This is a genomic window from Pseudomonas sp. CAN1 (genome assembly GCF_030462585.1).
Taxonomy (GTDB): Bacteria; Pseudomonadota; Gammaproteobacteria; order Pseudomonadales; family Pseudomonadaceae; genus Pseudomonas.
In genome coordinates this window covers 56470-167656 of record NZ_JASMRU010000007.1, presented here as the reverse complement: position 1 = coordinate 167656, position 111187 = coordinate 56470, and the positions used below count along the sequence as shown (strand labels likewise).

111 protein-coding genes (2 of these 111 running past the window's edge) are annotated in these 111187 nt (G+C 65.9%); 65 read left to right on the top strand and 46 right to left on the bottom strand.

Annotated features, from left to right (window positions below):
• The 27 genes from QO207_RS12755 to QO207_RS12625 all read left to right on the top strand — a co-directional run.
• Nucleotides 1-1185: the 3' portion of a flagellar hook-length control protein FliK gene (locus QO207_RS12755; RefSeq protein ID WP_301532761.1), read on the top strand. It extends 120 nt beyond the left edge of the window; the window shows 1185 of its 1305 coding nt (coding positions 121-1305); its start codon lies off the left edge, out of view; the stop codon is at nucleotides 1183-1185.
• A 707-nt stretch (nucleotides 1186-1892) separates the two neighbouring features.
• Nucleotides 1893-2414, top strand: coding sequence for a flagellar basal body-associated protein FliL (gene fliL / locus QO207_RS12750; RefSeq protein ID WP_301532760.1), 522 nt, complete (start codon nucleotides 1893-1895; stop codon nucleotides 2412-2414).
• 9 nt (nucleotides 2415-2423) lie between these two features.
• Nucleotides 2424-3395 carry a flagellar motor switch protein FliM gene (fliM, locus tag QO207_RS12745; RefSeq protein ID WP_184594461.1) on the top strand — a complete coding sequence of 324 codons (972 nt, stop codon included), beginning with the start codon at nucleotides 2424-2426 and terminating at the stop codon, nucleotides 3393-3395.
• A 22-nt stretch (nucleotides 3396-3417) separates the two neighbouring features.
• Nucleotides 3418-3885 (top strand): flagellar motor switch protein FliN, encoded by a 468-nt coding sequence (gene fliN, locus QO207_RS12740; RefSeq protein WP_138215080.1) that lies wholly within the window; start codon nucleotides 3418-3420, stop codon nucleotides 3883-3885.
• 1 nt (nucleotide 3886) lies between these two features.
• Entirely contained in the window at nucleotides 3887-4363 is a 477-nt protein-coding gene (gene fliO, locus QO207_RS12735; RefSeq protein ID WP_301532759.1) for a flagellar biosynthetic protein FliO, read from the top strand.
• On the top strand, nucleotides 4360-5151 hold the full coding sequence (gene fliP / locus QO207_RS12730) for a flagellar type III secretion system pore protein FliP (RefSeq protein WP_301532758.1): 792 nt from the start codon (nucleotides 4360-4362) through the stop codon (nucleotides 5149-5151). Before fliO ends, fliP begins: the two co-directional genes overlap by 4 nt.
• Nucleotides 5152-5272: 121 nt before the next feature.
• The gene (gene fliQ, locus QO207_RS12725) at nucleotides 5273-5542 is read left to right on the top strand and encodes a flagellar biosynthesis protein FliQ (RefSeq protein WP_301532757.1); all 270 of its coding nucleotides are present in this window, start codon (nucleotides 5273-5275) and stop codon (nucleotides 5540-5542) included.
• Nucleotides 5542-6318, top strand: coding sequence for a flagellar biosynthetic protein FliR (fliR, locus tag QO207_RS12720; protein WP_301532756.1), 777 nt, complete (start codon nucleotides 5542-5544; stop codon nucleotides 6316-6318). The genes fliQ and fliR overlap by 1 nt, the downstream gene beginning before the upstream one ends.
• Entirely contained in the window at nucleotides 6318-7454 is a 1137-nt protein-coding gene (flhB, locus tag QO207_RS12715; RefSeq protein ID WP_301532755.1) for a flagellar biosynthesis protein FlhB, read from the top strand. Before fliR ends, flhB begins: the two co-directional genes overlap by 1 nt.
• Nucleotides 7455-7540: 86 nt before the next feature.
• Nucleotides 7541-8842 (top strand): YgcG family protein, encoded by a 1302-nt coding sequence (locus QO207_RS12710; RefSeq protein WP_301532754.1) that lies wholly within the window; start codon nucleotides 7541-7543, stop codon nucleotides 8840-8842.
• A gap of 93 nt (nucleotides 8843-8935) precedes the next feature.
• Nucleotides 8936-9367, top strand: a complete 432-nt coding sequence (locus QO207_RS12705; RefSeq protein ID WP_301532753.1) for a hypothetical protein — start codon at nucleotides 8936-8938, stop codon at nucleotides 9365-9367.
• A 98-nt stretch (nucleotides 9368-9465) separates the two neighbouring features.
• Nucleotides 9466-10650, top strand: a complete 1185-nt coding sequence (locus tag QO207_RS12700; protein ID WP_301532752.1) for a YgcG family protein — start codon at nucleotides 9466-9468, stop codon at nucleotides 10648-10650.
• Nucleotides 10651-10731: 81 nt separating this feature from the next.
• Nucleotides 10732-11313 (top strand): hypothetical protein, encoded by a 582-nt coding sequence (locus QO207_RS12695; protein WP_301532751.1) that lies wholly within the window; start codon nucleotides 10732-10734, stop codon nucleotides 11311-11313.
• A 145-nt stretch (nucleotides 11314-11458) separates the two neighbouring features.
• Nucleotides 11459-13582, top strand: coding sequence for a flagellar biosynthesis protein FlhA (flhA, locus tag QO207_RS12690; RefSeq protein WP_301532750.1), 2124 nt, complete (start codon nucleotides 11459-11461; stop codon nucleotides 13580-13582).
• Between the two features lie 15 nt (nucleotides 13583-13597).
• Complete coding sequence (gene flhF, locus QO207_RS12685) at nucleotides 13598-14908, top strand: flagellar biosynthesis protein FlhF (protein ID WP_301532749.1); 1311 nt, start codon at nucleotides 13598-13600, stop codon at nucleotides 14906-14908.
• A gap of 171 nt (nucleotides 14909-15079) precedes the next feature.
• Nucleotides 15080-15907, top strand: a complete 828-nt coding sequence (gene fleN / locus QO207_RS12680) for a flagellar synthesis regulator FleN (RefSeq protein WP_017520297.1) — start codon at nucleotides 15080-15082, stop codon at nucleotides 15905-15907.
• A complete protein-coding gene (gene fliA / locus QO207_RS12675; protein ID WP_301532748.1) occupies nucleotides 15904-16653 on the top strand; it encodes an RNA polymerase sigma factor FliA in 750 nt (249 codons plus the stop codon). The genes fleN and fliA overlap by 4 nt, the downstream gene beginning before the upstream one ends.
• 197 nt (nucleotides 16654-16850) lie before the next feature.
• Nucleotides 16851-17225, top strand: a complete 375-nt coding sequence (locus QO207_RS12670; RefSeq protein WP_085988857.1) for a chemotaxis response regulator CheY — start codon at nucleotides 16851-16853, stop codon at nucleotides 17223-17225.
• A 19-nt stretch (nucleotides 17226-17244) separates the two neighbouring features.
• Entirely contained in the window at nucleotides 17245-18027 is a 783-nt protein-coding gene (locus QO207_RS12665) for a protein phosphatase CheZ (RefSeq protein ID WP_301532747.1), read from the top strand.
• Between the two features lie 31 nt (nucleotides 18028-18058).
• The gene (locus QO207_RS12660; RefSeq protein WP_301532746.1) at nucleotides 18059-20293 is read left to right on the top strand and encodes a chemotaxis protein CheA; all 2235 of its coding nucleotides are present in this window, start codon (nucleotides 18059-18061) and stop codon (nucleotides 20291-20293) included.
• Nucleotides 20294-20364: 71 nt separating this feature from the next.
• Complete coding sequence (locus tag QO207_RS12655) at nucleotides 20365-21477, top strand: chemotaxis response regulator protein-glutamate methylesterase (RefSeq protein ID WP_301532745.1); 1113 nt, start codon at nucleotides 20365-20367, stop codon at nucleotides 21475-21477.
• On the top strand, nucleotides 21477-22217 hold the full coding sequence (locus tag QO207_RS12650) for a flagellar motor protein (protein ID WP_301532744.1): 741 nt from the start codon (nucleotides 21477-21479) through the stop codon (nucleotides 22215-22217). The genes QO207_RS12655 and QO207_RS12650 overlap by 1 nt, the downstream gene beginning before the upstream one ends.
• A 16-nt stretch (nucleotides 22218-22233) precedes the next feature.
• The gene (gene motD, locus QO207_RS12645; protein ID WP_301532743.1) at nucleotides 22234-23118 is read left to right on the top strand and encodes a flagellar motor protein MotD; all 885 of its coding nucleotides are present in this window, start codon (nucleotides 22234-22236) and stop codon (nucleotides 23116-23118) included.
• 48 nt (nucleotides 23119-23166) lie between these two features.
• A complete protein-coding gene (locus tag QO207_RS12640; protein ID WP_301532742.1) occupies nucleotides 23167-23955 on the top strand; it encodes a ParA family protein in 789 nt (262 codons plus the stop codon).
• A 103-nt stretch (nucleotides 23956-24058) separates the two neighbouring features.
• Nucleotides 24059-25027 (top strand): CheW domain-containing protein, encoded by a 969-nt coding sequence (locus QO207_RS12635; protein ID WP_301532741.1) that lies wholly within the window; start codon nucleotides 24059-24061, stop codon nucleotides 25025-25027.
• A 61-nt stretch (nucleotides 25028-25088) separates the two neighbouring features.
• Nucleotides 25089-25568, top strand: coding sequence for a chemotaxis protein CheW (locus QO207_RS12630; RefSeq protein WP_015476565.1), 480 nt, complete (start codon nucleotides 25089-25091; stop codon nucleotides 25566-25568).
• A gap of 1 nt (nucleotide 25569) precedes the next feature.
• Complete coding sequence (locus QO207_RS12625) at nucleotides 25570-25977, top strand: DUF2802 domain-containing protein (protein WP_301532740.1); 408 nt, start codon at nucleotides 25570-25572, stop codon at nucleotides 25975-25977.
• Between the two features lie 15 nt (nucleotides 25978-25992).
• Here the strand turns inward: QO207_RS12625 and QO207_RS12620 are convergent, their stop codons facing one another.
• Nucleotides 25993-27000 carry a ribonuclease T(2) gene (locus tag QO207_RS12620; RefSeq protein ID WP_301532739.1) on the bottom strand — a complete coding sequence of 336 codons (1008 nt, stop codon included), beginning with the start codon at nucleotides 26998-27000 and terminating at the stop codon, nucleotides 25993-25995.
• Nucleotides 27001-27198: 198 nt separating this feature from the next.
• Between QO207_RS12620 and QO207_RS12615 the strand changes: the two genes are divergently transcribed.
• The gene (locus tag QO207_RS12615; protein WP_301532738.1) at nucleotides 27199-27696 is read left to right on the top strand and encodes a hypothetical protein; all 498 of its coding nucleotides are present in this window, start codon (nucleotides 27199-27201) and stop codon (nucleotides 27694-27696) included.
• Nucleotides 27697-27702: 6 nt separating this feature from the next.
• Here QO207_RS12615 and QO207_RS12610 read toward each other — a convergent pair whose 3' ends face one another.
• Nucleotides 27703-28044: an EscU/YscU/HrcU family type III secretion system export apparatus switch protein gene (locus QO207_RS12610; RefSeq protein WP_301532737.1), complete on the bottom strand. Its 342-nt coding sequence runs from the start codon at nucleotides 28042-28044 to the stop codon at nucleotides 27703-27705.
• The gene (locus tag QO207_RS12605) at nucleotides 28041-29660 is read right to left on the bottom strand and encodes a flagellar hook-length control protein FliK (protein ID WP_301532736.1); all 1620 of its coding nucleotides are present in this window, start codon (nucleotides 29658-29660) and stop codon (nucleotides 28041-28043) included. Before QO207_RS12605 ends, QO207_RS12610 begins: the two co-directional genes overlap by 4 nt.
• A 257-nt stretch (nucleotides 29661-29917) precedes the next feature.
• On the opposite strand from QO207_RS12605, the gene ccmA reads away from it, so the two are divergent.
• From ccmA to QO207_RS12555, 10 genes are all read left to right on the top strand, one after another.
• Nucleotides 29918-30574 carry a cytochrome c biogenesis heme-transporting ATPase CcmA gene (gene ccmA / locus QO207_RS12600; RefSeq protein ID WP_301532735.1) on the top strand — a complete coding sequence of 219 codons (657 nt, stop codon included), beginning with the start codon at nucleotides 29918-29920 and terminating at the stop codon, nucleotides 30572-30574.
• Entirely contained in the window at nucleotides 30571-31242 is a 672-nt protein-coding gene (gene ccmB / locus QO207_RS12595; RefSeq protein WP_301532734.1) for a heme exporter protein CcmB, read from the top strand. The genes ccmA and ccmB overlap by 4 nt, the downstream gene beginning before the upstream one ends.
• A gap of 65 nt (nucleotides 31243-31307) precedes the next feature.
• Complete coding sequence (locus QO207_RS12590) at nucleotides 31308-32054, top strand: heme ABC transporter permease (protein ID WP_301532733.1); 747 nt, start codon at nucleotides 31308-31310, stop codon at nucleotides 32052-32054.
• Nucleotides 32051-32230 (top strand): heme exporter protein CcmD, encoded by a 180-nt coding sequence (ccmD, locus tag QO207_RS12585; protein ID WP_301532732.1) that lies wholly within the window; start codon nucleotides 32051-32053, stop codon nucleotides 32228-32230. The genes QO207_RS12590 and ccmD overlap by 4 nt, the downstream gene beginning before the upstream one ends.
• Nucleotides 32227-32712 carry a cytochrome c maturation protein CcmE gene (gene ccmE / locus QO207_RS12580; protein WP_192431969.1) on the top strand — a complete coding sequence of 162 codons (486 nt, stop codon included), beginning with the start codon at nucleotides 32227-32229 and terminating at the stop codon, nucleotides 32710-32712. The genes ccmD and ccmE overlap by 4 nt, the downstream gene beginning before the upstream one ends.
• Nucleotide 32713: 1 nt before the next feature.
• On the top strand, nucleotides 32714-34687 hold the full coding sequence (locus QO207_RS12575; protein WP_301532731.1) for a heme lyase CcmF/NrfE family subunit: 1974 nt from the start codon (nucleotides 32714-32716) through the stop codon (nucleotides 34685-34687).
• Between the two features lie 2 nt (nucleotides 34688-34689).
• On the top strand, nucleotides 34690-35232 hold the full coding sequence (dsbE, locus tag QO207_RS12570) for a thiol:disulfide interchange protein DsbE (RefSeq protein WP_015476576.1): 543 nt from the start codon (nucleotides 34690-34692) through the stop codon (nucleotides 35230-35232).
• On the top strand, nucleotides 35229-35699 hold the full coding sequence (locus tag QO207_RS12565; RefSeq protein WP_192431971.1) for a cytochrome c-type biogenesis protein: 471 nt from the start codon (nucleotides 35229-35231) through the stop codon (nucleotides 35697-35699). Before dsbE ends, QO207_RS12565 begins: the two co-directional genes overlap by 4 nt.
• Nucleotides 35696-36907: a c-type cytochrome biogenesis protein CcmI gene (gene ccmI / locus QO207_RS12560; protein ID WP_301532730.1), complete on the top strand. Its 1212-nt coding sequence runs from the start codon at nucleotides 35696-35698 to the stop codon at nucleotides 36905-36907. Before QO207_RS12565 ends, ccmI begins: the two co-directional genes overlap by 4 nt.
• 17 nt (nucleotides 36908-36924) lie before the next feature.
• Entirely contained in the window at nucleotides 36925-37332 is a 408-nt protein-coding gene (locus tag QO207_RS12555; protein WP_301532729.1) for a hypothetical protein, read from the top strand.
• 471 nt (nucleotides 37333-37803) lie between these two features.
• Here the strand turns inward: QO207_RS12555 and QO207_RS12550 are convergent, their stop codons facing one another.
• Nucleotides 37804-39006, bottom strand: coding sequence for a GGDEF domain-containing protein (locus tag QO207_RS12550; RefSeq protein ID WP_301532728.1), 1203 nt, complete (start codon nucleotides 39004-39006; stop codon nucleotides 37804-37806).
• Between the two features lie 232 nt (nucleotides 39007-39238).
• Between QO207_RS12550 and QO207_RS12545 the strand changes: the two genes are divergently transcribed.
• From QO207_RS12545 to QO207_RS12535, 3 genes are all read left to right on the top strand, one after another.
• Entirely contained in the window at nucleotides 39239-39961 is a 723-nt protein-coding gene (locus QO207_RS12545) for a lipoate--protein ligase family protein (RefSeq protein WP_301532727.1), read from the top strand.
• A gap of 53 nt (nucleotides 39962-40014) precedes the next feature.
• A complete protein-coding gene (locus QO207_RS12540; RefSeq protein ID WP_301532726.1) occupies nucleotides 40015-41829 on the top strand; it encodes a monovalent cation:proton antiporter-2 (CPA2) family protein in 1815 nt (604 codons plus the stop codon).
• An 83-nt stretch (nucleotides 41830-41912) separates the two neighbouring features.
• The gene (locus QO207_RS12535; RefSeq protein WP_301532725.1) at nucleotides 41913-42749 is read left to right on the top strand and encodes an enoyl-CoA hydratase/isomerase family protein; all 837 of its coding nucleotides are present in this window, start codon (nucleotides 41913-41915) and stop codon (nucleotides 42747-42749) included.
• A 1-nt stretch (nucleotide 42750) separates the two neighbouring features.
• On the opposite strand, the gene QO207_RS12530 is transcribed toward QO207_RS12535, so the two are convergent.
• Together QO207_RS12530 and QO207_RS12525 are read right to left on the bottom strand one after the other, a co-directional pair.
• A complete protein-coding gene (locus tag QO207_RS12530; RefSeq protein WP_301532724.1) occupies nucleotides 42751-43017 on the bottom strand; it encodes a hypothetical protein in 267 nt (88 codons plus the stop codon).
• A 463-nt stretch (nucleotides 43018-43480) separates the two neighbouring features.
• Nucleotides 43481-44203: an RNA pseudouridine synthase gene (locus QO207_RS12525; protein ID WP_301532723.1), complete on the bottom strand. Its 723-nt coding sequence runs from the start codon at nucleotides 44201-44203 to the stop codon at nucleotides 43481-43483.
• Between the two features lie 104 nt (nucleotides 44204-44307).
• Between QO207_RS12525 and QO207_RS12520 the strand changes: the two genes are divergently transcribed.
• Nucleotides 44308-44931, top strand: a complete 624-nt coding sequence (locus tag QO207_RS12520; protein WP_301532722.1) for a hypothetical protein — start codon at nucleotides 44308-44310, stop codon at nucleotides 44929-44931.
• A 9-nt stretch (nucleotides 44932-44940) separates the two neighbouring features.
• Here the strand turns inward: QO207_RS12520 and QO207_RS12515 are convergent, their stop codons facing one another.
• The 3 genes from QO207_RS12515 to QO207_RS12505 all read right to left on the bottom strand — a co-directional run bounded on the left by QO207_RS12515 (nucleotide 44941) and on the right by QO207_RS12505 (nucleotide 47112).
• A complete protein-coding gene (locus QO207_RS12515; RefSeq protein WP_301532721.1) occupies nucleotides 44941-45549 on the bottom strand; it encodes a DUF4893 domain-containing protein in 609 nt (202 codons plus the stop codon).
• A 62-nt stretch (nucleotides 45550-45611) separates the two neighbouring features.
• Nucleotides 45612-46703: an AI-2E family transporter gene (locus tag QO207_RS12510; protein WP_301532720.1), complete on the bottom strand. Its 1092-nt coding sequence runs from the start codon at nucleotides 46701-46703 to the stop codon at nucleotides 45612-45614.
• A gap of 208 nt (nucleotides 46704-46911) precedes the next feature.
• Nucleotides 46912-47112: a hypothetical protein gene (locus QO207_RS12505; protein WP_024765957.1), complete on the bottom strand. Its 201-nt coding sequence runs from the start codon at nucleotides 47110-47112 to the stop codon at nucleotides 46912-46914.
• A gap of 144 nt (nucleotides 47113-47256) precedes the next feature.
• Here QO207_RS12505 and QO207_RS12500 point away from each other — a divergent pair, with 144 nt between their 5' ends.
• Nucleotides 47257-49020, top strand: coding sequence for an ABC transporter transmembrane domain-containing protein (locus QO207_RS12500; RefSeq protein ID WP_301532719.1), 1764 nt, complete (start codon nucleotides 47257-47259; stop codon nucleotides 49018-49020).
• A gap of 166 nt (nucleotides 49021-49186) precedes the next feature.
• Nucleotides 49187-50023 carry a S1 RNA-binding domain-containing protein gene (locus tag QO207_RS12495; protein ID WP_301532718.1) on the top strand — a complete coding sequence of 279 codons (837 nt, stop codon included), beginning with the start codon at nucleotides 49187-49189 and terminating at the stop codon, nucleotides 50021-50023.
• A gap of 23 nt (nucleotides 50024-50046) precedes the next feature.
• On the opposite strand, the gene QO207_RS12490 is transcribed toward QO207_RS12495, so the two are convergent.
• The 3 genes from QO207_RS12490 to QO207_RS12480 all read right to left on the bottom strand — a co-directional run bounded on the left by QO207_RS12490 (nucleotide 50047) and on the right by QO207_RS12480 (nucleotide 52726).
• On the bottom strand, nucleotides 50047-50460 hold the full coding sequence (locus QO207_RS12490; protein ID WP_301532717.1) for a DUF5064 family protein: 414 nt from the start codon (nucleotides 50458-50460) through the stop codon (nucleotides 50047-50049).
• 57 nt (nucleotides 50461-50517) lie between these two features.
• Entirely contained in the window at nucleotides 50518-51948 is a 1431-nt protein-coding gene (arcD, locus tag QO207_RS12485) for an arginine-ornithine antiporter (RefSeq protein WP_301532716.1), read from the bottom strand.
• A gap of 223 nt (nucleotides 51949-52171) precedes the next feature.
• Nucleotides 52172-52726 (bottom strand): magnesium transporter, encoded by a 555-nt coding sequence (locus tag QO207_RS12480; protein WP_301532715.1) that lies wholly within the window; start codon nucleotides 52724-52726, stop codon nucleotides 52172-52174.
• A 233-nt stretch (nucleotides 52727-52959) separates the two neighbouring features.
• Between QO207_RS12480 and def the strand changes: the two genes are divergently transcribed.
• Nucleotides 52960-53499 (top strand): peptide deformylase, encoded by a 540-nt coding sequence (gene def / locus QO207_RS12475; protein ID WP_301532714.1) that lies wholly within the window; start codon nucleotides 52960-52962, stop codon nucleotides 53497-53499.
• 1051 nt (nucleotides 53500-54550) lie between these two features.
• On the opposite strand, the gene QO207_RS12470 is transcribed toward def, so the two are convergent.
• From QO207_RS12470 to QO207_RS12460, 3 genes are all read right to left on the bottom strand, one after another.
• Nucleotides 54551-54679 (bottom strand): hypothetical protein, encoded by a 129-nt coding sequence (locus tag QO207_RS12470; protein WP_301532713.1) that lies wholly within the window; start codon nucleotides 54677-54679, stop codon nucleotides 54551-54553.
• A gap of 82 nt (nucleotides 54680-54761) precedes the next feature.
• A complete protein-coding gene (locus tag QO207_RS12465) occupies nucleotides 54762-54950 on the bottom strand; it encodes a hypothetical protein (RefSeq protein ID WP_301532712.1) in 189 nt (62 codons plus the stop codon).
• Between the two features lie 13 nt (nucleotides 54951-54963).
• Nucleotides 54964-55398 (bottom strand): hypothetical protein, encoded by a 435-nt coding sequence (locus QO207_RS12460; RefSeq protein ID WP_301532711.1) that lies wholly within the window; start codon nucleotides 55396-55398, stop codon nucleotides 54964-54966.
• A 207-nt stretch (nucleotides 55399-55605) separates the two neighbouring features.
• Between QO207_RS12460 and QO207_RS12455 the strand changes: the two genes are divergently transcribed.
• Both QO207_RS12455 and QO207_RS12450 read left to right on the top strand, forming a co-directional pair.
• Nucleotides 55606-56040 carry a PGDYG domain-containing protein gene (locus QO207_RS12455; RefSeq protein ID WP_301532710.1) on the top strand — a complete coding sequence of 145 codons (435 nt, stop codon included), beginning with the start codon at nucleotides 55606-55608 and terminating at the stop codon, nucleotides 56038-56040.
• Between the two features lie 154 nt (nucleotides 56041-56194).
• Nucleotides 56195-57100 (top strand): YihY/virulence factor BrkB family protein, encoded by a 906-nt coding sequence (locus QO207_RS12450; RefSeq protein ID WP_301532709.1) that lies wholly within the window; start codon nucleotides 56195-56197, stop codon nucleotides 57098-57100.
• On the opposite strand, the gene QO207_RS12445 is transcribed toward QO207_RS12450, so the two are convergent.
• Nucleotides 57097-57645 carry a hypothetical protein gene (locus QO207_RS12445; protein WP_301532708.1) on the bottom strand — a complete coding sequence of 183 codons (549 nt, stop codon included), beginning with the start codon at nucleotides 57643-57645 and terminating at the stop codon, nucleotides 57097-57099. The two genes, QO207_RS12450 and QO207_RS12445, sit on opposite strands and share 4 nt — an antisense overlap.
• Nucleotides 57646-57743: 98 nt before the next feature.
• Entirely contained in the window at nucleotides 57744-58655 is a 912-nt protein-coding gene (locus QO207_RS12440) for a LysR family transcriptional regulator (protein WP_301532707.1), read from the bottom strand.
• 105 nt (nucleotides 58656-58760) lie between these two features.
• Here QO207_RS12440 and QO207_RS12435 point away from each other — a divergent pair, with 105 nt between their 5' ends.
• Nucleotides 58761-59996, top strand: a complete 1236-nt coding sequence (locus tag QO207_RS12435) for an SGNH/GDSL hydrolase family protein (RefSeq protein ID WP_301532706.1) — start codon at nucleotides 58761-58763, stop codon at nucleotides 59994-59996.
• Between the two features lie 149 nt (nucleotides 59997-60145).
• Here QO207_RS12435 and QO207_RS12430 read toward each other — a convergent pair whose 3' ends face one another.
• From QO207_RS12430 to QO207_RS12380, 11 genes are all read right to left on the bottom strand, one after another.
• Nucleotides 60146-61264, bottom strand: coding sequence for a PilT/PilU family type 4a pilus ATPase (locus QO207_RS12430; protein ID WP_301532705.1), 1119 nt, complete (start codon nucleotides 61262-61264; stop codon nucleotides 60146-60148).
• A 79-nt stretch (nucleotides 61265-61343) separates the two neighbouring features.
• Nucleotides 61344-61982: an acetyltransferase gene (locus tag QO207_RS12425; RefSeq protein WP_301532704.1), complete on the bottom strand. Its 639-nt coding sequence runs from the start codon at nucleotides 61980-61982 to the stop codon at nucleotides 61344-61346.
• A gap of 10 nt (nucleotides 61983-61992) precedes the next feature.
• A complete protein-coding gene (locus tag QO207_RS12420) occupies nucleotides 61993-63642 on the bottom strand; it encodes a glycosyltransferase (RefSeq protein WP_301532703.1) in 1650 nt (549 codons plus the stop codon).
• Nucleotides 63633-65942, bottom strand: coding sequence for a glycosyltransferase (locus QO207_RS12415; RefSeq protein ID WP_301532702.1), 2310 nt, complete (start codon nucleotides 65940-65942; stop codon nucleotides 63633-63635). Before QO207_RS12415 ends, QO207_RS12420 begins: the two co-directional genes overlap by 10 nt.
• 52 nt (nucleotides 65943-65994) lie before the next feature.
• Nucleotides 65995-67113: an acyltransferase gene (locus QO207_RS12410; protein WP_301532701.1), complete on the bottom strand. Its 1119-nt coding sequence runs from the start codon at nucleotides 67111-67113 to the stop codon at nucleotides 65995-65997.
• Between the two features lie 29 nt (nucleotides 67114-67142).
• Nucleotides 67143-67892, bottom strand: coding sequence for an ABC transporter ATP-binding protein (locus QO207_RS12405; RefSeq protein ID WP_301532700.1), 750 nt, complete (start codon nucleotides 67890-67892; stop codon nucleotides 67143-67145).
• Nucleotides 67889-68671 (bottom strand): ABC transporter permease, encoded by a 783-nt coding sequence (locus QO207_RS12400; protein ID WP_301532699.1) that lies wholly within the window; start codon nucleotides 68669-68671, stop codon nucleotides 67889-67891. Before QO207_RS12400 ends, QO207_RS12405 begins: the two co-directional genes overlap by 4 nt.
• Nucleotides 68664-70127, bottom strand: a complete 1464-nt coding sequence (locus tag QO207_RS12395; protein ID WP_301532698.1) for a hypothetical protein — start codon at nucleotides 70125-70127, stop codon at nucleotides 68664-68666. Before QO207_RS12395 ends, QO207_RS12400 begins: the two co-directional genes overlap by 8 nt.
• On the bottom strand, nucleotides 70124-71221 hold the full coding sequence (locus tag QO207_RS12390; RefSeq protein ID WP_301532697.1) for a DegT/DnrJ/EryC1/StrS aminotransferase family protein: 1098 nt from the start codon (nucleotides 71219-71221) through the stop codon (nucleotides 70124-70126). The genes QO207_RS12395 and QO207_RS12390 overlap by 4 nt, the downstream gene beginning before the upstream one ends.
• A gap of 288 nt (nucleotides 71222-71509) precedes the next feature.
• A complete protein-coding gene (locus QO207_RS12385; protein WP_301532696.1) occupies nucleotides 71510-72826 on the bottom strand; it encodes a PAS domain-containing methyl-accepting chemotaxis protein in 1317 nt (438 codons plus the stop codon).
• Between the two features lie 137 nt (nucleotides 72827-72963).
• Complete coding sequence (locus tag QO207_RS12380; protein ID WP_301532695.1) at nucleotides 72964-74733, bottom strand: hybrid sensor histidine kinase/response regulator; 1770 nt, start codon at nucleotides 74731-74733, stop codon at nucleotides 72964-72966.
• Between the two features lie 26 nt (nucleotides 74734-74759).
• Here QO207_RS12380 and QO207_RS12375 point away from each other — a divergent pair, with 26 nt between their 5' ends.
• A complete protein-coding gene (locus QO207_RS12375) occupies nucleotides 74760-75416 on the top strand; it encodes a response regulator transcription factor (RefSeq protein WP_301532694.1) in 657 nt (218 codons plus the stop codon).
• A gap of 209 nt (nucleotides 75417-75625) precedes the next feature.
• Entirely contained in the window at nucleotides 75626-76252 is a 627-nt protein-coding gene (locus tag QO207_RS12370; RefSeq protein WP_301532693.1) for a LysE family translocator, read from the top strand.
• Nucleotides 76253-76309: 57 nt separating this feature from the next.
• On the opposite strand, the gene QO207_RS12365 is transcribed toward QO207_RS12370, so the two are convergent.
• Both QO207_RS12365 and QO207_RS12360 read right to left on the bottom strand, forming a co-directional pair.
• On the bottom strand, nucleotides 76310-76591 hold the full coding sequence (locus QO207_RS12365; protein ID WP_192432028.1) for a peptidylprolyl isomerase: 282 nt from the start codon (nucleotides 76589-76591) through the stop codon (nucleotides 76310-76312).
• Nucleotides 76592-77039: 448 nt separating this feature from the next.
• Nucleotides 77040-77633: an NAD(P)H-dependent oxidoreductase gene (locus QO207_RS12360; RefSeq protein WP_301532692.1), complete on the bottom strand. Its 594-nt coding sequence runs from the start codon at nucleotides 77631-77633 to the stop codon at nucleotides 77040-77042.
• 164 nt (nucleotides 77634-77797) lie between these two features.
• Here QO207_RS12360 and QO207_RS12355 point away from each other — a divergent pair, with 164 nt between their 5' ends.
• The gene (locus QO207_RS12355) at nucleotides 77798-78091 is read left to right on the top strand and encodes a putative quinol monooxygenase (protein WP_301532691.1); all 294 of its coding nucleotides are present in this window, start codon (nucleotides 77798-77800) and stop codon (nucleotides 78089-78091) included.
• A gap of 7 nt (nucleotides 78092-78098) precedes the next feature.
• Here QO207_RS12355 and QO207_RS12350 read toward each other — a convergent pair whose 3' ends face one another.
• Nucleotides 78099-79541, bottom strand: coding sequence for a diguanylate cyclase (locus QO207_RS12350; RefSeq protein ID WP_301532690.1), 1443 nt, complete (start codon nucleotides 79539-79541; stop codon nucleotides 78099-78101).
• A 258-nt stretch (nucleotides 79542-79799) separates the two neighbouring features.
• Between QO207_RS12350 and QO207_RS12345 the strand changes: the two genes are divergently transcribed.
• On the top strand, nucleotides 79800-80648 hold the full coding sequence (locus tag QO207_RS12345; protein ID WP_301532689.1) for a CAP domain-containing protein: 849 nt from the start codon (nucleotides 79800-79802) through the stop codon (nucleotides 80646-80648).
• A gap of 4 nt (nucleotides 80649-80652) precedes the next feature.
• Here the strand turns inward: QO207_RS12345 and QO207_RS12340 are convergent, their stop codons facing one another.
• From QO207_RS12340 to QO207_RS12330, 3 genes are all read right to left on the bottom strand, one after another.
• On the bottom strand, nucleotides 80653-81174 hold the full coding sequence (locus QO207_RS12340; protein WP_301532688.1) for a hypothetical protein: 522 nt from the start codon (nucleotides 81172-81174) through the stop codon (nucleotides 80653-80655).
• Between the two features lie 185 nt (nucleotides 81175-81359).
• Entirely contained in the window at nucleotides 81360-82196 is an 837-nt protein-coding gene (locus QO207_RS12335) for a bifunctional allantoicase/(S)-ureidoglycine aminohydrolase (RefSeq protein ID WP_301532687.1), read from the bottom strand.
• A 187-nt stretch (nucleotides 82197-82383) separates the two neighbouring features.
• Nucleotides 82384-83268, bottom strand: a complete 885-nt coding sequence (locus QO207_RS12330; protein ID WP_301532686.1) for a LysR family transcriptional regulator — start codon at nucleotides 83266-83268, stop codon at nucleotides 82384-82386.
• 267 nt (nucleotides 83269-83535) lie between these two features.
• On the opposite strand from QO207_RS12330, the gene QO207_RS12325 reads away from it, so the two are divergent.
• Nucleotides 83536-83859: a hypothetical protein gene (locus QO207_RS12325; RefSeq protein ID WP_301532685.1), complete on the top strand. Its 324-nt coding sequence runs from the start codon at nucleotides 83536-83538 to the stop codon at nucleotides 83857-83859.
• Between the two features lie 140 nt (nucleotides 83860-83999).
• On the opposite strand, the gene QO207_RS12320 is transcribed toward QO207_RS12325, so the two are convergent.
• Together QO207_RS12320 and QO207_RS12315 are read right to left on the bottom strand one after the other, a co-directional pair.
• Nucleotides 84000-84350: a hypothetical protein gene (locus QO207_RS12320; protein ID WP_301532684.1), complete on the bottom strand. Its 351-nt coding sequence runs from the start codon at nucleotides 84348-84350 to the stop codon at nucleotides 84000-84002.
• Nucleotides 84351-84671: 321 nt separating this feature from the next.
• Nucleotides 84672-84893 (bottom strand): DUF1654 domain-containing protein, encoded by a 222-nt coding sequence (locus tag QO207_RS12315; protein ID WP_301532683.1) that lies wholly within the window; start codon nucleotides 84891-84893, stop codon nucleotides 84672-84674.
• 357 nt (nucleotides 84894-85250) lie between these two features.
• On the opposite strand from QO207_RS12315, the gene ycaC reads away from it, so the two are divergent.
• Nucleotides 85251-85880, top strand: coding sequence for an isochorismate family cysteine hydrolase YcaC (ycaC, locus tag QO207_RS12310; protein WP_301532682.1), 630 nt, complete (start codon nucleotides 85251-85253; stop codon nucleotides 85878-85880).
• 1468 nt (nucleotides 85881-87348) lie between these two features.
• Here the strand turns inward: ycaC and QO207_RS12305 are convergent.
• The 5 genes from QO207_RS12305 to QO207_RS12285 all read right to left on the bottom strand — a co-directional run bounded on the left by QO207_RS12305 (nucleotide 87349) and on the right by QO207_RS12285 (nucleotide 94307).
• Complete coding sequence (locus tag QO207_RS12305) at nucleotides 87349-87819, bottom strand: phage antirepressor (protein WP_301532681.1); 471 nt, start codon at nucleotides 87817-87819, stop codon at nucleotides 87349-87351.
• A 352-nt stretch (nucleotides 87820-88171) separates the two neighbouring features.
• Nucleotides 88172-88705: a transposase gene (locus QO207_RS12300; protein WP_301532680.1), complete on the bottom strand. Its 534-nt coding sequence runs from the start codon at nucleotides 88703-88705 to the stop codon at nucleotides 88172-88174.
• 151 nt (nucleotides 88706-88856) lie between these two features.
• Complete coding sequence (locus QO207_RS12295; RefSeq protein WP_301532679.1) at nucleotides 88857-89705, bottom strand: DUF6216 family protein; 849 nt, start codon at nucleotides 89703-89705, stop codon at nucleotides 88857-88859.
• A gap of 133 nt (nucleotides 89706-89838) precedes the next feature.
• A complete protein-coding gene (locus tag QO207_RS12290; RefSeq protein ID WP_081518061.1) occupies nucleotides 89839-91086 on the bottom strand; it encodes a ribonucleotide-diphosphate reductase subunit beta in 1248 nt (415 codons plus the stop codon).
• A gap of 332 nt (nucleotides 91087-91418) precedes the next feature.
• Nucleotides 91419-94307 carry a ribonucleoside-diphosphate reductase subunit alpha gene (locus QO207_RS12285; protein WP_301532678.1) on the bottom strand — a complete coding sequence of 963 codons (2889 nt, stop codon included), beginning with the start codon at nucleotides 94305-94307 and terminating at the stop codon, nucleotides 91419-91421.
• 796 nt (nucleotides 94308-95103) lie between these two features.
• Here QO207_RS12285 and QO207_RS12280 point away from each other — a divergent pair.
• The 3 genes from QO207_RS12280 to QO207_RS12270 all read left to right on the top strand — a co-directional run bounded on the left by QO207_RS12280 (nucleotide 95104) and on the right by QO207_RS12270 (nucleotide 98212).
• Nucleotides 95104-95808: a response regulator gene (locus tag QO207_RS12280; protein ID WP_081518063.1), complete on the top strand. Its 705-nt coding sequence runs from the start codon at nucleotides 95104-95106 to the stop codon at nucleotides 95806-95808.
• Nucleotides 95809-95811: 3 nt separating this feature from the next.
• A complete protein-coding gene (locus QO207_RS12275; protein WP_301532677.1) occupies nucleotides 95812-96360 on the top strand; it encodes a GNAT family N-acetyltransferase in 549 nt (182 codons plus the stop codon).
• Between the two features lie 226 nt (nucleotides 96361-96586).
• Nucleotides 96587-98212: an ATP-binding protein gene (locus tag QO207_RS12270; RefSeq protein WP_301532676.1), complete on the top strand. Its 1626-nt coding sequence runs from the start codon at nucleotides 96587-96589 to the stop codon at nucleotides 98210-98212.
• Between the two features lie 199 nt (nucleotides 98213-98411).
• Here the strand turns inward: QO207_RS12270 and QO207_RS12265 are convergent, their stop codons facing one another.
• Complete coding sequence (locus QO207_RS12265; RefSeq protein ID WP_301532675.1) at nucleotides 98412-98840, bottom strand: molybdopterin-binding protein; 429 nt, start codon at nucleotides 98838-98840, stop codon at nucleotides 98412-98414.
• 128 nt (nucleotides 98841-98968) lie between these two features.
• Here QO207_RS12265 and modA point away from each other — a divergent pair, with 128 nt between their 5' ends.
• The 3 genes from modA to modC are packed head-to-tail and all read left to right on the top strand — an operon-like array spanning nucleotide 98969 to nucleotide 101533.
• The gene (gene modA, locus QO207_RS12260; RefSeq protein ID WP_301532674.1) at nucleotides 98969-99724 is read left to right on the top strand and encodes a molybdate ABC transporter substrate-binding protein; all 756 of its coding nucleotides are present in this window, start codon (nucleotides 98969-98971) and stop codon (nucleotides 99722-99724) included.
• 17 nt (nucleotides 99725-99741) lie between these two features.
• Entirely contained in the window at nucleotides 99742-100422 is a 681-nt protein-coding gene (gene modB / locus QO207_RS12255; protein WP_301532673.1) for a molybdate ABC transporter permease subunit, read from the top strand.
• 7 nt (nucleotides 100423-100429) lie between these two features.
• Nucleotides 100430-101533, top strand: coding sequence for a molybdenum ABC transporter ATP-binding protein (gene modC, locus QO207_RS12250; RefSeq protein ID WP_301532672.1), 1104 nt, complete (start codon nucleotides 100430-100432; stop codon nucleotides 101531-101533).
• Nucleotides 101534-101746: 213 nt separating this feature from the next.
• On the opposite strand, the gene QO207_RS12245 is transcribed toward modC, so the two are convergent.
• The 3 genes from QO207_RS12245 to QO207_RS12235 form a co-directional block, all read right to left on the bottom strand.
• Nucleotides 101747-103120, bottom strand: coding sequence for an OprD family porin (locus QO207_RS12245; RefSeq protein WP_301532671.1), 1374 nt, complete (start codon nucleotides 103118-103120; stop codon nucleotides 101747-101749).
• Between the two features lie 219 nt (nucleotides 103121-103339).
• Nucleotides 103340-104050 carry a 4'-phosphopantetheinyl transferase gene (locus tag QO207_RS12240; RefSeq protein WP_301532670.1) on the bottom strand — a complete coding sequence of 237 codons (711 nt, stop codon included), beginning with the start codon at nucleotides 104048-104050 and terminating at the stop codon, nucleotides 103340-103342.
• A 239-nt stretch (nucleotides 104051-104289) separates the two neighbouring features.
• Nucleotides 104290-105090, bottom strand: a complete 801-nt coding sequence (locus QO207_RS12235; RefSeq protein WP_301532669.1) for a dienelactone hydrolase family protein — start codon at nucleotides 105088-105090, stop codon at nucleotides 104290-104292.
• A gap of 216 nt (nucleotides 105091-105306) precedes the next feature.
• On the opposite strand from QO207_RS12235, the gene QO207_RS12230 reads away from it, so the two are divergent.
• The 5 genes from QO207_RS12230 to QO207_RS12210 all read left to right on the top strand — a co-directional run bounded on the left by QO207_RS12230 (nucleotide 105307) and on the right by QO207_RS12210 (nucleotide 110163).
• Nucleotides 105307-105978: a polysaccharide lyase family 7 protein gene (locus tag QO207_RS12230; RefSeq protein WP_301532668.1), complete on the top strand. Its 672-nt coding sequence runs from the start codon at nucleotides 105307-105309 to the stop codon at nucleotides 105976-105978.
• Nucleotides 105975-107183: a lytic murein transglycosylase gene (locus QO207_RS12225; RefSeq protein WP_301532667.1), complete on the top strand. Its 1209-nt coding sequence runs from the start codon at nucleotides 105975-105977 to the stop codon at nucleotides 107181-107183. Before QO207_RS12230 ends, QO207_RS12225 begins: the two co-directional genes overlap by 4 nt.
• Before the next feature lie 295 nt (nucleotides 107184-107478).
• Nucleotides 107479-108090 (top strand): hypothetical protein, encoded by a 612-nt coding sequence (locus QO207_RS12220; protein WP_301532666.1) that lies wholly within the window; start codon nucleotides 107479-107481, stop codon nucleotides 108088-108090.
• A 55-nt stretch (nucleotides 108091-108145) separates the two neighbouring features.
• Nucleotides 108146-108823: a response regulator gene (locus QO207_RS12215; protein ID WP_301532665.1), complete on the top strand. Its 678-nt coding sequence runs from the start codon at nucleotides 108146-108148 to the stop codon at nucleotides 108821-108823.
• Entirely contained in the window at nucleotides 108820-110163 is a 1344-nt protein-coding gene (locus tag QO207_RS12210; protein ID WP_301532664.1) for an ATP-binding protein, read from the top strand. The genes QO207_RS12215 and QO207_RS12210 overlap by 4 nt, the downstream gene beginning before the upstream one ends.
• Nucleotides 110164-110383: 220 nt before the next feature.
• Here QO207_RS12210 and QO207_RS12205 read toward each other — a convergent pair whose 3' ends face one another.
• Nucleotides 110384-111187: the 3' portion of an AraC family transcriptional regulator gene (locus tag QO207_RS12205; protein WP_301532663.1), read on the bottom strand. 198 nt of this gene lie beyond the right edge of the window; the window shows 804 of its 1002 coding nt (coding positions 199-1002); the start codon falls outside the window, past its right edge; the stop codon is at nucleotides 110384-110386.

The following is a 111187-nucleotide window of genomic DNA, read 5'->3' as shown; positions in this document are numbered from 1 at the left end:
GACGTGTATGCGAAAGAGCAGCGTCCGGCGGCCAGCGAGCGCCCCGACAAGCCCGTGAAAGCGAAGGCCGAGAAGCCGCGGGACAACACCGACAAGGACGCCAAGGCCAGCGATTCCACCGCCCCGGCTGCCGCCGACCAGCCAAAGGTTGCCGACGACGGCAAGGCCTTGCCGGCTGATGGCGCGAGCAAGGCGGCGGACGATCAGGTCGCGGACACCGAGGCGGCACCCGAGGCCACCATCGACCCGCTGCTGATGCTCGGCATGACCGGCCAACTGCCGGAGCCGGAGGCGCCGCCGCTGGTGGTCAGCAGCGGCGCCAGCCAGCTGACCGATGCCAGCAGCGATGACGACCTGCAGAAGCTCAACCAGATTCCGGGGGTCAACCTGACCCTCGCCGTGGGCGCCGATGACCAGGCCCAGCAGGTGCAGCAGACCTCGCTCACCGGCCATCTAGCCGCCAAGGCGGGCGACAAGGCGCTGGATGCCAACGGCAAGAACGATCTGTCTGCCGCGCTGGCCGCCCTGGACCCGGATGCCGCCGCCAAGGGCGCTGAAGGCAAGCTCACCGAGGGCGCGCTGAAGGATGCCAGCGACCTGAGCCGGCAGTTGCCGGAGCTGCAGGCCGACGCCAAGCCGGAGATGCCGCGCAACGAGACCTTCGCCGCGCGCCTGGAATCCCTGACCCAGGCGCTGAACACGCCGCAGGCCATGACCAACCGCCCGGTGAATCCGCTGGTGCCGGGGCAGGCCGTGTCGGTGCAGCAGAACGGCTGGACCGACCAGGTGGTGGACCGGGTGATGTGGATGTCCTCGCAGAACCTCAAGTCGGCGGAGATCCAGATGGACCCGGCCAACCTCGGCCGCCTGGAAGTGCGCATCCACATGACCGGCGACCAGACTCAGGTCAACTTCGTCAGCGCCAACGCCAACGTCCGCGAAGCGCTGGACAGCCAGCAGCACCGCCTGCGCGAGATGTTCAACCAGCAGGGCATGCAGCTGGACGTCAACGTCTCCGACCAGTCCGCCCGTGGCTGGCAGCAACAGCAGGGCGACGAGCGCGGCGCTTCGCGGCGCGTCAGTGGTTCGGACAGCGGCGATGACGAACCTATGATCAGCGGTGTGTCCGAAATCCGCCCGCAGTCGGCGGCGCAGGGAAGGGGACTGGTGGATTACTACGCGTGATTCGCGGGGGCTGACCGGGCGTTGATGTGCTGCTTGAAAGCGCTCTCTCCCTAACCCTGGCTGCGCGCCCCGCTCCGAAGGGAGAGGGGACTTGTTCGGAGTGTGCTGAAAGATCGGTGCTCGCCGGATAGCACGATGCCAGGAGTGGCACGGATAACTCCCTCTCCCTTCAGGGAGAGGGCGGGGGAGAGGGTATAAGCCCGAGCGCCGATTTCCCCCTCTGTTCGCGAGCAAGCTCGCTCCTACGAAGAGCAGGTCCGGAGTTTCGGGTTGGCTGTAGGAGCGAGCTTGCTCGCGAACCGCCCCAACCCCGAGCTCCCCAGCGCAGAGGAACGTTCTTGCTCCTCATAGCACGATGCCAGGAGTGGCACGGATAACTCCCTCTCCCTTCGGAGCGGGGCGCGCAGCCAGGGTGGGGGAGAGGGTATAAGCCCGAGCGCCAAGTTTTCCCTTGTTCGCGAGCAAGCTCGCTCCTACGAAGAGCAGGTCCGGAGTTTCGGATTGGCTGTAGGAGCGAGCCTGCTCGCGAACCGCCCCAACCCCTGATCTTTCCAGCTCAGAGGAAAATTCTTACTCCTCCCCGTGACATCCTCCGTCTAGCCTGTAATATCCGCGGCGTCGCCAGTGGGACTATTCAAAACTGGCACAACCCTTGCTCCAACCCCCGGTATCAGCGCTTCGCGCCGGCATAGTGACGGATTATTGGCATGGCCAAGAAAGAACAGACGCCCCCGCTTCCCGATGGACAGGCTCCCGCCAAGGGCAAGCTGAAGCTCATCATCATCATCGCCGTGGCATTCCTGCTGGCGGTCGGTGCCTCGGTGGGCGGCACCTGGTTCTTCCTGCACAAGAGCGCCAAGCCCGACGAGGCTGAGGCCAAGACCGCGGAACACGCGGAGCCGACCAAGAAGCAGGCGGTCTATGAAATCCTCGCGCCATCCTTCGTGGTCAACTTCAATCAGAACGGTCGCCAGCGCTATCTGCAGGTCTCGGTGGCCCTGATGGGCCGCGATCAGGGGCAGATGGATGCCCTGCGCGAACAGATGCCGCTGGTGCGTAACCAACTGGTGATGCTGTTCTCCAGTCAGAATTTCGACACGCTGGTGACACCGGTCGGCAAGGAGATGCTGCGCCAGCAGGCCACCAGCAGTCTTCAGGAACTGGCGAAGAAGGCGACCGGTCAGTTGACCTTAGAGCAAGTGCTTTTCACCAACTTCGTATTGCAGTAGGTACCCGCCATGGCCATGCAGGATCTACTTTCCCAGGACGAGATCGACGCGCTGTTGCACGGCGTCGACGACGGCCTGGTGGAAACCGAGTCCGACGTCGAGCCGGGGGCGATCAAGTCCTACGACCTGACCAGTCAGGACCGCATCGTCCGGGGCCGCATGCCGACCCTGGAAATGATCAACGAGCGGTTCGCCCGCTACACCCGCATCAGCATGTTCAACTTGCTGCGCCGCTCGGCGGATGTCGCCGTGGGTGGCGTGCAGGTGATGAAGTTCGGCGAGTACGTGCACTCGCTGTACGTGCCCACCAGCCTCAACCTGGTGAAGATGAAGCCGCTGCGCGGCACCGCGCTGTTCATCCTCGACGCCAAGCTGGTGTTCAAGCTGGTGGACAACTTCTTCGGCGGTGACGGCCGTCACGCCAAGATCGAGGGCCGCGAGTTCACTCCCACCGAGCTGCGGGTGGTGCGCATGGTCATCGAGCAGGCCTTCGTCGACCTTGCCGAAGCCTGGCATGCGGTGATGCCGATCAACTTCGAGTACGTCAACTCCGAAGTGAACCCGGCGATGGCCAACATCGTCAGCCCCAGCGAAGTGGTGGTGGTCTCCACCTTCCACATCGAGCTGGACGGCGGCGGCGGCGACCTGCACATCACTTTGCCGTACGCGATGATCGAGCCGATCCGCGAGATGCTCGACGCCGGTTTCCAGTCCGACGTCGACGACCAGGACGAGCGCTGGATCAACGCCCTGCGCGAAGACATCCTCGACGTCAGCGTGCCGGTGGGTGCGACCGTCGTGCGTCGCCAGCTCAAGCTGCGCGACATCCTGCACATGCAGCCCGGCGACGTGATCCCGGTGGAGCTGCCCGAATACATGATCATGCGCGCCAACGGCGTGCCTTCCTTCAAGGTCAAGCTGGGTTCGCACAAGGGCAACCTGGCCTTGCAGATTCTCGATCCCCTCGAGCGCGTGCGCTGAGCGGATCCCACGAGGACCCACCATGTCTGATGAAGAAAACGTGACCCCCGAAGAACAGGCGCTGGCCGACGAGTGGGCTGCGGCCCTCTCCGAATCCGGTGACGCCAACCAGGACGACATCGACGCGATGATGGCCGGCGCAGCGGCTCCGGCCGTGCCCGCCGCACCGCGCGCACCGATGGAAGAGTTCGGCATGGCGCCCAAGACGCCGATGATTGCCGGGCTGGAAGGCCCCAACCTGGATGTGATCCTGGATATTCCGGTGACCATTTCCATGGAGGTCGGGCACACCGACATCAACATCCGCAACCTGCTGCAACTCAACCAGGGCTCGGTGATCGAACTCGATCGCCTGGCCGGCGAACCGCTGGACGTGCTGGTCAACGGCACGCTGATCGCCCACGGCGAAGTGGTGGTGGTGAACGAGAAGTTCGGCATCCGCCTCACCGACGTGATCAGCCCCAGCGAACGCATCAAGAAGCTGCGCTGACATGAACCGCCTGCTCGCGAACCTCGCTGCCCTGCCGCTGGCCGGGCTGTCCTTCCTCGCCCTGGGCGAGGAGGCCAAGGCGCCGGCATCCAATCCGGCCATCGTCCACGCCAGCTCCTCGCCGAGCCTGATCACCGGCAGCGCCGGCGCGCAGCTGATGCAGTTGCTGCTGGGGCTGGTGCTGGTAGTCGGGCTGATCTTCCTGCTCGCCTGGCTGGTGCGCCGGGTGCAGCAGGTGGTGCCGCGTGGCAACCAGGCGATCCGCCTGATCTCCAGCCAGGCCCTCGGCCCGCGCGACCGCCTGGTGCTGGTGCAGGTGGGTGAGGAGCAGGTACTGCTGGGGCTGACTCCCGGCCGAATCACTCCGCTGCATGTAATGCGCCAGCCGGTGCACGCCGCCGAATCCGAGCCGGCGCAGCCGGAATTCGCCCAGCGCCTGCTGGAATTGCTGAACAAGGACAAGGGCCGCCCGCAGTGACCCGTTCGCCGAACCTCGCCGCTCTGGTCGGCGCACTCAAGGCAGTCGCTCCGCTGCTCCTGGGCCTGCTGGCACTATTCGCGCCGCAGGCCTTCGCCGCCGATCCGACGCAGCTGACGGCGATCACCGTGACCACCAACCCGCAGGGGCAGCAGGAGTACTCGGTCAGCCTGCAGATCCTGCTGATCATGACCGCGCTGAGCTTCATCCCGGCGTTCGTCATGCTGATGACCAGCTTCACCCGGATCATCATCGTGTTCTCCATCCTGCGCCAGGCGCTGGGCCTGCAGAGCACGCCGTCGAACCAGGTGCTGATCGGCCTGGCGATGTTCCTCACGCTGTTCGTCATGGCGCCGGTGTTCGACAAGATCAACACCACCGCGCTGCAGCCCTATCTCAACGAACAGATCCCGGCGCAGGAGGCGATCACCCGCGCCGAGGTGCCGCTCAAGGCCTTCATGCTGGCGCAGACGCGGCAGTCGGACCTGGAGCTGTTCGTGCGCCTGTCCAAGCGCACCGACATCGCCAGCGCCGATGCCACGCCCCTGACCATCCTGGTGCCGGCGTTCGTCACTTCGGAGTTGAAGACCGCGTTCCAGATCGGTTTCATGATCTTCATCCCGTTCCTGATCATCGACCTGGTGGTGTCCAGCGTGCTGATGGCGATGGGCATGATGATGCTCTCGCCGCTGATCATTTCATTGCCGTTCAAGATCATGCTGTTCGTCCTGATCGATGGCTGGGCGCTGATCATCGGCACGCTGGCCGGCAGTTTCGGAACGGTCTAGCGATGCTCCTTTTCTCTGTAGGACTGAGGGGGGCGCCTAGCCCTTGTCTCGTGAACCGCTGCGGTTCAAGAGCTTCGCGAGCAAGCTCGCTCCTACAACAGCCTGAAAGAACGGAGTCACCATGACCCCCGCAGTCGCACTCGACCTGTTCCGTGAAGCGCTCTGGCTGACCGCCGTGATGGTCGGCATCCTGGTATTGCCCAGCCTGCTGGTGGGCCTGCTGGTGGCGATGTTCCAGGCCGCCACGCAGATCAACGAACAGACCCTGAGTTTCCTGCCGCGCCTGCTGGTGGTGCTGCTCACCCTGATCGTGCTGGGCCCCTGGCTGCTGCGGCAGCTGATGGAGTACACCCAGTCGCTGATCACCAGCATCCCGACGCTGATCGGCTGATGCTCGACCTCACCAACGCGCAGATCGGCGGCTGGATCGGGGCCTTCCTGTTCCCGCTGTTCCGCATCGCCGCGATGCTGATGGTGATGCCGATCTTCGGCACCCAGCTGGTGCCCACCCGCGTGCGCCTGTACCTGGCGGTGGCGATCGCCGTGGCGCTGACGCCCAACCTGCCGCCGATGCCGCAGGTGGACGCGCTGAGCCTCAAGGCGATGGTCTACATCGCCCAGGAAATCCTCGTCGGCGCCATGCTCGGCTTTGTCCTGCAGCTGATGTTCCACGCCTTCGTCATCTCCGGGCAGATCATCTCCATGCAGATGGGCCTGGGTTTCGCCTCCATGGTCGACCCCACCAACGGCATCTCGGTGCCGGTGCTCGGGCAGTTCTTCACCATGCTGGTGACCCTGCTGTTCCTCTCCATGAACGGCCACCTGGTGGTGTTCGAGGTGCTGGCGGAAAGCTTCACCACCCTGCCGGTGGGCGAGGGCCTGTCGAGCAACCACTTCATCACGGTGGCCGGCAAGCTTGGCTGGATCTTCGGCGCCGCGCTGATGCTGGCGCTGCCGGCGATCACCGCGCTGCTGGTGATCAACCTGGCGTTCGGTGCCATGACCCGCGCCGCACCGCAGCTGAACATCTTCTCGATCGGTTTTCCGCTGACCCTGGTCATGGGGTTCATCATTGTCTGGATTGGCAGTGCCGACATCCTCACCCAGTACCAGGCGCTGGCCAGTGAGGGCCTGCGCCTGCTGCGCGAACTCGTGGGCGTCCGCTGATGGCCGAGAACGACAGTAGCGAAGACAAGACAGAGGAACCTACCGAGAAACGGCGCCAGGACGCGCGCAAGAAGGGCCAGCTCCCACGGTCCAAGGAGCTGAACACCCTGGCCGTGCTCATGGCTGGCGCCGGCTCGCTGCTGATGTTCGGGGCGGACCTTGCCGATGCGCTGATGCGCCTGATGCGCGGCAGCTTCGAGCTGGACCGCGCCACGGTGATGAACAGCGAAAGCATGCTCAACCAGCTGATCGCCGCCAGCAAGATCGGCGCCGATGCGGTCTGGCCGATCCTTGCGGTGGTGCTGGTGGCGGCGCTGATCGGTCCGGTGGCCCTCGGCGGCTGGCTATTTTCCGCCGAGGCGCTGGCGCCCAAGTTCAGCCGGATGAACCCGCTCTCGGGGATCAAGCGCATGTTCTCGCTGCGCTCGGTGACCGAGCTGCTCAAGGCCCTGGCCAAGTTCGTGCTGGTGCTGATCGTGGCGATCCTGGTGCTCAAGGCCGACCAGGACGACCTCATGGCCATGTCCCGCGAGCCGCTGGAACAGGCCATGGTGCACAGCGCGAAGATCATCGGCTGGAGCGCCTTCTGGCTGGCCTGCAGCATCGCCTTCATCGCCGCCGCGGATGTTCCCTTCCAGCTCTGGGACAACCGCAAGAAGCTGATGATGACCAAGCAGGAAGTGAAGGACGAGTACAAGGACTCCGAGGGCAAGCCCGAGGTCAAGGCCAAGGTCCGCCAGATGCAGCGCGAGATGGCCAACCGGCGGATGATGCAGGCGGTGCCCCAGGCCGACGTGATCATCACCAACCCGACGCACTTCGCCGTGGCGCTGCAGTACGACGCCGAGAAGGGTGGCGCGCCCCGGCTGCTGGCCAAGGGCAACGACTTCATGGCGCTGAAGATTCGCGAGATCGCCCAGGAGCACAAGGTCACCGTGCTCGAATCGCCGGCCCTGGCGCGGGCGGTCTACTACTCCACCGAGCTCGACCAGGAAATTCCCGCCGGCCTCTACCTCGCGGTCGCCCAGGTGCTGGCCTACGTCTACCAGCTCAAGCAGTACCGCGCCGGCAAGGGCAAGCGCCCGGGACCGATGCCGGACCTGCCGATCCCGCCGGATTTGCGCCGCGACGAGTGACCCGCGAGCGCCGCCGCTGCGCTAGGATGGGCGGCCGTGCCCGGCGGCGATGGTCGCGGGCGGCCTGCTCAGCAAAGGAAAGTTTCATGTTCCAGGGATCCTTCGCCGGCCTGCGTGTCGCGTTCTGCTTTTTCTTGTTTCTCGCGTTGCCTCAGCTCGGCTGGGCGGCTGAACCTGCCGAAGGCGGCGTGCTGCTGCCGCTGAACGAGCGTGTGGTGGATGTCACCAACACCCTCGACCAACCCACCCTGGCGCGCCTGATCGGTAAGCTCAAGGCCCTGGAGGACCGGCGCGGCGCGCAGATCGCCGTGGTGATGCTGCCCACCGTCGGCAAGATGGGTATCGAGGCGTTCGCCAACAAGCTGTTCAATCTGTGGAAGCTCGGCCGCAAGGGCGTCGACGATGGCGTACTGCTGGTGGTCGCCAAGGACGATCACCGCATGCGCATCGAGGTCGGCTACGGCCTGGAGGGGGCGATCCCCGACGTGCTGGCCGGGCGGATCATCCGTGAGCGCATGGCGCCGGCCTTCCGCAATGACGATTACGCCGGCGGCATCGAGTCAGCGGTGGATGCGCTGATCCTGCTGGTGGATGGCGAGGCGCTGCCCGAGCCTGCTGCTGAACCGCTGAACATTCCGCTGGAAGCCTGGCTGCTGCTGGCGTCATTCCTGGTTGGCGGAGTTGGCGGTGTTCTGCTCGCCGCGCGACGCATGGGCTGGCGCGGTGCGCTGGCAGTCAGCGCGGTGGTGGTCGTGGTGGTGGCATTGCTGTCCGGCGGCAAGGACGCGCTGATGACGGTAGCCGTCGCGCCGTTCTGCCTGCTGATCGGTGGCGCTACCTTCGGCGCCCTATGGACTGTGCGGGTGGTGTTCTATTGCGTACTCGGGCTGATTGCCTACTGCATCCTCCTCGGCTTTCTGACGCCGCGTTTCGGCGCCGAGCTGTGGCTTTATGCGCTGGCTGCTCCGGTCGCGCTGCTGGCGCTGATGGGCCTCTGGTGGTTGCTGATCGCGCAGATGCGCGACACCTGGCGTGGGCCGCAAAAGACGCGCAAAGGCCGCAAGGCCGGCAAGGGCAGCAAGGCGAACGCGAGCAAGGCGCAGGCCGGCCGCAAGGCCTTCTACTGGCGCCTGCTGATCCTCTTCGGCATCTACCTGCTGGTGGCGTTCTTTGCCGGTGCGCCGGTGGCACCGCTGAACTGGCTGCTGGTGCTGCCGTTCATGTGCCTGCCGGGATTGGCGGTGTTCGGCGCAGGGCAGGGCGGTTCCGGCTCTGGCTCCGGCTCTGGCAGCCGTTCTTCGGGTGGCTCCTCCGGTGGCAGCTCGGGCGGCGGCTCCTCCGGTGGTGGCGGCTCCAGTGGCGGCGGTGGTGCGTCGGGCAGCTGGTGACGGCTGGCTGAGCGACGTGATCTACTGTGCGCCCTGGTGCCAACCTACTAGCGCCGGGAGCTCCCAAAGTTGCAAGGACGCACAGAGAACGCCATGGAAAGCACCCTCAAGGATCGGCGCATTGCCACTCTTGTTCCCGTCGCTACTGCCGTGCTGGTTTGGAGCACCTACTGGGCTATACCGCTGTTGGTGATCGCTTACCTGGTCGTCCGTCGCCAGCCTCTGGTCCTGACACGTGAGGTGCTGCTGCGAATACTGGACCTGTTTCTCTCGATCCTGATCCTTGCCGTTGCAGTCGGCCTGCTCATCTCTGCTCTGGATGTGGTGGCACGCGATGGCGAGATTCAGCTGCTGCAGCTATTGAATCGGATTCTGAAGATGCTGCTGGTGATCGGTCTTGCTGGCTATGGCTACATAAGCCTGGGCTTCAGTGCCTTCCGTGCCTGGCGGGGGCAACTCCACAATCCGAAACTGTCCATCGGCATTCTCCAGGCCCTGCGTGGGCGTCCAAAGGCGGCCATCTGATGTCGGCGTGGTCGTCCGCCTTCCTATGCCTGTTCCTTCTGCTGAGTACTGCTCACGCGCCGGCTGCACAGCCTGACGTATCGCCGATCACGGTGGGCGTGACCGACGTATTGCACGAACCTTCGTCCATCGCCGTTCCCCGGCTGGAAAGCCCGGTCACCGACCTCACCGGCACCCTCGACAGTGGCACGATCACCGCGCTGAAGCAGCGGCTGCTGGCGCTGCAGCAACGCAAGGGCTCCCAGATCGCGGTGCTGATGCTGCCGAGCACCGGCGAGGAGAGCATCGAGCAGTTCGCCACGCGGGTCTTCGAGCAGTGGCGCCTGGGCCGCAAGGGCATCGACGACGGCGTGCTGGTGCTGATCGCCAAGGACGACCGGCGCATGCGCATCGAGGTCGGCTACGGCCTGGAAGGGGCGATTCCCGATGTGGTCGCCAGCCGCATCATCCGGGAAGAGATGGTTCCGGCCTTTCGCGCGGGCGACTTCGCCGGCGGCATCGAGCGCACGGTGGGCAAGCTGGAGCGGCTGATCGACGGCGAGACCTTCGCTGAGCAGAGCGGTGGCGCTGGCCTGACCCTGGAAGGCTGGCTGCTGCTCAGCGGCCTGGTGATCGGCGGCGTGGCCGGCATCGTCCTGCGGCGCCGCTGGATCAAGGTGAAGGTGGTGCTGCCGAGCCTGGTGGTCTTGGCCGTGCTGCTGGCCGCCAGTGGTGGCCTGCAGAGCGGGCCGGTGCTGCTCTTCGCCTTGCCTTTCGCCATGCTCATTGGCGCCGGTATCGGTGCGGTGGCGGCCGGCTCGCGGCGCTCGGCGTTGATCGTTGGGGCGATCCTGGCCTACCTGCTGGCTTTGGTGGGCTGCGCGCAGTTCTTCGACGGCGGCGATGTCGCGCTGTTCGGCCTTGCCGTTCCGGTGGGCGGCAGCGTAGCGCTGATCTTCCTCAGCCTGCCGTTCCTGTTCGCCTATGCCGCCTGGAAGCGCAGCCGCCGCGGGTTCTTCATTCGCCTGGCCGTGGCGGGCGGCATCGTCGGCTTCCTCCTCAACATCACCGAGGTCCTCAGCCAGCCCTGGGCATTCCCCGACTCGCTGGTACTGCTCCCGATGCTCTACGTCCCGGCGATGATCGCCTTCCTGGCCGGCACTGGCTCGGGCTCGGGGGGCGGGTCGGATTCCAGCTCGTATTCCAGTTCCAGCAGTGACAGTTCGTCCTCGTCCAGCAGCGACAGCAGCTATTCCGGCGGTGGCGGCTCCAGCGGCGGTGGTGGTTCGTCCGACAGCTGGTAACCAGCCGAACGTCAGGGGAACCTAATCGCCGCTGCGAGGGGTCGAACTGAGGCAGTGATGAGCGCTGGCGGAGGGACGGATATGGGTAGGGATTGCTTGAAACTGCTGGCGCTGGCCTCGATGGCCGGCTTTGTCGCGGGCTGCGCGCCGGATGTGCCGGTCACCCGCTACAGCCTGCAGGTGTGCGGCCAGGAGCACAGCTCGGAGGTGCGCGACCAGTGGTGGGGCTCGCTGTACGTGGCGCAGCTGATGGGCGACAGCGAGCTGGTGGTCGGTGTACCGCTGGCGGTGCCGGGGGAGGGCGGTCGGCCGGCGACGCTGACCGCGCAGTTCCACCTGACCACCCTGGAAGACCAGCTGCGTCGCGCCCCGGAGAAGCTCAAGGGACGCTACGCCATCGGCCCCGCGCAGACCGGCAAGGCCAGGCCGGGAGAGGGCGCTGCCGTGCTGTTCCGCGAGCAGCCCGAGGATGCGTTGCGGGCCAGCGCCGGCGAGCTGGTGATCGACAGCGTCGAGATTGTCCGGCGCGAGGATGACACGGCCTACGGGGTGATGTCCGGGCACTACCGCTTCCAGGCGCGCAGCGATGGCAACCAGTCCACCTGTGCCATCGCCGGAAGCTTCAGCAACGGGACTTTCAAGCTGGTCGGCGACAGTTCCTGAGGCCTGCCTGGGGCTTTTCGCAAGTGTCCGGGCCTTTTCGTAAAAGTTGGAACGCTTCCTGCAAAACCCTGTGCGGATGCCCCTTCGGGCGTCAAAAGTTTGATCCGGTGGCCGTCTCGGCCACCCACGCGCAGGGGAATGACGGGTGGATCGTACGCAACTGATCGGCACAGTTCGCAGCAATATTGCAGGGCTCAGCCGGGGCAACCTCGGCGTGCCGCTGCTGTTGCTCGCCATGCTGGCGATGATGACCCTGCCGATCCCGCCGTTCCTGCTGGACGTGCTGTTCACCTTCAACATCGCCCTGTCCATCGTGGTCCTGCTGGTCAGCGTGTACGCCCTGCGTCCGCTGGACTTCGCGGTGTTCCCGACCATCCTGCTGATCGCCACCCTGTTGCGCCTGGCGCTGAACGTCGCGTCCACCCGCGTCGTGCTGCTCCACGGCCACGACGGCCATGCCGCCGCGGGCAAGGTGATCCAGGCCTTCGGTGAAGTGGTGATCGGCGGCAACTACGTCGTCGGTATCGTGGTCTTCGCGATCCTCATGATCATCAACTTCGTGGTGGTCACCAAGGGTGCCGGGCGTATCTCCGAGGTGAGCGCGCGTTTCACCCTCGATGCCATGCCCGGCAAGCAGATGGCCATCGACGCCGACCTCAACGCCGGCCTGATCGAGCAGGCGGAAGCCAAGAAGCGCCGCGCCGAAGTGGCCCAGGAAGCCGACTTCTACGGCTCCATGGACGGTGCCAGCAAGTTCGTCCGCGGTGACGCCGTCGCCGGTTTGCTGATCCTCTTCATCAACCTCATCGGTGGCGTCGCCATCGGCATGATCCAGCATGCCATGAGCTTCGGCGATGCCGGCAAGGTCTACGCCCTGCTGACCATCGGTGACGGCCTGGTGGCGCAGCTGCCGTCGCTGCTGCTGTCCACCGCCGCGGCGATCATGGTGACCCGCGTCTCCAGCTCCGAGGACATGGGCCAGCAGGTCAACCGGCAGATGTTCGCCTCGCCCAAGGCGCTGGCCATCTCCGCCATCATCCTGATCACCATGGGCCTGGTGCCGGGCATGCCCCACGTGTCTTTCGTCGGCCTCGGCGGCCTGGCCGCCGGCGGCGCCTGGCTGATCTGGCAGCGCCAGCGCAAGGCGAGCCAGCAGACCGAGCAGGAAACCCAGCGCCAGCAGGAGCTGCTGCCCGCCGAGCGCCCGGAGCAGACCAAGGAACTGGGCTGGGACGACGTCACCCCGGTGGACATGGTCGGTCTGGAAGTGGGCTACCGCCTGATTCCGCTGGTGGACCGCAACCAGGGCGGCCAACTGCTGGCGCGGATCAAGGGCGTGCGCAAGAAGCTGTCCCAGGACCTGGGCTTCCTGATGCCGTCGGTACACATCCGCGACAACCTCGACCTGCTGCCCAACGCCTATCGTTTGACGCTGATGGGCGTCAGCGTGGCGGAAGCCGAGATCTACCCGGACCGCGACCTGGCGATCAACCCCGGCCAGGTGTTCGGCACCCTCAACGGCATCGCCGGCCGCGACCCGGCCTTCGGCCTGGAAGCGGTATGGATCGAGGCTTCGCAGCGCGATCAGGCGCAGTCCCTGGGCTATACCGTGGTCGATGCCAGCACCGTGGTCGCCACCCACCTGAACCAGGTGCTGCACAAGCACGCCCACGAGCTGCTCGGCCACGAGGAAGTCCAGCAACTGATGCAGCTGCTGGCCAAGACTTCACCCAAGCTCGCCGAAGAGCTGGTGCCGGGGATGATTTCGCTGTCGACCCTGCTCAAGGTGCTGCAGGCGCTGCTGCAGGAACAGGTGCCGGTGCGCGACATCCGCACCATCGCCGAAGCCATCGCCAACGTGGCGGTGAAGAGTCAAGATCCCGCCGCGATGGTGGCAGCGGTACGTGTGTCGCTGGCCCGCGCAATCGTGCAAACCATTGTGGGACTAGAGCCGGAGCTGCCTGTGATCACTCTGGAACCAAGGTTGGAACAGATATTGCTCAATAGTCTTCAGAAGGCCGGACAGGGCTCCGAAGACGGCATGTTGCTGGAACCCGGAATGGCCGAGAAGCTGCAACGCTCGATGGTTGAAGCGGCGCAGCGTCAGGAGATGCTTGGCAAGCCGGCGATTCTGCTGGTGGCAGGTCCGATCCGCGCGATGATGTCGCGATTCGCGCGGATGGCGGTTCCCACCATGAACGTGCTGGCTTACCAGGAAATCCCCGACAACAAACAAGTCACGATTGTCGCCACTGTTGGGCAGAACTGATTGAGGTCCTAGGCCATGCAGGTAAAACGCTTCTTCGCCGCTGATATGCGTCAGGCCATGAAACTGGTCCGTGACGAGCTGGGCCCGGACGCCTCGATCATCGGCAATCGCCGTGTCGCCGGTGGCGTGGAGCTGACCGCGGCGCTGGATTACCAGGCCCCGGTGGCGGCCAGCAAGCCGAACCCGGCGCTGGAAGCCGAGCTGCGCAAGACCCAGGCGAAGATCGCCCAGGCCAAGGCCGACCTCTCGGCCCCCAGCCGCATGGCTGAAGGCGTGCGCAAGGACCGTCAAATGTATGGCAACGAGGCCCCGCGCCGCAGCGCCGCCGAGACCCTGGCCGAAGCCATGGCCGCGCCGGTCGCCCCGGCTGCCGCCACCGTTGGCCACCAGGCTCTGGAAGCCATGCGCTTCGAGCTCAACGGCCTGCGCGAGCTGATCGAAGTACAGTTGGGTTCGATTGCCTGGAACCAGCTGCAGAACCAGCGCCCGAAACAGGCCAACCTGTGGCGCCGCCTGCAGCGCATGGGCCTGCCGGCCGACCTGTCGCGCAGCCTGCTGGAGCGCGTCGCTTCCATCGCCGACCCGAAACAGGCCTGGCGCATGTTGCTGGCGCACCTGGCGCGCTCGATCAACACCCCGGAAGTCGACCTGCTGGAGCAGGGCGGCGTGGTTGCCCTGGTCGGCCCGGCCGGCATGGGCAAGACCACCACCCTGGCGAAGATGGCTGCCCGCTACGTGCTGAAGTACGGCGCGCAGAGCATCGCCCTGGTGTCCATGGACAGCTTCCGCATCGGCGCCCAGGAGCAGATCAAGACCCTCGGCCGCATTCTCAACGTGCCGGTGACCCTGGTCGATCCGGGCCAGTCGCTGGTCCAGGCCATGGCGCCGCTGGCGCGCAAGCGTCTGGTGCTGATCGATACCGCTGGCCTGCCCGCCAACGATCCGGCGCTGCGCATGCAGCTCGAAGCGCTGGCAGCGCCTAGTCTGAACGTGAAGAGCTACCTGGTGCTGGCTGCGACCAGCCAGAGCCAGGTGCTCAAATCCGCCTGGCAGAACTATCGTTCCTGTGGGCTGGCTGGTTGCATCCTGAGCAAGCTGGACGAAGCGGGCAGCCTCGGCGAAGCTCTGGCTCTGGCTATCAGCCAGCATCTACCGGTAGCCTATCTGGCGGACGGGCCGAAGATCCCGGACGACCTGCATGTGGCACGGGCGCACCAGCTGGTCAGCCGTGCAGTGAGCCTGCAGGCGCCGGAAGAGCCCAGCGAGGACGCCATGGCCGACATGTTCGCCGGCCTTTACCAGCAGCCGGTGCGTCGCGCCAGCTGACGAATGTGTGGCGCTCCCCGGATGGGAGCGAGGGGCTGGCCGGTTGCGCCGCCCAAGCGATGCGGATGCTCTGTATGACGATCCGCGAGCACCGGAAGTGGTGGAGCACCACGGCCGGATTAGCCGAAGCGCCAGAAACGCGACGGTCGAACGACGAGACAAGGTATTGATATGGGCATGCATCCCGTTCAGGTAATCGCAGTCACTGGTGGCAAGGGCGGCGTCGGCAAGACCAACGTATCGGTGAATCTGTCGCTGGCGCTGGCCGATCTCGGCCGTCGCGTCATGCTGCTGGACGCCGACCTGGGCCTGGCCAACGTCGACGTGCTGCTGGGCCTGTCGCCCAAGCGGACGCTGGCCGACGTCATCGAAGGCGAATGCGACCTGCGCGACGTGATCCTCCAGGGCCCCGGCGGCATCCGCATCGTCCCGGCGGCCTCGGGCACCCAGAGCATGGTGCACCTGACGCCGATGCAGCATGCCGGCCTGATCCAGGCTTTCAGCGACATCAGCGACAACATCGACGTGCTGGTGGTGGACACCGCCGCCGGCATCGGCGACTCGGTGGTGAGCTTCGTTCGCGCCGCCCAGGAAGTGCTGCTGGTCGTCTGCGATGAACCCACCTCCATCACCGATGCCTATGCTTTGATCAAGCTGCTCAACCGCGACTACGGCATGACCCGTTTCCGCGTGCTGGCGAACATGGCCCACAGCCCCCAGGAAGGCCGCAACCTGTTCGCCAAGCTGACCAAGGTCACCGACCGCTTCCTCGACGTGGCGCTGCAGTACGTCGGCGCCATCCCCTACGACGAGTCGGTGCGCAAGGCCGTGCAGAAGCAGCGCTCGGTGTATGAGGCGTTCCCGCGCAGCAAGGCTTCCCTGGCCTTCCGTGCGGTGGCGCAGAAGGTCGACAGCTGGCCGCTGCCGGCCAACCCACGAGGGCACCTGGAGTTCTTCGTCGAGCGCCTGGTGCAACATCCCACGGGTTCGGCCGTATGACCGCGGCCTCCGGAGCGCGTATGTACAGCAAGGCACAGGCGCACAACTCCCAGGAACTTTTGATCCAGAAGCACGCCCCGCTGGTGAAGCGGATCGCCTACCACCTGCTCGGCCGCCTGCCGGCCAGCGTGCAGGTGGAAGACCTGATGCAGGCCGGCATGATCGGCCTGCTCGAAGCGGCGAAGAAGTACGACCAGGGCAAGGGCGCCAGCTTCGAGACCTACGCCGGCATCCGCATCCGCGGCGCGATGCTCGACGAGGTGCGCAAGGGCGACTGGGCCCCGCGCTCGGTACACCGCAACACCCGCATGGTCAGTGACGCCATCCGCGCCGTCGAGGCGCGCACCGGACGTGACGCTAAAGATCAGGAGGTTGCTGCCGAACTCAATATGAGCCTCGAAGACTATTACGGCATCCTCAGCGACACCCAGGGCAGCCGGTTGTACAGCTTCGACGACATGTTGCAGGACGGCGACCAGGGTGGCGGCTTCGTCGAAGACGCCTCGCACCACGACAACGAGCCCTCCCACGGGCTGGAAGACGAGCGCTTCCAGGCGGCGCTGGCCGATGCCATCACCAAGCTGCCCGAACGCGAGCGCCTGGTGCTGGCGCTGTACTACGACGAGGAACTCAACCTCAAGGAGATCGGCGAAGTGCTGGGGGTCAGCGAATCGCGGGTCAGCCAGCTGCACAGCCAGTGCGCCGCGCGCCTGCGCTCGCGACTGGCGGAGTGGCGCGCTCGCTGAGCATCGGGTAGTTTCGCGTCGGCTGCTTCTGAGAGGCAGTGCTGAAGGGATTTTCCTTAGGCAAGTTATAGGCTTACGAATTTTTGGGTGACGTTCCTTTGACGCGCCCGCACCACGGAGCGCACGGCGCTCAATGAATTGACGGCACGCCCGCCAGGGCGCGTTTGGTATCGATGGAGGCAGGTTTGGACAAGAACATGAAAATTCTCATCGTGGACGACTTTTCCACGATGAGGCGCATCATCAAGAACCTCCTGCGGGACCTGGGGTTCACCAACACCGCAGAGGCCGACGACGGCACCACTGCGCTGCCGATGCTGCACAGCGGCAACTTCGACTTCCTCGTTACCGACTGGAACATGCCCGGCATGACCGGCATCGACCTGCTCCGTGCGGTCCGCGCCGACGAACGCCTCAAGCACCTGCCGGTGCTGATGGTCACCGCCGAAGCCAAGCGCGACCAGATCATCGAAGCGGCCCAGGCCGGGGTCAACGGCTATGTGGTCAAGCCTTTCACCGCTCAGGTGTTGAAAGAAAAGATCGAGAAGATTTTCGAGCGGGTCGGCAGCTGAGGCTGACCAAGAGGGCGTCATGGATTTCAACGAATCCGCGGGTGACTTCGAGTCGACCCTGAAAAAACACGCGCGCGAATTGGTCGAGTGCCTTGAGCGCGGCGACGTTCAGACTGCCGTGCAGCTGATCTCCGAGCTCAACCAGGCGCGTGACCGCGGCCTCTACCAGGAGGTCGGCAAGCTCACTCGCGAACTGCACAACGCCATCGTCAATTTCCAGATCGACCCCAACTCCCGGCACGCCGAGGAGATGTCGCAGATCGCCGACGCGACCGACCGCCTGTCCTACGTGGTGACGATGACCGAGAAGGCCGCCAACCGCACCATGGACCTGGTGGAAGAGTGCACCCCGGTGGTCATGCACATCGAGACCCAGGCCAAGGAGTTGCAGGAAGACTGGTCGCGCTTCATGCGCCGCGAGCTGGGCCCCGAGGCCTTCCGCGACCTGGCCAAGCGCGTCGACCAGTTCCTCTACGTCAGCGCCCAGGACAGCCGCAAGCTTTCCGCGCACCTCAACGACATCCTCCTCGCGCAGGACTTCCAGGATCTCACCGGCCAGGTGATCAAGCGCGTCACCAAGCTGGTGACCGAGGTCGAGTCGAACCTGGTGAAGCTGGTCTGGATGGCGGGGCAGGTCGATCGCTACGCCGGTATCGAGCATGACCACGACGGCATGCGCGACGCGGTGGAAAAAGAAAGATCGTCCAAGGGTGAAGGTCCGCAGATTGCTGCCGATACAAGAAAGGACGTCGTATCCGGTCAGGACGATGTCGATGACCTGTTGTCCAGCCTTGGTTTTTAAGCGTCGCCTGACGCTGTAGAGGGAGCACCGAATGAGCTTCGACGCCGATGACGAAATCCTCCAGGACTTCCTGGTGGAGGCCGGCGAGATCCTCGAGCTACTGTCCGAGCAACTGGTCGAGCTGGAAAGCCGCCCGGAAGACATGGACCTGCTCAATGCCATCTTCCGTGGGTTCCATACCGTCAAGGGCGGAGCCGGCTTCCTCCAGCTGAACGCGCTGGTGGAGTGCTGCCACATCGCCGAAAACGTCTTCGACATGCTGCGCAAGGGCGAACGCCGCGTGGATGCCGAGCTGATGGACGTGATGCTGCAGGCGCTGGACACCGTCAACGTCATGTTCCAGCAGGTGCGTGACGCCGAGGAACCGACGCCGGCCACTCCCGAGCTGCTCGCTGCGCTGTCGCGCCTGGCCGATCCGAACGCCGCGCCGGCCGAAGCTCCGGCTGCTGCCGTGGTGGCCGCGCCCGAGCCGGTGCAGGAAGCTGCTCCGGCCGCCTACGGCGACATCACCGATGACGAGTTCGAGAAGCTGATGGACGCCCTGGAGCCCACCGGCGAGGCGGCTGCCGCCCCGGCGAGCGCCGGCAGCGACGACATCACCGACGACGAATTCGAAGCACTGCTCGACCAGCTGCACGGCAAGGGCCAGTTCAGCAGTACCGCTGCCGAGCCCGCCAAGCCGGCGCCGGCTGCTCCCGCTGCCGAGGCTCCTGCGGCCAGCGCGGCTGGCGACGAGATCAGCGACGACGAGTTCGAGGCGCTGCTCGACCAACTGCATGGCAAGGGCCAGTTCACCGGTGCCAAGGAAGAGGCTGTGGCTCCCGTCGCTGCGGCTGTCGAAACCAAGGTCGAGCCGGCCCCGGCTGCCGGCGGCGACGACAACATCACCGACGACGAATTCGAGAAGCTGCTCGACGAGCTGCATGGCAAGGGCCAGTTCACCGGTGCCAAGGAAGAACCAGCCGTGGCTGCCCAGCCCGCTGCACAGCCCAAAGCAGTCCCCGCGCCGGTCGCCAAGCCTGCTGCCGCTCCGGCAGCCGCCGCCAAGCCGGCTGCGGCCAAGCCCGCTGCTGCTGCCGCGGAGAAGCCATCCAGCGAAGCGGAAACCACCGTGCGCGTGGACACCGCCCGCCTGGACGAGATCATGAACATGGTCGGCGAACTGGTGCTGGTGCGTAACCGCCTGGTACGCCTGGGCCTGAACAGCGGCGACGAAGCGATGGCCAAGGCCGTCAGCAACCTCGACGTGGTCACCGCTGACCTGCAGTCGTCGGTCATGAAGACCCGCATGCAGCCGATCAAGAAGGTCTTCGGCCGCTTCCCGCGGCAGGTCCGCGACCTGGCGCGCAATCTGAAGAAAGAGATCAACCTCGAGCTGATCGGCGAAGAGACCGACCTCGACAAGAACCTGGTCGAGGCCCTGGCCGACCCGCTGGTGCACCTGGTGCGCAACGCGGTCGACCACGGCATCGAAGGCCCCGACGAGCGCGAAGCCGCCGGCAAGCCGCGCTCGGGCAAGGTGGTGCTGTCCGCCGAGCAGGAGGGCGACCACATCCTGCTGTCGATCTCCGACGACGGCAAGGGCATGGACCCCGACGTGCTGCGCGCCAAGGCCGTGGAGAAGGGCCTGCTGGACAAGGACGCGGCGGATCGCCTGTCCGAGTCCGACTGCTACAACCTGATCTTCGCCCCGGGCTTCTCGACCAAGACCGAGATTTCCGACGTCTCCGGCCGCGGTGTCGGCATGGACGTGGTGAAGACCAAGATTTCCCAGCTCAACGGCATCATCAACATCTACTCGGCCAAGGGCCAGGGCTCGAAGATCGTCATCAAGGTCCCGCTGACCCTGGCGATCATGCCGACCCTGATGGTGATGCTGGGCAACCAGGCGTTCGCCTTCCCGCTGGTCAACGTCAACGAGATATTCCACCTCGACCTGTCCAACACCAACGTGGTGGACGGCCAGGAAGTGGTGATCGTCCGCGACAAGGCCCTGCCGCTGTTCTACCTCAAGCGCTGGCTGGTGCCGGGCGCGCAGCATGACGAGCCAGGCGAGGGCCACGTGGTGATCCTCTCGGTGGGCACCCAGCGCATCGGCTTCGTGGTCGACCAGCTGGTGGGCCAGGAAGAGGTGGTGATCAAGCCGCTGGGCAAGATGCTGCAGGGCACGCCGGGCATGGCCGGGGCGACCATCACCGGGGACGGGCGTATTGCCCTGATCCTCGACGTGCCGAGCATGCTCAAGCGCTACGCCCGTCGTATCTGACCGCCGTGGGCGGCGCAGTGAACCAGCTGCGTCCGCCCATGTGATGGAAGAAGTTTTTTTCAGGAGTGTCTATGGCTGTCAAAGTCCTGGTGGTGGACGATTCGGGGTTCTTCCGCCGTCGTGTCTCGGAGATCCTTTCCGCCGATCCGCAGATCCAGGTGGTCGGCACGGCCACCAATGGCCGCGAGGCGATCGACCAGGCGCTGGCGCTCAAGCCCGATGTGATCACCATGGACTACGAGATGCCGCTGATGGACGGCATCACCGCCGTGCGGACCATCATGCAGCGCTGTCCGACGCCGGTCCTGATGTTCTCCTCGCTGACCCACGAAGGCGCGCGGGTGACCCTGGACGCGCTGGACGCCGGTGCGGTGGATTACCTGCCGAAGAATTTCGAAGACATTTCGCGCAACCCGGACAAGGTCCGCCAGCTGCTCTGCGAGAAGGTCCACACCATCGCCAAGAGCAACCGGCGCTTCTCCGCGTACGCCACCAGCGCCCCGGCTCCCGCGCCGAGCGCTGCCGCCAGCAGCACACGCCCGGCCGCCGCGCCGCTGTCCCATGGCAGCAGCCACGCGCCTGCCGCGCCTGCGCCGGCGACTTCCGCCGTCCCAAAGCGTAAGCCCTACCGGCTGGTGGCCATCGGTACTTCTACCGGTGGGCCGGTGGCGCTGCAGCGGGTCCTGACTCAGCTGCCTGCCAATTTCCCCGCGCCGCTGGTGCTCATCCAGCACATGCCGGCGGCCTTCACCAAGGCCTTCGCCGAGCGCCTGGACAAGCTCTGCAAGATCACCGTCAAGGAAGCCGAGGATGGCGACATCCTGCGCCCCGGCGTGGCCCTGCTGGCCCCCGGCGGCAAGCAGATGATGGTCGATGCGCGCGGCGCGATCCGCATCCTGCCCGGTGACGAGCGCCTCAACTACAAGCCCTGCGTCGACGTGACCTTCGGTTCCGCGTCCAAGGCCTACGGCGACAAGGTCCTGGCGGTGGTCCTCACCGGCATGGGCGCCGACGGCCGTGAAGGCGCGCGGATGCTCAAGCAGGGCGGCGCCCAGGTGTGGGCGCAGGACGAGGCCAGCTGCGTGATCTACGGCATGCCCATGGCCATCGCCAAGGCCGGGCTGGCCGACGCCGTGTACAGCCTCGACGACATCGGCCGGCACCTGACCGAGGCCTGCGGCTGATGGATGTCCTCAGCCTGGTCGGCCTGATCCTCGCGCTGGTTGCCATCATCGGTGGCAACTTCCTCGAGGGCGGGCACGTCGGTGCCCTGGCCAATGGCCCGGCGGCACTGATCGTGGTGGGCGGCACCCTGGCCGCCGCGCTGCTGCAGACCCCGGTGCCGGTGCTCAAGCGCGCTGTGACCATGCTGCGCTGGGTGGTGCTGCCGCCGGCAGTCGACCTGGTGGGCGGCATCAGCCGCGTGGTCGGATGGAGCATGACCGCGCGCAAGGAAGGCCTGCTCGGCCTGGAAACCGTCGCCGACGCCGAGCGCGACCCCTATGCGCGCAAGGGCCTGCAACTGCTGGTGGACGGCACCGAGCCGGAAGCCATCCGCAGCATCCTCGAAGTCGACCTGTTCAACCAGGAAAGCCGCGACCTGGCGGCGGCGAAGGTCTTCGAAAGCATGGGTGGCTACTCGCCGACCATCGGCATCATCGGTGCGGTGATGGGCCTGATCCACGTGATGGGCAACCTGGCCGACCCCAGCCAGCTGGGCAACGGCATCGCCGTGGCCTTCGTCGCCACCATCTATGGCGTCGGCCTGGCCAACCTGCTGCTGTTGCCCATCGGCAACAAGCTGAAGAGCATCGTGCTGCGCCAGTCCTGCTACCGCGAAATGCTGATGGAAGGCCTGCTGTCCATCGCCGAGGGTGAGAACCCGCGCTCCATCGAGTTGAAGCTGCAAGGCTTCGTCGGCTGAGGGGGAGGGGATGCGCATGCCTCGCCGCAGACGTCATGAGGAACACGAGAATCACGAACGCTGGCTGGTGTCCTACGCGGACTTCATCACCTTGCTGTTCGCCTTCTTCGTGGTGATGTACTCGATCTCCTCGATCAACGAGGGCAAGTACAAGATCCTCTCGGAAACCCTCACCGGCGTGTTCAACCAGCCCGATCGCTCGGTGCGGCCGATCCCGGTCGGCGAAGAGCGCCCGCGTACCCAGCAGCCGGACCAGTCGATCAGCGACCCGCAGGACGAAGGCCAGGCCCAGGGCAACCCGGATTCGCTGCAGCAGATCAGCGACAGCGTGCGCCAGGCCTTCGGCGACCTGATCTCCACCGACCAGCTGTCGGTGCGCGGCAACGAGCTGTGGATCGAGATCACCCTCAATTCCAGCCTGCTGTTCTCCAGCGGCGATGCGATCCCCAATGACGCGGCCTTCGAGATCATCGAGAAAGTCGCCAAGATTCTGTCGCCTTACCGCAACCCGGTCCACGTGGAAGGCTTCACCGACAACGTACCGATCCACAACGCCCAGTACCCGACCAACTGGGAGCTGTCCACCGCCCGCGCCGCCAGCATCGTCCGCATGCTCGCCCAGGACGGCCTGGACGCCGGTCGGCTGGCCGCGGTGGGCTATGGCGAATTCCAGCCGGTGGCGGACAATGCCACGGCAGACGGTCGCGCGCGCAATCGCCGGGTGGTCCTGGTGATCTCCCGCAACCTCGAGGTACGCCGCAGCATCAGCGGCGTGGGCAGCGCCAAGGCGCAGCCCGACCCGGTGCTGCGCCACGCTGGCACGCAATCTGCACCAGTGCTTGCCAGCGAGGCGCCCGCCAGTGGCGCCGTCAATTCTTCGTCATCGGCCGCAGGGAACTGACGTCATGATTACCCTGAACCGATCCTGTGCCAGCGGGGAGCCTGCACTATGAAAGTCTGGGCGGTAGCCAACCAGAAAGGTGGCGTCGGCAAGACCACATCCTCCATCGCCCTCGCGGGCTTGCTGGCGGATGCCGGCAAGCGCGTGCTGATCGTCGACCTGGACCCCCATGGCTCGATGACCAGCTATTTCGGCCATGACCCGGACAGCCTGGAACACAGCGTGTTCGACCTGTTCCTGCACCAGGGCAACGTGCCCGAGGGGCTCCCCGAATCGCTGCTGCTGCCCACCAGCCACGAGAACATCCGCCTGCTGCCGTCGAGCACCGCGCTGGCCACCCTGGAGCGCCAGTCGCCCGGGCAGAACGGCCTGGGCCTGGTGATCGCCAAGAGCTTGGCGCAGCTTTGGAACCAGTTCGACCACGCGATCATCGACAGCCCGCCGCTGCTGGGCGTGCTGATGGTCAACGCGATGGCGGCCAGCCAGCACCTGGTGATCCCGGTGCAGACCGAATTCCTTGCCCTCAAGGGCCTGGAGCGCATGGTCAACACCCTGAAGATGGTCAACCGCTCGCGCAAGCAGGCGCTGCCGTTCACCATCGTGCCGACCCTGTTCGACCGCCGTACCCAGGCCTCCCTGGGCACCCTGCGGGTGCTGCGCGACACCTACCCGGAAACGCTCTGGCAGGCGTTCATCCCGGTGGATACCAAGCTGCGCGACGCCAGCCGCCTGGGCACCGTGCCTTCGCGCAACGACAGCAACAGCCGTGGCGTGATCGCCTATCGCGCGTTGCTCAAGCATTTGCTGGCCCATCTGCCGGCGAGCCAGGTAGCCTGAGCATGTCGTTGCCGGGCCCGAACCAAAGAATCCGACGGATGCGCTCAAGAGCGGCGCACCCGCTGCCGATAGGCTGGACAGTCATCTTGCGCGGTCATCCATCATGAGTCGTTCCGCTACCGCCACTCGCCCCCAGCTCGCGCTGCAGTCCTACCTGGATGCGCTGCTGCAGGAGGCCACCTTCGAAGACTTCGCCCCGGAGCCGGTGGCGCAGCCCGTGGTCGCGCCCGTCGCACCGATTGCCCCGGTGGCCCTGGTGGTCAGCGAGCCGGTGATTGCGGCGCCGACTGTCTTTGCCGAACCGGTCGCCGAGCCCCTGGCCCTGGTGGTCGAGGCGAGCGAAACCAGCGTCAGCATCGACGAGTTCGAAGCCGCCGTGCTGGAAGAGCAGGTGCGTGATGCGCGGCTAAGTACTGCCCCCCGCGCACCTGTCGTTCAAGCACCGGTCGCCGAGCTGCGCCTCCCGGAGCTGCCGGCCGTTGCTGAGCCGTTGATCGAAGCTGCACCCGCCGACGAGCTGCCCGCGCAACTGGCCCAGGTGATCGACCTGCACCAGCCGGGCAGCGCCGAGATGCCCGCCGCGCCGCTGAAGCTGCTGGATGACGGCCGCCCGGTTTGGGCCGCCGAGCCCTTCGAGTGCCTGCTGTTCGATGTCGCCGGGCTGACCCTGGCGGTGCCGCTGGTGTGCCTGGGCTCGATCTACCCGCTGGCGGGGCACGACCTGACCCCGCTGTTCGGCCAGCCGGACTGGTTCCTCGGCATCCTGCCCGGCCAGAATGGCAACCTGAAGGTACTCGACACCGCGCGCTGGGTGATGCCCGAGCGCTACCGCGACGACTACCGCGAAGGCCTGCAATACGTGATTTCCGTGCAGGGCTACGAGTGGGGGCTGGCCGTACACCAGGTCAGCCGCTCGGTGCGCCTGGACCCGTCCGAGGTGAAGTGGCGCAGCCATCGCCAGCAACGCCCGTGGCTGGCCGGCACGGTGATCGACCAGATGTGTGCACTGCTCGACGTCGCGGCCCTGGCCGAACTGATCGCCAGCGGCGGCGCCAAGCGCCTGCAGCACTAACCGAATACGAAAGACAACCTCCGCGCCGCAGGCGGCGTGGAACCAGAAGAGGCGAGGGGATATGAAGAAAACGTCAGCGCAAGGTGCCGAAGATCCGATTCTGCAGTGGGTCACCTTCCGCCTGGACAACGAGACCTATGGCATCAACGTGATGCAGGTCCAGGAAGTGCTGCGCTACACCGAGATCGCGCCGGTCCCCGGTGCCCCGAGCTACGTGCTGGGCATCATCAACCTGCGCGGCAACGTGGTCACCGTGATCGACACCCGCCAGCGCTTCGGCCTGGACCCGGCGCCGGTCTCGGACAACACCCGCATCGTCATCATCGAGGCCGACAAGCAGGTCGTCGGCATCCTGGTCGATAGCGTCGCCGAGGTCGTCTACCTGCGCCAGTCCGAGATCGAGACCGCACCGAACGTCGGTAACGAGGAATCGGCCAAGTTCATCCAGGGCGTCTGCAACAAGAACGGCGAACTGCTGATCCTGGTCGAGCTGGACAAGATGATGACCGAGGAAGAGTGGTCGGAGCTGGAGAGCATCTGAGGTGCTGATCGCCCTGGTGGTGCTCGCTATCGCCTGCGCGGGCCTGGCCTGCGCTTGCGTGTGGCTGTCCGGCCGGCAGCGCGCCCAGGAGGCGCAGGCCGTACAGCTGGCCAAGCAGCTGGCGGTGTTCGAGCAGCGCCTGAAGGAACAGGGCAAGCGCATCGAGTCCTACCAGCAGATCAACATCCGCATGGGCGAAGAGCTGCGTGAGCTGAACAAGCAGGTCGCGCCGCTGCCCGAGCGCCTGGTGCGCATCGAACAGCGCGACCCCACCAGCCTGTCCTTCAGCCAGGCCGCGCGCCTGGTCGGCATGGGCGCCAGCCCCGAGGACCTGACCCAGAGCTGCGGGCTGTCCCAGGCCGAGGCTGAGCTGGTGGCGCGCCTGCACCAGGGCAAGCCGGGCAACTGACCCGCAGCGCCGGCCTCACTGGCTGGCGGCAGTGCCCGGTGATTCGATGAGAATCCGCTCCGCGCGGCATTCCTTGCGGTCCTGGGCGGGTTGCGTGGCGAAATCGCTGCCGATGATCTGCCGGACCGAGCGGGCGCCTTTCAGGTCCCGCGGCAGGGTGATGCGAATCTCCTGCAGGTAGTCGCCGCTGCACAGCAGCAGCACGTTGTTGGCGGCTTGCTGGCTGCCGAACTCCTCATCCCATTTCGCATAGAACGCCTGCCGCGAGATCGCGCCGCCGGACTGTTCGCGCACATAGGTGCCAGCCGGCGAGTCGTTGAACGACTTCACCAGGTCCACCGCGAAGCGGAAATACTCATCGTCGCCCATGGCGGTCTGGCAGACGCCATGCTTCTTCCACTCGTGGTTGCCCAGCTGGGTGCTGAAATAGAAGTTCGGCATCCACGGCTTGATGTAGTCCAGGGTGCTGGCGCTCAGCTGCAGGTCGGCGCCGCCACAGTCGCCATAGCGCTTGCCGCATTCGCTGCGGTTCGGCCACAGGCCGTGCAGGGTGAAGTTGCGGATACCCAGTTTGCCGCTGCCCATGGCCTGGCACTCGGGCTTGGCCGCGCCGTTGGCGCTGTGCTCGCAGAAGCCGGGCTGCCAGCTCAGGGCCAGCACGTAGCTGTCGTAGGTGTCGGCGGTGCGGCACTGCGCCGCTGCGCCGCGATCCTGCTTGCCGCTTGCGCCCGCCACCACCAGGTCGTGGGGCGTCCCGCAGCTGGCGGCCACCCAGCGCAGCGGATTGCCGTCACCGGGAAGCTGCAACCGCAACCACTGATAGTCGGCCTTGTTGACCTCGACGATCCGGTAGCTCTGCCCGGGCTCGACGCTGAGGGCGCCGGGATTGGTGCCCTTCTTGAACGACTGGAAAGCCTCACAACGGGTCGAGACTTCGAAGGTGCCCTGGGTGGCTTCCAGTGCGGGGGCCTGGGTGGCGCAGGCAAGCGAGAGGGCCAGGAGGAGGCCGGCGGCGCGCTTCATCGATCTTTCCTTGTCATGAAGGGGAGGGCAGGGAGGACGCAGGAATCGGTGGTCGGATTCTAGGCTCGCCGAGTGACCTTCTGTCGGAGAGTGCCGAATGTAAGAGTTTCACTGCTCGTGTTTAGGACTTGTCTGATAAGAAAAGCGGCAAATCGTCGCTAGATTGGCCCCATCGAAATTTCCGTGAGGGCCATAGCGATGGCGAACAATCCACGCCGGGCCATGGTGCTGTGCTCGCACCCCGGCCGCTTGCTGAACTACAGCGTGTTGCTCAACCGCCTGGAGTTCTACCACCTGAGTCTCTGCCTGAACCTGGATGAAGTGCGCAAGGCGCTGTCCGGACGGCAGCGTTACAGCCTGTTCATCCACGATGACTTCGTGCCGGGTCCCAACGAGCTGCTCAGCCTGAAGTCCCTGAGCCAGAACAGCGCTTTCCGCCAGTTCCTGCTGGTGGGCAACTACAGTGCCGAGGAGAAGCGCGGCCTGTTCCAGTGGGCCTGGGCCAACCGCGTGCCATTGCTGGACGTGCTGGACAAGCCGCTTTCCCTGGCGCAGCTGCGCGAGGTGACCAGCAGCATGGTGCACTACCACGTCGAAGACGAGCGGCCGATCCGCTGCTCCGTGCGCGAGTTCCACCACTACGCGCCCTCCGGCGAGCACCCGCCGACCCAGCTGGGCTGCGAGTGCCGTGCCTGAGGTGCCTCAGCGCCGCTTTGAATCCGGCCCCTGCAGCAGCAGGGGCATGGCGTCCGGCACATCGCCGGGGGCGTCGTTCAGCGGGCTCTTGCCCTTGAGGTACCAGGCGAAGGCGATGATCTCGGCGATGGTGCGATAGAGCGCCTCGGGGATCGCGTCGCCCAGCTCCAGCCGCGCCAGCAGGCGTACCAGCTCACCGTTCTCGTAGATCGGCACCTCGTGATGACGGGCGATGGCGAGGATGGTTTCCGCCAGTTCGTCGTCGCCCTTGGCCGTCAGGGTCGGGGCGTTCTGCCCGTCGTAGTTGAGGGCGATGACCTGGCGCGGTGGTTTTCTGGCTTTCTTCATGCGGTCTCGTCCACCCAGCGTTGCTCCACGGCCGTGCGCGCTCCCTGTGGCGGCTTGCCCTGGCGGCAGCTCAGCTCGCCGACACTGAGCCCGGCGTCGTTCAGGCGCTGGCGCAAGGTGCCCAGCTCGCCATCGATCAGGCTGGCGGTGTGGGCGCGTTCGGCCCACAGCTGGGTGCCGATGCTGCCGTGGGCGAGGGTGGCCTGCACCTGCAGCGGGCCGAGGCTGTCCAGGTCGAACGCCAGGTCGACGCGCCAGAGTATCTCGCGGGGCTGTTGTTCGCGTTCGCCCTTGCTGCCCTGGCTGTCCTTTTCCTCCTGCTGGATGCGCACCTGGATCGGCACCATCTGCTGTTGCTGGCGCAGGGGAATCTCCAGCTGCCAGGTATTCACCACCGTGCCATCGGGCAGCACATCGCTCTGCGCCAGGCTGCCGAGCTGGTGGGTCTGTAGCCGCGAGACGGCGGCGGCGGCCAGTTTCAGCAGGGCTTCCAGGTCGCCTTCCTGTTCCAGCTCCTGGGCCAGCCGGCTGGGCAGCGGGAAGGTCACGGCGGCGGGCGTGCGGCCGCTGGTCTGGCCGATCACGCCGAGGGCGTTACGTACGAAGGAGGGCATGGCCTGCGCCAGGTTATTGGCTCCGGCCAGGGCATTGCCCGGCAGGTTGTTCAGTACCGCCGCCGCGGTGCCGCTCTGCACGGCCGGCATCAGGCTGGCGATCAGCCGCAGCAGGTTGGCCTTGAGATCCTGCGGCAAGCCTTCCACGCCGCGCAGCAGCTGTGCTTCGAGGAACACGCCGCTCTGCTGGAAGGCCTGGGCGACGCCCTTGGCGTCGCTGAGCTGGCGTACGTCCGGCAGTGCGCCGAGGAGTTTATCCACCGCCTGGCGCAGGTCGGGGCTGAGGTCCGCATCAGCATTGCCACCGGCGCCCTGCAGCGCCTTGAACAGGCCGTCCAGCGAACCCTGGCGGCTCTGCTGGGCGCTCAGTTGCAGGCTCAGGTCGAGCTGGTCCAGGCGTGCGTTCAGCGGCAGGAACTGCAGGGCCTGCTGGTCCTGCACGCGGGCGCTGAGCAGGCTGTTGAGCGGCAGCGGGTTGGGCGATTCGATGCTCATCTGGCGCCCGGCCAGCGGGGTGTTGAGCAGCGTGATCAGCACCTTGTAGACCACCTGTTCGGCCTTGCCCTGGGCGATCAGCTGGCTGGCGTCGACCTTGCCCTGGATCAGCGTGCCCACCGGCAGCACGTCGAGGTCGAGGCTGTTCAGCGGTGCCTGGCTGATGCCGCCCAGGCCCAGCGCTGCGCCGGGCTGGTTGAGCAGGGTGGCGGCGAGGTTGGTCTGGGTCAGCGTCGACAGCTGCAGGGTGCTGCCCTTGGCCAGCGCCTGCGGGCTTTCCGCCACCACCAGCGCCTGCTGGCCGCTGGCCATGGTCAGGCGCAGCAGCAGCTGGAAGTTCACCTGGCCCTCGCGCACCGCCAGCACCTCGGCGTTGGCTTTCTGCCCCGGCGGCAGCAGGTCGCCCAGGCTCTGGGCGATCTTGAGCGTCAGCTCGGCTGAACTCTGCGGGCTGCGCAGCGCAGGCGTGGACGGTAGCGGGCGGGAAGCGCCAATTTCGCTCGGCATCGGGGTCCTGTGGGGCGGATGACGGGGTTACGCCCAGTGTATCGGCGCGCACTGCCGGCACTTTAGACCGTCCGGCGCCGCGCGGGGGCCGCTGTGCAGGGCAGGGTGCGCTGTTTTGACGTTACACCCTGTCGAAAAACCTGACGTCGGGCGTAGGAACGCCTGTGTATAATGCGCCGCCCGAGGCCGTGCTTGGCGGCCCGGGCGGTGTGGCCGCGTTTTTGCACCACTGTCTGTTTTCTGCCCGACGGTTGCCGATGCCCTTGACCCATCCCCTCCTCGAAACCGTGGCGCTCGCCTGCGAGCGGGACTGGCGCATGCTGTTCGAGCGTCTCGATCTGCGACTGGGCGCGGGCGAAATGCTACAGATCGTCGGCCCCAACGGCAGCGGCAAGACCAGCCTGCTGCGCCTGCTCAGCGGCCTGATGCAGCCCACCGCCGGTGATGTGCTGCTCAACGGCAAGCCGCTCACCGAACAACGCCACGAACTGGCCCGTCTGCTGCTGTGGATCGGCCACGCCGCCGGTATCAAGGGCCTGCTCACMGCCGAGGAAAACCTCGCCTGGCTCTGCGCCCTGCACCAGCCGGCCAACCGCGATGCCATCTGGCAAGCGCTGGAAGCCGTCGGACTGCGCGGCTTCGAGGATGTTCCCTGCCATACCCTGTCCGCCGGCCAGCAGCGCCGCGTGGCCCTGGCGCGCCTGTATCTCGACGCGCCGCCGCTGTGGATCCTCGACGAACCCTTCACCGCCCTGGACAAGCAGGGCGTGGCGCAGCTGGAAGAGCACCTGGCTGGCCATTGCGAGCGCGGTGGTCTGGTTGTGCTGACCACCCACCACACCCTGGAGCGCATGCCGCAGGGCTACCGCGCCCTCGACCTGGGCCAGCACGCACGGGAGGTGGCGGCGCGATGAGCAACGTCTTCACCCTGCTGCTCGCCCGCGAGGCGCGTCTGCTGTTCCGCCGTCCGGCGGAGATGGCTAATCCTTTGGTGTTCTTCGCCATCGTCATCGCGCTGTTCCCGCTGGCGGTCGGCCCCGAATCGGAAATGCTCAAGAACCTCTCGCCCGGCCTCGTCTGGGTCGCGGCCCTGCTGGCGGTGCTGCTGTCGCTGGACGGCCTGTTCCGCAGCGATTTCGAGGACGGTTCCTTGGAACAGTGGGTCCTTTCGCCGCACCCCCTGCCACTACTGGTCCTGGCCAAAGTGCTGGCACACTGGCTGGTTTCAGGGCTGGCCTTGGTGCTGCTGTCGCCGCTGTTCGCCCTGATGCTGGGCCTGCCGGCGCGCTGCCTGCCGGACCTGCTGCTGTCGCTGCTGCTGGGGACGCCGATCCTGAGCCTGCTGGGCGCCGTGGGCGCTGCACTCACTGTCGGTCTCAAGCGAGGCGGCCTGCTGCTGGCCTTGCTGATTCTGCCGCTTTACATTCCGGTGCTGATCCTGGGCAGCGGAGCGCTACAGGCGTCGCTGCAGGGGCTGCCCACCGCCGGGCACCTGTTGTGGCTGGCCAGCCTGACGGCGTTAGCATTGACGCTGACGCCCTTTGCCATCGCCGCCGGGCTGAAGATCAGCGTCGGCGAGTGAACGAACGATCGCCGGCCTGGGAAGCGGGACCGGCGGCAGACTAGAGCTTTGAAATACAGAGCCTGATGATGAACTGGACTTGGTTTCACAAGCTTGGCTCGCCCAAGTGGTTCTACGAGATCAGCGGACGCTGGATACCCTGGTTCGCGGTCGCCGCGATTCTGCTGATAGCTGCCGGTACCGTCTGGGGCCTGGCCTTCGCGCCGCCGGACTACCAGCAGGGCAACAGCTTCCGCATCATCTATATCCACGTGCCGGCGGCGTTCCTCGCCCAGTCCTGCTACGTGATGCTGGCCGTGGCCGGCGCGGTCGGGCTGATCTGGAAGATGAAGATCGCCGACGTCGCCGTGCAGTGCGCCGCGCCCATCGGCGCCTGGATGACCTTCGTCGCACTGGTCACCGGCGCCATCTGGGGCAAGCCGACCTGGGGCGCCTGGTGGGTCTGGGACGCGCGCCTGACCTCGATGCTGATCCTGCTGTTCCTCTATTTCGGCATCATCGCCCTCGGCCAGGCCATCACCAACCGCGACAGCGCGGCCAAGGCCTGTGCGGTGCTGGCCATCGTCGGTGTGGTGAACATCCCGATCATCAAGTACTCGGTGGACTGGTGGAACACCCTGCACCAGCCGGCCACCTTCACCCTGACCGAGAAGCCGCCGATGCCGCCGGAGATGTGGATTCCGCTGCTGATGATGGTCGCCGGTTTCTACTGCTTCTTCGCCGTGGTGCTGATGATGCGCATGCGCCTGGAAGTGCTCAAGCGCGAAGCCCGCGCGAGCTGGGTCAAGGCTGTGGTGGAGCGCGCTCTATGAGTCCTTTCGAGTCCTTCTCCGACTTTATCGCCATGGGACACCATGGCCCTTACGTGTGGTCCGCCTACGCCATCTGCCTGGTGGTCCTGGCGATCAACGTCGTCTCGCCGATCGTGGCGCGCCGGCGTTACCTGCAAGAAGAGGCGCGTCGTCTGCGCCGGGAGGCCAGCAAGTGAATCCGGTCCGCAAGAAGCGTCTGTACATCGTTCTCGCCATCGTTGCCGGTGTCGGCGTCGCCGTCACCCTGGCGCTGTCGGCGCTGCAGGAAAACATCAACCTGTTCTACACCCCGACCCAGATCGCCAACGGCGAAGCCCCGCACGACACGCGCATCCGCGCCGGCGGCATGGTCGAGAAGGGCTCGCTCAAGCGCTCGGCGGATTCGCTGGACGTGGAGTTCGTGGTCACCGACTTCGCCAAGGAAGTCACCGTGAAGTACCGCGGCATCCTCCCGGACCTGTTCCGCGAAGGGCAGGGCATCGTCGCCCTGGGCAAGATCAACGAAGCCGGCGTGCTGACCGCCGACGAAGTGCTGGCCAAGCACGACGAGAAATACATGCCGCCGGAAGTCACCAAGGCGCTCAAGGACAGCGGCAAGCTGGAGCACTACGAAGCCAGCCAGAGCGGCAACGCCGCGCCGCAGCAGGGGAGCAACTGACATGGTTCCCGAACTCGGCCACCTCTCGCTGATCCTCGCGCTGTGCATGGCGCTGGTGATGTCGTTCTTCCCGCTGGTCGGCGCCTGGCGCGGCGACCGCCAATGGATGAGCCTGGCGCGCCCGGCAGCCTGGGGGCAGTTCGCCTTCCTGCTGTTCTCCTTCGGCTGCCTGACCTGGGCCTTCCTCCACGATGATTTCTCGGTGGCCTACGTCGCCAGCAACTCCAACAGCGCGCTGCCGTGGTTCTACAAGTTCAGCGCCGTTTGGGGCGCCCACGAAGGCTCGCTGCTGCTCTGGGCACTGATCCTTGGCGGCTGGACCTTCGCCGTGTCGGTGTTCTCCCGCCAGTTGCCGGAAGTGATGCTGGCCCGTGTGCTGGCGGTGATGGGCATGATCAGCACCGGCTTCCTGCTGTTCCTGATCATCACCTCCAACCCCTTCAGCCGCCTGCTGCCGCAGGTACCGGCGGACGGCAACGACCTCAACCCGCTGCTGCAGGACCCCGGCCTGATCTTCCACCCGCCGATGCTCTACATGGGCTACGTGGGCTTCTCGGTGGCCTTCGCCTTCGCCATCGCCGCACTGCTCGGCGGCCGCCTCGACGCCGCCTGGGCGCGCTGGTCGCGCCCGTGGACCCTGGTGGCCTGGACCTTCCTCGGCATCGGCATCGTGCTCGGCTCCTGGTGGGCCTACTACGAACTGGGCTGGGGCGGCTGGTGGTTCTGGGACCCGGTGGAAAACGCCTCGTTCATGCCCTGGCTGGTGGGCACCGCGCTGATCCACTCGCTGGCGGTGACCGAGAAGCGCGGCGTCTTCAAGAGCTGGACCGTGCTGCTGGCCATCGCGGCCTTCTCGCTGAGCCTGCTGGGTACCTTCCTGGTCCGCTCTGGTGTTCTCACCTCGGTGCACGCCTTCGCCTCGGACCCCGAGCGCGGCGTGTTCATCCTCGCCTTCCTGCTGCTGGTGGTCGGCGGCTCGCTGACCCTGTTCGCCCTGCGCGCGCCGGTGGTCAAGAGCCAGGTCGGCTTCGCCCTGTGGTCCCGCGAGACCCTGCTGCTGCTGAACAACCTGATCCTGGTGGTCACCGCCTCGATGATCCTGCTGGGCACCCTCTACCCGCTGGTGCTCGACGCCATCAGCGGCGCCAAGCTGTCGGTCGGCCCGCCGTACTTCAACGCGCTGTTCGTGCCGCTGATCGCCATTCTCATGCTGGCCCTGGCGGTCGGCGTGCTGGTGCGCTGGAAGGACACCCCGACCCGCTGGCTTCGCAACATGCTCACCCCGGTACTGATCGGCACCGTGGTGCTGGGCGGTATCGGCAGCTTCCTCTATGGCGAGCTGCACTGGGAAGTGCTGGCGGTGTTCATGCTGGCCGCCTGGGTCGTGCTGGCCGGCGTGCGCGACTTCTTCGACAAGGTTCGCCACAAGGGCGTGATCGCCGGTGCCGCGGGCCTCAACCGCAGCTACTGGGGCATGCAGCTGGCGCACTTCGGTATCGCCATCTGCGCCATCGGCGTGGTCCTCACCAGCCAGTTCAGCGCCCAGCGCGACCTGCGCATGGCGCCGGGCGAGTCGGTGGAGCTGGCCGGCTACCAGTTCCGCTTCGAGGGTACCCATCACTTCGAAGGGCCGAACTTCACCTCCGACAAGGGCACCATCCGCGTCACCCGCAAGGGTTCGGAAGTGGCCGTGCTGCACCCGGAGAAGCGCCTGTACAGCGTGCAGAACTCGATGATGACCGAGGCCGGCATCCACGGCAGCCTGACCCGCGACCTCTACGTCGCCCTGGGTGAGCCGCTGGACAACGGCGCCTGGGCCGTGCGCGTGCACATCAAGCCGTTCGTGCGCTTCATCTGGCTCGGCGGCCTGCTGATGGCCCTGGGCGGCGTGCTGGCAGCGCTCGACCGGCGCTACCGGGTGAAAGTGAAAACGCGTGTACGCGAGGCCCTGGGCCTCGCCGGACAGGGAGCCTGAGTGTGAAGCGTGCGATCCTGCTGTTGCCCCTGGCGATCTTCCTGGTCGTCGCGGTGTTCCTCTTCCGTGGCCTCTGGCTGGACCCCAGCGAGCTGCCCTCGGCGCTGATCGGCAAGCCGTTCCCGGCGTTCTCCCTGCCCAGCGTCACCGAGCCGGGCAAGACCTACACCGAGGCCGACCTCAAGGGCAAGCCGGCGCTGGTCAACGTCTGGGGCACCTGGTGCCCGACCTGCCGCTTCGAGCATCCGGTGCTCACCGATCTGGCCGCCAAGGGCGTGGTGATCTACGGCATCAACTACAAGGACGACGGCGCCGCCGCGCAGAAGTGGCTCAAGGAGCTGCACAACCCCTACCTGATGAACATCGCCGATGCGCAGGGCACCCTGGGCCTCGACCTGGGCGTCTACGGCGCGCCGGAGACCTACATCATCGACAAGGACGGCATCATCCGCCACAAGCTGGTCGGCGCCGTCGACGAGAAGGTCTGGCGTGAACAGCTGGCGCCGATCTACCAGGGCCTGGTCGACGAAGCGGAGGGCAAATGAAGCGTCTGCTAGCCGCTGCTGCGCTCGGGCTTTGCCTCACCGGCATCGCCCACGCCGCCATCGATACCTACGAGTTCGCCAATGACGCCGAACGTGCGCGCTTTCGCGACCTGACCACCGAGCTGCGCTGCCCCAAGTGCCAGAACCAGGACATCGCCGACTCCAACGCGCCGATCGCCGCCGACCTGCGCAAGCAGATCTACACGCAGATGGCCGCCGGCAAGAGCAACCAGCAGATCGTCGACTACATGGTCGACCGCTACGGCGAGTTCGTGCGCTACAAGCCCGAAGTCAGCGAGCGCACCTGGCTGCTCTGGTTCGGCCCCGCCGCGCTGCTGGGCCTGGGCGTGATCGTCATCGGCGCCATCGTTGCGCGCCGCCGTCGCCCGGCTGCTGCCACTTCCACCACGCTGTCCGCCGAGGAGCAGGCGCGTCTCGACCAATTGCTGGATAACCAAGACAAATGATCGATTTCTGGCTCGCCGCCGGCCTGCTGTTGCTGGTGGCCCTGGCATTCCTCCTCGTCCCTCTGCTGCGTGGCCGCAAGGCCCAGGCCGAGGAAGACCGCACCGCCCTCAACGTCGCCCTGTACCAGGAGCGCCTGGCCGAACTGAGCGGTCAGCGTGACGCCGGCACCCTCGACGCCGCGCAGTTCGAAGCCGGCCGCGCCGAAGCGGCCCGCGAACTGCTCTCCGACACTGAAGGCGCCAGCGAAGACCGCCGCTCCCGTCTCGGCCGCGCCGCGCCGCTGGCCGCCGCGCTGGTCCTGCCGTTCCTCGGCCTGGGCCTCTATCTGCACTGGGGCGCCAGCGACAAGGTCGAGCTGGCCCGCGAATTCGCCACCGCGCCCAAGTCCATGGAAGAGATGACCTCGCGTCTGGAGCGTTCGCTGAAGGCTCAGCCGGACTCCGCCGAAGGCTGGTACTTCCTTGGCCGCGCCTACATGACCCAGAACCGTGCCGCTGACGCCGCCAAGGCCTTCGAGCAGGCCGCGCGCCTCTCCGGCCGCCAGCCGGAAGTGCTCGGCCAGTGGGCGCAGGCGCTGTACTTCGCCGGTGACAAGGCGCTTAGCCAGCAGGTCCGCGACCTTGCCGACGAGGCGCTGAAGAAGGACCCGCAGGAAGTCACTACCCTCGGCCTGCTCGGCATCGCCGCGTTCGAGGACGAGAAGTACGCCGACGCCATCGACTACTGGGGCCGTCTGGTTACCGTGCTGCCGCAGGACGATCCGTCCCGCGACGCCATCGCCGGCGGCATCGAGCGCGCTCGCCAGCGCATGGTCGAGAAGGGCCAGACTCCGCCCGAGGCGCCGGTTGCTGCCGCCACCGCGGGCGTGACCCTGAAGGTGAAGGTCGATCTGACCGACGCCGTGAAAGGCCAGGTCAAGCCGGACGACAGCGTGTTCGTCTTCGCCCGCGCGGTGAGCGGCCCGCCCATGCCGCTGGCCGTGAAGCGCCTGAAGGTCTCCGACCTGCCCAGCGAGGTTTCGCTGAGCGACGCCGACGCGATGATGCCGCAGCTCAAGCTCTCGCAGCACCCGCAGGTGCAGCTCGTCGCGCGGATATCCCGCGCCGGCAATGCGATCTCCGGCGAATGGATCGGACGCAGCGAAGCGTTGTCTACTGCCAACGCGGGCGAGCAGAGCGTCACCATCGACAGCCCGGACCAGAAATAAGCAGGGGAGGTTGAGCGATGAAGGGCAGACTGCTGGCGCTGGGCGCCATGCTGGTACTGGGTGGTTGCGTGGTGCATCCGCAGCAGCCGGAGCAACCGCCGGTGCAGACACCGCCGCCGTCGCAGCCGGGCACGCCGATCCCGCCGCCGCCCAAGACCTCTTCCTCGCCGATCACCCCGCAGCCGGGCGCCGCGCCTGCCGCCAAGCGCCCGACCCAGTTCGCCCCGCCCCCCGGCGGCAAGGGCCGCTGGGACGCCAGCCTGGGCGTCTACGTGATCCAGGGCCAGAAAGATCTCTACTACCGCCAGCGCACCTACTACCACTGGGACAGTGGCTGGTACTGGGGCGTCGGCCCGCAAGGCCCCTGGACCGAGACCGACAGCAGCGGCGTACCGCCGGGGCTGACGCGTAAATATCCGCAGTAACCGGCTCTCGTAGGAGCGGACTCCGTCCGCGATTGATTCGCCGGCGCTCCGATCATCCAGTGAGCACGGCCAGCCGATCGCGGACAGAGTCCGCTCCTACGCACCCTGCGATTCAGGTGCTCCAGCGAACCTGCCCGGCCGACCTCGAAGCAGGCGATATCTCCTGCTTTTCGTAGGAGCGAGCTTGCTCGCGAACCGCTTGATGCCGGCGTCGCCGGGAGCTCAGCTTCGTAGGGCGCATAACGCGCCAGCGTTATCCGCCGCTGTGGTATCGGCGGATAACCCGTTCCGGGTTATCCGCCCTACGCAGAACAAAACGCACGTCGAACCCAGCCTGTAGGAGCGGACCTTGTCCGCGAAATCCATCGCGGCGGAAATGGTATTCACAGGGAATTCTCCATCGCCTGTCGGTGATTCGCGGAGAAGCTCCGCTCCTACGCGATCCGATCACACCGTAGCGCGCTCAGCCACTCAGTCGAACGTCCCCATCTCCTCCCCCAGCTCGATCACCTCCACCCGATTCCTTCCGCTGGCCTTCGCCTTGTACAGCGCCTTGTCCGCCGCGGCGTAGAGGCCCTCGTAGGTCCCCGGCGTGCCGGCTTCCAGGCAGGCGATGCCGAAGCTGGCGGTGAGGTAGAGCAGGTTGTCCTTGATCGGCAGCGGGGTTTCCTCCAGCAGCCGGCGCACCTTCTCGGCAATGGTGCGCGCCTGCGGCTGCGAGGTATCCGGCAGCAACAGCAGGAACTCCTCGCCGCCGAGGCGCGCCACGCTGTCGCCGGTGCGTGTGTAGTTGCGCAGCAGGTTCGCGGTGTGCCGGATCACCTCGTCGCCCAGCGGGTGGCCATAGCGGTCGTTGATGAACTTGAAGTGATCCAGGTCCACCATCAGCAGGCTGATCGGCGCCGGCTGGCGAGCGACGCGGGACAGCTCCATGGCCACCAGCTGGTCGAACTGGCGGCGGTTGAACAGCCCGGTGAGCGGGTCGTGGCCGGCGAGGTATTCCAGTTGCCGGTTCTTTTCTTCCAGCTCCCGCCGCTGCTGGCGGAGGAACTGGCGCTGGCGCAGGTTGCGCACGTGGCCGTGCCAGAGGATCAGCGAGAGGATCAGGCCGATGCCGCAGATGGTCAGCCCGCCCATCTGGTTTGACAGGCGCAGCTGCGGGCTGCCCTGGGTCAGCGTCATGGTCAGCTCGAAGGCGGCGAGGGCGAGGATATACAGGGTGACGGCCAGGCGCGGGCGCAGCAGGATGATCAGCGCCGTAGCCACCGAGGCCATGAGAAAGGGCGTGATGCTGCTGGTGACCTGCTGGTCGGTGCCGGTGATGGCTACGCCGAAGCCCAGCACCACGGCGCTGCCGGCCACGGTGAGCGCCTGCATGTAGCGCAGCGGCGGGTTGCGCCGGGGCCGCGAGGCGATCCAGGCGAGCAGGCCGAGCAGGGTGAAGAGCACCGCGACGGTGGCGTGGACGCGGATGATGCCCATCCGCCAGCCGTCGTACTGCGGGCTGGAACCCTGCAGGTTGAGCCAGAACACCAGGATATGGATCAGGTCGAAAGGCACCGCCAGCAAGGCGGCCAGGTACACCCGCCGGAGGTTTTCCCGGGCGATCGGCATGGCCAGCGCGTCATTGACGGCGATGGCGTGCTGCAATCGCTGGAACAGGGTCCTGGACAAGGGCGCGGGCCTCCTGGGCAAGTGCCGGGCACCTTGCAGAATAGACGCAGCGCCGCTTCGCTGTGATGAAGGGTTCCCGGACCTGCTCTCCGGACGTGACTCGGTCGGACAGCACGCCGGTCACAGGTGGAGTCGATAATCTTCCAAGCAGGGCAACGAATTGGCCTGGAACATTGTCGGATGGGCCCTCGGCGGGCATAGTCCGCACCCCGGATCGCTCAAGGAGGCTGTCATGAATAGAGTGCAACGTTGGTCGGCGGAGCAGGGCCTGGACGCCGAGCGTGCGCTGCTCGACGCCACCTTTGCCGGCGAGCGCGACAGCGGCCTGCTGTTCTGGAGCCCGCTGGAGCAGTCGCTGGTGATGCCGCGCCGCCTCAGCCGGCTGGAAGGCTTCGGCGCTGCCGAGACGGTCTGCGCCGACCTCGGCTGGCCGATTGCCCTGCGCGATACCGGCGGCGAGCCGGTGCCGCAATCCGCGGCGGTGCTCAACGTGGCGCTGGTCTACGCGATCCCGCCTGAGGACAACGAGCAGACGCGCATCGAGACCGCCTACCTGCGCCTGTGCCAGCCGCTCTGCGACTGGCTGGCAGCCCTGGGCCTCGATCCGGGCCTGGGCGAAGTGGAGGGCGCCTTCTGCGATGGCCGCTACAACGTCAACCTGGGCGGGCGCAAACTGGTCGGCACCGCCCAGCGCTGGCGCCGGCGGCCCAGTGACGGGCGCTACGTGGTGCTGGCCCATGGCGCGATCCTCATGGAAAACCAGCGCGAGCCGATGGTCGCGGCGGTGAACGCCTTCTACCAGAACTGCGGCCTCGAAGCCCGCGTACGCGCCAGCAGCCACATTGCGCTGGACGAACGCTACGAACAGCCCTGGGACCAGGTCGATGCCCTGGCCGGGCACTTCCAGCGCCACCTGCTCGCCGAGGGCGTGGTGCTGGACAACGAACAGATTTGAACGACGTGGGTGGATCTTCGCTTCGCCCCAACCCTTCCAAGGAGTCTTGATACATGGAACATGGGACGAATTACCTGCAGTCGGCAGTGGTCTTCCTGCTTGCGGCGGTGTTCATGGTGCCGATTGCCAAGCGCCTGCAACTGGGCGCGGTGCTCGGCTACCTGCTCGCCGGGGTGTTCATCGGCCCTTCGCTGCTGGGGCTGATCGACAACCCCGACAGCGTCGCCAGCCTCTCCGAGCTGGGCGTGGTGTTGCTGCTGTTCATCATCGGTCTTGAGCTGTCGCCCAAGCGTCTGTGGGTGATGCGCAAGCAGGTGTTCGGCGTCGGTCTGGCGCAGGTGCTGCTCACCGCGCTGGCCATCGGCAGCGTGGCGGTGCTGGCCTTCGACCTGCCGGTGAACGCCGCCGTGGTGCTGGGTGGCGGCCTGGCGCTGTCGTCCACCGCCTTCGGCCTGCAGATCCTCGCCGAGCGCAAGGAACTGAACACCCCCTACGGCCGTCTCGGCTTCGCCATCCTGTTGTTCCAGGACATCGCCGCGATCCCGCTGATCGCCATGATCCCGCTGCTGGGCGCGCGTGCCGACGCGGCGGCCCCCGGTGGTGACTGGGCCCACGTGATGGAGGTGATCGGCAGCATCGCCGTGGTGGTGATCGGCGGGCGCTTCCTGCTGCGCCCGGTGTTCCGCTCGGTGGCCCGTACCGGCCAGGCCGACCTGTCCACCGCTACCGCGCTGCTGGTGGTGGTCGGCACCGCCTGGCTGATGGAAGAGGCCGGCGTGTCCATGGGCCTGGGCGCCTTCCTCGCTGGCCTGCTGCTGGCGGATTCGGAATACCGCCATGAGCTGGAAGCGCAGATCGAACCCTTCAAGGGCCTGCTGCTGGGGCTGTTCTTCATCAGCGTGGGCATGAGCGCCGACCTTGGCCTGATGAAGAGCGAGCCGCTGGTGGTGCTCGGCCTGACCCTGCTGCTGGTGGGCATCAAGCTGCCGCTGCTGTTCGTCATCGGTCGCCTGGCTGGCGGGCTGGACAAGGTTTCGGCGATCCGCCTGGGCGTGCTGCTGGGCGCCGGCGGCGAGTTCGCCTTCGTGGTCTTCAAGCTCGCTCTCGCCCAGGGCCTGATGGACGCCAAGCTGCACTCGCTGCTGGTGCTGTGCATCACCCTGTCGATGGCGATGACCCCGCTGCTGGTGCTGGCCCTGGCGCGCAGCATCAAGCCCAAGCCGGCGGTGCTGCGTGAGCCACCGCCCGAGTACAGCCAGCTGCCCGACGACGCGCCGCGCGTGGTGATCGCCGGCATGGGCCGGATGGGCCAGGTGGTCGCCCGTATCATGCGTGCCCAGGGCGTGCCCTTCGTCGCGCTGGACACCTCGGTGGACACCATCGAGCTGACCCGCAGCTACGGCAATATCCCGATCTTCTACGGCGACCCGCTGCGCCCGGAAATCCTCCGTGCCGCCCAGGTCGAGAAGGCCGAGTTCTTCGTCGTCGCCACCGACGATCCGCAGACCAACATCGAGACCGCGCGGCTGGTGCGCAAGCTCTACCCGCACATCAAGGTCATCGGCCGGGCGCGCAACCGCCAGCACGTCTACCACCTGCTGGACGCCGACGCGACGCCGGTGCGCGAGACCTTCCACTCCAGCCTGGAGATGAGCCGCCTGCTGCTCACCGGCCTGGGCCTGAGCGAAGAGCAGGTTGGCGCGCGCATCCGCCGCTTCAAGCGTCACGACGAAGCGGTGCTGATGGCCCAGTACCGCGTCTACGACGACGAGAAGGCGGTGATCCAGACCGCCCGCGAGGCGCGCAAGGAGCTGGAGACGCTGTTCGAGGCCGACCACCTGGAAGACCAGGGCATCGGTCACCACTGACCGGCCATTCCGCGCATTGATAGTGCTGGGGCGCAGCGCGCGCCCCGGCGCATCCTCGGGCCTTCGCAAGGGAGGCCCCATCGATGAGCGACTACCGCACTTTCACCCGTGAAGACCGCGACGGCGTTGCCGTGGTGAGCTTCAGCCACGCGCCGATCAACCTGGTCGACCGCGCCATGGTCATCGACCTGCTGCGCCTGGTCGACGAACTGGAGCGCGACAGCGACACCCGCGTGGTGCTGTTCCGCAGCGCCAACCCGGACTTCTTCCTCGCCCACTACGACCTCGGTAGCCAGCTCGACGCGCCGGCGATGAAGCTGCCGGCCGGCATGGCCAGCCCGCTCAGCGCGCTATTCAGCCGCTTCAGCCGGCTGCCGCAGGTGACCATCGGTGAGCTGCACGGCCGTGCGCGTGGTGCCGGCAGCGAGTTCCTACTGGCGCTGGACATGCGCTTCGCTTCCCGCGAGCGCGCCTTGCTCGGCCAGCCGGAGGTCGCGGTAGGACTGCTGCCCGGCGCGGGCGGTACGGTGCGTCTGGCACAAATGCTGGGGCGGGGCAGGGCGCTGGAAGTGTGCCTGGGCGGCGAGGATTTCGATGCCGACACGGCGGAGCGCTACGGCTGGATCAACCGCGCGCTGGCGGATGCCGAGCTGGAGGCGTTCTGCGAAGGGTTGGCGCGGCGTATCGCGGCCTTCCCGGCGGCGGGTATTGCCCATGTGAAGGCGGTGGTGGAGCAGGTGACGGTGGCGGATCAGGCGGCGCTGGTGGAGGAGTCGCAGCGTTTCGTCGGTGACATGTCCGCCGGGGAAACCATGGAGCGGGTGCGCTGGATGATGGACAACGGCGGCCAGCGCGATGGCGTTCTGGAGCGCGAGCTGGGCACCGCGCTCGGGCGCTATCCGCAAGCCATCGACGATTGACTCAGGCGCTTTTCGCCAGCACCGGCTCGTTCGCCACGGCGACCAGCAGCGGGCGTACCAGCTGGTGTTTCACTGCTGTGCGCGGCTGGCGGCTGACCGCGGGGCGGCGGTCGGGGATGGCGATGGCCGGAGCGGGGGAGCGCAGGGTCAGCACGGCGATGACGCTGAGCAGCACCACGGCGGCGAGCACCACGCTGGCCAGGGCGAAGTACAGCAGCAGCTCCACCAGGGAGCCGATCAGCAGCAGGGAATCGAGTATGACTTGCATGGCGGTGTCCTCTTGGCGATTCATTCGGGGGCGACTTTCGCTGGTAGCCTGTTCGCCCCTGCGGCCCCGAGGTGGGGCCGGCGAATCTCCTGCCTGCGACTTGATGGGTCCAAGATGCCAAGCGGGCTCGATCAAGAGAACTGAATGCGTCGACTGGTGACTATCGATGTTATCGATAGCGGTTGTAAGCCGCGTGGTAGAGCGATATCGAGCACTTCAGCCGGAACTATGCAGGTGCGTAGGAGCGGACTCCGTCCGCGATGGGCTGGCCACACTCCATGGTTGATCGGAGTGGCGTTCAGATGATCGCGGACAGAGTCCGCTCCTACGTTAATGGACGCGACGGAGCCGAGCCGAATCGTAGGAGCGCGCTCCTACGGGGAAAGCTCTGCGCGGGGGAGAGGGAAGCCCAGGCAGGGCATATCAGAGGGCGACGGTACTGGCTCCTGCTATAGAAGCCGGATCAGAACTTCTCGCCCGGCAGCAGGAAACGCCACTGGCCAACCGGCAGCTTGCCCATGGCCACGCCACCCAGGCGCAGGCGGCGGATCGACACGGCGTGCAGGCCCACCGCGCGGCACATGGCGGCGATCTGGCCGGGGCGGAACTGCTTGCCGGCGAAGCGCAGGCGGTTCTCGCTCTGCCAGCTGACTTTCAACGGCGGCAGCTCGCGGCCATCGATCAGCATGCCGCGGCACAGGCGCTTGAGGCCGTTGTCGACGATCTCCCCGCTGACCTCGACCACGTACTCGTGCTCGATGTTGTCCGCCTCGTCCACCAGCCGGCGTTGCACGCCGCGGCTCTGGGTGTAGACCAGCAGGCCGCTGGCGTCGGTCTCCAGCACGGTGGTGTTGAACTGGTGGCCGAAGTGCTTGCGCAGCAGACGCTGCTGCAGGTTGTCCTCGGCCCAACGCTTGTCCGCCGTCAGCAGTTGCTGGGCAGAGTTGGCGCCGTTGCCGCAGCCCAGGCCGACCGGCTTGTGCACCAGGATGGTCACCGGCGGGATCGGCTCGGGGAAGGCGCCCGGCAGCAGCTCGATGCGCTGGGTGTCGACCTTGAACTGCGGCTCTTCCACGCGCTGGCCGTCCACCGTGACCCAGCCGCCCTCGATGTACAGCTCGGCGTCGCGGCGCGAACAGGGCAGCAGCTCGGCGAGGCGCTTGGACAGGCGGATGGCTTCGGACATTTCGGGCAACCAGACAGGGGAAAACCACCATTGTAACCGCAAGCCGGCGGAATGATCCGCGCCCTGTCCGGTCACAAGCTCAGACCAAGCAGCGAGGATGCGCGATGCAGATCACCCTGATCGACGGGCTGGGCTGGGACCTGGATGAACAGGGCACCGGCGGGCTGATCAACCGCCGTGGCGACAAGGTGCACCTGCGCCAGGGCGATATGGATGGCGCCTGCGGGCCTTATTGCCTGGTGATGGCCATGCTCGCGCGCAATCAGCTGGGGCGGCGCCAGGCCAAGGGGCTGGCGCCGGTGGATTCGCGCACCCGCTACGGGCGGCTGATGGAGGCGCTGAACCAGCACGAGACGCTGGTACGTGTCGGCACTACCGGCGACGACCTGCTGGAACTGCTCAAGGTCATCAGCGACAAGGAATACCGCGTCGAGCGCGACAACGGCACGCGGATGATCGAACTGACGCGCCGCCATCTGGAGGAGAACATTCCGGTGGTGCTCGGCTTCCACGGCCGCAAGGACAGCGATATCCGCCACTGGTGCCTGGCGGTGGGGATGAGCGACGAGGCCTTCTTCCTCCTCGACCCGGCCCACGACCTGCAGCGCGGGCTGGCGTGGAACGCGGTGCTGACCACCCAGGCCAACGGTTCGCGCTTCGGTTATCGCTACCTGAACGCGAAGGGGACCTGGGCGGTGACGCTCAAGGAGATGGTGGCGCTGCTTTGAGCGCGCGCCTCAGCGGGTGAAGCGGAACAGGTTGTAGCCGCCGAACTGCTCGGGCACCAGCAGCACGAAGCCGTCGTGGGAATTGCGCACCACACCGACCACGTCGCTCTCGCGTGCAGCCGCCTGCTCCAGGCCGCTGTAGCCGACCTGCGGGTCGTCGTTGACCGAGGCGCCGCCGACGAACACCAGCTGCTTGTCGTCCAGGCGCTGCAGGTAGCCGCTGATGCGCTGCGAGCCGCTGATCTTCTCCAGGAACAGGCCCTTGGGCGTCTGCCGCACCGAGCACTTGAAGTTCGGGTAGCCGTACAGCGCTTCCGGGCCGACCTGCACCGAGCGGCACTTCCAGTTGCCGGTCAGGGCGGCGTCGGCCAGCGGCTCCGGGTCTTCCAGGACGATGCGGTAGAAATTCAGCGCCTCGTCGCGGGTGGTCTCGTCCTCGCTCTGCTGGAGCTGGTCGAGCACCTGCTTGACCTCGCCGTCGAGGGCGCTCAGGCGTTGCTGGTCGGCGGCGTTGACCGCGGCAGGCCAGACGATGGCGGCTTCTTCGGCGAAGGCCAGCGGGGAGAGCAGCAGGCCGGCGGCCAGCAGGGCGGTGGCGAGGGTGCAGCGTTGGGTCATCGTGAGCATTCCATTGCGGGTTGGTTGCCCGCGGCGCCGGGCCGCGGGAGTGGGATATCGAATCAGGAAACCGGTTCGACCGGCGTGGGCGCCTCGCGTTCACGCACCCAGGACATGAACAGTTCATAGCCCAGGGCCAGCACCACCGGGCCGACGAACAGGCCGATGATGCCGTTGCTGAGCATGCCGCCCAGGGCACCGATCAGGATGACCGCCATCGGCACCTTGGCGCCGCGGCCGAACAGCAGCGGTTTGAGCACGTTGTCGGAGAGGCCGCCGATCACCGTCCACACGGTGAACAGGATGGTCACCAGCAGCGAGTCGTTGGTCATGAACACGTAGATGATCGCCGGCAGGCTGATCAGCACCACCGGCAACTGGGTGATGCCCAGCAGCAGGACGCCCAGGGCCAGCAGGCCGGCGCCGGGGATGCCCATGACGATGAAGCCCAGGCCGAGGATCAGCGTCTGGATGAAGGCGACGCCGACCACGCCCTGGGCCACCGCGCGGATGGTCCCGGTGCACAGCTCGGCCAGCCCCGGGCCGCGGTCCGGGCCGGAGATGCGGATGGCGATGTCGCAGGCGGTGCGGCTGCCCAGCTTGCCGTAGGCCATGATCACCCCGGCGATGACGAAGGCGGCGAGGAACTGCATCAGGCCCATGCCGACGCCCGCAGCCTGCCCGGCTACCTTCTTCGCCACGCCCTGCAGGTGCGGCGCCAACTGGTGCGCCACGCCCATGAAGTCGGTGGCCACGCGGGTCCAGAACGGATAGACGTACTGCCCGATCACCGGCCAGTTCTGCACCGACTCGGGCGGTAGCGGAATCTGCAGGGTGCGGTTCTGGATGGCGTGCACCAGGTCGCGGACCGACTCGGCCATGGACAGGCCGATCACCACCACCGGCACCAGCAGGATCACCAGGCCGAGGATGACGATCAGCGTCGCCGCACTGTTCGGCCGCTCGCCCAGCCAGCCGCTGAACAGCTGGTGCAGCGGGTACAGGGTGATGGCGAGGATCACCGACCAGAGCATCAGGTCGAGGAAGGGGTGGAAGATGCGGAAGCAGAACAGGGCCAGCAGTACGATCAGGCCGGCGCGGATCAGCACATCGAGCAGGTTGCGCGACAGCAGCTTTTCCGGGGAGGGCAGCATGGGGTTGCTCCTTGCAAGGGGCCGCAGTTTGGCCCAGTCCTAACTATCGGCGGACTCTGCCCGAGTGCAAGGTGCGGAAGCAATAAAGGATGTTCGGAATTGCGCAGGGGGTAGCGCGAAGCGTGAAGCAGGGGCTTGAAACGGAGGGAGGAGGCGGGGAGCGAGAGGCGGGCAGCCTGCCGAAGGTCGGCAGGCTTGCCAGCGGGTATTACTTCTTGCCGAGGCTGATGTGGCGGCTCGGTGCGCCGTAGTTCTGACCAGTCACGCCCTTGGCGATCTGCTGGATCTCACCGCCGGAGTTCAGGAAGGCGGCGATCTGGGCTTCCAGGGCTTCGCTGGTAGCGGTCGCGGCGGGAGCCTTGGGGGCTGCTTTCTGGCGGGTGGAGGGCTTGGTAGTCATATCTGCCATACCTGTCTGCGCAAATTGGCCGCCCATTGTACATCAAACGAGCACCTTTCGGGGCGGTCATGGAACGAACGGTCCAGTTGCATCGCTTGGCGTGCTCCTGCGGTGCTACGCTCTGCCGCCTGTTCCGGCCGTTTCGAGCCTGCCATGTCCCTGTTGTCGTCCCGCCAGCGCAATGCCCTGCGCCTGGCCCGTTCGTTCCTCGCGCCCTATCGCTGGCGCGCCGTCGGCGCCCTGCTGGCGCTGCTGTTCACCGCCGCCATTACCCTGTCCCTGGGGCAGGGCATCCGCCTGCTGGTGGACCAGGGCTTCATCACCCAGTCCGAGCAGCTGCTCACCCGCGCCATCGGCATCTTCTTCCTGCTGGTGCTGTGCCTGGCGGTGGGCACCTTCGTGCGCTTCTACCTGGTGTCGTGGATCGGCGAGCGCTTCGTCGCCGACATCCGCCAGCGGGTGTTCGACCACCTGATTGAGCTGCATCCCGGTTTCTACGAGAACAACCGCTCCTCGGAAATCCAGTCTCGGCTGACCGCCGACACCACCTTGCTGCAATCGGTGATCGGTTCGTCACTGTCGATGGCGCTGCGCAACGTGCTGATGCTGCTGGGCGGGATCATCCTGATGTTCTTCACCAACGCCAAGCTGACCAGCATCGTGGTCGCCTCGCTGCCGCTGGTGATCGCGCCGATCCTGCTGTTCGGCCGCCGCGTGCGCAGCCTGTCGCGGCTCAGCCAGGACCGCGTGGCGGATGTCGGCAGCTACGTCGGCGAATCCCTCGGCCAGATCAAGACGGTGCAGGCCTACAACCACCAGGCCCAGGACCGCGCGCGCTTCGGCCGCACCGTGGAAGACGCCTTCGACACCGCGCGCAAGCGCATCATGCAACGCTCCTGGCTGGTCAGCGTGGTGATCCTGCTGGTGCTCGGCGCCGTCGGCGTGATGCTCTGGGTCGGCGGCATGGACGTGATCGCCGGGCGGATCAGCCCCGGCGACCTGGCGGCCTTCGTGTTCTACAGCCTGATCGTCGGCATGGCCTTCGGCACCCTCAGCGAAGTGATCGGCGAGCTGCAGCGCGCCGCCGGCGCCGCCGAGCGCATCGCCGAGCTGCTGCGTGCGCGCAGTGAAATCCATGCGCCGGCCAGCGACCTGCTGCGCCTGCCGGAGCGGATCAGCGGTAGCATCGAGTTGCAGGCGGTGCGCTTCGCCTACCCGTCGCGCCCGGAGCAGTGGGCCATCGACGGCATCGACCTGCGCGTGGCGCCGGGCGAGACCCTGGCGCTGGTCGGCCCGTCGGGCGCCGGCAAGTCCACCCTGTTCGACCTGCTGCTGCGCTTCTACGACCCGCAGCAGGGGCGCATCCTGATCGACGGCCAGCCCATCGCCCAGCTCGACCCGAGCGACCTGCGCCGCAGCTTCGCGCTGGTGTCGCAGAACCCGGCGCTGTTCTTCGGCACGGTGGAGGAGAACATCCGCTACGGCCGCCCCGGCGCCAGCGATGCGGACGTCGAAGCCGCTGCCCGTGCCGCCCATGCCCACGAGTTCATCCTGCGCCTGCCGCAGGGTTACCAGACGCACCTGGGCGAAAGCGGCCTGGGCTTGTCCGGCGGCCAGCGCCAGCGCCTGGCGATTGCCCGCGCGCTGCTGGTGGATGCGCCCATCCTGTTGCTCGACGAAGCCACCAGCGCGCTGGACGCCGAGAGCGAACACCTGATCCAGCAGGCACTGCCGGGGCTGATGCGCGACCGCACCACCCTGGTGATCGCCCACCGCCTAGCCACAGTGCTCAACGCCGACCGCATCGCAGTGATCGACCACGGCCGCCTGGTGGCGCTGGGCCGGCATGCCGAGCTGGTGACCAGCAATCCGCTTTACGCGCGCCTGGCCGAGCTGCAGTTCGGCCAGGCTCAGTAGACTTTGTAGGAGCGAGCTTGCTCGCGAACTGCTTAACTGCGGAGCTGCCGGAAAGCTCGGTTCGCGAGCAAGCTCGCTCCTACCCAAAAGCCGGCGTTCGGCGGCTGAAGGCGCATCCTTGCGCCAATGCGCGTAGAATGCCCGCCCCGTTCACGAGGTAAGCGTCATGGCAGTCATAGGTCGGTTCAATTCGTTGCAGGTGGCCAAGCACACCGATTTCGGTCTCTACCTGGATGGCGAGAGCCACGGCGAAATCCTCCTGCCCAAGCGCTACGTGCCGAAGAACGAAGACACCGAAGTCGGCGACTGGCTCAACGTGTTCATCTACCTGGACAGCGAAGACCGCCTGATCGCCACCACCCAGAAGCCCAAGGTGCAGGTCGGCGGTTTCGCCAGCCTGAAGGTGGTGGAGGTCAACCGTGTCGGCCTGTTCCTCGACTGGGGCCTGCCCAAGGACCTGCTGCTGCCGCACTCGGAAGAGAAGCGCCCGCTGCAGGTCGGCGATTACTGCGTGGTCTACGTCTACCTCGACGAGCGCAGCCGCCGCATCACCGCCACCGCGCGCCTGGACCGCTACCTGGACAACGTCCCGGCCAACTACAAGGTCGGCCAGCAGGTGGACCTGCTCGTCGTCGAGCGCACCGACCTGGGCTACAAGGCCATCATCGACGGCAAGCACTGGGGCCTGATCCACAAGAACGAAGTCTTCAAGTTCATGCGCAACGGCCTGCGCGAGACCGGCTACATCAAGGAAATGCGCGCCGACGGCAAGATCAGCCTGAGCCTGCAGCCGGCCGGCGCCGGCCTCTCCGACGCCCTCAGCGAGCAGATCCTCAAGGCCCTGCGCGAAGCCGGCGGCACCCTGGCGCTCAGCGACAAGAGCCCGCCGGATCTGATCGCGCAGCAGTTCGGCGTCAGCAAGGGCAACTTCAAGAAGGCCATCGGCGGCCTGTTCAAGCAGGGCCTGATCGTCATCCACGACGACCGCATCGACCTGGCCTGATAGCTCTGTTCAGCCGCGGGCGCTCAACCGCGCCCGCGGACGATGGACTCGGCCACCGCGCAACGCGGCTGCGCCGGGGCCAGCGAGCCCATGCGCTGCAGGTCGACCGGTGACCCCGGCGCGGCCTTCAGCTGACGCCGCAGGTCGTCGAACACCCGGTCATGTTCCTTGCGAAAGCGCAGCACCGGCCCGCTGCAGACCCGCAGGCCGTGGCGGCGCAGGATACGTGTGGCGCTGGCGGCGAAGTTGAAGGCGATGTCACCGGGCAACTCGAAGCCGTCCCTGAACGGCTGGCCGTCGATCTCGCCCTCCAGTTCGAACTTCACCAGGGCGTCGCGGCTGCCGGCGTTCTCCACCGCGTAGCTCAGGCGGATGCGGTACTGCTGGCGGTCGAGACCGCTGCTGGAGTGGATGGTGACCTCGGTGGGCGTGGTCATGTTTTTCTCCTGAAATGCCAAAGCCCGCGGCTATCGCCGCGGGCGTCGGGAACGAACTCAGAGGCTCAGCTGGCCCGCGTACAGACCGTAGCCGGCGGCCAGGGTCGCGGCCAGCAGGACGGCGAAGACCAGCCATTCCGCCTTGCTGAACACGCGCTCGCCACGCTCGCGCTTGGCCATGATGAACAGCACCACGCCCGGGGTGTAGAGCAGCGCCGAGAGCAGCAGGTGGTCCAAGCCGCCGGCGTACACCAGCCACAGGCTGTAGATAAGGGCGATGGCGCCGATCACCAGGTCCTTGCGGCGCTCGCGCAGCAGGCCTTCATAGCCTTCTCCGCGCAGGCTCAGCAGCACGGCGTAGCCGGCCGAGAACAGGTAGGGCAGCAGCGCCATGGAGGCGGCCAGGTACACCAGGCTGGTGTAGGTGCTGGCGGCGAACAGGGTCACCACCAGGAACACCTGTACCGTGGCGTTGCTCATCCACAGCGCGTTCACCGGCACGTCCTTGTCGTTCTCGCGGGCGAGGAACTTCGGCAGGGTGTGGTCGTGGGCGGCGGCGTACATGATCTCCGCGCTGAGCAGGATCCACGCCAGCAGCGCGCCGAACAGCGAGACCACCAGCCCGGCGATGATCAGCACTGCGCCCCAGTGGCCGACCACGTGCTCCAGCACATAGGCCATGGACGGGTTGGGCAGGCCGGCCAGTTGCGCCTGGTTCATCATGCCCATGGACAGCACGTTCACCAGCACCAGCAGCGCCATCACCGAGACGAAGCCGATCACCGTGGCGGTGCCGACGTCCGAGCGCTTCTTCGCGTGGCCCGAATACAGGTTGGCGCCCTCGATGCCGATGAACACCCAGACGGTGATCAGCATCATGTTGCGCACCTGGCTCATCACGCTGTCGAAATCGACGTGGCCATGGCCCCAGAAGTCGGCGGTGAACAGGTCCATGTCGAACGCCACCAGGCCGATCAGGATGAACAGCACGATGGGCACGACCTTGGCGACCGTGGTGACCTGGTTAATGAAGGCCGCCTGCTTGATCCCGCGCAGGATCAGGAAGTGCAGGCCCCACAGCAGCAGGGACGAGCAGGCGAAGGCGATGACCGTGTTGCCCTCGCCGAACACCGGGAAGAAGTAGCCCAGCGCGCTGAAGATCAGCACGAAGTAGCTGACGTTGCCGAGCATGGAGCTGATCCAGTAGCCCCAGGCCGAGTTGAAGCCGATGTAGTCGCCGAAGCCGGCCTTGGCGTAGGCGTAGACGCCCGCGTCCAGTTCCGGCTTGCGGTTGGACAGGCTCTGGAAGACGAAGGCGAGCATCAGCATGCCGATGCCGCTGATGGCCCAGCCGATCAGCACGGCACCGGGGCTGGCGCTTTTCGCGACGTTCTGCGGCAACGAGAAGATGCCACCGCCGATCATGGAGCCGACCACCAGGGCGGTGAGTGCGGCCAGACCGAGTTTCTGGTTGGGCGATGAAGACATGTCCCAGCCTCCTGGGTAATGGGGAACCCGAATAGTTTCGAATTCGACCGGAGGCACCCGGCTGACATGAATCAATAGCTGGCTAACGGTTTCTGAATGATTCCTGAACGACGGACAATCTCGTTACTTCGTCGGGTTTTCGCGGCCCGCAGCCGGCATGCCGCTGGCCGAATGGGCGCGGATGGGAGGCGAAGCACAGCCACCGGCGCGCGGCCGGGGCGCATCACATCATGTGGCGGAAGCGGTTCCAGGCCTGTTCCAGCGACAGCCACCAGGTCGGCGTGGCGCTGCCGAAGCCGGCGATCTCCAGGCGCGGGTGCAGGCCGACGACGCGGTCGAGCACCGGTTCCTGCTCGGGCTTCACATCGACGAAGAACACGTGGCGACCTTCCTGCAGGTTGTTCTGGAAGCGGCGCACGTCGCTGCTGGGGCGCTGCAGGCCGAAGAAGCTGCTTTCCCACAGGCTGAACGCGCCGAGGATCACCGCGAGGAAGACGATGGGCACCCAGCCTGCGGCAGTCTCGGTCCAGCCGCTGAAGTAGCCGCCAACCAGCACCAGCACGGCCAGCACGGCGCCGATCAGCGCGCCGATCTTGCCCCAGTGCACCACGTCCTTCTTCATCATCGAGGGCACTTCGTGGAGGCGGTGCTCGCGCATTTCTGCGTCGTTGTCGCTGAGCACATGCATCTGTTCCATGCTGATGCCGCGTTCGCTGAGTTCCTGCTCGACCTGTTCCAGGTCGTCCAGGTTGTCGCTGATGTAGTAATGCCTGTTCATGACCAGTCTCCAGTCCCCCGGCTTGCACGATCCCCCAGGGTTTCGACGGCGATCTGCCGTGAAGTTCGGCAAAGCTGCGTCGTCGGACGAGTGTCATCAGGTTGCAGTCTAACACCCGTGTGGCGTGGCCTGCGGGGCACTGCCGGGCGGTCGCGGGGTTGCCAGCGGGCGCTGGGCGGCAGAGGATGCCGCTTTGCCTGTGTTGCTTTCCTTTTGCCGTGAACGAGGCCGAGATGATTCGCGAGATTCTCAAGATGGGCGATGAGCGCCTGCTGCGCATCGCCCCGCCGGTGCCCGAGTCGATGATCGGCAGCGCCGAGCTGCAGCAGCTGATCGACGATATGTTCGAGACCATGCATCACGTTGGGGGAGTCGGCCTGGCGGCGCCGCAGATTGGTGTCGACCTGCAGCTGGTGATCTTCGGCTTCGAGCGCAGCGAGCGCTATCCGGATGCGCCGGCGGTGCCGCCGACCATCCTGCTCAATCCGCTGATCACGCCCATTGGCGATGAGCTGGAGGAGGGCTGGGAGGGCTGCCTGTCGGTGCCGGGGCTGCGAGGGGCGGTGGAGCGTTATCGGAGCATTCGCTATCAGGGGGTTGATCCGCAGGGGCAGGCTATCGATCGCACCGTGGAGGGCTTCCACGCCCGCGTGGTGCAGCATGAGTGTGATCACCTGATTGGGCGGTTGTATCCGTCGCGGATCACCGACTTCAGCAAGTTCGGGTTTACCGAGGTGTTGTTTCCGGGGCTTGATCCCAACGCGGATGACTGAGGGGTGATTGTCTTTGGGGGCGTTGGTGGGCGGGCGTGTCTTTCTGGCGGGGATTGCCGGTGGTTTCGCTTGGCTTGTGTCGGTTCTGGTTTTCAGAGAGCCTCGCTGACCTTCTGACCTTCTGACCTTCTGACCTTCTGACCTTCTGACCTTCTGACCTTCTGACCTTCTGACCTTCTGACCGGCTGACCTTCTGACCGGCTGACCTTCTGACCTTCTGACCGGCTGACCGGCTGACGCCGTGGTGTCAGCTCGCTGCGGACGGTCCCCTCTCCCGTTTGAGGAGCCGGGCGCGCAGCCAGGGTTAGGGTGAGGGGCTCTTGCTTCTTGCTTCGCGCTGGGTTTCCAGCGTCGCTTCGGTATGCGCGCGGACCTTTTGTTTCGCCCCCTCGGGCGAGTCCCTTTTGGCAAACGCCCCAAAAGGAACCAAAAGGTCTTGCCCCGGACATCCGGTTTTTCGCTTAGGCGAAAAATTCCCTCGTCGAATCGAAGTTTCAGGGGCACGCCGCCAAGGGCCATCCCTGGCCCATCGCGGCTCTCGCGACATCCATGTCGCTCAACCCCTGAAACTCCAATTCAACGAGGCCTCCTGAACGGGGCAGTCGGAGTGCGCGGACATTTCTCTGGAAGCCTTTCAGAGTCAAGGCCAAAGCCAAAGCCAAAGCCAAAGCCAAGGCCAAAGCCAGAGCCGGAGCGGTGCGAGGTGGCGGGACGTAGGAGCGGACCTTGTCCGCGAAATCCCCCGCGGCGCACTCCGCGGACAGGCTATAGCGCCAATCTTCGAAGCCACCTGTAGGAGCGAGCTTGCTCGCGAACCGATTTCCCGGCAGCACCGAGGCTTGTCCTGTTCGCGAGCAAGCTCGCTCCTACAGGTCTGCTCTGCTGCTGGGGTACTCGTAGGAGCGGACTCTGTCCGCGATGGGGTCGCAACGCGTCGGATGTTATCGCGGACGAAGTTCGCTCCTGCGGGAGCAGTCATCGCGGGATGGTGGATAGGTGAGGTGGGCGTACAACCGCCCCGGGTTGTACGCCGATTCGCCGATGGGGAAGATCAGGAAGGCTGCTGCGGATTGCCCAGCAGAGACTTGCCGGTTTTCTTCTGCCGCTTGGCCATGCGCTTTTCATGCGCCGTCTTCAGCGGCTTTTTCTTCGCCTGTTTCTTCGCGTCGAGACCTTTCATGAGGCTGTCCTCCGAAGGGATGCCCTCGGGCCGAGGGCTGACAGCTTCAGCATAGTCCCGCCCTGCCAGGCCGCGTGGCCGTTCAGCTGGCGGCGAGGCGCTGCAGTTCGCGGCGGACCATGTTGGCAAAGGGCGGTGGGCTCAGCTGGTAAAGCTCGGCGGCGACCCAGGGCAACCAACGTGCCCCGAGCCTGTCGCGTTCGGCCAGCAGGCGCCGGGCTTCGGCCTCGGCGCGCTGGGCGTGTTGCTGGTGGTAATCGGCACGGCTCATGGGGGAGGAAGGATCAGCTCTTGCAACTCAGGTTCTGCGGGTCGACGGTGATGCTGGCCAGCGGTTTGCCGTCGCTGCCGGTGTATTCGTGGGTGACGCTCAGGTGGTGCTCGCGGAAGCGCTGCAGCAGTTCCGGCTGCTGGCAGGTGGTGCTTTCCAGCTGGGTCTTCAGGCCGTTCTCGAACTTGGCGCGGGCGCCCAGGTCCATGGCGTCCAGGCGCAGGTTGGAAATGCCGTAGCGGTAATACAGCATCTTCTTCGTCGGGTCCAGCTGCACGCTGTTGAGGGTCGTAACCTTGTCCACCTGGTGCGGCAGGCTGCTCTTGGTGACCTGGTCGAAGTAGTCCACCGACTCCTTGAGGAATTTCGCTTCGTCGGGGGAGTCTTCGGCGTGGACGGCAAGGCTGGTGAGCAACAGCAAAGGCAGGGCGAGACGGGCAAACGACATGGGATATTCCTGTACGGCTGATGGGGTTGGCTCAGTAGGTGCGACAGCCGGAAAGCTGGCTGGGTTCGGCCGGGAGTGTCGTGACGGCGCGCATGGTCAGTGAGTGTAGAGCACCGCCAGCCGCTGGCTTCTCGCGGGGCGATTCTTTTGCGAGTAGGCTTGCCCCGGTTCTTTCCCCCAACCTTTTCCGCAGGTTTTTTGCCCGCCATGCTCGAGCTCAATCAGCTGGACCTCGCCACCGATCCCGCCGCACAACGCGTGGTGAAGGACGAAACCGTCACCGTCGAATTCGCCGCCGCGCCCGGTGAGCTGATGAGTCTGGAAGGCCCGAATCGTTATGCCGTCGGTGACGCGATCATCAGCGGCTCGACCGGCGAGCGCTGGGTCGTCTCCCGCGAGCGCTTCGATCCGAAATACCGCCCCGCCGACGCCGCGCTCGCCCATGGCCAACCCGGCGCCTACCGCAATATCCCCAGCCTGGTGCTGGCCCGGCACATGGACGAACCCTTCACCCTGCTGCGCTCGGCCGGTGGTGATCGCCTCACCGGTGCGGCCGGCGACTGGGTGCTGCAATACGCGCCCGGTGACTACGGCGTGGTGAAGGCCGAGCGCTTCGCCAAGGTCTATCGCCTGGCTGACTGAACCGAGCCCGCACTGGCATCCGCCCGCCGCGACCAGCTATGGTCTGTCCTGGCGGGCGCTCTGCGCCGCGCATTTGTTGCAACTTTGCCCAGGCGCTGCGGGTCCACCCTGCAGCCGCCGGCCGGCGGAGCGCTCATCGGGAGGACGCTGCGGGATGCGATTCATGGACATGCGCGGGCTCAGTCTGGGGCCCTGGAAGCTGCTCAAGCTGACGGTGAAGGAGTTTCTCGACGACGAGATGCCCACCTACGCCGCTGCGCTGGCGTACCAGGGGTTGTTCTCGCTGTTCCCCTTCCTGCTGTTCCTCATTGCCCTGCTGGGCTTCCTGCACCTGCCCGAGTTCTTCGACTTCCTCCGCCAGCAGGCCGACTACGTGCTGCCGAGCCAGGCGCTGGAACAGGTCAACCCGGTGATCGACCAGTTGCAGCAGCGCCAGGGCGGGCTGCTGTCCATCGGTATCGTGGTGGCGCTGTGGTCGTCCTCGGCGGCGGTGCGCTCGCTGATGATCGCGCTCAACGCCGCCTATGACGTGCGCGAAGGCCGGCCGCCGTGGAAGCGCATTCCGCTGTCGCTGTTCTACACCTTCGGCCTGGTGGCGATGCTGATGCTGATCGCCGCGCTGATGATCCTCGGGCCGCAGGTGATGGGCTGGATCGCCGCGAAGGTCGGGCTGGAGGATTTCGTGGTGATCCTCTGGAGCATCCTGCGCTGGCCGGTGATCGTGCTGCTGATGATGATGGCGGTGGCGATCATCTACTACGTCACCCCCAACGTGCAGCAGAAGTTCCGCTTCATCACCCCCGGCTCGGTGCTGGCGGTGGTGCTGTGGATATCGGCGTCGCTGGGCTTTGGCTACTACGTGAAGAACTTCGCCGACTACAACGCCATGTACGGCAGCGTCGGGGCGATCATCGTGCTGCTGCTGTACTTCTACATCTCCTCGGCGGTGCTGCTGCTGGGCGCGGAGCTCAATGCGGTGATCGAGCACCACCTGCCCCACGGCAAGGCGCCCGGCGAGAAGACCTTCGAGGAAGCCGAGCCGCCGCCGGAAGAGGCCTAGGGCTGCGGCTGGTCGGCGACCGCGGGCGGCTCGTCGAGCAACGCGTTGACCAGCGCGGTGGCCTTGTCGAAGGACGGGTAGCCGCTCTTGGCGACGTCCAGGTGGGTGTAGTCCTCCTGGTACTGCTGCGCCTTCTGCGGATCGGCCTGTTCCACCAGGAAGGGCTCCGACCAGATCTTGTAGAGCAGCGCCACGGCGTAGGGCTGGCCGGCGTCGGCGGCTTTCTCCAGCAGTGGCAGCACCTCGTCCACCTGCGGGCCTTCCTTGATCTTCAGCAGCGCCATGTAGAAGCTCGCCTCGCCGCGCTCATCGGTCGCCAGCGCACGACCCAGCAGCGCCTCGGCCAGCTCGTAATTGGCCAGGTCGCCGGTGGCGATCAGCAGCTTCGCCTGCAGCATGTCGTTCTGGTAGAGCAGGCGCTCCTGGCGGCAGGCGTCGCCGCTGAGCGGTTCGTCGCAGGGGCTGGTGGCGGACGTCGAGCAGCCGGCCAGCAGCAGCGGCAGGGCCAGGGCGGTGAGCAGGTAAGGCGCGTGGGGCTTGCCCATGGATGTCCCTCGGGGGCGAATGTCAGGTTTCGACCGGCATGGCGGCGCGCCGGTTCGGTCGATTGGCGAAAAGCATAGCCGGCGCCTTGGCCGCCCGGTCATCGAAGCGCCTCGAATCCCGGCAGCAGCGGCAGGCGCTCGACGAGGAAGTCGATCAGCGCGCGGGTTCGCGCCGGCAGGTAACGGCGCGAAGGATACAGCAGGCTGGCCTCCTGGGTCGGGCCGCGCCAGTCCGGTAGCAACTGCTGCAGCGTGCCGGTAGCCAACAGGTCGGCCACCAGCCAGGCCGGTGTCAGGCCGAAGCCGGCGCCCAGGCAGTAGCTCTCGCGGATCGCCAGCGAGCTGTTCACCGTGTAGCGGCTGCGCGTGGCGAGGTTCAGCTCGCGGCCGTCGGCATGGCGCAGCAGCAGGTTCTGCCCGGCATCGAGCCAGGCGAAGCGCAGGTAGTCGGCCAGCGGCAGGTCTTCTGGAGCACCCAGCGCCGGCTGCCGGGAAATCCACGCCGGCGACGCGACCAGGTAGCGTGGCGAACGCGCCAGCGGGCGGGCGATCAGTTGCTCCGGCAACTCGCCGCCCAGGCGCAGGGCGAGGTCGATGCCTTCCTCGGCGAGGTCGACGAAGCGGTCGTTGAGCAGCAGCTCCACCTCGACCTGCGGGTGCGCCTGCATGAACTCCAGCAGCAGCGCATTCAGACGCAGCACGCCCAGGCTCACCGGCGCGCTGACCCGCAGGCGGCCGCGCACCTGCTCGGTTTCGCCACGGGCCTCGCCAACGCCCTCGGCGTAACTCTCCAGCGTCTGCCGGGCGTGCTCGTAGAAGCGCCGACCCTGCTCGGTGGGCTGCACGCGGGTGGTGCTGCGCAGCAGCAACTGCGCGCCGACCTGGCGCTCCAGCGCCGCCATGGTCTTGCTCACGGTTGGCTGGCTGCTGCCGGATTCGCGGGCCACGGCGGAAAGGCTGCCCAGCTCCACGGCGCGAACGAAACAGTGCAACGCCTTCAGAGTATCCATGTCCTATTCGTTTATCGAATGACGGGTCTGCAAATATGCCGTCTACCGCCGTGATTGGGAATGGCCGAGCCTGTGCTCACCCCATCACTGATTTCGAGGATTACCATGAAACGTCTTCTGTTCACCGCCCTGCTTGCCGCTCTGGCGCTGCCGTTTGCCCAGGCGCAGGAGCAACACTGGCAAACCACCTGGAGCGCCAGCCCGCAACGCACCTGGGGCAAGGAAGTGCCGTTGCCCGTCGGGGTGCCGGCGCAGCTGGGCAACCACACCCTGCGGCAGATCGTGAAGGTCAGCCTGGGCGGCCAGCGACTGCGCATCGCCCTGTCCAACGCCTACGGCAGCCAGCCGGTGGCTGTCGGCGGGGCGGCGGTGGCATTGGCCGGGCCTGCCGGGCGACTCGGCGGCCCGAGCCGGCGGCTGACCTTCTCCGGCCAGCCCACCGCGTATATCGCGCCGGGCGCCGAGCTGCTCAGCGACCCGCTGGACCTCACCGTCCCTGCACTGGGCGAGCTGGCGGTGTCGCTCTACCTGCCGCAACCCACGGCGATCCAGAGCTTCCACTGGGACGGCAAGCAGCGCGTCTACGGCGGCCCCGGCGAGCTGCTCGACGCGGCGCAGCTGCCGGCGGACGGCAAGATGGAAGCGCGGCTGTTCCTCGCCGACGTGCTGGTGCAGTCACCGGCGCCGCGCTCGGTGGTAGCGGTGCTGGGGGATTCGATCACCGATGGCCGTGGCGCCAGCCTGGACGGCAACCAGCGCTGGCCGGACCTGTTGGCGCAGCGCCTGGCAGTACGTCAGGTCGGGGTGATCAACGCTGGCATCTCCGGCGCACGGCTGCTTTCCGACGGCATGGGGCAGAGTGGACTGGTGCGCTTCCACCGCGACGTGCTGGGCAAGCCGGGAGTCAGGGCGGCCATTGTCATGCTCGGCATCAACGACATCTCCTGGCCCGGCAGCACCTTCGCGCCGAACAACCCGCTGGTGCAGTACGAGGACCTGATCGCTGGCTACCGGCAGCTGATCGCCCAGGCCCACTTGCGCGGGGTGCGCGTGGTCGGTGCGACCATCCTGCCGTTCGAGCGAGCCCTGAGCGGGTCGCCCATCGAGAACTACCACGCGGCGAACAAGGAAGCGCTGCGTGAGCGGGTCAACCAGTGGATTCGTCAGAGTGGCGAGTTCGATGCAGTTGTGGACCTGGACGTGCGCCTGCGCGACCCGGCGCGGCCGCAGCGACTGCTGCCGGCCTATGACAGCGGTGATCACCTGCATCCGGGGGATGCGGGGAATCGGGCGATGGCGGAGGGCGTGGATATCGACGTGTTGCTGCAGGGGCTGTTGTAGGGCGTATGACCGTTCGCGGTTATACGCCGATGTGGCGGCGGACCTGTAGGAGCGAGCTTGCTCGCGAACAGAGCTTCCCGGCGGGTATTGCGTAAAGCGGTTCGCGAGCAAGCTCGCTCCTACGAAGAGCCGCGTGCCCAACGCCGGGCTCAGCCACCAAACACCGGCCCCGTGCTGTCGTCGTCCATCCCGCGTTCCAGCTTGATCTTCAGCGCCAGGTCGGTGCGCGAGTCGGCGAACTTCAGCGCGTCGGTCACGCTCACCCGGCCAGCTTCGAGCAGCTTGTAGAGGCTCTGGTCGAAGCTCTGCATGCCGCTTTCCAGGGCGCGCTCGACGGCGGATTTCAGCTCCGGCAGCTCGTCGCGCTGGATGATGCCGCGAATGTGCGGCGTACCCAGCACCAGCTCCACCGCCACCGCGCGGCGCTGCTGCACGCCGGGCACCAGGCGCTGGCCGATGAGCGCCAAAAGGTTCTGCGACAGGTCCGCCAACACCTGCGGCCGGGCCTCGTCGGGGAAGAAGCGGGTGATGCGCTCGATAGCATGGCGGCAACTGGTGCCGTGCAGTGTGGCCACGCACAGGTGGCCGGTTTCGGCGTAGTGCAGGGCGTGCTGCATGGTCGCGGCGTCGCGGATTTCGCCGAGCATGATCACGTCCGGCGCCTCGCGCAGCACGTTGCGCAGGGCGTTCTCGTAGCTGTGGGTGTCGAAGCCGACTTCGCGCTGGTCGATGATCGATTTCTGGTGTGCGTGGAGGAATTCGATCGGGTCCTCGATGCAGACGATGTGCCCGGAGCGATGGCGGTTACGGAAGTCCAGCATGCTCGCCAGGGTCGTCGACTTGCCCGCGCCGGCGGCGCCGATCACCAGGATCAGTCCGCGGTCCTGCATCGCCAGCTTGTCCAGCAGCGGCGGCAGGCCGAGGCTCGCCACGTCGGGAATGATCTGCTTGATCAGGCGCACCACCATCGCCACTTCGCCGCGCTGGAAGTAGATGTTGGCGCGGAAGCGCCCGAGGTCCGGCACGCTCAGCGCCAGGTTCATCTCCAGCGCGCGCTCGAACTCTTCCACCTGGGCCGGCGACATCAGCTGCCAGGCCAGGGTCTTCACCTCGCCCGGCCCCAGCACCCGCTCGCCAACCGGCTGGCTGTGGCCCTCGACCTTGAGGTGCGGCGGCGCGCCGACGCTGAAGAACATGTCCGAACCGTTCTGCTCGGGCAGTTCGCGCAGGTAGTGGAATACGTCGGGGAGAAGGGTGTCGTCGCTCATGGTGCCTCCTGGCTCAGGGGCGCAAGCCTAGCAGGCCTGCGCCCCGTGCCGAGGCATCTGGATCAATGCGCGTGGCGCCTCAGCCCAGGGGGCGCGCCGGCACGCCGACGTAGACACCAGCGGATTCGATAGACGCAGTTACCACGCCGCCGGCGCCAATGGTGATGTCGTCCCCCAGGCTCACCCCGTCGATCACCGTGGCGCCGGCGCCGATGAAGTTGCGCCGCCCGGTACGGCTGCGCCCGGCGACGCAGGCGTTGACCGCGACGTGGGAGAACTCGCCGACTTCCGACTCGTGCTCGACGATGGCGCCGCTGTTGATGATGCAGCCCCGGGCGATGCGTGCCACCGGCCCGACATGGGCCTGCTGGCCGATGAAGCAGCCGGGCGCGATCTGGCTGTCCACGCCGAGGGTGGCGCTGGGGGCGATCACCGAGGCCAGCGGCCAGCCGGCTGCCTCGATGGCCTCGATCTGCTGCTCGCGGCGAGCGTTGTCGCCAGCGGCGGAGAACGCCGCCCAGCCTTCGGGCAGTGCGGCGTCCCAGTGGCTGAGCACCGGGAAGCCGAGGAAGTTTTCCCCTTCACGGGCATTGCTGTCGACGAAGCGCAGCTCACGGATGCCGGCGGCCAGGGCGACGTCGGCCACCGAGCGGGCGTGGCCGCCGAAGCCGAGGATGAGCAGGCCGGCGAGGGGAGTGGGCAGGGTGTCGGAATGCATGGTCGGACCTTCAGCTGGGTACGGCATCGCGGGAGATGCGTTCGAGGATGGCGATGTGTTCACCGGCGACATCGGACCAGTCGCGCTGGCACAGCGCTTCATAAGCTGGCAATTGCAGCGCGAGCAGCTCGTCGTGGTGATTCAGCGCCCAATGGATGCGCTCGGCCATGTCCTGCCAGTCGTACGGGTCGAACAGGCTCGCCTGTTGCAGTTCCTCGCCGCGCAGCACTTCCAGGGTCACTGGAATGTTCGCCATGACCACCGGCGTGCCCACCGACAGCGCTTCGGTGAAGGTGAACGGGCAACCGCCTTCGCTCAGGCTCGGGTTCACCGCCAGGTCCGCCAGCTTGTAGCAGGCGGCCAGCTCGGCCAGCGACAGGCCGGGCACGCAGATGACGTCCTGCTCCAGGTTGCGCGCGCGGATGTACTGCTCGATCTCCGGCATCTTCTGCGGGTCGCCGGTGAGCAGCAGCTTGTGCGGGATGAAGCGCCGGCGCAGGAGGAACTCGTAGGCCTTGAGCAGGCTCAGCAGGTTCTTGTTGGGGCGGAACTGGCTGGCATAGAACAGGAACTTCAGCTCGCGGTTGCGCACGCCCCTGGCGTAGGCGGGGTTGCTGGATTTCTCCAGCGCGCCGAGCAGCAGCGAGCGGCAGTAGTTGAGCGAGGTGGCCTCAGGATCGTCGAAGCCGCTGACCACCTCTACCAGGTGGTCGAGGCGGTTGGCCGCGTGCGGCACCACGTTGACCCGCTCGGCGGCTACCGCGTAGCGCTCCACCAGGGTCTGCCACTTGATCGTCTGGCTGTACGCCACCAGGTGGTCGGCGCTGCGAATGGCGCGGCCGACGGTCTCGAAGGTGTCGAGGAAGCGGTCGCCGCCGATCTCGGCGAAACCGATGGAGAACTCATTGAGCACCACGTCGGGCACGCACATCAGGCGTGGCACGTCGATCTCGTTGAATTCCGGCCAGAACGCGGTCGGGCAGTACCAGGCCGCGACGTCGTCGCGGCCTTCGATCAGCGCCTTCATCCGCTGGCTTTCCGACTGGTGCATGGCGCGGAACACGCGGACCACCCAGTCGTCGCCCTTGGGGTCGCTGAGCAGGCCACTCAGACGCGCTCGCAGTTGATGCAGCGGCGCGCGCACCAGGCGGTTGGTCAGTGGCCGCAGCAGTCGCCAGACCGTCCCGAGCAGGACTGCCACGAGGGCAAAGGGCGCCGCCAGCAGGGCGAGCAGCAGTATGCCGCCCAGGTCGCCCAGCAGTGCCAGCAGCGACCGGGGGCTGTGGGCCTGGGCCAGGTGGCGCTCGATCCGCTCGCGGCCGCGCTTGAGGCGTGCGTGCAGTGCCAGGCGCAAGCGCTGGCGCAGGCCGACGCGAGTGCGGCGCCGCTGCTGGTAGGCCTGGTAGCGCTCGTACAGCCGCAGCAGGTACGGCTCGCCATCTGGCGAAAGGATGGTCACGCGCTCGCCCAGCAGGCCCTCGCTGTCGAACAGGTCGGCCAGCGATTGCCGCGACCAGCTCGGGCAGGCCACGACGAAGTGCGCGTCATCGCGCTGCTGGGCGCCCTTGAGGAAGGACGCCAGGTAACGTCCCAGGCCCTCGCGGCGCAGGTCCACGGTGGGGGCGTAGGCGATGTAGAGGCCGTAGCGTTTCACAGACACTCGCGTACTCCCTGCCAGTAGGCGCCAGCCAGCGCTTCGACGCGCTGCCCGGCCAGACTGTCGGCGTCGGGCAGTGGCTGCGCATGGGCATGCTGCTCCATGTATTTGAGGCCTTCGGCCATGTCGCGCGGATCGTCGGCGTCCATCCAGTGCAGGCTGAGGTCGAACTGCGCGCTGACTTCATGCATCGCCGGATAGTCGCTGGATAGCGCCGGCACGCCGAGCTGGGCCGCCTCGACGACGCTGAAGGTGCCGTTGTCGATTCGCGTCGGGTGCCAGAGGAAGCGCGCCCCGGCCAGTGCCTGGCGATAGCCGTCCTCGCTCATCCGGCCCTTCCATTTCACCCGCTTGCGCAGCGCCTTGCTGCGCTGGAACAGCTGCGCCATGGCCTGCAGGTGCGGATGCGCATCGCCGAGCAGCAGCTCGGTGGCCTGGCCGCTGATCCAGCAGGCGAGCTGGCCGTCGAGTTCCTCGTAGTAGATCTGCAACGCCTGGGTGGCGCGCTCGTGGTTCTTGTGCAGGGCGGCGTTGGTGGTCCAGAGGAAGTAGTCGCGGCCGTTGCGTTGCGGCGGCGACTCCTGCGGTTCGAAGCTCGGCGCGAGCATTGGCACCTTGCACACCCGGCTGGCCTCGATGCCGGCGTACTGCAGGGCGTCCTGGCGGCTGAACTCGGTGGTCACCAGCACCCGCCCGGCGTGGCGCGCCAGATTGAGGAAGGCGCTGTCGGCGCCATTGGGCAGGATGTTCTCGTAGCGCTGCAGGTAGTCGTAGACCATCACCACGATGGGCTTGAGCGGCAGCACCGGAATCGACACGCGGTCGGAGACCAGCAGCCAGAGGTCGCAGTCCTGCAACTGCTGGATGCCGTCGTCGATCACCGCGTAGCGCTCCGCCAGTGGCGACCAGTCGGTGTGCCCGGCATAGCGCATGGCGCGGCGTGCCTCGGCCGCGCTGAGCACACGCCAGTTGAACGGCCGTCGGCGGATGTACGCCGGGCAATCGGCGAAAGCCGAGTCGGCGTATTCGGGGCTGTCCGGATGCAGCAGCAGGATGTCGGCGTCCTCGCCGCTCTGCCGGCTGCCCAGGTGCAGGGCCTGGGCTAGCAACTGGGCGCCGCGCAGGGTGCCGCCGCCATAGACGATGGGCAGGCACACGGCGATGCGCTTGCGCCGGGTGGGCGCCGGGCGGGTGGCCTGTTCGGTGCGCAGCGTCGCCAGTTGCTTGCGCAGTTGGGCGAACCCCGAGTGCCAGGCCGGCTCGCAGTGCTGCGGGTCCATCGCCTTGAGCAGCACCGGCTGGCTGGCGCGGATGCTGTCGATCAGCGCGCGGTCATTATCGAGGATGCGTTCGAGCTTGGCGCGCGCTTCGGCCACCGTGCGGCAGCGGCCGGGGAGGTTTTCGCCACCCATGCGATCGAGCATCCCGCCGGCCATGAACACCAGCGGCATGCCGGCACTGACGGCTTCGAACGGGTGGTAGTGAATGTGGTTGGGCTCATCACTGTGGTAGTACATGACGCGGCTCTGCGTCATGTTGCGCGCGTGCTCCTGGGCGCTGACGAAGCCCAGCACGTGGGGCAGTTCGGTCCGGATCGGCTGCGCCCCGGCGACCGCGTGCGGCAGGTCGCCGAAGTCCGCTTCGAAGCGCTTGTAGATCTCGGCGTAGTAGCTGTTGAAGGCGAGGTCCGGGCAGACGAAGAGTATCCGTCGGTCCGCGCCCTCCCAGGGCTGCTCGGCGGCGCGGTGCGCCAGGCCCAGCGGCAGGTGCAGGCGGCGCTTGCGCAGGTAGTCCGGCTCGTTGTCGGCCAGGTGGGCGTAGGCCTCGCCGAAGACCAGGCGATTGCCCAGCAGGTCGATGGCGCGGCGCAGTTCGCCGTTGCCGCCCAGCTGGGCAAGCACGCCGTCATAGCTGGCCGGGCGCTGCAGGCCGTAGGTGCGCCAGATGGCCAGGCCGTTGAAGCGCTTGGCGATCTGCGGCAGCAGGCGGGTGTCGGCGACGATGAAGAACAGCACGTCGAAATGCCGGTTGGCTACTTCCCAGGCCTGCAGCGAGGCACCGGCGTACCAGTCGGCGGCGTTGAGCAGCGCCAGGTCCTCGGCGGGAATGCTCAGGTGCGCGTCTTCGCTCCAGTCCACCGAGGCGCTGCGAAAGCCAGGATCGTTCGGGTAGCGCTTGGGCAGGAAGATCTCGTCGATGCCGACCTGCTTGAGCATCGGAATCTCGAAGCGGCGGGCCGAGGAGTGGTTGAGCAACCACATGGCGCGCAGTTTCCGCGGGGCGATATCGACGGTGGCGTTCACGGTCATCCTGATGGGCGAGGGAGTGGCATCGGCTGCGCATTGTAGTGCTTCTTCAGGCATGGCTGGCGAGCGCTCCGGGGCGTTGGCGGAGGGTTTGCCAGAGCTGCACGCCACCCTGTTCGAACACCCGCTGGGAGAATGCCGCCAGCGGCAGGCTCAGCAGGCTGACCAGCAGGCCGACCATGGTGCCGGTGAGCAGTGGTTGCTGCTGGTACCAGTCGGTGCGATCCACCACCGACCAGGCCACCATCAGCAACAGCACGTTGAGCAGGTAGAGGCTGTAGCTGATGCGCCCGAGAAACTGCAGCGCCGGGCGGTTGAGCAGGCGGATCACGGCCAGTTGCGGCGCGCCATGGTAGACCGCGCCCACCAGCGCGCCGCTGAGCAGTATCTGGCCGATGCTGGTGGTGCTGGCGTTGAGGTTGGTGAAGGCGCGCAGGCCGACGAAGAGGACCAGCAGCGCGGCCAGCCCGACGCCGCTGACCGGCTGGAAGAACGGCGCCAATCGGCGGTCGGCGAGCAGCATGCCGAGCAGGAAGGCCGGCAGCCAGACGTTCATGTTCGGCAACCAGCCCACCAGCCACGGGTTGTCGAAGGCGAATACCGCGTAGGCGAAGCAGGCCGGCACGCCGATGGCGGGGAAGCGCCGGCCGATGAAGAAGGTGGCGAGCAGGAAGGGAATAGCCAGCATCTCGCCCTGCAAGGTGGTGGACGGGCCGTGCCAGCGGATGTCCACCAGGCTGGCGTTGATCGCCGCGGCGCGCCAGTCCGGCGCGGGGAAGCCGCTCCAGCCGGCCCAGGCGTAGAGCCAGGCGAGCGCGTAGTAGCAGGCCATGCAGAAGGCCAGCGCCGGGTACAGGCGGAAGGCCCGCGCCAGGGCGAAGTTCAGGCTGGTGGCGAGCGGATTGCCCGTATTGCGTTCCAGCGAACGGGCCAGCACCAGCCCGCTGAGGACGAAGAACAGCAGCACCGCGCTGTGGCCGTTGAACAGCGTCAGGTAGAGCTTCTGCAGGATCGCCTGGGCCGTGCCCAGCTGCTGGATGGGCACGCTGAGCACGCTGGCGATCAGGTCCTCGCGGTGCAGCAGCGCGTGGTAGAACACCACGCTCAGCGCAGCCAGGCCGCGCAGGCCGTCGAGGGCGGTGTTGCGGCTATCGGCAGGGGCGGGCATGGGCGATTCCTTTCGTGTCGACAGCGGCATCAGGCAACCTGCGGGCTGCGCTGGTAGGTCTGGATCGCGGCATCGATGGGGCCGTCGAACACGATGCGGCCGTGATCCAGCACCAGGCCGCGTTGGCAGAGGCTGGCCAGGGCGTTGCAGTCGTGGGAGGCGAGGATGAGGATCTCGGCGGTTTCCACCAGTTCGGCGATGCGCTTCTTGGCCTTGGCCATGAACACCGCATCGCCCGCACCGATGACTTCGTCGAGCAGCAGCACCTCGCCGCCGACCATGGTCGAGATGGCGAAGGCCAGGCGCACCTGCATGCCTGCCGAGTAGGTCTTGATCGGGTAGTCGATGAATTCGCCGAGCCCGGCGAAGGCGACGATTTCCGCTTCCTTCGCGCGCATGTAGCGGGGCGTCAGGCCCATCAGCAGGCCGCGGTAGAGAATGTTCTCGCGCCCGGTGGCGTCGGGCTCGAAGCCCAGGCTCAGGTCGAACAGCGAGCGGATTCGCCCCTGCACCTGGCGGCTGCCGGCCGACAGCGGATAGAGCCCGGCGATCAGCTTCAGCAGGCTGCTCTTGCCCGCGCCGTTGTGGCCCAGCAGGCCGACGCGCTCGCCGCCGCGAATCTGCAGGTCGATGTCCTTGAGCGCATGGATGTCGCGCAGGGGCGCGGCCTTGTTGCGGCGGAACGGGTGGCTCAGCAGCGCCTTCAGCGAGCGCTCGCGGAAGGCGCTGGCGGCGTAGTGCAGGTTGGCCCCGCGCAGGGAAATCAGCGAATCCGTCATAGGTAGAAGATCATCGTCCGTTCGGCCCGGCGGCCCACCAGCCAGCAGAGCAGGGCCAGCGCCAGGGCGGTGCCCAGGGCGAAGGCGTAGTTGGTCGGGGTTGGCCAGGCGCCGTGCAGCAGGGGCGCGCGGGCTATTTCCAGGATGTGGTAGACCGGGTTGTAGTCCACCAGCACGTCGAGCCCGCCGCGGCGGAACAGGCCTTCCTCGAAATACACCGGTGAGATGAACCACAGCGCCTGCATCGCCAGGCCCATGGCTGGCGGCAGGTCGCGGAAGCGCGTGGCGATGTAGGCCAGCAGGGTCGACAGCGGCCAGGCCACCAGCAGCAGGACCGGGAACAGCGTCAGGGTCGCCAGCCAGCTCCAGCCGATGTTCTGCGGCAGCACCACCGCCGACCAGCCGTACAGGCAGGTGCTGGCCAGGATCATCGCCATCAGGCTGCCCAGCACGCCGCGCAGGGTGTAGATCGCCAGCGGGTGCTGGCACTGGCGGATGTAGGCATCGGCCTGGACGAAGGACAGCGAACCGGCGGTGACGTTGGCCACCATGAAGTCCCAGACGATGATCCCCGACAGGATGTACGGCGCGTAGGTGGTGATGTCGGTGTGCAGCAGGCGGCTGAACACCGCCGAGATCAGCAGCGCCATGCCCAGCGGCTGGAGGACCGACCAGAACACCCCCAGGTAGGAACGGCGCCAGCGCGAGCGCAGGTCCGAGAGCGCCAGGTGGGTCCAGAAATAGCGTGCCTGCCAGATGCCCACGCAATATTCACGCATGCGGGACCTCCGCGGGAGTTACCGAGCAGCCTAGCCAGCGAATGCCCAGCGGGCCGGCGTTGGCCGGCAGATCGAGGGCCTCCAGCGGTTGCTGCAGGATAGGGTGGCCGTCCAGCCAGAGACTCAGGGTGGCGTCGCGCAATTGCGCATGCAGCGTGCCAGCCAGTGGCAAGGCATCGTGCAACGGCGCGTCGGCTGCCTGCCACTGACTGCCATCCTGGCGCCAGAGCGTCAGCACCGCGCGCTGCGCATCGCGCGGGTGCAGCAGCAGGGTCGTCATATAGGTATCGCCGCCGCTGCCGCGGTAGTCGAGCACCACGCCAACGTGAGACTGCCCGGCATCCGGCTGCAGCACGTAATCGAAGGCCAGGTCTGCGGCGCCCGACTTGAGGACGAGATTGAGGTCGTCGCTGGCGGCGCGACGAGCGCCGTCGGCACCTGGCTGGGCAATCCCCAGCAGGACTTCGAACTCCCCCCAGCGCTGCTGCATTGTATGAACGGCCTGGGCTGCGCGCAGATGGCCGGCCCTCAGGCGCTCGCCGAGGGACTCCTGCTCCAGCAATGCGGCCAGCCCCGCGAAGGGCTCGCGGTGGTGTGCCTGGTCGGGCACGTCCAGCAGCCGGACTTCGTGCACGGCGCCGTAAGGGCCCAGGCTGAGGTAGTCGATGGCCTGCCAGGTGTGCCGGTCGAGTATCCACAGCCCGCTGAGCGAACTGCGCCGCTCGGCACGCTCGCTTTTCAGGCTCTCGCCGACGATGACGTAGTCCTCGCAGGCCGCCAGCCCGCGGCTGTACATCGACGAACCGCTCTGCCACAGCGGCGCTCGGGCATCCAGGTCGACGAGCCCGCCAATTTCCGAGTGGCAGCTGATGCGTTGCCCCTGGTCGGTGATCCAGATGTTGTGCAGCCCGCTTCGTGCGCCCAGGGTTTCTACCGCGGACAACTCCAGCTGCGGGTAGGAGAACACCGCCAGCGCGGAGCCCTTGCGGTGGCGATGGGCGAGGACGTGCAGTTGCCCGTCGTGCAGGAACAGCGAGTTCAGATGGTCGCCCAGGGGCTGCTCCAGCGAGAGCCGGTCCCAGCGCGCGGAGCTGATGCCGGCCTGTTGGAAGTGGGTGGGCTGCGCCGGGTCCAGCACGGTAATCACATTGCGTCCGGTGTTGGTGCAGATCACCCGTCCATCCGGCGCGCAGAGAATCTGGTGGGGCGCGGACAGACAGGGAGAGAGGGCGCGGCCAGCCAGGGAAATCCAGCCGACTTCCGATTGCGCGTAGGTCGCAAGGTCGAGCAGCGTGGCGTTGTCGAGGCCCGAATGGGACAGCAGAAGATCGCTGCTGCCGGCAAACCAGGAAATGCCGTAGTACTCCGGCCGCTCGTGCTCCAGCGCTCGAATGCTGCGGCTCTGCAGGTCGACCAGCAGCAGGTAGCCGACCGTGCTGACCAGGGCATATCTCATGCCGCGGAGCCTTGCTCGAAGAACTCGCGGATGCTCGCGCAGACCTGGGCAACCTGCTCCTGGTTGAGCGCCGGGTAGCTGGGCAGGTTGAGACCGCGTGCACTGAGGTCCTCGGCGACCGGGAAGCTCTCGTCGGTGCGGCAATGCGGCAACTGGTGGGCGGGATAGAACAGCGGCCGGGTCTCGATCTGCCGGGCCTTGAGGTGGTCGCGCAGGCCCTGGCGTTGTGCCGGGTCGTCCACCAGGATCGAGCACATCCAGAACGAGTGGACGGTGCCGGGGACCTCGCGGTGCAGCTGCAGCGGCAGGCCGGCCAGGTGCTCGCGGTAGCCTTCGGCGACCTGGCGCTTGAGGGCGAGAATATGGTCCGCGGCCTCCAGCTGGGCCAGGCCGATGGCGGCGCAGATGTTGGTCATGCGGTAGTTGTAGGCCAGCTCGTCGTGCCAGTACTCGCGGGTCGGCGACACGCCCTGGGTCTTCAGGTGGCGGGTGCGGCCGGCCAGTGTCGTGTCGCGCGCCACGACCATGCCGCCTTCGCCGGTGGTGATGCTCTTGTTGCCGAAGAAGCTGAACGTGGCGATGTCGCCGAAGGTGCCGACGTGCTGCCCACCGTGGCTGCTGCCGAAGGCTTCGGCGCAGTCCTCGATCAGCTGCAGGTCATGTTCCTGGCAAATGGCGACCAGTGCCGGCATGTCGCAGGCCTGGCCGTAGAGGTGCACGGCCATGACCGCGCGGGTTCGCGGGGTGATCCGGCGACGCACGTCCTGCGGGTCGATCTGCCAGGTGTCCGGCAACGAATCGGCGAACACCACCGTGGCGCCCAGTTGCAGGATCGGGTTGATCGAGGCGATGTAGGTCAGGGTCGGGACTATCACCTCATCGCCGGGGCCGATGCCCAGCGCCGCCAGCGCCAGGTGGATGGCCACCGTGCCGTTGCACACGCTGGTCGCCTGGGCGGCGCCGATGTACTCGGCGAAGCTGTTTTCGAACAGGCCGATGTACTCGCCCCGGGAAGATATCCAGGTCGAGTCCAGGCAGCGGTTCACATACTCTTTTTCTCGGCCGGTCAGGTAGGGCTGGTAGACGGGAATCATGGATGGGCGGCACCGACGTGAACGGGCTGGAAGGAATGCCGGAGGTCGAGCGCGCGCGGGGCGCCCGCAGGCGCAAGGCTGCGTGGCCCCATGGAGAGGTTGTGCAATGTTCGCCCCCCGGCGGGTTGCTTCACATGACTGCGGGCTGCCCGAGAGGGAGCAGCCCTACGTAGGGCGAAGCAACCGGTTGTTATTTTTGTTACAAAGCGGCGTTTTATATAGTCGAGCCGTCGCGACTGCGCAATGCAGGCCAGCCGGACGGCATCGATGGGGGAGGGGCTATCGGGCTCAGTTGGACAGCTGGTTGGCGAACTGGCCGACGGCGTCGACCACGCGCTGGGCGCTGTCCTGGATTTCGATGATCACCGTGCCGGCCTGGCCGGAGAGTTCCAGGCCCAACTCGGCCTGCTGCTTGCCGCGGTCGATCATGGCCACGGCCTGGCCTGCGAGCTGCTGGTTCTGCTCGACCACCTTGGTGATCTCCTCGGTAGCGGCGCTGGTGCGCGAGGCGAGCTGGCGCACCTCGTCGGCGACCACGGCGAAACCGCGCCCCTGGTCGCCCGCGCGGGCCGCCTCGATGGCAGCGTTGAGGGCCAGCAGGTTGGTCTGGTCGGCGATGCTGCGAATGCTCTGCACCAGCGCGCCGATGGCCTGGGACTGGCGGTCCAGCGCCTCGATTCCCTGGGCGGCTTCCTGCATGCGGTCGGCCAGCTCGCGCATCACTTCCACCGTCTGCTGCACCACTGCCGCGCCCTTGGTGGCGCTGTCGTCGGTGCTCTGCGAGGTGTCGAAGGCGATGGTCGCGGCCTGCGCCACGGCGTTCTCGCGGTTCACCTGGTCGGTGATCACGGTGGCGAACTTCACCACCTTGTAGAGGCGGTCATGGGCATCGATGATCGGGTTGTACGAGGCCTCCAGCCAGACCTCGCGGCCGCGGCTGTCGACGCGCTTGAAGCGGTCGGCGACGAACTCGCCGCGGCGCAGCTTGGCCCAGAAGGCATCGTATTGCGCCGAGTTGTACTCGGCCGGCTCGCAGAACATCCGGTGATGCTTGCCCTGGATCTGCTGCAGGCTGTAGCCCATGGCGTTGAGGAAGCGATCGTTGGCGGCGAGCACTTCGCCCTGCAGGTTGAACTCGATCACCGCGGTGGAACGCTGCAACGCTTCGATCAGGTTCTCGTGCTCGCGGGAGTTCTCGATGGTGCGGGTCAGGTCGCTGGCGTACAGCGAGAAGTGCCGCACCACGCCGGCGCTGTCGTGCATCGGCTGGAGGATCGAGCGCAGCCAGGCTTCCTCGCCATTGCCGCGCAGCAGGCGGATCACCCCGGCCAGGTGCTCGCCGCGTTCGATGGCGTGCTTGACCCGCAGGTGGAAGTCGAGCCCGCGCACGTGGTCGGGGATCAGGTCCAGCAGCGGGCGGCCGATCAGCTGGTCGCTGCGGTAGAGCATTTCCTTCTCGAAGTTGGCATTCACCGACTCGATGCGCCCACGGGGGTCGAGGAAGAGCACGAGCATTTCCTCTTCGAGGCTGGCGCGGACCTCGTTGACCGAGGCGAGCTCTTCACGCAGGGCGGCCAGTTCCTGCTTCAAACGCGAATTGAACATTCGTGGGCATTCTCAAGTGGTGGGCACGTCGGCAGATGCCGGATTGCTTCACCCATTGCATCGGCTGATCCAGCCGCGACTTTAGCCCTCCCTGTGCAACGACGCATGCCCCGTGGTTCAAGGGCTGACGGCGGATTTCAGGCGCTCTGTTCAAGCCGCTGGCTGGCCTCTATGGCGGCGCGCAGTTGCTCGGTATCCAGCGGCTTGTGCAGCAATTGGCTGCCGCTGGCGAGCGCCTCGCGCAGGCGCAGGGGCGAGGTGTCGCCGGTGATGATCAGCGCCGGCACCTCCCCCGAGCGTCCCTGCGCCAGGTAGCTGCGGATACGGCGCACGGCGTCCTCGCCGGTCTGCCCATCGCCCAGGCGGTAGTCGCTGAGAATCAGGTCCACCGGCGCGCGGCCGGCGTGGCTGGCCTCGATGTGCCGCCGGCAGGCGAGCAGGGCGCTGCTGCCGCAGTAGACGCGGTGGCCCCAGACCTCCAGCAGGTTGCTCAGGGCGTGCAGCACGTCCGGCTCGTCATCCACCACCATGATGCCCAGGCCGCGGCCTTGGGGGTTTGCCAGCTCCGGCAGCGGCGCAGGTTGCGGCGGTGCTTCGGCCAGCGGCACGCGCAGGGCGAAGACCGAACCGCGGCCCGGCTGCGACCTGAGGATCAGCCGATGGTCGAGCAACCGCGCCGCATGGCGAACGATGGCCAGGCCCAGCCCGAGGCCCTGCTTGCGGTCGCGCTCGGCGTTGTGCAGCTGGACGAACTCCTCGAAGACCACCTCCTGCAGTCCCGGATCGATACCGATGCCGGTGTCGCAGACCTGGATTTCCAGCTCGTCGCCACGCCGCCGGCAGCCCAGCAGGATGCCGCCGCCGAGGGTGTAGCGGAAGGCATTGCTCAGCAGGTTGTCGAGGATGCGCCGCAGCAGCAGCGGGTCGCTGTCGATCCACGCGTGGCTGCCGTGTACGCGCCAGTCCAGGCAGCGTTCGGCGGCGGTGCCGGCGAACTCGGCGCGCAGGTCGGCGAACAGCTTGTCGAGGCTGACCGGCTCGCGCGCCACCGGCACCACGCCGGCGTCCAGGCGCGAGATATCCAGCAGGCCGTTGAGCAGGTCGCCGAGGTTGCCGAGCATGCCGCGCAGGCGCGCGGCGATCTCGCTGGCCTGGCGGGCATCCACCGGGCCGCGCTCGGCTAGCGAGGCGAGGGCGCCGACGAACAGCCCGAGGGCATGGATCGGCTGGCGCAGGTCGTGGCTGGCGGCGGCGAGGAAGCGTGACTTGGCCTGGTCGGCGGCGCGGGCACGGTCGCGCTGTTCGCGCAGGTCCTCGACCAACTCGGAGTTCTCCTGGCGCAGGCGGATGGTCTCGCACAGGCTGCGGTAGGTGACCCGGCTGTAGTACAGGTTGACCCCGGCCAGGCAGAGGATGAAGAAGCTGTAGGTGGTGTGCTGCTCGTCAGCCACACTCAGGCATAGCACCAGCACGGGCAGCAGCATGGCGGTGAGCGAGCCGATGTAGGCCGGCGGAAAGGCCGACAGCGACGGCACCGCGCCGCACACCAGCCCGGTAAGAACGATGCAGGTGAAGGCAAACAGCTGCGGGTCGCCGTGGGCGAAACCGGCCCAGCCGAGCCAGCCCCAGAGCAGGCTGCTGGCCCAGGACAGCAGGGTGGTGGTCCACAGTCGCCGGCCTTCCTGCGTGCGCGCCGGGGCTTGCCGGAAGTACGCCCGTGCCAGGACAATCCGCCCCAGCGTGAGCAGATAGAGCGCGGCCAGCCAGCACACTATCGCCACCGGCGACAGGGCGTCGCGCAGGATGTACAGAACCGGCAACGGAATCACCAGGTTGGCGAACAGGACGGCGTAGGACTGGCGAAGCAACAGATCGGCCAGTTCGCGTTGCTGAAAGCGGCTGTGCATGTCCGATGGCCTCAAGGAGACGAACGATGGAAGGGAAGCGCGCGCGGGTACTGATCGCCGACGACCACGGCATAGTCCGCGACGGGTTGCGGCTGCTGCTGTCGACCCTGGATGACCTCGAAGTGGTCGGCGAGGCCGGCGACGGCCTGCGCCTGCAGGCGTTGCTGGAAGAACAGCGCGCCGACATCCTCCTGCTCGACCTGAACATGCCGGGCCTCAACCGGCTGCAGTTCATTCATGAACTGCGCCAGCGCCATCCCCGGCTGAAAATCCTGGTGCTCACCGCCAACACCGAATTGGCCACCGTGCGCTCGGTGCTCGATGCCGGCGTGCACGGCTACCTGAGCAAGGGCGAGGACACCGGCGAGCTGCTCGAAGCGCTGCAGGCCGTGCGTGCCGGGCAGCGCTACATCGCCCGCAGCCTGCGCTTCATCCTCGACAGCCCGCATGCCCGTCCGCAGGGCGATGCCGACCTGCTGGCGGCGGTGGAGCTGACCCGCCGCGAGCGGCAGATCCTCACCCTGGCGGCCCAGGGCCGCAGCGCGCGGGAGATCGCCGAGCACTTCAGCATCAGCCCGCTGACCGTGCGCAAGCACCGCGAGAACCTGATGCGCAAGCTCGACCTGCATAGCCCGGCGGAGCTGGCGGCCTATGCCGTGCGTCTTGGCGTACCCAGCGCCTGAGGCGGTTTTTCCAGCGAGAGAAATGAGCGCGCGCATGCTGCCTTCCTGGTGGCGATGAGCTGTGCGGCAAAGCCTAGCGCCGCCGCCTGCGGGAAAAAATACGGCAACTGCCGTATGTGCCCGCCGGGCTTGCCTCCCTAACCTTCCCGACACGGACCGGCCGCCTGGATGCGCGCCGGCCGCTACCCGATCAAGGGAAGGATCACATCATGACTCTGCCTGCCTGTTGGGCCTCGTTCGCCGTGGCGACCCTGGCCTTCGCCTGCATGCCCGGCCCGGCCATTCTCTACATGACCTCGCAGACCCTCGCCCACGGCCGCCGAGCCGGCCTGCACGCGGCGCTGGGCATCCACCTGGGTTGCTACGTGCACATCTTCGCCGCCAGCGCCGGGCTCGCTGCACTGCTGCACCACGCGCCGAACCTCTACCTCGCACTCAAGCTGGCGGGCGCCGCCTACCTGATCTGGCTCGGCGGCTCGATGATCTTCGGCCGCCGCAGGGGCGAGGACGGCGCCGAGGTGGAAACCCGCCCGAAGGTGCTGCGTGACAGCATGCTGGTGGAGATGCTCAACCCGAAGACCGCGCTGTTCTTCCTCACCTTCCTGCCGCAATTCGTCGACCCGGCCGCCAGCCTGCCGGTCGGCCTGCAGTTCTTCATCCTCGGGATGATCGTCAACCTGGTGTTTTCCACCGCGGACGTGATCGCCGTGCTGTTCGCCTCGCTGCTGCTCGGCGTGCTTGGCAAGGGACGTGGCCAGCGACTGATGCCGCGGGTTTGCGGCTCGATCCTGGTGGGGCTGGGGGTGATGCTGGTGGCGCGCGGTGGGCCGGTATAGCGGGGAGGGGGAGAAGCGGGCGCCGCGCCCCAGGTAAGGGCGCGGCGCAGGCAAGGATCAATCCTCGCGGCTGGTCACTTCCACCAGGTGGTAGCCGAACTGGGTCTTCACCGGACCCTGGACGACGTTCAGCGGGGCGCTGAACACGACCTGGTCGAACTCGCGAACCATCTGGCCCGGGCGGAAGCTGCCCAGGTCGCCGCCGCTGCGGCCGGACGGGCAGGTGGAGTTGTCGCGCGCCACCTGGGCGAAGTCGGCGCCGCCTTCGATGGAGGCTTTGAGTTCATTGCACTTGGCTTCGCTGGAAACCAGGATGTGACGGGCGGATGCACGGGCCATGGGATAACTCCTGAACAGGCAGTAGGAAAGGGCGAAGCCTAGCCGATTCCGCTGCCGAACCCAATGCCAGGCGCCTGACGGCGGCTCTTGTAGGAGCGAGCTTGCTCGCGAACGGATTTACCGGCGACTTCGGAGTTGGGCGGTTCGCGAGCAAGCTCGCTCCTACAGTTCGCTGCCCGTGTGAGGCGCGCGTAGGAGCGGATTCATCCGCGATGGGCCTCGCCCAGATGGAGGACGTGCCGGCGGAAACCATCGCGGACGGAGTCCGCTCCTACGCCGGGTCTATCAGGCCTGCGCCGCGCCGAACCCAACACAGCCGCCAGCACAGGTCTGCTGCAGCAGGTGGGACGCGCGTAGGAGCGGATTTATCCGCGATGGGCCGCGCACAGATGGAGGACGTGCCGGCGGAAGGCGATCGCGGACAGAGTCCGCTCCTACGCCGGGTCAATCAGCCCTGCGCTGCGCCGAACACTTCGCTCAGGTGCTGCTGGTAACGCTGCACATCACCCTCGATGTTCGGGCGCTTCATCACGTCCACGCAGAGGAAGGTCGGCAGCGCGCTCATGCCGAGGAACTGGTTGGCCTTGTGGAAGGGGAAGTACACCGCGTCCACGCCCTTGCCCTCGAAGAAGTCGGTCGGGTCGTCGAAGGCCTGCTGCGGTGCGTTCCAGGTGGCCGAGATCATGTACTGCTTGCCCTGCAGCAGGCCGCCGCTGCCGTACTTCTGCGAGGCGTCGGAACGGGTGCGGCCGTCGTTGGCGTAGAGGCTGCCATGGCCGGCGGTGAACACCTCGTCGAGGTACTGCTTGACGGTCCAGGGCGCGCCCATCCACCAGCCGGGCATCTGGTAGACGATGACGTCGGCCCAGAGCATCTTCTGCACTTCTTCCTGGATGTCGTAGCCGCCGTCGATGAAGGTTTCCTTCACGTCGTAGCCGGTGCGGTCCAGGTGGGCGATGGCGGCTTCGTGCAGGGTGGCGTTGTAGCGGCCGTCGGAGTGGGCGAACTGTTTGCCGCCATTGATCAGCAGAATCTTTTTCATGGTGTGGGTCCATCAGTAAGAAATTCGATGACGGCAGAATATCGACCGCGGCAGGGCGGAAAAACCCGTTTCCGGGCAAATGATCCGTGCGTGAGAATCAAAAATGTAGAGGATTGATTTGCGTCAGGATTAGGCAATCTTTCCTCGCTGCAAGAGTGCCCCCCATGTACGCCTTCATCCTCCAGGCCCACACCCGCCCAGAAAAATCCCAAGCCTTCGAAGACCTGTTCCGTATCTACCTCACCCCCAGTCGCGCCGAAGATGGCTGCGTCCAGTACCACATGCTGCGCGACGCCAGCGACCCGACCCTGTTCACCTTCTTCGAGGTCTGGCAGAGCCGCGAGCACCTGGCCACCCACACCGCGCTGCCGCACATGCGCGAATTCCATGAGCGGCGCATGGAGTACCTGCGCCGCGACTTCGCCATCCAGGAAGTCGAGGTGATGCAGCCGCGCTGAGCGGCGCTCACGCCACCACCCGGTTACGCCCGGCCGCCTTGGCCTTGTAGAGGTTGGCGTCGGCTGCGTCGATCAGCGCCTGGAGGTCGCCCGCCGGCGTATCCGAGGTGCTGGCCACGCCGATGCTGAGGGTCACCACGCCGCGTTCGCCCTTGGCGTGGGGCAGAGCGGTTTCCTCCACGTCGCGGCGGATCGACTCGGCAATCCGCACGGCCGTTGCTGTGTCGCAGCCGGGGAGGATCACCACGAACTCCTCGCCGCCGTAGCGCGCTGCGCCATCCTCTTCGCGGCGGCAGCCCTGGCGCACCAGGTGCGCGACACTGATCAGCGCCAGGTCGCCGCGGGGGTGGCCGTAGTGGTCGTTGTAGGCCTTGAACTGGTCGATATCCATCATCAGCACCGCCAGGTGGCCGTCGCCTGTGCGGCGGCGCTGCCACTCGCGCTGCGCCTTGTCGTCAAACCAGCGGCGGTTGTGCAGGCCGGTCAGCGGGTCGGTGTCGGCCTGGGCACGCAAACGGTGTTCCTTGGCGTCGCGCTTGAGCAGGTGCCGGGTCAGGCGGTAGGCGAAGAAGATGGTCGCGGCGTTGATCGCCAGCAGCAGGCCGGCGGTGATCCAGGTGCGCCCGGTCCAGGTGTGGAAGATCGCCTCGCGGCACAGTTCCACCGAAACCACCGCCGGGTAGTCACCGATGCGCCGGTAGCCGCGCCAGTGGGCGCTGGCGCCGCTGATGTCCTCGTCGATGGCTTCGTGACGGCCGGAAGTGATGAAGGTACGGAAACTGTCGATCTCGTCCGGATGCATGTGCTTCGGCGCCGGTGGCCATTGGGCCAGGGTGGTGCCGTCGAGCAGGCGGATGGCGACCACGCCGCGCTCGCCCAGGTCGAGGTCGCGGACGAAGGCGTCCAGGTGGTGCAGGTCCTTGATCGCCGCGGCCACGCCCTGGAACTGGCCGTGCTTGTCGATGATCGCGCGGCTGAGCGCCATGCTTGGCCCCGAGCCGGGATAGGACGGCAGGAACGGGTGGCTGAGGGAGAGGCGCCCCGGATGGTCGCGCTGGGCGGTGAAATACTCGCGGGCGGACAGGTCGCGGCGGGTTTCGCCAGCATGGTTGAGGTCCACCAGCAGCTGGCCGTTCGCGTCGGTCACCACCAGGGTGCCGGACTGCTGGGCGCCTGCCGCGTGGCCCTGCACCAGCTCCTGCAGTACCTGCTGGGTCATGGCCGGGGTGCTGGGGCCGGTGATGACGTTGGCGAGGGTCTGCAGGGTCTGCGCGTGGACGTCGAGGTCGCGGTGGAATTCGCGCTCCACCAGCAGCAGGGTATTGGTGCCGCTGGCGCGGGCGTACATCAGCGCATCCTGCTTCATCTGCAGCATGTGCCAGCCGGCGAGCAGGGTGGCGAGCACGGCCAGTAGAAAGGTCAAGCAGAAGACATGCAGGGGTTTGAACACGATGCCCACCTCGCGGGGCTGCGATTTCGTTCAGGTACCTGAATTGTCCCCGCTGGCGCTGTGCCTTCAATCGAAGTTCGCCGCTCCCTTGCCTTGGGTCAGGCTGACGGAAGATTCTTTTGGGGGCGGCGTGGGGCAACCTTTTCCGGGTTTTTCCGCGAAGGGAACCCGAACGCGGCAAACGCAGCCAAATGCCGAGAAATCACGCATCATTGAGCGCTTTTCCCATTGAGCCCTTTTCCAGCCTTGGAGCCGTCCATGCCCAGCCAGTCGTTCCTCCTGCGCAGCCTGCTGTTGTCGCTCGGCCTGCTGGCCGCCGCCGATGCCAGCGCGGCCGACCAGGACCAACTGCTCGAAGCCATCAACGCCTACCGCGGCGACGTGCAGTCCTGTGGCGGCCAGGCTTCCCAGGTGCTGCCGCCGCTGTCGCCGGACCCGCGCCTGGCACTGCCGGCTTCGGCCGGCGAATGGAAGACGGCGCTGAACCAGACCGGCTACCCCATGAGCAGTGTGCGCATGCTCAGCCTCACCGGCCCGCGCGATGTGACCGCCGCCATGAAGGCGCTGCAGGAAAGCTTCTGCCAGGTGCTGCTCGACCCGCAGTTCGTCGACGTCGGCATCATCCGCGAGGGTGATGACTGGCGTGTCCTGCTCGGCCGTCCGCTGCTGCAGGGCAAGCTGGGCACCTGGGAGGCCGAAGGGCAGCAACTGTTGCAGGCGATCAACAGTGCGCGCGGCAAGGCGCGTCAATGCGGCGGGCAGGCTTTCGGCCCGGCTGGCGCTTTGAGCTGGAACGCGACGCTGGGCGGCACCGCCGAAGCCCACAGCCGTGACATGGCCAACAACAACTACTTCGACCACAAGGGCCGCGACGGCAGCACGCCGGGCGACCGCGCGGAACTGGACGGCTACGCCGGCCAACGCATCGGCGAGAACATCGCCGCGGGGCAGGGCAACGCGCAGAAGGTGGTGGACAGCTGGCTGGCCAGTCCCGGCCATTGCGCCAACCTGATGAACCCGCAGTACAGCGAACTGGGCGCAGCCTACGCCGCGGACCCGAAGAGCGACGCAGGCATCTACTGGACGGCGATGTTCGGTTCGCCCTGAGCCGTCAGCGACCGCTGCTGACGGCGTTCTGCTCGCTGGCGCCGCGCTTGACCTTGGCCGCGAGAATGGCCGACTCGATCGCCGCCAGCGTGCCCGAGGCCGCCGGTAGCTCGAACACCGCGCTCTCGGCGAGGGTAGAGACGCGCTCGCCGTTGGCCAGGGTGAACTCGACGAACGCCAGGTGCTCCGACCAGGAGCGATAGCGCCGCACCATGAACAGGCTGTGGCGGCTGTGCACCGAGCGGATCTTCTCCAGCGCGATCTGCCGATGGCTCTGCTTGCCGCACAGCACCAGTTCGCCCTTGTCGATGAAGGCCGGCTCGGCCCGTGCGACCCGCAGCCACTCCACGGCAAAGCGCCCGCCGAGCAGCAGCAGGAACAGCGGCAGGGCGGAGAATGGGCGGACCACGCCGGTGAACATCTTGAGCAGCGTGAAGACGGCGATCGCCAGCAGGATCAGCAGGGTCACGGCGCGATAGAAATGGACGTTGTCGAACTCGGTCTGCGGCAAGAACCGGACATCCATGTAGTTTTCTCCTGGGGCGACTGCGAAACGTCCTTCAGCCAGACTTTTTAGCAGACTGTGCGGCACTTGCCATGCGAGGCAGGTCGCATCGTCGATCGCTGCGGCAAAAGAAAAACCGGCGCCTGGGCGCCGGTTCTTCATTCACTGCGCGGGAAGTGGAGAAACTCCCCGCCTGGACCTGCCACTCAGTGCGGCTGGTTCAGGGTCAGGCGCATGTGACGGTTCACATCCTTGTACAGCAGGTAGCGGAAGCGACCCGGGCCACCGGAGTAGCAGGCCTGCGGGCAGAAGGCACGCAGCCACATGAAGTCGCCGGCTTCCACCTCGACCCAGTCCTGGTTCAGGCGGTATACCGCCTTGCCTTCCAGCACATACAGGCCGTGTTCCATCACGTGGGTCTCGGCGAACGGAATCACGCCGCCCGGCTCGAAGTTCACGATGTTCACGTGCATGTCGTGGCGCATGTCGGCCATGTCGACGAAGCGGGTGGTGCTCCAGCGGCCCTCGGTATCCGGCATCACGCGCGGCTCGATGTCCTGCTCGTTGGTGACGAAGGCTTCGGGCAGCGGTACGCCGTCGACTTTCTGGTAGTGCTTGCGGATCCAGTGGAAGCGGGTGTGCTGGCCGCTGGTGTTGCGCACCTTGTAGTCGGCGCCCGGCGGAATGAACGCATAACCGCCCGGCTGCATCTTGTGCACTTCACCCTGCAGGGTCAGGGTCAGCTCGCCCTCGACGATGAACAGCACCGCTTCGGCGTTGATGTCCTGCTCGGGCTTGTCGCTGCCGCCCTGGGGCGCCAGTTCGACGATGTACTGCGCGAAGGTCTCGGCGAAGCCCGACAGCGGGCGGGCGATGACCCACATGCGCATGTTGTCCCAGAAGGGCAGGTGGCTGGTGACGATGTCACGCATCACGCCCTTGGGGATCACGGCATAGGCTTCGGTGAACATGGCGCGGTCGGTGAGCAGCTCGGTCTGTGCCGGGTGCCCGCCGTGCGGCGCGTAATAGCTGGATTTGGCCATGGGGTAGTTCCTCATTGTTGTCTTGCTGCCCGGCGCGTGCGGCGCCGTGGTGAGCAATTCGTGCAGAGCGGCGCGCTGTGGGTGCGCTGGCCGTCGCTGGAAACCACGATATCCAGCGGCGTGTTCATGCACAAATTAAATGTTGGAATCCGCTGTATTCGAATTTCGAATGTGGCGGTGGCGTTGCTCAGCCTTTCGTATCCTGCGCCAGAACCCGTGACAGCACCCGCGCCAGCTCCTTCACCATCGGATCGACTGCCGGGCGGTGCAGCATCGCTACCTCGAACACGTCCACCGAGGGTAGCCCGATATTCTTCGCCAGCACGGCATGCCCGGCCGTTACCGCACGCTGCGGCAGCAGGCCGATGCCCATGCCATCGGCGATGGCCGACTGGATGCCGGACAGGCTCGAACTGGTGAAACTGATGTGCCAGCGCCGGCCGATGGACTCCAGCGCGGCGATCATCTCGTCGCGGTAAACCCCACGCGGCGGGAAGGTAACGATGGGCAGCGGGTCCAGCTCGATGCAGGCGTTCTTCGCGCTGTCCACCCAGCGCGTCTTCTCCGGCCAGCAGGCCACCGCCTCGCGGGCGTTCTGCCGTTGCTTGAGCAACACCAGGTCCAGCTCGCCGCGGTCGTAGCTGGCCGACAGGTCGCGGCTCAGCCCGCTGGTGACCTCCAGCTTCACCTGGGGATAAGCGCGGTTGAACGCCGCCAACTGCTCGGTGGTGCGCCCGGTTGCGAAGTCGTCCGGCACGCCGATGCGCACCGTTAGCGCCACGGTGGCGCCGGACAGCGCCTCGACCATCTCGTCATTCAACGCCAGCAGCCGCCGCGCGTAGCCCAGCAGCGTCTCGCCGGCGTCGGTCGGCAGCACATCACGATTGCCGCGCTCCAGCAGGCGATGCCCGGCCATCTCCTCCAGCCGGCGAATCTTCTGGCTGACGGTGGACTGCGTCGAATGCAGGCGCGTGGCGGCGGTGGTGAAACTGCCGCAGTCGGCCACCGTGACGATGGCGCGCAGCAGGTCGAGGTCGAAGAGGCGGGTATTCGATTTGTCACTGTCGCTCATGGTGGTATCGGGAATCTGAATGCAGATGGGGCTTTCTAACAGCTGGAGTGCGATGGAGCAAATGGGTGCCTTCCATCCGGGCCCATCTGTAGGAGCGAGCTTGCTCGCGAACCGAGTTTCCGGCTGCTCTGGTGCTGGGCGTTGCGCGAGCAAGCTCGCTCTTACGAAATCGCAGCGGCGGATTCCCGGCCCTCAGCCAATTTTCCTGCCGCGATCTAGACTCCAGAAGCTGACCATATCCGGGGGACCCACACGGAGAGCGTCATCATGAAACGTCTACCGCTGTCCCTGCCGGTGCTGGCTGCCGTCGCCGCGTTGTCCGGCTGCATGAACAATGAAGAGTTCCTCGCCTCCAACCAGCAGGCCGCCATCAACGCCACCGAATCGCGGGCAAAGTTCGAGCTCAATTGCGAGGCGGTCACCAGCAGTGTGCTGTCGAGCAAGGTCACCAGCGTGCGCCGCGCGATGGAACGTACCGAGTACACCATCGGCGTGCGCGGCTGTAACAAGCAGGCGACCTACATCACCTACTGCCTCAACCCGACTACCTGCAATGCGATAGCCGATACGGCGCGGACCAGTTCGCCGTAAGCCATCTCGGTATGGGGAGTTTGTGGTTCATCCGGGTTCCCCTCGATCTTTCCTGTAGCAGGCCATGCCTGCGGCCTGCATGTTCGCGAGCCAGGGGAGGGTTCGCTCCGACGACCCTTGCGACGGAGCGAACGGCGCTTTTACTCCTCCGGCAGCTCGCGGCCATGGCGCTTACCCAGAGCCGTTACGTAGTCCACTTCATTGCAGAGTTCGTAACCGGCCATGAAGGCCGTGGTGTCGATCTGCGTGCCTTTTTGTTGGGCCTGGTTGTAGGTCGCCTCGTCGTAGGCGGGGAGTTTGTTGTGGCTGAGGAATTCGTTGATCAGCGCCACGCGCTGGGCGTCGCCTTCGTCGTAGCCGCCGTCATAGAACAGCCGGTCGATGCAGGTGACGGCGCCCTGGTAGCGGGATTGCGCTTCATTGAGTTCCACGGCGTGGGCGCTGCCGGTCAGGGCCAGGCCTAGGGCGAGCAGGGTGGTGCGCAGGTACATGGGCAGACTCCGTTCTACAGGTTGGGGTTGGCGGCGTTCATCCAGCGCCGCGTCTGGTGCAACAACGTCGGATTCAGCAACGAAAGCGCCCCGCACCAAGGCGAGGTTTTTCGTTCATCGAGGGTGGTTTCGGGGCGGTAGTGCGAGAAGTGATCAGCGTGCAGCTGCTGCCTGAACAGGCGTGTGCGTGAAGCCGCTGGATGGCTGATGCCATGGAAATCCGTCCCTGAAATCCCGCTGGTTCGGGCGGGATTCTGCCTGGGGATATGGCAAGCGGCTACTACGCAATCCACAAATCTTTCAGCGGGCCGGGCCTGCTGCTCAATCCAGCCAGCTGTGCCAGGCCAGGCGGATGGCACCGTCCTGCAGGGGCAGCAGGGTCAGGTTCGGTGTCTGGCGCAGGTCGGTGACCAGCTGGCTCCAGGCGGCGGAGTCGTCGCTGGCTTCGCGGCGCAGGGTGATGCCGAGGTTCTTCAGGGTGGTCGGGTCTGCCAGCAGGGCATTCACGCGGGCGGACAGCTGATTGTAGGTTGCGGCGTGCATGGGAGGCCTCCGGTTCGGGGTGGATGGAAAGTACTGTATGTAAATACAGTATTTCTTGTAAAGGCCTGGGTGATCGTCGGTAGGCGGGTTTCTGCAGGACGTGAAACCGAGAGGCTCTGGGACGGTGCTTCGCATGATGGGCGGCGTTTGCTCAGGGGCGCAGCCCTTGGGAGCCGTAGGTTTGCGGGTTGGTCTGTCGCTATCGTTCTTTAAATGGAACGCTAGAAGCTATTTTTGCCGTCTGGTGCGCCAAGGGTGTCGAATTTAATCTTTGTTCCATGCAGTGACGCACTGCAGTCGAGTCCAAAACCTTCCGGCCCAGCCGGCACCCACTGAAAGCAAATCGAGGATTTCACCATGACCAACGCCACCTACAACCGCCTGGACAAAGACGACGCTGCCGTACTGTTGGTCGATCACCAGGCCGGTCTGCTCTCGCTGGTCCGCGACATCGACCCGGACAAGTTCAAGAACAACGTGCTGGCCCTGGGTGACCTGGCGAAGTTCTTCAACCTGCCGACCATCCTCACCACCAGCTTCGAAACCGGCCCCAACGGCCCGCTGGTTCCCGAGCTGAAAGCACAGTTCCCGGATGCGCCGTACATCGCCCGTCCCGGCCAGATCAACGCCTGGGACAACGAAGACTTCGTGAAAGCGGTGAAGGCCACCGGTAAGAAGCAGCTGATCATCGCTGGCGTGGTGACCGAAGTCTGCGTGGCATTTCCGGCGCTGTCGGCGCTGGCGGAAGGTTTCGATGTGTTCGTGGTGGCGGATGCGTCCGGCACCTTCAACGAGATGACCCGTGATGCCGCCTGGCGCCGGATGGAAGCGGCCGGTGCGCAGCTGATGACCTGGTTCGGCGTGGCCTGTGAGCTGCACCGTGACTGGCGCAACGATATTGAAGGCCTGGCGGCGCTGTGCTCGAACCACATTCCGGATTACCGGAATCTGATGACCAGCTACAACGCGTTTGCGGCTGGTAAGTAACAGCGCGCTGTAATGAAAACCGGAGCCTCCCGCGAGGCTCCGGTTTTTTGTGCTTGTCGTAGGAGCGAGCTTGCTCGCGAACCGCCTGGCACGGAATCCCCCGTAGGAGCGGACCTTGTCCGCGAAATCCCTCGCGGCGAACTTCGTTCTCACCTGGGCATGCTGTGATGTGGCGCCCTTTTTCAGGAGCGGGGATGCTTCTCGTTGGGTGTTTCAGCGCCGCTTCGGCGTACGCGGGGGCTTCTGGTTTCGCCCCCTTGGGCGAGTCCCTTTTGGCAAACGTCGGATAGCCGCCCTCCCAAAAGGAACCAAAAGGTCTTGCCCCGGACATCCGGTTTTTCGCTTAGGCGAAAAATTCCCTCGTTGAATTGAAGTTTCAGGGGCACGAACTAGGCGTCCCCCCACGAAGGGCCATCCCAGGCCCATCGCGGCTCTCGCGACATCCATGTCGCTCAACCCCTGAAACTCCAATTCAACGAGGCCTCCTGAACGGGGCACTTCGGAGTGTGCGGGTGTTTCTCTGGAAGTCTTTAAGAGCCAAAGCCAAAGCCAAAGCCAAAGCCAGAACCAGGGCCAAAGCCAGGGCCAAAGCCAGGGCAGGAATGGTTTGGGTGTCAGGCTCTTCGTAGGAGCGAGCTTGCTCGCGAACCGCTTGGCACCGCTGTCTCCCTGTAGGAGCGGACCTTGTCCGCGATCGAATTTTCCATCCCCAACGAAATCACGGCGAAGCACAAACGTAGGATGGCGTGGAGCGCAGCGATACCCATCGATTCCTGCTCATCGACATCACGGGTATCGCAACTCCTCGAAACGCCGCGCCATTCGACGCCAACTTTCACCGGAGACGCGGCAGGATGCAGTTCGCGAGCAAGCTCGCTCCTACGGTGCAGGCGCGAATCTTTGGCAGGCGCAGGGATAGCCACGGCCCGCCGCGAGGGATTTCGCGGACAAGGTCCGCTCCTACGAAAAGCCGTCCCATCTCACGCAACACCATCCAGCGCCACGCCATGTCGCCCGTGCTCTGGCTCTGGCTGTTGCCTTTGATGTCTTCCAGAAAAACATCCACACGCGCCGAAGTGCCCCTTTCAGGAGGCCGAAGGTGATCGGAGTTTCAGGGGGAGAGCGGCATGGATGCCGCGGAAGCCGCGACTGGCCAGGGATGGCCCTTCGCGGCGGCCCCCTGAAACTCCGAGGAACCGAGGGTACTTTTCGCGAAGCGAAAAGCCGGATGGCAGGGGCGAGACCTTTTGGTTCCTTTTGGGGCGTTTGCCAAAAGGGACTCGCCCGAGGGGGCGAAACAAGAAGCCCGCGCGCACGCCGAAGCGGCGCATAAACACCCAATCCGAAGCAACAAACCAACAACAGCGCCGGCCTTGCGTGCGGATCGTGGACAAAGTCCGCTCCCACGCGAACACCCGCGCGTCGGAGCGAGAGCAGAGCGATGGGTATCGCTCCGCTCCACACCATCCTACGTCGTGCTCTCCGGCCTGATATTCAGCTCGGGCCAGAGCTGGAAGGGCACCCAGGTCACGCCTTGCCATTTCAATACCGATAACGTCTGCGTCGCCGCCCGCAGCGTTTCCCGGCGTGGCTCGCCACTGCCCGCGCGGTGTTGGTCGCGCAACGTCGGAATCACATGCTGCGACAACCATTGCCGCACGCTGCGATTCTCCGGATGGAAGTAGTAGATCAGCGCGGCATAGGTCCCCGATTCGCTGATCAGCAGCTCATCGATGTAATCGCCGCTGCCGTCCTGCATCCAGGCGTGGCGCACCTGGTCGTCGTCGAGGTTGCGCTCCACGCGCTCGATCAGCCGCGGCGAGCCGATCAGCCGGCCCAGGTCATGGGCGCAGAACCAGCATTGGTCTTCCAAAAGCACGGCGCGCAGCAGGCGCTTGTGGCGGATGAATTCGGTGGGGATCAGGACCTCTTCAGACATGGCGCACCTCCGGGAAGGAGGCAGAAGAGGGCGGGTACAGCGAAGCGCCTTCGGGGCGAAGGCTGGGGGTGAAAGGCATATCCATTTCCTCAATGGGTACACCGCTGCTTTCGGGAGCAGTATTGCCGCTATGTGAAGCGTTTCTTAGGCGCTGGCTGAAAACTATGGGTGAGACAGAGCACGGTCAACCGTAGGGCGCATAACTGCGAAGCAGTTATCCGCCGATTTCCTTGGCGCCGCGCTTTAGCTCAGGCGTGTGGTGCATCTCAAGCACAACGGCGGATAACGCTTCGCGTTATTCGCCCTACAAAAGCGTGTGTTCCGGCACACGCATATGACCGTGCCGTCTGGCTCACCGCCGCTCCGCCGCCCTCACATCCAATGACACATCCCCGGCCCAATCTTCGGTGTAAATGCCCTCGGCAACCGCCCGGCGAAAGGTGGAATACGGCCAATCCCTCACCGCTGTCACCCATCCGTGTTTCACCGGATTGATGTGGATGTAGTCGAAGTGCCGCTGGAAGTCCGTTTCATCACGGATCAGATGTTCCCAATAACGCGGCTGCCAGATGCCGCGCTGGCTACGCATCTGTTGCTCGATGCTCCGCGGCTCGCCATGGGGAATGCGCCGCGCGAAACCAGATTTGATGACCTTCCAGCGCGTGGCGAAATCGGCGTCGCCCGGCGGCAGCGTCCACAGGCAGTGCATATGTTCGGGCAACACGACCCAGGCATCGATGTGGAAAGGATGGTTGCGCTTGGTCTGGGCGATGACGCGTCGCAGCAGATTGATTTCCTGGGTGAGGAGGCTGGAGCGGCGGTCACGTAGCGTGACCGTGAAGAAGTAGGTGCCACCCCGCACCCAGGCGCGTCGGTAGTTCGACATGAGGCCCCTCCGAGCTCGGTTGGAGTCTGGAGGGTAACTTGGAGAATCGGCGGATAACGCGGGGCGTTATTCGGCCTACACAAATTTCAGCTACGACGTAGGAGGTGGGGCCAGATAGATGTTCGGGTTACTCGCTATTTGGTGTGGTTGCTTAAATTTGGCTCTTCGAAAGTCGAGAACGGATTGCATTGGCTGCGCTATTTATCTGAAAGCCTCGAATTTGGAAAAGAGAAAATGCCATAAATATCACTGAAATTACGGCGAGAGATATTTTTTGTGTTTTTAACTCGGAAGTTTGTGTGTTCTTTGTTGTGTCGCTAGTAAATACTGAGCAGAGAGTAACTATGTTTTCGGACGAGAAATTTTTGGCTTCCGGTAGTTTTAGTATTAGCTCCGTATTTTTACAGTCTTCTTTTCCTATGTGCCTTCCCGTTAGGGTGAGCTTGAAGTTGTCGGAGGCTAAGTAAAATCCTTTGCTCACTATGTTTCCATCTGAGAAGTAAGCTAGCCAATATTTAGAGTTACTTCCATATGCGGAAAGTACAGAAAGTGCAGTGATTGTTATTAGCCCGATCAGAGTGATGATCTGATGCTTTAAATGAGATCCGTACTCGATTTTTATATCTTCAAAATTATTGTACCGAATATGTTTTTTTGCTAGAACGACCAGGCGTATAGGAAGTGAGTGGAGTCTTACCCAGCGTCTGAATTTCTTTGTTTCCTCAATAGTATTGGCCTGTATATTGAACTCTGCTCGGAAATGCTCGATTTCTCTCAGCTCTTGTCGGAGTTTTTCTAGCTCAGGGTCATAGAATTCTTTCTTTCCCCCAAATATTCCCCAAAATCTATCCTTAATAAAATGCAGAGAGCCCGTGCGTTGTGAGAAATATAGGAGCGCCATGATGATTATTATTATGTTTGCTGCTGAAATTATGCTGCCGAAATCGCTAGTGACTAGTGATAGTGGTTCTATCGTGCTCTGAGAAGAGGATGTGCTCAAGTCTTGTTACCTTTATAAAGAAAAGCCCCGCACTAGGCGGGGCTTTTCGTCTTTCTTTATCACTGCCCCAAAAATCCATTTCGGTCTACAGCGTTTCTAATGGTCTTGACTTGCGGTGGTGCTACTACTTCCGTCAGTCCCAGCTCAGCGCGCCGCCGGTCTGGTACTCGATCACGCGGGTCTCGAAGAAGTTCTTCTCTTTCTTCAAGTCCATGATTTCGCTCATCCACGGGAACGGGTTGCTGGTGCCCGGGTATTCCTCTTTGAGGCCGATCTGGGTCAGGCGGCGGTTGGCGATGAACTTGAGGTAGTCCTCCATCATCGCGGCGTTCATGCCCAGTACGCCACGCGGCATGGTGTCGCGAGCGTATTCGATCTCCAGCTGGGTGCCCTGGAGGATCATCTGGGTGGCCTCGTCCTTCATCTGGGCATCCCACAGGTGCGGGTTTTCGATCTTGATCTGGTTGATCACGTCGATGCCGAAGTTCAGGTGCATGGATTCGTCGCGCAGGATGTACTGGAACTGCTCGGCGGTGCCGGTCATCTTGTTGCGGCGGCCCATGGAGAGAATCTGGGTGAAGCCGCAGTAGAAGAAGATGCCTTCCAGGACGCAGTAGTAGGCGATCAGGTTGCGCAGGAACTGGCGGTCGGTCTCAGGCGTTCCGGTTTCGAACTTCGGATCGGAGATCGAGCGGGTGTACTTGAGGCCCCAGGACGCCTTCTTAGCGACGCTCGGGATCTCGTGGTACATGTTGAAGATTTCGCCCTCGTCCATGCCCAGCGACTCGATGCAGTACTGGTAGGCGTGGGTGTGGATCGCTTCTTCGAAGGCCTGGCGCAGGATGTACTGGCGGCACTCGGGGTTGGTGATCAGGCGGTAGACGGCCAGTACCAGGTTGTTGGCGACCAGGGAGTCGGCGGTGGAGAAGAAGCCGAGGTTGCGCATGACGATGCGGCGCTCGTCTTCGCTGAGGCCGTCCTTGCTCTTCCACAGGGCAATGTCGGCGTTCATGTTCACTTCCTGGGGCATCCAGTGGTTGGCGCAACCATCCAGATACTTCTGCCAGGCCCAGTCGTACTTGAAGGGTACGAGCTGGTTGAGGTCGGCGCGGGCGTTGATCATCTGCTTGTCGCCGACTTGTACGCGGGCGGCGGAGCCTTCGAGATCGTCCAGGCCTTCCTGGATGTCCAGGGCGTCGAGGGCCTGCTTGGCGCGGGCGACGGCGTCGGAGTCGTCGGCGGATACGGCGCGCGCTTCTTCGACGGAGCCGGCGGCGTCGGCGTCGAGTTTGTCAGCGTTCTGCGCAGCGGCCTGGGCGACGGCCGGGGCGGCCTTGGCTTCGGTGGCGTCTTCTTTGTCGAATTCGTCCCAGCTCAGCATGGGTCCTCTCCTGTTCTGGATGGCCGTTCTAGGGCGGCCTGATGTCTGGTGGCGTGTGGTGCACGCTAAGAGCTTGTGCTTCTTCCGTCCTGCGCGGTGCGCGGCGGAGGAGGCTGTTGTTCGGTGGGGAGAAGGGGCCCTGAAGAGCCCCTCACCCTAGCCCTCTCCCTGAGGGAGAGGGGACTTCGAAGCTGCGGAGTTCTGGCGGTGCCTCGGAGCGAGGCCGCGCTAGGCGCCTGGTAGGTCGGAGCCCCTGAGCGTACGACTGTACGTGATGGGGGCCGACCTGCCGGGCAACGACGCGCGGACCGTTCCGAGGACCGCTTACCTCCTTACTGGCAGGCTTCGCAGTCTGGATTGTCGATGGAGCAGGCTTGCGGGACCGGAGCCGGCTGCGGTTCGGCAGCGGCGGCCTGCAGGCCTTCGTTGCCACCAGCGGACACGGCGTTGAGCTTGCCGGTGTTGATGGTGGACTTCTCGGTGCTGGTCGCGGCCAGGGCACGGAGGTAGTAGGTGGTCTTCAGACCACGGAACCAGGCCATGCGGTAGGTCACGTCGAGCTTCTTGCCCGAGGCGCCGGCGATGTAGAGGTTCAGCGACTGGGCCTGGTCGATCCACTTCTGGCGGCGGCTGGCGGCGTCGACGATCCACTTGGTCTCGACTTCGAAGGCGGTGGCGTACAGGTCTTTCAGGTCTTGCGGGATGCGCTCGATCTGCTGCACGGAGCCGTCGTAGTACTTCAGGTCGTTGACCATGACCGGGTCCCACAGGCCGCGCACTTTCAGGTCGCGAACCAGGTAGGGGTTGATCACGGTGAACTCGCCGGAGAGGTTCGATTTCACGTACAGGTTCTGGTAGGTCGGCTCGATGGACTGCGATACGCCGGTGATGTTGGCGATGGTCGCGGTCGGCGCGATGGCCATGATGTTCGAGTTACGAATGCCTTTCTGTACGCGAGCACGTACCGGAGCCCAGTCGAGGGATTCGGTCAGGTCGACGTCGATGTACTTCTGGCCACGGGCTTCGATGAGGATCTGCTGGGAGTCCAGCGGCAGGATGCCCTTGGACCACAGGGAGCCGTCGAAGGTCTCGTAGGCGCCACGCTCGTCGGCCAGGTCACAGGAAGCCTGGATGGCGAAGTAGCTCACCGCTTCCATGGACTGGTCGGCGAACTCGATGGCGGCGTCGGAACCGTAGGCGATGTGCTGCAGGTACAGAGCGTCCTGGAAGCCCATGATGCCGAGGCCTACCGGGCGGTGCTTGAGGTTCGAGTTGCGAGCCTGCGGGACCGAGTAGTAGTTGATGTCGATAACGTTATCGAGCATGCGCACGGCGGTCTTCACGGTCTTCTCGAGCTTGGCGGTGTCCAGCTTGCCGTCGACGATGTGGTTGACCAGGTTGATCGAGCCCAGGTTGCAGACGGCGATCTCGTCCTTGTTGGTGTTCAGGGTGATCTCGGTGCACAGGTTCGAGCTGTGCACTACGCCCACGTGCTGCTGCGGGCTGCGCAGGTTGCACGGGTCCTTGAAGGTCAGCCACGGGTGGCCGGTCTCGAAGAGCATGGAGAGCATCTTGCGCCACAGGTCTTTGGCCTGGACGACCTTGAACACCTTGATCTTGTTGTACTCGGTCAGGGCTTCGTAATACTCGTAGCGCTCTTCGAAGGCCTTGCCGGTCAGATCGTGCAGGTCCGGTACTTCGGACGGGGAGAACAGGGTCCACTTGCCGTCGTCGAAGACGCGCTTCATGAACAGGTCCGGAATCCAGTTCGCGGTGTTCATGTCGTGGGTGCGGCGGCGGTCGTCACCGGTGTTCTTGCGCAGTTCGAGGAATTCCTCGATGTCCAGGTGCCAGGTTTCCAGGTAGGCGCAGACGGCGCCCTTGCGCTTGCCACCCTGGTTGACGGCGACGGCGGTGTCGTTCACCACTTTGAGGAACGGAACCACGCCCTGGGACTTGCCGTTGGTGCCCTTGATGTAGGAGCCCAGCGCGCGGACCGGAGTCCAGTCGTTGCCCAGGCCGCCTGCGAATTTGGACAGCATGGCGTTGTCGTGGATGGCGTTGTAGATGCCCGACAGGTCGTCCGGAACGGTGGTCAGGTAGCAGCTGGAGAGCTGCGGACGCAGGGTGCCGGCGTTGAACAGGGTCGGGGTCGACGACATGTAGTCGAACGAGGAGAGCAGGTTGTAGAACTCGATGGCGCGAGCTTCACGGTCCTTCTCTTCGATGGCCAGGCCCATGGCCACGCGCATGAAGAAGACCTGCGGCAGTTCGAAACGGATGCCGTCCTTGTGGATGAAGTAGCGGTCGTACAGGGTCTGCAGGCCGAGGTAGGTGAACTGCTGGTCGCGCTCGTGGTTGATCGCGGCGCCCAGTTTGGCCAGGTCGTAGCCCTTGAGCTTGCTGTCGATCAGCTCGAACTCGGAGCCTTTCTCTACATAGGCAACCAGGGCCTGTGCGTAGAGGTCAGCCATCTCGTGGTGAGTGGCGCTCTCGGCGACGCCGAGGAAGCCCAGGGCTTCGGCGCGCAGGGTGTCCATCAGCAGGCGGGCGGTGACGTAGGAGTAGTTCGGCTCGCGCTCGACCAGGGTACGGGCGGTCATCACCAGGGCGGTGTTGACGTCCTTCTCGGCCACGCCGTCGTACAGGTTCTTCAGGGTTTCGCGTTCGATCAGGGCGCCATCGACTTCGGCCAGGCCTTCGCAGGCTTCGCGGATGATGGTCTGCAGGCGGCCCATGTCCAGCGGCTGGGTGCTGCCGTCGGCCTTGGTGATGCGAATGCTCGGGTGCGGCTGGGCGATGTCGCTGGCGACGCCTGCGGTCTTGCGCTCGTTGGCACGGGCTTCGCGGTAGATCACGTAGTCGCGGGCGACTTTCTGCTCGCCGGCGCGCATCAGGGACAGTTCGACCTGGTCCTGGATTTCTTCGATGTGGATGGTGCCACCGGAGGGCATGCGGCGCTTGAAGGTCGCGGTGACCTGTTCGGTCAGGCGGCGCACGGTCTCATGGATGCGCGACGAGGCGGCGGCGGTGCCGCCTTCCACGGCGAGGAACGCCTTGGTGATGGCTACGGTGATCTTGTCATCGGTGTAGGGAACTACAGTGCCGTTGCGCTTGATCACGCGCAGCTGGCCGGGCGCGGTGGCAGCCAGATCCTGAGCGGATTCGGCGGCCTGCGGCGCGTTGGCCTGCGGGTTCTCGCGAGTGGTGTCGACTTGCATGGGTGGTGTTCTCCACGTTCTCGTAATGGGTGTGTTGCTGACGCCAGTGGCGCCGCTCTCAAAAGCAAGGAGTCAAATAAAGAGCAAAAAGAGCAGTCGCCCGCGATTGCAGCCGCGGGCTGGAATTCTTCTGGAACAGGGGGAATGACCCGAAGCGCCTCCCTGGCCCGACTCGGGTGCCGGCTTTACGGGCCGGGACCACAATACCTAGTGGTGTTGAACGTTACGTTGCAACACCCGTACCGCATTTCCATCGACATGAATCGCTCCTTGCGGGCAGGGCCGCCTGGCACATCAGTACGTCTGGAATACGTTGTGGTGGAACCGGAGGAGCCGTGGAACGGGCTCGGGATTTCGACTTTCTTCTTGTGTCCGGTTCATCGCTGCAACCCCAAGATGTAGGGGTATACCGCAACGGGGATACAAGATAATGCGCTATGGGGGTGTTTGCAAGGCGGGAGACGGGGGAAAAGCTGTGGATAAAATGTGCATGGAATGTGGGTGAAGCGGGGTAACTCGCGCTATCCCTGATGCTGCCTGCCTTTCACCGTTCGTCGTGGTTTATGACAGATTTTTCGCACGCATCGGCAGCGCTGCACGGGGGAGAACACTACCACAATATGTAGTGTTTTTGCCGCAGCAGCCCTTGACCTTTTCGCGCAATGCCTGCTTACGCCGGTGGCGTGCCGCGGCGCTGGCAATCTGGCTACAATGCCGGCCGCTTTTGCGGGCTCTCTATAGTGGCTCTCTCATAGTAAGCAGGCCCGCGCTCGCTCATGGCGCATCAGGAGGCAAGGTGGAACAAGAAGCGCGCATTCTCATCGTCGAGGACGACCAGCGACTGGCCGAGCTGACCCAGGACTACCTGGAGAGCAACGGCCTGGCGGTGTCCATCGAATCCCATGGCGGCAAGGCAGTGGAGCGGGTGCTGGCCGAACGGCCGGACCTGGTGGTGCTCGACCTGATGCTGCCGGGGGAGGATGGGCTGTCCATCTGCAAACGTCTGCGCCCGGATTACGACGGGCCGATCCTGATGCTCACCGCGCGCACCGACGACATGGACCAGGTCCAGGGCCTGGAGATGGGCGCCGACGACTACGTGTGCAAGCCGGTGCGCCCGCGCGTGCTGCTGGCGCGCATCCGCGCCCTGCTGCGCCGCAGCGAGCCGGCCGAGGCTGCGCCGGTGGTGGGCGGCAAGCGCCTGACCTTCGGCAAGCTGGTGATCGACAACGCCATGCGCGAGGCCTGGCTGGACGAGCAGACCATCGAGCTGACCAGCGCCGAGTTCGACCTGCTCTGGCTGCTGGCGGCCAACGCCGGGCGCATCCTCTCCCGCGAGGAAATCTTCAACTCCCTGCGCGGCATCGAGTACGACGGCCAGGACCGCTCCATCGACGTGCGCATCTCGCGCATCCGCCCGAAGATCGGCGACGACCCGATGCACCCGCGCCTGATCAAGACGGTGCGCAGCAAGGGCTACCTGTTCGTCGGGGAGCTCTGAGCCGTGCCAGCGTTCCCCGAGCTGCACGGCGAGCGTTTCCGCCTGCGCGCTTTCAGCGATGCCGACCAGCCGTTGGTGTTCCGCGCGCTGTCGCATCCCGAGGTGATCCGTCATTACGGCGTCTCCTACGCGACGCTGGAGGCCACCCGCGAGCAGATGGAGTGGTTCGAGCGCATTTATAAAGAGCGCAGCGGCGTCTGGTGGGCGATCTGCCGGCCGGATGCGCCCGAGGACATTCTCGGCGGCTGCGGCTTCAACAACTGGCAGCAGGAACATCGGCGTCTGGAACTGGGCTACTGGCTGCTGCCCGAATATTGGGGGCAGGGCGTGATGGGCGAATGCCTACCGCTGATCTTCCGCCACGCCTTCGGCGCAATGAACGTGCACCGCATTGAGGCCGAAGTGGAGCCGGAGAACCTCGCCAGCGGCCGCCTGCTGCTGCTGCGCCAGGGCTTCACCCTGGAAGGCCGGCGCCGCGAGTGCGAGGTGAAGGACGGCGCGTTTCTCAGCCTGGACTACTACGGGTTGCTCAACTCGGCGGAGGCAGGGTGAGTCTGGCGCTCGGGCTGGCCCTCACCCCAGCCCTCTCCCGGGGGGAGAGGGGGCCGTCCGTGCCGGCTGCCGGTTCGGTGCTGTCCTGCCGTTACAGATGCCAACCGAGCCATCCGAGCAGGGCGCCAATCTTCACGCGTACTCCGTACAGTCCCCTCTCCCTCTGGGAGAGGGCTAGGGTGAGGGTGCTCCCCACCTGCAGCGTGCCTCCCCGGAACAACCCCCAATGAAATCCATCTTCCTGCGCATCTACGGCGGCATGCTGCTGACCCTGGTGGCGGTGGCCGCGCTGGCGGTGCTGACGCTGCACCTGGTCAACGACGTGCGCGGCGAGCGCTACCGCGAGGACCTGGCGCGCGGCACCTTCCGCCTGATGGCGGACGAGCTGCTGCCCATGAACGAGGTGGACCGCAAGCGCGCCCTGAGCCAGTGGAGCCGCCTGCTGGGCATCCCGCTGAAGCTCACCAGCCTGGACGCGCTGGGCATGGAAGGGCGCAGCCGAGCGCGGCTGATGAACGACCAGGTGCTGGTGCAGGCCGGCGTGCCCCATGAAGTGAAGGTCATGACCCAGGTGAGTGCGGCCGAAGGGCTGATCCTCACCGGCGAGGTGGAGCAGGTCAGCGAGCAGCTGGCGCGCGCCACCATCTACCTGCTGATGGACGAGCTCAAGCGCTACCCGGCCAGCGAGCAGCCCTATCACCTGGCGCGCATCGTCCGCGACAAGCGTTTCGGCTTCGAGGTGCACCTGCTGCGGCTGAAGGAAGTCGACCTGGACGACGACCAGAGCCGTCGGGTGGAAGAGGGCGATACGGTGATGGCGCTGGGCAAGGGCGGCGATTCGATCCGCGTGCTCTCCGGCATCCTCGACACGCCCTGGGTGCTGGAGCTGGGGCCGATCTACCAGATGAACCCCTATCCGCCGCAGCTGTTGACCATCATCGTGGTGGTGGCGCTGACGCTGATCGGCCTGACCCTGTTCCTGCTGATCAGTGGGCTGGAGCAGCGCCTGCGCAGCCTGGAGTCCGCCGCCACGCGCATCGCTCGCGGCAGCCTGGATACCCGCGTGGAAGTGCGCGGCGCGGACTCGGTGGGGCGGCTCGCCGGGGCCTTCAACCACATGGCCGAACAACTGCACCTGTTGCTGACGGTGCAACGCGAGCTGGTGCGGGCGGTCTCCCACGAGCTGCGCACACCGGTGGCGCGGCTGCGCTTCGGGCTGGAGATGATCGAGTCCGCCGAGACCGACAAGGCCCGACGCAAGTACATGGAAGGCATGGATGGCGATATCCAGGACCTCGACCAGCTGGTGGACGAGATGCTCACATATGCGCGCCTGGAGCAGGGCTCGCCGGCGCTGACCTACCAGCGCATCGAGCTGGGCGCGCTGGTCGAGCAGGTGGTCTCGGAGATTGCTCCGCTGCGCCGGGAAATCACCGTCACCTGCGAGGCCGGTGCGCTGGTGCCGTTCGACCAGGGCAGCTGGATCGAGGCCGAACCGCGCTACCTGCACCGCGCGCTGCAGAACCTGCTGACCAACGCGCTGCGCTACGCCGAAGGGCGGGTGCGGGTGAGCTTCCGGGTGAGCGTGGACCGTTGCCAGGTGGACGTCGAAGACGACGGCCCCGGCGTGCCGGAAGCGCAATGGCACCGGCTGTTCCAGCCGTTCTTCCGCGCCGATGACAGCCGGGCGCGGGTAACGGGTGGGCACGGACTGGGGCTGTCCATCGTGCGGCGGATCATCCACTGGCACGGCGGCCGCGCGGAGATAGCCAGGAGCGAGGCGCTGGGTGGAGCCTGCTTCACGCTGATGTGGCCGCGTCGCCAGGCGCCGAAGGTCGACGACAGTATTTGACCTTGGGGTCAAAAAATGCAGAATGCTGCGGTGCCATGACAGGCTGATGGCACCGCGCGCTGCACTCCGCATCCTTCCCGTGTGAATGTCTCTCTTAGGGGGTATTGCAGAGTCACCGCTATCGTTATGTAATTTTTGCTATAACGAACGCTTGCGGACGCGGTTGACGGGCCGGTCAGGGACAGGCCCGCGCAGGGATTCAGGCAGGAACACCGAGGATCACATGGGACGCTTTGATCACCGCAGTCGCCTTCACACCGGCCGCCAGGCCCAGTTCGGCCACCGCATCGCGGGTGACCACGGCGACCACTTCGGCGCCACCGGGCAGGCTGAGCACGACCTCGGCGTTGACCGCGCCATCGGTGACCGATTTCACCGTGCCGGCCAGGCAGTTGCGGGCGGACAGGCGGATGCCGTCGGCGTCGGTCATCAGCATCACCCACGGCGCCTTGACCAGTGCCATGACTTCCTTGCCCTGGGCCAGATTCAGGCTCTTCACGCTTTCCTCGGTGACGATCGCCACCAGCTCGCTGCCACCGGGCAGGGCGACCACCACCTCGGCATTCACCGCACCGTTACGCAGTTGCTTGACACTGCCCTTGAAGACGTTGCGCGCACTGACCTTCATGAATCGGCTCTCCTGGATTCGTGTGTATGGCCGGCATTGCGCCGGGAGCATCACGGGACTGAACTGAGGTTATAGACCAGTCCCGCCAGTTCGACCTTTGAAAACAACAACCCACTTGGAGCATCACGATGAAACACCGTTTCGCAAGTCTGTCCCTGCTGGTCGCTTCCTGCTTCGCCCTGCACTCGGCCCTGGCCGATGAAGTGCAGGTGGCCGTCGCCGCCAACTTCACCGCGCCGATCCAGGCGATTGCCAAGGACTTCGAGAAGGACACCGGGCACAAGCTGGTCGCCGCCTACGGCGCCACCGGCCAGTTCTACACCCAGATCAAGAACGGCGCGCCGTTCGAAGTCTTCCTCGCCGCCGACGACACCACGCCGAAGAAGCTGGAAGAGGAAAAGGAAATCGTCCCCGGCTCGCGCTTCACCTACGCCGTGGGCACCCTGGCGCTGTGGTCGGCGAAAGACGGCTACGTCGATGCCAAGGGCGACGTGCTGAAGAAGAACGAGTTCAAGCACCTGTCCATCGCCAACCCGAAAGCCGCGCCCTACGGCCTGGCCGCCACCCAGGTGATCGACATGCTCGGTCTCAAGGACAAGGTCGCCGGCAAAATCGTCGAAGGCCAGAACATCACCCAGGCCTTCCAGTTCGTCTCCACTGGAAACGCGGAGCTGGGCTTCGTGGCGTTGTCGCAGATCTACAAGGATGGCAAGGTGACCAGCGGTTCTGCCTGGATCGTCCCGGCCGACCTGCATGACCCGATCCGCCAGGACGCCGTGATCCTCAACAAGGGCAAGGACAGCGCTGCTGCCAAGGCTCTGGTCGAGTACCTGAAGGGGCCGAAGGCCGCTGCGGTGATCAAGTCCTACGGTTACGAACTCTAAGTCGTTAAGGAAGCGCGATGCCCCTCACGCAGGAGGATTTCCTGGCCATCCGGCTCACCATCGAGCTGGCTGCCCTGAGCACCTTGATCCTCCTGCTGATCGGCACGCCGATAGCCTGGTGGCTGTCGCGCACCCGCTCCTGGCTGAAAGGCCCGCTGGGAGCGGTGGTGGCGCTGCCGCTGGTGCTGCCGCCCACGGTGATCGGCTTCTACCTGCTGATCACCATGGGGCCCCACGGCTTCATCGGTCAGGCGACCGAAAGCATGGGCCTGGGGCGCCTGCCGTTCACCTTCGCCGGGCTGGTGGTGGGTTCGGTGTTCTATTCGCTGCCCTTCGTGGTGCAGCCGTTGCAGAACGCTTTCGAGGCCATCGGCAACAAGCCGCTGGAGGCGGCCGCGACCTTGCGCGCGAGCCCCCTGGATACCTTCTTTTCCGTGGTCCTGCCGCTGGCGCGGCCGGGCTTCATCACCGCCAGCATCCTCGGCTTCGCCCACACGGTGGGGGAGTTCGGCGTGGTGCTGATGATCGGTGGCAACATCCCGGGCAAGACCCGCGTGGTGTCGGTGCAGATCTTCGACCACGTCGAGGCCATGGAGTACGCCCAGGCGCACTGGCTGGCCGGCGGCATGGTGATCTTCTCGTTCTTCGTCCTGCTGGCGCTCTATGCGAGCCGCCGCAGCCGTTCGGCCTGGGCCTGAGGTGGGCATGTCGCAAGAGCTTTCCCCACGCGCCATCGAGGCCCGATTCCAGATTGCCTACTCCGGTTTCAGCATGGATGTCGACCTGCAACTGCCGGGCAAGGGCGTGACCGCGCTGTTCGGCCACTCCGGCTCCGGCAAGACCACCTGCCTGCGCTGCGTGGCGGGCCTGGAGCGTGCGCCGCTCGGCCGGCTGGTGGTGAATGGCGAAGTCTGGCAGGACAGCGCAGCCGGCGTGTTCCTGCCGCCGCACAAGCGCGCACTGGGCTACGTGTTCCAGGACGCCAACCTTTTCGAGCACCTGTCGGTGAAGCGCAACCTCACCTATGGCATGAAGCGCGTGCCGCGCGATGAGCACCGCGTCGAGCTGGAGCAGGCCACCGAACTGCTGGGCATCGGCCATCTGCTGGAGCGCATGCCGGGACACCTGTCCGGCGGCGAGCGCCAACGTGTCGGCATGGCCCGCGCGCTGCTGACCAGCCCGCGCCTGCTGCTGATGGACGAGCCGCTGGCGGCGCTGGACCTCAAGCGCAAAGCGGAAATCCTGCCGTACCTGGAGCGCCTGCACGACGAGCTGGATATCCCGATTCTCTACGTCAGCCACTCGCCCGACGAGGTAGCGCGGCTGGCCGATCACCTGGTCCTGCTGGAGCAGGGCAAGGCAATTGCCAGCGGCCCGGTGATGGACACCCTGGCGCGCACCGACCTGCCCATCTCCCACCTGGAAGACGCTGGCGTGGTGATCGATGGCCAGGTGCTCGGGCACAACGCCGACTACGGCCTGCTGACCCTGGCGCTGCCGCACTGCGAGCAGCACATCCGCCTGGCCCACGCGCCGATGGAAAAGGGCAGGGCGCTGCGCATCAAGGTGCAGGCGCGGGACGTCAGCCTGAGCCTGGAGCCGGCGGCCCATAGCAGCATCCTCAACGTGCTGCCGGCGAGCGTGGTCGAGATCGTTCCGACCGATAATTCCGCGCACCTGCTGGTGAAACTGGACGTGGCCGGCACCCCGTTGCTGGCGCGCATTACCCGCTACTCCCACGACCAGCTCGGCCTGCATGCCGGCCAGGCGGTATGGGCGCAGATCAAGTCGGTGGCGTTGCTGGCCTGAACATCCAGGGCACGCTCCTACAGGAAACTTCGGCGCTTCGCCGAGCGTAGGAGCGGACTTCGTCCGCGATCGATTTCCGGCTGCTCCGAACTGGTCGGCGGCACATCGCGGACAGAGTCCGCTCCTACGCCAGCCGGAACGCGCACAGTTAGTGGGTTGGGAGAAAAGAAAAAGGGCGGCCACTGGCCGCCCTTCTTGGTTTCACTCCACGCCTTACAGCAGCGGAATGGTGTAGCTGACGATCAGGCGGTTCTCGTCCTGGTCGCGCTGGTTGGGCACGCCCGGAGTGGTCGCTGCCGGCAGGCCGCTACGCATGGTGGCGTTCTTCCACGCCAGGCCCAGGCCCTTGAGGGTGCCTTCGGGAACCACGTAGCCCAGGGCGATATCTCGTTCCCACTCGCCCTTGTCGCCGTCCTTGGTGTCGATGTTGTCGGCGTTCAGGTAGAGCACGCTGAAGGTCAGGCCCGGTACGCCGAGGTCGGCGAAGTCGTAGGCGTAGCGACCGATCCAGGTGCGCTCGCCGGCGTGGTTGAACTTCAGCAGCTGGGCGTCGGAGATCAGGTAGGTGCTGGTGCCTTCGCCGTCGCCGCGGTTGAGGTAGGGGAAGTCGCTGTCGCCGGTCATGGTCTGGTAGCCGGCGCCGATGCTGTGGCCACCCAGGGAGTAGGTGAACATGCCGCTGTAGACGTTGTTGTCCACTTCGCCTTTCAGGCTGTTGCCGCCGTAGTAACCGCTGCTGACGTAGCCGTCGGCACGGCCGGAGGCGCTGCCGTTCTTGCCGTCGGAATCACTGATGAAGACGCGGATATCGGACTTCAGGGTGCCCGGGCCGATACCCCAGTTATGCACCAGGCCGAGGTAGTTCTGCTTGTAGAAGTTATCCAGCTCGCCGTAGTAGTACGACAGCGTCAGGTCCTTGGTGGCCTTGTAGTCGCCGCCGGCGAAGTAGAACTTGTTGCTGTCGCGCGAGGTGGCGCTGCTGCCGTTGGCGCCGGCGATGGACATGCTGCGCCAGTCGGTGGAGTTGCGGCCCTTGGTGTGGGTCAGCTGGCCGCCGGTCAGGGTCAGCTTGTCGATGTCGGTGGAGGTGACCTGGCCACCTTCGTAGGTCATCGGCAGCAGGCGGGCGTCGTTGTAGACCACCACCGGCAGCTTGGGCTGCAGGGTGCCGTAGCGGAATTCGGTCTTGGAGATCTTCGCCTTGGCAGTCATGCCGAGGCTGCTGAATTCGTCGACGGCGCTGCCATCGCTTTCCAGCGGGAAGATGGTGCCGGGCTGGCGATCGATACCGGCCTTGCCGGCCTTGCCGCCGCCGTCCAGGCGCACGCCGAGCAGGCCGAGGGCGTCAACGCCGAAGCCGACGGTGCCCTGGGTGAAGCCCGAGGAATAGTTGAGCATGAAGCCCTGGCCCCACTCTTCCTGCTTGCTGGGAGAGGCGGTGCCGTTGCGGTTGTCGGTGTTGATGTAGAAGTTGCGCAGGGTCAGGCTGGCCTTGCTGTCTTCGATGAAGCCGCCAGCGTGGGCCGATTGCGCGATGAGACCGAGCGAGCTGGCCGCAATGGCGAGCGCCAGGGTGTTTCTGGTCATTCCGTTTGCTCCGAAGTGCGTGTTCTTTTTGTGGGGTCCCCAGTTGCCCGACGTTGTCGCCTGGCTGTATAGGATTCTATACATCGATATACCTGCTGACGATTCCTCTGAAGGCAAAATCCGAGGATCAAAAGGGGTACAGGCTCACGGGGCGCGTGCATGACGCCAAATTCTGACTTTTAAGTCAAGACTTTCGGATGTGTCTGACAGTCGCAGCAGTCAGATCGCGGGGATCGCTACCAGGCTCAGCAGGCGTCCGTCGAACAGGCTGAATTGCCCGGCGACCTCCTTGCCGTGGTGCCATTCCTCCGACAGATCGGTCAGCAGGCGCAACTGCACGTGGCCGCCTGCGGACCAGCTGAGCAGCTCGGCGTGCTCGAAGTAGAAGCGCTTGCGCACCAGCGGGAAGAGCGCCTTGAACAGGCTCTCCTTCAAGGAAAATGTGAGGGTGACCTGCAACGCCGCCTGCTGCGGATCGAGGCGCGCGAGTTCGTCCGGCGTGAGGATTTCCGCGGCCAGACGTTCGGCGCGCGCGGTTTCCAGGCGGTTCTCCACGTCCAGGCCGAGGCTACGCCATTCGCTGTTGTGCGCGACGATGGCCGCTGCCCAGCCGTCGCCATGGGTGATGGAGCCACAGAAGCCCGCCGGCCAGACTGGCGCCCGTTCTTCATCGGTGCCCGGCACCTGCGCCGGCCCACCCGCCGCCAGCAGCGCCTCACGCGCACAGAGGCGCCCGGCGAGGTATTCGGCCTGGCGCTTGGCGACCGAGCGTTGGATGTTCGCTGGCGGCTCGACCTGGCCCAGGGCGAAATCCCCGGCCTGCAGGCGCTGGCGGTCGAAACGGGTGCTGCGCAGCTGGCAGCCGGCCAGCGGTGTCGGCAGGGGCCAGTCGGCGTCGAGAGGGGTGCAGAAAGCGGGAAGGGTGGTCATGGGGACATTCTGCCGCGCCAGAACGTGGCTCACCAGTCACGCGGCACTTACATTCCTTTGCAAACCTTCACCAAAGGCGTACGGATTCGTCCGACAAGCTTTGTCACACTGCGCGCCGCGTTCCCCAAAGGGGACGCAGGTGAGGTTGTTGTTGGAGTGCCGCCAAGGCGGGCTCTGACCTTAGACACTTGATTGAGTGCGGGAGCCCGAATGGGCTCCCGTTTTTTATTGCCTGCGATTTACTGCGCGTCCGGTTTCACGTCGAAGATTTCCTTGAAGAACGCCTGCAGGTCCGCCCAGGACTTCTGGTCGGCGGTCTTGTCGTAACCCACGTCCAGGCCGTGCCCCTTGTGCTTGTCGGCATCCGGGCTGGTGAAGCTGTGCTTGGCGCCGGGCTGGATCACCAGTTTGTAGTCGGCCTTGGCGTTGTCCATCTCGGCCTTGAAGGCGGCGACGCTTTCGGGCGGCACCAGGGTGTCGGCGCCGCCGTGCTCGACCAGGATCTTCGCCTTGATCTGCCCCGGCTGGGCCGGCGTCTGGGTTGCCAGTACGCCGTGGAAGCTGGCCACGCCAGCCAGTGGCAGGCCGGCGCGGGCCATGTCCAGTACCACCTTGCCGCCGAAGCAGTAGCCGATGGCGGCGATCTTGCTCGGGTCGGTCTGCGGCTGCTTCTTTAACAGCTCCAGGCCAGCCTGGAAGCGCGCCTTGGCGGCGTCGGCATTCTTCAGCGCCTCGGCCATGAAGGCCTTGGCGTCGTTGGGGTGGTCGGTGTGCTTGCCATCGCCATACATGTCGATGGCCAGGGCGCTGTAGCCCAGTTCGGCGAGCTGCCGAGCGCGGCTTTTCGCATAGTCGTTCAGGCCCCAGAACTCGTGGACGACGATGACGCCAGGGCGGATGCCGGACTTGGCGTCGTCGTAGGCGTAGTAGCCGATCATCTTCGTGCCGTCAGTGGATTCGTAGGGAATTTCCTGGGTCTGGATAGCGGCGTGGGCGCTGGCCGCGAAGGCGAACAGCAACAGGGCGGATAACAGGCGCATGGTGGCTCTCCGTGGCGATGGCCGGGATTTGATGAAGGCGTTGGGAGACGGACCCAACAGAAGATAGTCGCTGACGGCAAAAACGCCCGCGCAGTGCTTGCGCGGGCGCTCAAGCACGGGCTTGTCACCTCGGAAATGGCGATGCCCGGCGGGTGAAAAGTCCGTCAGCCTCGTCTACCCTGACGCCCATGTCCTGACCCGCAAAGCGATAGGCCGATGTTGGACCTGAGCACCTGGAATCTGACCATTCCCCAGCGCGGCCCGGCCGCGACCATCTCCACGGCGCAACTGCGCCGCGACTACCAGAGCCCGTATTTCCAGCGCAGCGCCGATGGCGTGGTGTTCTGGGTGCCGGTGAACGGTGCGCATACCACCGGCAGCGAATTCCCCCGTACCGAACTGCGCGAGACCAAGCCCGACGGCCGCCTGTTCACCTGGCGTTATCCGCTGGCGGATAACCTGATGGTCGCCACCCTGCGCGTGGAGGCGGTGCCCTCCAGCCGGCGCATGGTGATCGGGCAGATCCACAGCAACGGCAGTGGCAGCGCCGAGGCCCTGCCGCTGGTCAAGCTGGTCTACCAGCAACGCCTGGACAAGGCGCGGGTGCAGGCGCTGGTTCGCGATCGGCCCGACGACATCACCACGCGCACCTATACCGTCTATGACGGCATCCCGTTGGGCGATACCTTTACCTACCGCCTGGGCGTGTCCAGCAGCGGCGTGCTGAGCGTGCAGGTCAAGGACGGTCAGGTCAGCCAGCAACTGGACACGAAATGGGCTTACCAGGGCCTGTACTTCAAGGCAGGCGTCTACCTGCAGGACAATCGCGGGCCCGCCACTGAAGGCGGGCGCGCCACCTTTACCGATCTGAGCATCCAACACCAATGAAGACCACTTCCATCGCGCGCCGCGTTTCCCTGGCCTTGTCCCTGCTGCTGCCGGCGGCGCTGGTGCAGGCCGCGCCCGGCGACGATTTCGGCGCCTGCCTGAATCGCCTGCAGGGCGCCGCCCAGGCCAAGGGCGTCAGCGCTGCCAGCTATGCGCAGTACACCAGGGGGCTGCAGCCGGACTTGAGCGTGCTGCCGCTGCTCGACTTCCAGCCCGAATTCACCACGCCGATCTGGGATTACCTGGCCGGGCTGGTGGACGACCAGCGCGTCGCCGACGGCAAGGCGCGCATGGCCGAGCACGCCGAACTGCTGCGCAAGATCGCCGCGCGCTATCAGGTCGACCCGGCCACGGTAGTCGCGGTGTGGGGCGTGGAGAGCGATTTCGGCCGCATCACCGGCAAGCGCCCGCTGCTGGTGTCGCTGTCGACGCTGTCCTGCTACGGGCGGCGCCAGTCGTTCTTCCAGGGCGAGTTCTTCGCCACCCTCAAGCTGCTGCAGCAGGGCGATATCCGCGATAGCGGCATTACCGGCTCCTGGGCCGGCGCCTTCGGCCAGACGCAGTTCATGCCCTCGACCTACGCGCGCATCGCCGAGGACTTCGACGGCGACGGCCACCGCGACCTGGTGGGCAGCACCGCCGACGCCCTGGCGTCCACCGCCAATTACCTGCGCAAGGCCGGCTGGCGCGAAGGGCAGCCGTGGGGCTACGAGGTGAAACTGCCGGCGGGATTCGACGCCTCCCAGGCCGGGCGCACCAAGCGCCGTGCGCTGTCGGACTGGACCAGCCGTGGCGTGAAACGTATCGACGGCAAGCCGATCCCGAGCATCGACTCCAAGGCGGCGATCCTGCTGCCGGCGGGCGCCAATGGCCCGGCCTTCCTGGTGCTGCGCAACTACGACGCGATCTATTCCTACAACGCCGCGGAAAGCTACGCGCTGGCCATCGCCCTGCTGTCCGACCGCCTGCGCGGCGAGCCGGGCCTGCGCACGCCCTGGCCGACCGACGATCCGGGGCTGAGCCGGGCGCAGCGCAGGGAACTGCAGGAATTGCTGGTCAAGCGTGGCTACGACATTGGCCAGCCCGACGGGATGATCGGCGACGTGACGCGCAAGGCGATCCAGCAGGAGCAGAACAAGCGCGGCATGATGCCGGCGGATGGGCGGGCGGGGCAGAAGATCCTCAAGGCGTTGCAGGGCGGCTGAGTATCCCGCCCGTTCCAGCGAAGCCCCGGCAAGTGCCGGGGCTTTTCGTTTGTGCCGGGGCTTCTGTTCGCGAGCAAGCTCGCTCCTACAGTTACCGGAAGCGCTCTTCGTAGGAGCGAGCTTGCTCGCGAACCCAATGGGGCAGCGCAGCCATCGCAACTGAGAAGGTGAGTGAAATTTCCTTCGGATAATTCGTTCAGCATTGGTTCAGTACCCGGACAGGTTCGGTTCAGTGCCCCCCTCGTAACCTGTTCCCCGTCAACTCATTACAGACATCCTTGACGGGAGAAACCCCATGAACACCATGAAGAAAATCGCCCTCGCCAGCGCCATCCTCGGTGCCAGCTTCGCCGCCACCGCAGCCAGCGCCGCCGACACCTTCGTCGGTATGACCTGGGGCGAAACCAGCAACAACATCCAGAAGTCCGACGCGCTGAATCGCAACCTGGGCAACCCCAAGTTCGACAGCGTGATCAACAACAGCGGCACCTGGGGCATTCGTGCCGGCCAGCAGATGGAGCAGGGCCGCTACTACGTGACCTATGAAAACGTCTCCGACACCGAGAACGGCCTGAAGCTGCGCCAGCAGAACCTGCTCGGCAGCTACGACGCCTTCCTGCCGCTGGGCGACCAGGGCACCAAGCTGTTCGGCGGCGGCACCGCCGGCCTGGTCAAGCTGGAGCAGGACTCCAAGGGCTACAGCCGCGACAGCGATGTGGGTTACGCCATCGGCGCCCAAGCCGGTATCCTCCAGGAACTCGGCAAGAACGCCTCCGTGGAAGGCGGCTACCGTTACCTGCGTACCAACGCGAGTACCGAGATGAGCCCGCACGGTGGCAGCAAGGTGGGATCCCTTGACCTGCACAGCAGCTCCCAGTTCTACCTGGGCGCCAACTACAAGTTCTGACCGGTAACGCAACCGGGCCCGCGCGGCCCGGTTGCCTGACTCAGGGAGCACGCGCATGAAACTGCTGGTGGTGGAAGACGAGGCGCTGTTGCGCCATCACCTGTATACCCGGCTCGGCGAACAAGGCCACGTGGTCGACGCTGTGGCCAACGCCGAAGAGGCGCTGTACCGCGCCGCCGAATACCATCATGACCTGGCGATGATCGACCTGGGCCTGCCCGGCATGAGCGGCCTGGACCTGATCCGCGAGTTCCGCAGCCAGGGCAAGAGCTTCCCCATTCTCATCCTCACCGCACGCGGCAACTGGCAGGACAAGGTCGAAGGCCTGGCCGCCGGCGCCGACGACTACGTGGTCAAACCCTTCCAGTTCGAAGAACTGGAGGCCCGCCTGAACGCGCTGCTGCGCCGCTCCAGCGGCTTCGCCCAGTCGAGCATCGAGGCCGGCCCGCTAGTGCTGGACACCAACCGCAAGCAGGCGCTGGTCAACGGCGAATCGCTGCAGCTGACCGCCTTCGAGTACCGCATCCTCGAATACCTCATGCGGCATCACCAGCAGGTGGTGGCCAAGGAGCGCCTGATCGAGCAGCTCTACCCGGACGACGACGAGCGCGATCCGAACGTCATCGAGGTGCTGGTCGGACGCCTGCGCCGCAAGCTGGAAAGCGCTGCGGGCTTCAAGCCGATCGATACCGTGCGCGGCCAGGGCTACATCTTCAACGAGCTGTGTAAATGATCCGCTCGCTGCGTCTGCGGCTGATGATCGGGGCGGCGATTCTCGCCGTGCTGTTCATGGCGGCGCTGCTGCCGGCTCTCCAGCGTGCATTCAGCATCGCCCTGGAGAACGCCATCCAGCAGCGCCTGGCGGCGGACGTGGCGACCCTGGTGTCCTCGGCGCGCATCGAAGGCAATGTCCTGAGCATGCCCGAGCACCTGCCGGTGGAGGACTTCAACCTCCCCGAATCCAAATTGCTGGGCTTCATCTACGACCAGTCCGGGCAACTGGTGTGGCGCTCCACCTCGGCCCAGGACGAGAGCGTCAGCTACACCCCCAAGTACGACGGCCTGATCGACGAATTTACCCGCATCCGTGATGCCACCGGCCAGGAGTTCTTCGTCTACGACGTGGAGATCGACCTGCTGGGCGGCAAACGCGCGGCCTACAGCATCGTCACCATGCAGCCGGAAAGCGAGTTCCGCGAGCTGGTCAGCGGCTTCCGCGACCAGCTCTACCTGTGGTTGGGCGGTGCGCTGCTGCTGTTGCTCGGGCTGCTCTGGCTTGGCCTGGGCTGGGGCTTCCGCTCGATGCGCGGGCTGCGCTCGGAGCTGGACCAGATCGAGACTGGCGACCGCGAACGCCTGAGCGACGACCATCCCGCCGAGATGCTGCGCCTGACCGACTCGGTGAACCGCCTGCTGGAAAGCGAGCGCGCCCAGCGCGAGCGCTACCGTAATTCCCTGGGCGACCTCGCGCATAGCCTGAAGACGCCGCTGGCGGTGCTCCAGGGCGTCAGCGAAACCCTTGCCGACGAGCCGAAGAACCGCGAGCAGGTGCAGGTGCTGCAGACCCAGATCGAGCGCATGAGCCAGCAGATCGGCTACCAGCTGCAGCGCGCGACCATGCGCAAGAGCGGCCTGATCCGCCACCGCGCGGCCCTCGACCCGCTGTTGGACACCATCGCTGGCGCGCTGGACAAGGTCTACCGCGACAAGCGCGTGAAGCTGGAGCGCGACATTCCCCAGGGGCTGTCGCTGCCGCTGGAAAAGGGCGCGCTGCTGGAAATGCTCGGCAACCTGCTGGAGAACGCCTACCGCCTGTGCCTGACCACGGTGAAGGTCAGCGCACGCAAGAACGGGCGGATGTTCGAGCTGATCATCGAAGACGACGGCCCTGGCGTGCCCGCCAGCCAGCGCGAGCGCATCCTCAAGCGCGGCGAACGGCTGGACACCCAGCACCCTGGCCAGGGCATCGGTACGGCGGTGGTGAAGGACATCATCGACAGCTACGACGGCGAGCTGGCGCTGGAGGATTCTGCGCTGGGCGGGGCTTGTTTCAGGATTCGGTTGCCGGGCTAGCCCGCCTGTTCGGCCGCGCGATTGTGCCCGGTGGCGTAGGAGCGGACTCTGTCCGCGATGGTATCCGGTGCGATTCGGGCCTATCGCGGACGAAGTCCGCTCCTACGCACAGGCTGACAGTGGCGTTTATCTGTAGGAGCGAGCTCGCTCGCGAACCCCCTCGCACCGAAACCACCCTGTAGGAGCGGACCTTGTCCGCGAAATCCCACCGGCGCGCTCCTCACTCCCCCTGCTGCGCCCGATACGCCCCCGGCGTCAGCCCCGTCCATTTCTTGAAAGCCCGATGAAACGCCGACGGCTCGGAAAAGCCAAGCTGGTCGGCGATGTCCTGGATCGACAGCTCGTCGCGGCCCAGGTAGTAGATCGCCAGGTCGCGGCGCAGCTGGTCCTTGAGCTCCTGGAAGTTCGGCCCTTCCTCGCGCAGGTGGCGGCGCAGGGTCTGCGGGCTCATGTGCAGCTGCGCAGCGACCTGTTCCAGGTCCGGCCAGCTGCGGCAGTCGCGGCCCAGCAGGCGGCGGATCTGGCTGGTCAGGCTGTCGCCGCCGTCGGGGCGGGCGAGCAGGTCGGCAGGGGAGTCCTTGAGAAAATGCTTGAGCGTGCGCTCGTCCTGCAGCAGCGGCATGTCCAGGTAGCGCGCCTGCAGCAGCAGCCCGGTGCTGCCGGCTTCGAAGCGGCGCGGGCAGGGGAAGATCAGGTCGTACTCGCCCTGGTGCTCGGGCGCCGGGTAGCTGAAGGTGGCTTCCTCCAGGCGGATGCGCTGGCCAATCAGCCAACTGGCCAGGCGATGCCAGATCAGCAGCAGGCTTTCGGCGAGGAAGTGGTCCGGGTCACGCAGGTGGGTTTCGTCCAGGGTCAGGCGCGCGCGTTCGCCGTCACGCTCCAGGTGAATCTGCGGCGCCTCGGGGAACAGGCCGTAGAACAGCGAGCCGCGCCCCAGCGCCTTCTCCAGCGTGCGGCAATGGATGATCGCGTTGCACATCATGGCGAAGGTGCCGCGCTTGCTCGGCTGGCTGCCGAAGCCCAT

Excerpts from the sequence above, each read along its gene's own strand:
- QO207_RS12455 (WP_301532710.1), top strand. The coding sequence starts at position 55,606 with ATGCTCGAGCTCAATCAGCTGGACCTCGCCACCGATCCCGCCGCACAA.
- QO207_RS12620 (WP_301532739.1), bottom strand. The coding sequence starts at position 27,000 with ATGAAGCGCGCCGCCGGCCTCCTCCTGGCCCTCTCGCTTGCCTGCGCC.
- QO207_RS12515 (WP_301532721.1), bottom strand. The coding sequence starts at position 45,549 with ATGACCCAACGCTGCACCCTCGCCACCGCCCTGCTGGCCGCCGGCCTG.
- def (WP_301532714.1), top strand. The coding sequence starts at position 52,960 with ATGATTCGCGAGATTCTCAAGATGGGCGATGAGCGCCTGCTGCGCATC.
- fleN (WP_017520297.1), top strand. The coding sequence starts at position 15,080 with ATGGGCATGCATCCCGTTCAGGTAATCGCAGTCACTGGTGGCAAGGGC.
- QO207_RS12660 (WP_301532746.1), top strand. The coding sequence starts at position 18,059 with ATGAGCTTCGACGCCGATGACGAAATCCTCCAGGACTTCCTGGTGGAG.
- QO207_RS12665 (WP_301532747.1), top strand. The coding sequence starts at position 17,245 with ATGGATTTCAACGAATCCGCGGGTGACTTCGAGTCGACCCTGAAAAAA.
- QO207_RS12375 (WP_301532694.1), top strand. The coding sequence starts at position 74,760 with ATGGAAGGGAAGCGCGCGCGGGTACTGATCGCCGACGACCACGGCATA.
- QO207_RS12530 (WP_301532724.1), bottom strand. The coding sequence starts at position 43,017 with ATGCAAGTCATACTCGATTCCCTGCTGCTGATCGGCTCCCTGGTGGAG.
- QO207_RS12440 (WP_301532707.1), bottom strand. The coding sequence starts at position 58,655 with ATGGATACTCTGAAGGCGTTGCACTGTTTCGTTCGCGCCGTGGAGCTG.
- QO207_RS12650 (WP_301532744.1), top strand. The coding sequence starts at position 21,477 with ATGGATGTCCTCAGCCTGGTCGGCCTGATCCTCGCGCTGGTTGCCATC.
- QO207_RS12450 (WP_301532709.1), top strand. The coding sequence starts at position 56,195 with ATGCGATTCATGGACATGCGCGGGCTCAGTCTGGGGCCCTGGAAGCTG.
- QO207_RS12235 (WP_301532669.1), bottom strand. The coding sequence starts at position 105,090 with ATGCGCCTGTTATCCGCCCTGTTGCTGTTCGCCTTCGCGGCCAGCGCC.
- modA (WP_301532674.1), top strand. The coding sequence starts at position 98,969 with ATGAAACACCGTTTCGCAAGTCTGTCCCTGCTGGTCGCTTCCTGCTTC.
- QO207_RS12220 (WP_301532666.1), top strand. The coding sequence starts at position 107,479 with ATGAACACCATGAAGAAAATCGCCCTCGCCAGCGCCATCCTCGGTGCC.
- QO207_RS12305 (WP_301532681.1), bottom strand. The coding sequence starts at position 87,819 with ATGTCTGAAGAGGTCCTGATCCCCACCGAATTCATCCGCCACAAGCGC.
- QO207_RS12535 (WP_301532725.1), top strand. The coding sequence starts at position 41,913 with ATGAGCGACTACCGCACTTTCACCCGTGAAGACCGCGACGGCGTTGCC.
- QO207_RS12610 (WP_301532737.1), bottom strand. The coding sequence starts at position 28,044 with ATGAAGAAAGCCAGAAAACCACCGCGCCAGGTCATCGCCCTCAACTAC.
- QO207_RS12290 (WP_081518061.1), bottom strand. The coding sequence starts at position 91,086 with ATGCTGAGCTGGGACGAATTCGACAAAGAAGACGCCACCGAAGCCAAG.
- QO207_RS12500 (WP_301532719.1), top strand. The coding sequence starts at position 47,257 with ATGTCCCTGTTGTCGTCCCGCCAGCGCAATGCCCTGCGCCTGGCCCGT.
- QO207_RS12380 (WP_301532695.1), bottom strand. The coding sequence starts at position 74,733 with ATGCACAGCCGCTTTCAGCAACGCGAACTGGCCGATCTGTTGCTTCGC.
- QO207_RS12265 (WP_301532675.1), bottom strand. The coding sequence starts at position 98,840 with ATGAAGGTCAGTGCGCGCAACGTCTTCAAGGGCAGTGTCAAGCAACTG.
- QO207_RS12520 (WP_301532722.1), top strand. The coding sequence starts at position 44,308 with ATGCAGATCACCCTGATCGACGGGCTGGGCTGGGACCTGGATGAACAG.
- QO207_RS12710 (WP_301532754.1), top strand. The coding sequence starts at position 7,541 with ATGTTCCAGGGATCCTTCGCCGGCCTGCGTGTCGCGTTCTGCTTTTTC.
- fliN (WP_138215080.1), top strand. The coding sequence starts at position 3,418 with ATGTCTGATGAAGAAAACGTGACCCCCGAAGAACAGGCGCTGGCCGAC.
- QO207_RS12565 (WP_192431971.1), top strand. The coding sequence starts at position 35,229 with ATGAAGCGTCTGCTAGCCGCTGCTGCGCTCGGGCTTTGCCTCACCGGC.
- QO207_RS12410 (WP_301532701.1), bottom strand. The coding sequence starts at position 67,113 with ATGCCCGCCCCTGCCGATAGCCGCAACACCGCCCTCGACGGCCTGCGC.
- motD (WP_301532743.1), top strand. The coding sequence starts at position 22,234 with ATGCCTCGCCGCAGACGTCATGAGGAACACGAGAATCACGAACGCTGG.
- QO207_RS12355 (WP_301532691.1), top strand. The coding sequence starts at position 77,798 with ATGTACGCCTTCATCCTCCAGGCCCACACCCGCCCAGAAAAATCCCAA.
- QO207_RS12245 (WP_301532671.1), bottom strand. The coding sequence starts at position 103,120 with ATGACCAGAAACACCCTGGCGCTCGCCATTGCGGCCAGCTCGCTCGGT.
- ycaC (WP_301532682.1), top strand. The coding sequence starts at position 85,251 with ATGACCAACGCCACCTACAACCGCCTGGACAAAGACGACGCTGCCGTA.
- fliL (WP_301532760.1), top strand. The coding sequence starts at position 1,893 with ATGGCCAAGAAAGAACAGACGCCCCCGCTTCCCGATGGACAGGCTCCC.
- QO207_RS12615 (WP_301532738.1), top strand. The coding sequence starts at position 27,199 with ATGGCGAACAATCCACGCCGGGCCATGGTGCTGTGCTCGCACCCCGGC.
- QO207_RS12460 (WP_301532711.1), bottom strand. The coding sequence starts at position 55,398 with ATGTCGTTTGCCCGTCTCGCCCTGCCTTTGCTGTTGCTCACCAGCCTT.
- QO207_RS12395 (WP_301532698.1), bottom strand. The coding sequence starts at position 70,127 with ATGAGATATGCCCTGGTCAGCACGGTCGGCTACCTGCTGCTGGTCGAC.
- QO207_RS12330 (WP_301532686.1), bottom strand. The coding sequence starts at position 83,268 with ATGAGCGACAGTGACAAATCGAATACCCGCCTCTTCGACCTCGACCTG.
- QO207_RS12360 (WP_301532692.1), bottom strand. The coding sequence starts at position 77,633 with ATGAAAAAGATTCTGCTGATCAATGGCGGCAAACAGTTCGCCCACTCC.
- QO207_RS12640 (WP_301532742.1), top strand. The coding sequence starts at position 23,167 with ATGAAAGTCTGGGCGGTAGCCAACCAGAAAGGTGGCGTCGGCAAGACC.
- QO207_RS12390 (WP_301532697.1), bottom strand. The coding sequence starts at position 71,221 with ATGATTCCCGTCTACCAGCCCTACCTGACCGGCCGAGAAAAAGAGTAT.
- modB (WP_301532673.1), top strand. The coding sequence starts at position 99,742 with ATGCCCCTCACGCAGGAGGATTTCCTGGCCATCCGGCTCACCATCGAG.
- QO207_RS12705 (WP_301532753.1), top strand. The coding sequence starts at position 8,936 with ATGGAAAGCACCCTCAAGGATCGGCGCATTGCCACTCTTGTTCCCGTC.
- QO207_RS12525 (WP_301532723.1), bottom strand. The coding sequence starts at position 44,203 with ATGTCCGAAGCCATCCGCCTGTCCAAGCGCCTCGCCGAGCTGCTGCCC.
- QO207_RS12555 (WP_301532729.1), top strand. The coding sequence starts at position 36,925 with ATGAAGGGCAGACTGCTGGCGCTGGGCGCCATGCTGGTACTGGGTGGT.
- QO207_RS12480 (WP_301532715.1), bottom strand. The coding sequence starts at position 52,726 with ATGAACAGGCATTACTACATCAGCGACAACCTGGACGACCTGGAACAG.
- QO207_RS12210 (WP_301532664.1), top strand. The coding sequence starts at position 108,820 with ATGATCCGCTCGCTGCGTCTGCGGCTGATGATCGGGGCGGCGATTCTC.
- QO207_RS12575 (WP_301532731.1), top strand. The coding sequence starts at position 32,714 with ATGGTTCCCGAACTCGGCCACCTCTCGCTGATCCTCGCGCTGTGCATG.
- ccmD (WP_301532732.1), top strand. The coding sequence starts at position 32,051 with ATGAGTCCTTTCGAGTCCTTCTCCGACTTTATCGCCATGGGACACCAT.
- ccmB (WP_301532734.1), top strand. The coding sequence starts at position 30,571 with ATGAGCAACGTCTTCACCCTGCTGCTCGCCCGCGAGGCGCGTCTGCTG.
- QO207_RS12635 (WP_301532741.1), top strand. The coding sequence starts at position 24,059 with ATGAGTCGTTCCGCTACCGCCACTCGCCCCCAGCTCGCGCTGCAGTCC.
- ccmI (WP_301532730.1), top strand. The coding sequence starts at position 35,696 with ATGATCGATTTCTGGCTCGCCGCCGGCCTGCTGTTGCTGGTGGCCCTG.
- QO207_RS12605 (WP_301532736.1), bottom strand. The coding sequence starts at position 29,660 with ATGCCGAGCGAAATTGGCGCTTCCCGCCCGCTACCGTCCACGCCTGCG.
- QO207_RS12215 (WP_301532665.1), top strand. The coding sequence starts at position 108,146 with ATGAAACTGCTGGTGGTGGAAGACGAGGCGCTGTTGCGCCATCACCTG.
- QO207_RS12670 (WP_085988857.1), top strand. The coding sequence starts at position 16,851 with ATGAAAATTCTCATCGTGGACGACTTTTCCACGATGAGGCGCATCATC.
- fliO (WP_301532759.1), top strand. The coding sequence starts at position 3,887 with ATGAACCGCCTGCTCGCGAACCTCGCTGCCCTGCCGCTGGCCGGGCTG.
- QO207_RS12340 (WP_301532688.1), bottom strand. The coding sequence starts at position 81,174 with ATGGATGTCCGGTTCTTGCCGCAGACCGAGTTCGACAACGTCCATTTC.
- QO207_RS12230 (WP_301532668.1), top strand. The coding sequence starts at position 105,307 with ATGTTGGACCTGAGCACCTGGAATCTGACCATTCCCCAGCGCGGCCCG.
- QO207_RS12430 (WP_301532705.1), bottom strand. The coding sequence starts at position 61,264 with ATGAGCGACGACACCCTTCTCCCCGACGTATTCCACTACCTGCGCGAA.
- QO207_RS12320 (WP_301532684.1), bottom strand. The coding sequence starts at position 84,350 with ATGTACCTGCGCACCACCCTGCTCGCCCTAGGCCTGGCCCTGACCGGC.
- QO207_RS12240 (WP_301532670.1), bottom strand. The coding sequence starts at position 104,050 with ATGACCACCCTTCCCGCTTTCTGCACCCCTCTCGACGCCGACTGGCCC.
- QO207_RS12505 (WP_024765957.1), bottom strand. The coding sequence starts at position 47,112 with ATGGCAGATATGACTACCAAGCCCTCCACCCGCCAGAAAGCAGCCCCC.
- QO207_RS12405 (WP_301532700.1), bottom strand. The coding sequence starts at position 67,892 with ATGACGGATTCGCTGATTTCCCTGCGCGGGGCCAACCTGCACTACGCC.
- QO207_RS12445 (WP_301532708.1), bottom strand. The coding sequence starts at position 57,645 with ATGGGCAAGCCCCACGCGCCTTACCTGCTCACCGCCCTGGCCCTGCCG.
- QO207_RS12465 (WP_301532712.1), bottom strand. The coding sequence starts at position 54,950 with ATGAGCCGTGCCGATTACCACCAGCAACACGCCCAGCGCGCCGAGGCC.
- QO207_RS12385 (WP_301532696.1), bottom strand. The coding sequence starts at position 72,826 with ATGTTCAATTCGCGTTTGAAGCAGGAACTGGCCGCCCTGCGTGAAGAG.
- arcD (WP_301532716.1), bottom strand. The coding sequence starts at position 51,948 with ATGTCTTCATCGCCCAACCAGAAACTCGGTCTGGCCGCACTCACCGCC.
- QO207_RS12540 (WP_301532726.1), top strand. The coding sequence starts at position 40,015 with ATGGAACATGGGACGAATTACCTGCAGTCGGCAGTGGTCTTCCTGCTT.
- QO207_RS12495 (WP_301532718.1), top strand. The coding sequence starts at position 49,187 with ATGGCAGTCATAGGTCGGTTCAATTCGTTGCAGGTGGCCAAGCACACC.
- QO207_RS12335 (WP_301532687.1), bottom strand. The coding sequence starts at position 82,196 with ATGGCCAAATCCAGCTATTACGCGCCGCACGGCGGGCACCCGGCACAG.
- QO207_RS12400 (WP_301532699.1), bottom strand. The coding sequence starts at position 68,671 with ATGCGTGAATATTGCGTGGGCATCTGGCAGGCACGCTATTTCTGGACC.
- QO207_RS12425 (WP_301532704.1), bottom strand. The coding sequence starts at position 61,982 with ATGCATTCCGACACCCTGCCCACTCCCCTCGCCGGCCTGCTCATCCTC.
- fliM (WP_184594461.1), top strand. The coding sequence starts at position 2,424 with ATGGCCATGCAGGATCTACTTTCCCAGGACGAGATCGACGCGCTGTTG.
- QO207_RS12695 (WP_301532751.1), top strand. The coding sequence starts at position 10,732 with ATGGGTAGGGATTGCTTGAAACTGCTGGCGCTGGCCTCGATGGCCGGC.
- QO207_RS12470 (WP_301532713.1), bottom strand. The coding sequence starts at position 54,679 with ATGAAAGGTCTCGACGCGAAGAAACAGGCGAAGAAAAAGCCGCTGAAG.
- QO207_RS12590 (WP_301532733.1), top strand. The coding sequence starts at position 31,308 with ATGATGAACTGGACTTGGTTTCACAAGCTTGGCTCGCCCAAGTGGTTC.
- QO207_RS12545 (WP_301532727.1), top strand. The coding sequence starts at position 39,239 with ATGAATAGAGTGCAACGTTGGTCGGCGGAGCAGGGCCTGGACGCCGAG.
- fliR (WP_301532756.1), top strand. The coding sequence starts at position 5,542 with ATGCTCGACCTCACCAACGCGCAGATCGGCGGCTGGATCGGGGCCTTC.
- QO207_RS12655 (WP_301532745.1), top strand. The coding sequence starts at position 20,365 with ATGGCTGTCAAAGTCCTGGTGGTGGACGATTCGGGGTTCTTCCGCCGT.
- QO207_RS12510 (WP_301532720.1), bottom strand. The coding sequence starts at position 46,703 with ATGCTGCCCTCCCCGGAAAAGCTGCTGTCGCGCAACCTGCTCGATGTG.
- fliA (WP_301532748.1), top strand. The coding sequence starts at position 15,904 with ATGACCGCGGCCTCCGGAGCGCGTATGTACAGCAAGGCACAGGCGCAC.
- flhF (WP_301532749.1), top strand. The coding sequence starts at position 13,598 with ATGCAGGTAAAACGCTTCTTCGCCGCTGATATGCGTCAGGCCATGAAA.
- QO207_RS12285 (WP_301532678.1), bottom strand. The coding sequence starts at position 94,307 with ATGCAAGTCGACACCACTCGCGAGAACCCGCAGGCCAACGCGCCGCAG.
- QO207_RS12225 (WP_301532667.1), top strand. The coding sequence starts at position 105,975 with ATGAAGACCACTTCCATCGCGCGCCGCGTTTCCCTGGCCTTGTCCCTG.
- QO207_RS12325 (WP_301532685.1), top strand. The coding sequence starts at position 83,536 with ATGAAACGTCTACCGCTGTCCCTGCCGGTGCTGGCTGCCGTCGCCGCG.
- modC (WP_301532672.1), top strand. The coding sequence starts at position 100,430 with ATGTCGCAAGAGCTTTCCCCACGCGCCATCGAGGCCCGATTCCAGATT.
- QO207_RS12270 (WP_301532676.1), top strand. The coding sequence starts at position 96,587 with ATGAAATCCATCTTCCTGCGCATCTACGGCGGCATGCTGCTGACCCTG.
- QO207_RS12490 (WP_301532717.1), bottom strand. The coding sequence starts at position 50,460 with ATGACCACGCCCACCGAGGTCACCATCCACTCCAGCAGCGGTCTCGAC.
- QO207_RS12345 (WP_301532689.1), top strand. The coding sequence starts at position 79,800 with ATGCCCAGCCAGTCGTTCCTCCTGCGCAGCCTGCTGTTGTCGCTCGGC.
- QO207_RS12370 (WP_301532693.1), top strand. The coding sequence starts at position 75,626 with ATGACTCTGCCTGCCTGTTGGGCCTCGTTCGCCGTGGCGACCCTGGCC.
- QO207_RS12315 (WP_301532683.1), bottom strand. The coding sequence starts at position 84,893 with ATGCACGCCGCAACCTACAATCAGCTGTCCGCCCGCGTGAATGCCCTG.
- flhB (WP_301532755.1), top strand. The coding sequence starts at position 6,318 with ATGGCCGAGAACGACAGTAGCGAAGACAAGACAGAGGAACCTACCGAG.
- QO207_RS12630 (WP_015476565.1), top strand. The coding sequence starts at position 25,089 with ATGAAGAAAACGTCAGCGCAAGGTGCCGAAGATCCGATTCTGCAGTGG.
- QO207_RS12300 (WP_301532680.1), bottom strand. The coding sequence starts at position 88,705 with ATGTCGAACTACCGACGCGCCTGGGTGCGGGGTGGCACCTACTTCTTC.
- QO207_RS12365 (WP_192432028.1), bottom strand. The coding sequence starts at position 76,591 with ATGGCCCGTGCATCCGCCCGTCACATCCTGGTTTCCAGCGAAGCCAAG.
- QO207_RS12435 (WP_301532706.1), top strand. The coding sequence starts at position 58,761 with ATGAAACGTCTTCTGTTCACCGCCCTGCTTGCCGCTCTGGCGCTGCCG.
- fliQ (WP_301532757.1), top strand. The coding sequence starts at position 5,273 with ATGACCCCCGCAGTCGCACTCGACCTGTTCCGTGAAGCGCTCTGGCTG.